Annotated in this window: 100 protein-coding genes and 16 tRNA genes (1 of these 116 only partly in view); 66 read left to right on the top strand and 50 right to left on the bottom strand. The window is 36.2% G+C overall.

Translation table 11 applies throughout. The annotated features are described in order from the left end of the window. The 3 genes from NCE97_RS02390 to NCE97_RS02380 all read left to right on the top strand — a co-directional run. Positions 1 to 1,031, top strand: partial view of an efflux RND transporter permease subunit gene (locus tag NCE97_RS02390; protein WP_353777258.1) — the end only. 1,345 nt of this gene lie to the left of the window's left edge; the window shows 1,031 of its 2,376 coding nt (coding positions 1,346-2,376); its start codon lies beyond the left edge, outside the window; it ends in the stop codon at positions 1,029 to 1,031. Between the two features lie 20 nt (positions 1,032 to 1,051). Continuing rightward, a complete protein-coding gene (locus NCE97_RS02385; RefSeq protein WP_353777257.1) occupies positions 1,052 to 1,822 on the top strand; it encodes an outer membrane lipoprotein-sorting protein in 771 nt (256 codons plus the stop codon). Positions 1,823 to 1,952: 130 nt separating this feature from the next. Then, entirely contained in the window at positions 1,953 to 3,161 is a 1,209-nt protein-coding gene (locus tag NCE97_RS02380; RefSeq protein WP_353777256.1) for a hypothetical protein, read from the top strand. A 51-nt stretch (positions 3,162 to 3,212) separates the two neighbouring features. On the opposite strand, the gene NCE97_RS02375 is transcribed toward NCE97_RS02380, so the two are convergent. Then, complete coding sequence (locus NCE97_RS02375; protein WP_353777255.1) at positions 3,213 to 4,310, bottom strand: slipin family protein; 1,098 nt, start codon at positions 4,308 to 4,310, stop codon at positions 3,213 to 3,215. A 516-nt stretch (positions 4,311 to 4,826) separates the two neighbouring features. On the opposite strand from NCE97_RS02375, the gene NCE97_RS02370 reads away from it, so the two are divergent. Beyond that, positions 4,827 to 5,084 (top strand): hypothetical protein, encoded by a 258-nt coding sequence (locus tag NCE97_RS02370; protein ID WP_353777254.1) that lies wholly within the window; start codon positions 4,827 to 4,829, stop codon positions 5,082 to 5,084. A gap of 992 nt (positions 5,085 to 6,076) precedes the next feature. Here NCE97_RS02370 and NCE97_RS02365 read toward each other — a convergent pair. The 16 genes from NCE97_RS02365 to NCE97_RS02290 all read right to left on the bottom strand — a co-directional run bounded on the left by NCE97_RS02365 (position 6,077) and on the right by NCE97_RS02290 (position 11,619). Beyond that, positions 6,077 to 6,149, bottom strand: a tRNA-Phe gene (locus NCE97_RS02365). 81 nt (positions 6,150 to 6,230) lie between these two features. Further along, positions 6,231 to 6,302, bottom strand: a tRNA-Gln gene (locus NCE97_RS02360). Positions 6,303 to 6,434: 132 nt separating this feature from the next. Beyond that, positions 6,435 to 6,508 (bottom strand) — tRNA-Leu (locus tag NCE97_RS02355). A gap of 4 nt (positions 6,509 to 6,512) precedes the next feature. Beyond that, positions 6,513 to 6,587 (bottom strand) — tRNA-Leu (locus tag NCE97_RS02350). Between the two features lie 6 nt (positions 6,588 to 6,593). After that, positions 6,594 to 6,666: transfer RNA gene (locus NCE97_RS02345), tRNA-Met, on the bottom strand. Positions 6,667 to 6,676: 10 nt separating this feature from the next. After that, positions 6,677 to 6,749: transfer RNA gene (locus NCE97_RS02340), tRNA-Ile, on the bottom strand. 5 nt (positions 6,750 to 6,754) lie between these two features. Further along, positions 6,755 to 6,826: transfer RNA gene (locus NCE97_RS02335), tRNA-Val, on the bottom strand. 7 nt (positions 6,827 to 6,833) lie between these two features. Then, positions 6,834 to 6,960 (bottom strand) — tRNA-OTHER (locus tag NCE97_RS02330). Continuing rightward, entirely contained in the window at positions 6,951 to 7,091 is a 141-nt protein-coding gene (locus NCE97_RS02325) for a hypothetical protein (protein WP_353777253.1), read from the bottom strand. Before NCE97_RS02325 ends, NCE97_RS02330 begins: the two co-directional genes overlap by 10 nt. Before the next feature lie 122 nt (positions 7,092 to 7,213). Continuing rightward, a tRNA-Ser gene (locus NCE97_RS02320) sits at positions 7,214 to 7,295 on the bottom strand. Between the two features lie 363 nt (positions 7,296 to 7,658). Next, positions 7,659 to 7,730: transfer RNA gene (locus tag NCE97_RS02315), tRNA-Trp, on the bottom strand. A gap of 10 nt (positions 7,731 to 7,740) precedes the next feature. Beyond that, positions 7,741 to 7,812, bottom strand: a tRNA-Gly gene (locus NCE97_RS02310). Between the two features lie 207 nt (positions 7,813 to 8,019). After that, positions 8,020 to 8,093: transfer RNA gene (locus NCE97_RS02305), tRNA-Cys, on the bottom strand. 3 nt (positions 8,094 to 8,096) lie between these two features. Next, positions 8,097 to 8,168: transfer RNA gene (locus NCE97_RS02300), tRNA-Asn, on the bottom strand. 84 nt (positions 8,169 to 8,252) lie between these two features. Continuing rightward, positions 8,253 to 8,325 (bottom strand) — tRNA-Lys (locus tag NCE97_RS02295). A 708-nt stretch (positions 8,326 to 9,033) separates the two neighbouring features. Continuing rightward, a complete protein-coding gene (locus NCE97_RS02290; protein ID WP_353777252.1) occupies positions 9,034 to 11,619 on the bottom strand; it encodes a phosphoenolpyruvate carboxylase in 2,586 nt (861 codons plus the stop codon). Between the two features lie 114 nt (positions 11,620 to 11,733). Between NCE97_RS02290 and NCE97_RS02285 the strand changes: the two genes are divergently transcribed. Further along, complete coding sequence (locus NCE97_RS02285; protein ID WP_353777251.1) at positions 11,734 to 12,258, top strand: ferritin; 525 nt, start codon at positions 11,734 to 11,736, stop codon at positions 12,256 to 12,258. A gap of 233 nt (positions 12,259 to 12,491) precedes the next feature. Here NCE97_RS02285 and NCE97_RS02280 read toward each other — a convergent pair whose 3' ends face one another. After that, on the bottom strand, positions 12,492 to 13,160 hold the full coding sequence (locus NCE97_RS02280) for a C40 family peptidase (RefSeq protein ID WP_353777250.1): 669 nt from the start codon (positions 13,158 to 13,160) through the stop codon (positions 12,492 to 12,494). Between the two features lie 124 nt (positions 13,161 to 13,284). Beyond that, on the bottom strand, positions 13,285 to 13,611 hold the full coding sequence (locus tag NCE97_RS02275; protein WP_353777249.1) for a single-stranded DNA-binding protein: 327 nt from the start codon (positions 13,609 to 13,611) through the stop codon (positions 13,285 to 13,287). Positions 13,612 to 13,773: 162 nt separating this feature from the next. On the opposite strand from NCE97_RS02275, the gene NCE97_RS02270 reads away from it, so the two are divergent. From NCE97_RS02270 to NCE97_RS02250, 5 genes are all read left to right on the top strand, one after another. Beyond that, complete coding sequence (locus tag NCE97_RS02270) at positions 13,774 to 14,301, top strand: DinB family protein (protein ID WP_353777248.1); 528 nt, start codon at positions 13,774 to 13,776, stop codon at positions 14,299 to 14,301. Next, entirely contained in the window at positions 14,302 to 14,853 is a 552-nt protein-coding gene (locus NCE97_RS02265) for a GNAT family N-acetyltransferase (protein ID WP_353777247.1), read from the top strand. After that, positions 14,834 to 15,184 (top strand): hypothetical protein, encoded by a 351-nt coding sequence (locus NCE97_RS02260; RefSeq protein WP_353777246.1) that lies wholly within the window; start codon positions 14,834 to 14,836, stop codon positions 15,182 to 15,184. Before NCE97_RS02265 ends, NCE97_RS02260 begins: the two co-directional genes overlap by 20 nt. A 58-nt stretch (positions 15,185 to 15,242) precedes the next feature. Then, a complete protein-coding gene (locus tag NCE97_RS02255) occupies positions 15,243 to 17,879 on the top strand; it encodes a hypothetical protein (RefSeq protein ID WP_353777245.1) in 2,637 nt (878 codons plus the stop codon). Between the two features lie 81 nt (positions 17,880 to 17,960). Further along, entirely contained in the window at positions 17,961 to 18,683 is a 723-nt protein-coding gene (locus NCE97_RS02250; protein ID WP_353777243.1) for a hypothetical protein, read from the top strand. A gap of 4 nt (positions 18,684 to 18,687) precedes the next feature. Here the strand turns inward: NCE97_RS02250 and NCE97_RS02245 are convergent, their stop codons facing one another. Next, positions 18,688 to 19,155, bottom strand: a complete 468-nt coding sequence (locus NCE97_RS02245) for a CBS domain-containing protein (RefSeq protein ID WP_353777242.1) — start codon at positions 19,153 to 19,155, stop codon at positions 18,688 to 18,690. A 132-nt stretch (positions 19,156 to 19,287) separates the two neighbouring features. Here NCE97_RS02245 and NCE97_RS02240 point away from each other — a divergent pair, with 132 nt between their 5' ends. Both NCE97_RS02240 and NCE97_RS02235 read left to right on the top strand, forming a co-directional pair. Then, on the top strand, positions 19,288 to 21,585 hold the full coding sequence (locus tag NCE97_RS02240) for a M28 family peptidase (RefSeq protein WP_353777241.1): 2,298 nt from the start codon (positions 19,288 to 19,290) through the stop codon (positions 21,583 to 21,585). 71 nt (positions 21,586 to 21,656) lie between these two features. Further along, complete coding sequence (locus tag NCE97_RS02235) at positions 21,657 to 22,361, top strand: hypothetical protein (protein WP_353777240.1); 705 nt, start codon at positions 21,657 to 21,659, stop codon at positions 22,359 to 22,361. A gap of 79 nt (positions 22,362 to 22,440) precedes the next feature. Here the strand turns inward: NCE97_RS02235 and NCE97_RS02230 are convergent, their stop codons facing one another. The 3 genes from NCE97_RS02230 to NCE97_RS02220 form a co-directional block, all read right to left on the bottom strand. Next, on the bottom strand, positions 22,441 to 22,905 hold the full coding sequence (locus tag NCE97_RS02230; RefSeq protein ID WP_353777238.1) for a hypothetical protein: 465 nt from the start codon (positions 22,903 to 22,905) through the stop codon (positions 22,441 to 22,443). Positions 22,906 to 23,453: 548 nt separating this feature from the next. Next, a complete protein-coding gene (locus NCE97_RS02225; RefSeq protein WP_353777237.1) occupies positions 23,454 to 25,352 on the bottom strand; it encodes an amidophosphoribosyltransferase in 1,899 nt (632 codons plus the stop codon). 59 nt (positions 25,353 to 25,411) lie between these two features. Further along, positions 25,412 to 26,338 carry a PfkB family carbohydrate kinase gene (locus NCE97_RS02220; protein WP_353777236.1) on the bottom strand — a complete coding sequence of 309 codons (927 nt, stop codon included), beginning with the start codon at positions 26,336 to 26,338 and terminating at the stop codon, positions 25,412 to 25,414. Between the two features lie 137 nt (positions 26,339 to 26,475). Here NCE97_RS02220 and NCE97_RS02215 point away from each other — a divergent pair, with 137 nt between their 5' ends. After that, positions 26,476 to 27,084: a hypothetical protein gene (locus NCE97_RS02215; protein ID WP_353777235.1), complete on the top strand. Its 609-nt coding sequence runs from the start codon at positions 26,476 to 26,478 to the stop codon at positions 27,082 to 27,084. Between the two features lie 2 nt (positions 27,085 to 27,086). Here NCE97_RS02215 and NCE97_RS02210 read toward each other — a convergent pair whose 3' ends face one another. Together NCE97_RS02210 and purN are read right to left on the bottom strand one after the other, a co-directional pair. Continuing rightward, the gene (locus NCE97_RS02210; RefSeq protein WP_353777234.1) at positions 27,087 to 27,728 is read right to left on the bottom strand and encodes a ribonuclease H1 domain-containing protein; all 642 of its coding nucleotides are present in this window, start codon (positions 27,726 to 27,728) and stop codon (positions 27,087 to 27,089) included. Positions 27,729 to 27,833: 105 nt separating this feature from the next. After that, entirely contained in the window at positions 27,834 to 28,403 is a 570-nt protein-coding gene (purN, locus tag NCE97_RS02205; protein WP_353777233.1) for a phosphoribosylglycinamide formyltransferase, read from the bottom strand. A 190-nt stretch (positions 28,404 to 28,593) separates the two neighbouring features. Here purN and NCE97_RS02200 point away from each other — a divergent pair, with 190 nt between their 5' ends. From NCE97_RS02200 to pyk, 5 genes are all read left to right on the top strand, one after another. Further along, positions 28,594 to 28,827 carry an acyl carrier protein gene (locus NCE97_RS02200; protein WP_027394586.1) on the top strand — a complete coding sequence of 78 codons (234 nt, stop codon included), beginning with the start codon at positions 28,594 to 28,596 and terminating at the stop codon, positions 28,825 to 28,827. A 12-nt stretch (positions 28,828 to 28,839) separates the two neighbouring features. After that, on the top strand, positions 28,840 to 30,090 hold the full coding sequence (gene fabF, locus NCE97_RS02195; protein ID WP_353777232.1) for a beta-ketoacyl-ACP synthase II: 1,251 nt from the start codon (positions 28,840 to 28,842) through the stop codon (positions 30,088 to 30,090). Positions 30,091 to 30,097: 7 nt separating this feature from the next. After that, on the top strand, positions 30,098 to 30,841 hold the full coding sequence (gene rnc / locus NCE97_RS02190; RefSeq protein ID WP_353777231.1) for a ribonuclease III: 744 nt from the start codon (positions 30,098 to 30,100) through the stop codon (positions 30,839 to 30,841). 133 nt (positions 30,842 to 30,974) lie between these two features. Beyond that, positions 30,975 to 31,451 (top strand): IPExxxVDY family protein, encoded by a 477-nt coding sequence (locus NCE97_RS02185; RefSeq protein WP_353777230.1) that lies wholly within the window; start codon positions 30,975 to 30,977, stop codon positions 31,449 to 31,451. Positions 31,452 to 31,454: 3 nt separating this feature from the next. Further along, positions 31,455 to 32,897 (top strand): pyruvate kinase, encoded by a 1,443-nt coding sequence (gene pyk / locus NCE97_RS02180; RefSeq protein ID WP_353777229.1) that lies wholly within the window; start codon positions 31,455 to 31,457, stop codon positions 32,895 to 32,897. On the opposite strand, the gene dinB is transcribed toward pyk, so the two are convergent. Further along, positions 32,894 to 33,994: a DNA polymerase IV gene (gene dinB / locus NCE97_RS02175; RefSeq protein ID WP_353777480.1), complete on the bottom strand. Its 1,101-nt coding sequence runs from the start codon at positions 33,992 to 33,994 to the stop codon at positions 32,894 to 32,896. The two genes, pyk and dinB, sit on opposite strands and share 4 nt — an antisense overlap. A gap of 32 nt (positions 33,995 to 34,026) precedes the next feature. On the opposite strand from dinB, the gene NCE97_RS02170 reads away from it, so the two are divergent. Together NCE97_RS02170 and NCE97_RS02165 are read left to right on the top strand one after the other, a co-directional pair. Then, positions 34,027 to 34,497 (top strand): CYTH domain-containing protein, encoded by a 471-nt coding sequence (locus tag NCE97_RS02170; protein WP_353777228.1) that lies wholly within the window; start codon positions 34,027 to 34,029, stop codon positions 34,495 to 34,497. A gap of 20 nt (positions 34,498 to 34,517) precedes the next feature. Further along, positions 34,518 to 35,072: a YciI family protein gene (locus tag NCE97_RS02165; RefSeq protein WP_353777227.1), complete on the top strand. Its 555-nt coding sequence runs from the start codon at positions 34,518 to 34,520 to the stop codon at positions 35,070 to 35,072. Between the two features lie 77 nt (positions 35,073 to 35,149). Here NCE97_RS02165 and NCE97_RS02160 read toward each other — a convergent pair whose 3' ends face one another. Then, a complete protein-coding gene (locus NCE97_RS02160; protein ID WP_353777226.1) occupies positions 35,150 to 36,013 on the bottom strand; it encodes an SH3 domain-containing protein in 864 nt (287 codons plus the stop codon). Between the two features lie 727 nt (positions 36,014 to 36,740). On the opposite strand from NCE97_RS02160, the gene NCE97_RS02155 reads away from it, so the two are divergent. Beyond that, positions 36,741 to 38,045, top strand: a complete 1,305-nt coding sequence (locus tag NCE97_RS02155; RefSeq protein WP_353777225.1) for a PcfJ domain-containing protein — start codon at positions 36,741 to 36,743, stop codon at positions 38,043 to 38,045. A 10-nt stretch (positions 38,046 to 38,055) separates the two neighbouring features. Then, positions 38,056 to 39,453, top strand: a complete 1,398-nt coding sequence (locus NCE97_RS02150; protein WP_353777224.1) for an RtcB family protein — start codon at positions 38,056 to 38,058, stop codon at positions 39,451 to 39,453. Between the two features lie 38 nt (positions 39,454 to 39,491). On the opposite strand, the gene NCE97_RS02145 is transcribed toward NCE97_RS02150, so the two are convergent. The 3 genes from NCE97_RS02145 to NCE97_RS02135 all read right to left on the bottom strand — a co-directional run bounded on the left by NCE97_RS02145 (position 39,492) and on the right by NCE97_RS02135 (position 42,348). Continuing rightward, entirely contained in the window at positions 39,492 to 40,529 is a 1,038-nt protein-coding gene (locus NCE97_RS02145; protein WP_353777223.1) for an aldo/keto reductase, read from the bottom strand. 68 nt (positions 40,530 to 40,597) lie between these two features. Beyond that, complete coding sequence (locus NCE97_RS02140) at positions 40,598 to 41,557, bottom strand: OmpA family protein (protein ID WP_353777222.1); 960 nt, start codon at positions 41,555 to 41,557, stop codon at positions 40,598 to 40,600. A gap of 29 nt (positions 41,558 to 41,586) precedes the next feature. After that, positions 41,587 to 42,348 (bottom strand): exodeoxyribonuclease III, encoded by a 762-nt coding sequence (locus tag NCE97_RS02135; RefSeq protein WP_353777221.1) that lies wholly within the window; start codon positions 42,346 to 42,348, stop codon positions 41,587 to 41,589. A 111-nt stretch (positions 42,349 to 42,459) separates the two neighbouring features. On the opposite strand from NCE97_RS02135, the gene NCE97_RS02130 reads away from it, so the two are divergent. Continuing rightward, positions 42,460 to 45,861 (top strand): DUF8818 domain-containing protein, encoded by a 3,402-nt coding sequence (locus NCE97_RS02130; RefSeq protein WP_353777220.1) that lies wholly within the window; start codon positions 42,460 to 42,462, stop codon positions 45,859 to 45,861. Between the two features lie 101 nt (positions 45,862 to 45,962). Then, a complete protein-coding gene (locus NCE97_RS02125; RefSeq protein ID WP_353777219.1) occupies positions 45,963 to 46,490 on the top strand; it encodes a DUF3575 domain-containing protein in 528 nt (175 codons plus the stop codon). A 71-nt stretch (positions 46,491 to 46,561) separates the two neighbouring features. On the opposite strand, the gene NCE97_RS02120 is transcribed toward NCE97_RS02125, so the two are convergent. Then, the gene (locus NCE97_RS02120; RefSeq protein ID WP_353777218.1) at positions 46,562 to 47,170 is read right to left on the bottom strand and encodes a superoxide dismutase; all 609 of its coding nucleotides are present in this window, start codon (positions 47,168 to 47,170) and stop codon (positions 46,562 to 46,564) included. Between the two features lie 114 nt (positions 47,171 to 47,284). On the opposite strand from NCE97_RS02120, the gene NCE97_RS02115 reads away from it, so the two are divergent. The 5 genes from NCE97_RS02115 to NCE97_RS02095 all read left to right on the top strand — a co-directional run bounded on the left by NCE97_RS02115 (position 47,285) and on the right by NCE97_RS02095 (position 56,803). Next, a complete protein-coding gene (locus NCE97_RS02115; RefSeq protein ID WP_353777217.1) occupies positions 47,285 to 50,428 on the top strand; it encodes a UvrD-helicase domain-containing protein in 3,144 nt (1,047 codons plus the stop codon). A gap of 20 nt (positions 50,429 to 50,448) precedes the next feature. Beyond that, positions 50,449 to 51,642, top strand: a complete 1,194-nt coding sequence (kbl, locus tag NCE97_RS02110; protein ID WP_353777216.1) for a glycine C-acetyltransferase — start codon at positions 50,449 to 50,451, stop codon at positions 51,640 to 51,642. Positions 51,643 to 51,763: 121 nt separating this feature from the next. Continuing rightward, positions 51,764 to 53,158 carry an OmpA family protein gene (locus tag NCE97_RS02105; protein ID WP_353777215.1) on the top strand — a complete coding sequence of 465 codons (1,395 nt, stop codon included), beginning with the start codon at positions 51,764 to 51,766 and terminating at the stop codon, positions 53,156 to 53,158. 67 nt (positions 53,159 to 53,225) lie between these two features. Further along, the gene (locus tag NCE97_RS02100) at positions 53,226 to 55,967 is read left to right on the top strand and encodes a PD-(D/E)XK nuclease family protein (protein ID WP_353777214.1); all 2,742 of its coding nucleotides are present in this window, start codon (positions 53,226 to 53,228) and stop codon (positions 55,965 to 55,967) included. Continuing rightward, on the top strand, positions 55,964 to 56,803 hold the full coding sequence (locus tag NCE97_RS02095) for an alpha/beta hydrolase family protein (protein WP_353777213.1): 840 nt from the start codon (positions 55,964 to 55,966) through the stop codon (positions 56,801 to 56,803). The genes NCE97_RS02100 and NCE97_RS02095 overlap by 4 nt, the downstream gene beginning before the upstream one ends. A gap of 96 nt (positions 56,804 to 56,899) precedes the next feature. On the opposite strand, the gene NCE97_RS02090 is transcribed toward NCE97_RS02095, so the two are convergent. Then, positions 56,900 to 56,973 (bottom strand) — tRNA-Ala (locus tag NCE97_RS02090). A 92-nt stretch (positions 56,974 to 57,065) separates the two neighbouring features. Here NCE97_RS02090 and NCE97_RS02085 point away from each other — a divergent pair. The 5 genes from NCE97_RS02085 to NCE97_RS02065 all read left to right on the top strand — a co-directional run bounded on the left by NCE97_RS02085 (position 57,066) and on the right by NCE97_RS02065 (position 59,974). Beyond that, on the top strand, positions 57,066 to 57,923 hold the full coding sequence (locus NCE97_RS02085) for a phosphatase PAP2 family protein (protein WP_353777212.1): 858 nt from the start codon (positions 57,066 to 57,068) through the stop codon (positions 57,921 to 57,923). A gap of 107 nt (positions 57,924 to 58,030) precedes the next feature. Further along, entirely contained in the window at positions 58,031 to 58,264 is a 234-nt protein-coding gene (locus NCE97_RS02080; RefSeq protein WP_353777211.1) for a thioredoxin family protein, read from the top strand. Between the two features lie 70 nt (positions 58,265 to 58,334). Continuing rightward, positions 58,335 to 59,069: a hypothetical protein gene (locus NCE97_RS02075; RefSeq protein ID WP_353777210.1), complete on the top strand. Its 735-nt coding sequence runs from the start codon at positions 58,335 to 58,337 to the stop codon at positions 59,067 to 59,069. 6 nt (positions 59,070 to 59,075) lie between these two features. Continuing rightward, positions 59,076 to 59,339, top strand: coding sequence for a DUF2024 family protein (locus NCE97_RS02070; RefSeq protein ID WP_353777209.1), 264 nt, complete (start codon positions 59,076 to 59,078; stop codon positions 59,337 to 59,339). 68 nt (positions 59,340 to 59,407) lie between these two features. Next, positions 59,408 to 59,974 (top strand): MarR family winged helix-turn-helix transcriptional regulator, encoded by a 567-nt coding sequence (locus tag NCE97_RS02065; RefSeq protein WP_353777208.1) that lies wholly within the window; start codon positions 59,408 to 59,410, stop codon positions 59,972 to 59,974. A 28-nt stretch (positions 59,975 to 60,002) separates the two neighbouring features. Here NCE97_RS02065 and NCE97_RS02060 read toward each other — a convergent pair whose 3' ends face one another. Then, positions 60,003 to 60,797 carry a universal stress protein gene (locus NCE97_RS02060; protein ID WP_353777207.1) on the bottom strand — a complete coding sequence of 265 codons (795 nt, stop codon included), beginning with the start codon at positions 60,795 to 60,797 and terminating at the stop codon, positions 60,003 to 60,005. 57 nt (positions 60,798 to 60,854) lie between these two features. On the opposite strand from NCE97_RS02060, the gene NCE97_RS02055 reads away from it, so the two are divergent. The 5 genes from NCE97_RS02055 (at position 60,855) to NCE97_RS02035 (ending at position 64,891) form a co-directional block, all read left to right on the top strand. After that, positions 60,855 to 61,355, top strand: a complete 501-nt coding sequence (locus NCE97_RS02055) for a GNAT family N-acetyltransferase (RefSeq protein ID WP_353777206.1) — start codon at positions 60,855 to 60,857, stop codon at positions 61,353 to 61,355. After that, positions 61,352 to 62,686, top strand: a complete 1,335-nt coding sequence (locus NCE97_RS02050; RefSeq protein ID WP_353777205.1) for an MATE family efflux transporter — start codon at positions 61,352 to 61,354, stop codon at positions 62,684 to 62,686. The genes NCE97_RS02055 and NCE97_RS02050 overlap by 4 nt, the downstream gene beginning before the upstream one ends. A 130-nt stretch (positions 62,687 to 62,816) precedes the next feature. After that, a complete protein-coding gene (locus tag NCE97_RS02045; RefSeq protein WP_353777204.1) occupies positions 62,817 to 63,269 on the top strand; it encodes a 6-pyruvoyl trahydropterin synthase family protein in 453 nt (150 codons plus the stop codon). A gap of 10 nt (positions 63,270 to 63,279) precedes the next feature. Next, the gene (locus tag NCE97_RS02040) at positions 63,280 to 64,038 is read left to right on the top strand and encodes a UDP-2,3-diacylglucosamine diphosphatase (protein ID WP_353777479.1); all 759 of its coding nucleotides are present in this window, start codon (positions 63,280 to 63,282) and stop codon (positions 64,036 to 64,038) included. Positions 64,039 to 64,045: 7 nt separating this feature from the next. Further along, positions 64,046 to 64,891, top strand: a complete 846-nt coding sequence (locus NCE97_RS02035; RefSeq protein ID WP_353777203.1) for an alpha/beta fold hydrolase — start codon at positions 64,046 to 64,048, stop codon at positions 64,889 to 64,891. Here the strand turns inward: NCE97_RS02035 and NCE97_RS02030 are convergent. From NCE97_RS02030 to NCE97_RS02020, 3 genes are read right to left on the bottom strand one after another with little or no spacing between them, the layout of a single operon-like run. Continuing rightward, the gene (locus NCE97_RS02030) at positions 64,888 to 66,159 is read right to left on the bottom strand and encodes an MFS transporter (RefSeq protein ID WP_353777202.1); all 1,272 of its coding nucleotides are present in this window, start codon (positions 66,157 to 66,159) and stop codon (positions 64,888 to 64,890) included. The two genes, NCE97_RS02035 and NCE97_RS02030, sit on opposite strands and share 4 nt — an antisense overlap. 1 nt (position 66,160) lies before the next feature. Next, entirely contained in the window at positions 66,161 to 67,858 is a 1,698-nt protein-coding gene (gene recJ, locus NCE97_RS02025) for a single-stranded-DNA-specific exonuclease RecJ (RefSeq protein WP_353777201.1), read from the bottom strand. Between the two features lie 14 nt (positions 67,859 to 67,872). Beyond that, the gene (locus tag NCE97_RS02020) at positions 67,873 to 68,295 is read right to left on the bottom strand and encodes an OsmC family protein (protein WP_353777200.1); all 423 of its coding nucleotides are present in this window, start codon (positions 68,293 to 68,295) and stop codon (positions 67,873 to 67,875) included. 67 nt (positions 68,296 to 68,362) lie between these two features. Between NCE97_RS02020 and NCE97_RS02015 the strand changes: the two genes are divergently transcribed. Genes NCE97_RS02015 through pth form a run of 3 tightly spaced genes read left to right on the top strand, consistent with a single transcriptional unit; the run spans position 68,363 to position 70,352 of the window. Next, positions 68,363 to 68,953 carry a carboxymuconolactone decarboxylase family protein gene (locus tag NCE97_RS02015; protein WP_353777199.1) on the top strand — a complete coding sequence of 197 codons (591 nt, stop codon included), beginning with the start codon at positions 68,363 to 68,365 and terminating at the stop codon, positions 68,951 to 68,953. Then, positions 68,925 to 69,713: a toxin-antitoxin system YwqK family antitoxin gene (locus NCE97_RS02010; protein WP_353777198.1), complete on the top strand. Its 789-nt coding sequence runs from the start codon at positions 68,925 to 68,927 to the stop codon at positions 69,711 to 69,713. Before NCE97_RS02015 ends, NCE97_RS02010 begins: the two co-directional genes overlap by 29 nt. A gap of 9 nt (positions 69,714 to 69,722) precedes the next feature. After that, positions 69,723 to 70,352 (top strand): aminoacyl-tRNA hydrolase, encoded by a 630-nt coding sequence (gene pth, locus NCE97_RS02005; protein ID WP_353777197.1) that lies wholly within the window; start codon positions 69,723 to 69,725, stop codon positions 70,350 to 70,352. 53 nt (positions 70,353 to 70,405) lie between these two features. Here pth and NCE97_RS02000 read toward each other — a convergent pair whose 3' ends face one another. Next, on the bottom strand, positions 70,406 to 73,147 hold the full coding sequence (locus tag NCE97_RS02000; protein ID WP_353777196.1) for a zinc-dependent metalloprotease: 2,742 nt from the start codon (positions 73,145 to 73,147) through the stop codon (positions 70,406 to 70,408). A gap of 469 nt (positions 73,148 to 73,616) precedes the next feature. Between NCE97_RS02000 and NCE97_RS01995 the strand changes: the two genes are divergently transcribed. The 8 genes from NCE97_RS01995 to NCE97_RS01960 all read left to right on the top strand — a co-directional run bounded on the left by NCE97_RS01995 (position 73,617) and on the right by NCE97_RS01960 (position 82,292). Further along, complete coding sequence (locus tag NCE97_RS01995; protein WP_353777195.1) at positions 73,617 to 75,551, top strand: M43 family zinc metalloprotease; 1,935 nt, start codon at positions 73,617 to 73,619, stop codon at positions 75,549 to 75,551. 71 nt (positions 75,552 to 75,622) lie between these two features. Beyond that, on the top strand, positions 75,623 to 76,555 hold the full coding sequence (locus NCE97_RS01990) for a bifunctional riboflavin kinase/FAD synthetase (protein WP_353777194.1): 933 nt from the start codon (positions 75,623 to 75,625) through the stop codon (positions 76,553 to 76,555). Beyond that, positions 76,546 to 77,859 (top strand): HTTM domain-containing protein, encoded by a 1,314-nt coding sequence (locus tag NCE97_RS01985; RefSeq protein WP_353777478.1) that lies wholly within the window; start codon positions 76,546 to 76,548, stop codon positions 77,857 to 77,859. The genes NCE97_RS01990 and NCE97_RS01985 overlap by 10 nt, the downstream gene beginning before the upstream one ends. Positions 77,860 to 77,924: 65 nt before the next feature. Further along, the gene (gene serS, locus NCE97_RS01980) at positions 77,925 to 79,196 is read left to right on the top strand and encodes a serine--tRNA ligase (RefSeq protein WP_353777193.1); all 1,272 of its coding nucleotides are present in this window, start codon (positions 77,925 to 77,927) and stop codon (positions 79,194 to 79,196) included. A 394-nt stretch (positions 79,197 to 79,590) separates the two neighbouring features. Beyond that, positions 79,591 to 81,369, top strand: a complete 1,779-nt coding sequence (locus tag NCE97_RS01975) for a tetratricopeptide repeat protein (RefSeq protein WP_353777192.1) — start codon at positions 79,591 to 79,593, stop codon at positions 81,367 to 81,369. Positions 81,370 to 81,438: 69 nt separating this feature from the next. Further along, positions 81,439 to 81,762: a DUF4286 family protein gene (locus NCE97_RS01970; RefSeq protein ID WP_353777191.1), complete on the top strand. Its 324-nt coding sequence runs from the start codon at positions 81,439 to 81,441 to the stop codon at positions 81,760 to 81,762. 12 nt (positions 81,763 to 81,774) lie between these two features. After that, positions 81,775 to 82,011, top strand: a complete 237-nt coding sequence (locus NCE97_RS01965) for a hypothetical protein (RefSeq protein ID WP_353777190.1) — start codon at positions 81,775 to 81,777, stop codon at positions 82,009 to 82,011. Between the two features lie 89 nt (positions 82,012 to 82,100). Beyond that, the gene (locus tag NCE97_RS01960; RefSeq protein WP_353777189.1) at positions 82,101 to 82,292 is read left to right on the top strand and encodes a cold-shock protein; all 192 of its coding nucleotides are present in this window, start codon (positions 82,101 to 82,103) and stop codon (positions 82,290 to 82,292) included. Positions 82,293 to 82,342: 50 nt separating this feature from the next. Here NCE97_RS01960 and NCE97_RS01955 read toward each other — a convergent pair whose 3' ends face one another. Both NCE97_RS01955 and NCE97_RS01950 read right to left on the bottom strand, forming a co-directional pair. Beyond that, positions 82,343 to 83,488 (bottom strand): aminotransferase class I/II-fold pyridoxal phosphate-dependent enzyme, encoded by a 1,146-nt coding sequence (locus tag NCE97_RS01955; protein ID WP_353777188.1) that lies wholly within the window; start codon positions 83,486 to 83,488, stop codon positions 82,343 to 82,345. Beyond that, positions 83,489 to 84,022, bottom strand: coding sequence for a hypothetical protein (locus NCE97_RS01950; protein WP_353777187.1), 534 nt, complete (start codon positions 84,020 to 84,022; stop codon positions 83,489 to 83,491). It abuts the gene before it with no gap. 489 nt (positions 84,023 to 84,511) lie between these two features. Between NCE97_RS01950 and NCE97_RS01945 the strand changes: the two genes are divergently transcribed. From NCE97_RS01945 to NCE97_RS01935, 3 genes are read left to right on the top strand one after another with little or no spacing between them, the layout of a single operon-like run. Then, complete coding sequence (locus NCE97_RS01945) at positions 84,512 to 85,069, top strand: GNAT family N-acetyltransferase (RefSeq protein WP_353777186.1); 558 nt, start codon at positions 84,512 to 84,514, stop codon at positions 85,067 to 85,069. A gap of 27 nt (positions 85,070 to 85,096) precedes the next feature. After that, positions 85,097 to 86,353, top strand: coding sequence for a Y-family DNA polymerase (locus NCE97_RS01940; RefSeq protein ID WP_353777185.1), 1,257 nt, complete (start codon positions 85,097 to 85,099; stop codon positions 86,351 to 86,353). Next, positions 86,353 to 86,793 (top strand): LexA family protein, encoded by a 441-nt coding sequence (locus NCE97_RS01935; protein ID WP_503065119.1) that lies wholly within the window; start codon positions 86,353 to 86,355, stop codon positions 86,791 to 86,793. The genes NCE97_RS01940 and NCE97_RS01935 overlap by 1 nt, the downstream gene beginning before the upstream one ends. A gap of 107 nt (positions 86,794 to 86,900) precedes the next feature. Here the strand turns inward: NCE97_RS01935 and NCE97_RS01930 are convergent, their stop codons facing one another. Genes NCE97_RS01930 through NCE97_RS01920 form a run of 3 tightly spaced genes read right to left on the bottom strand, consistent with a single transcriptional unit; the run spans position 86,901 to position 91,243 of the window. Further along, on the bottom strand, positions 86,901 to 88,751 hold the full coding sequence (locus NCE97_RS01930; protein ID WP_353777184.1) for a M1 family metallopeptidase: 1,851 nt from the start codon (positions 88,749 to 88,751) through the stop codon (positions 86,901 to 86,903). Between the two features lie 5 nt (positions 88,752 to 88,756). Continuing rightward, positions 88,757 to 90,370, bottom strand: coding sequence for a S8 family peptidase (locus NCE97_RS01925; protein ID WP_353777183.1), 1,614 nt, complete (start codon positions 90,368 to 90,370; stop codon positions 88,757 to 88,759). A gap of 12 nt (positions 90,371 to 90,382) precedes the next feature. Continuing rightward, entirely contained in the window at positions 90,383 to 91,243 is an 861-nt protein-coding gene (locus NCE97_RS01920; protein WP_353777182.1) for an MBL fold metallo-hydrolase, read from the bottom strand. Positions 91,244 to 91,360: 117 nt separating this feature from the next. On the opposite strand from NCE97_RS01920, the gene NCE97_RS01915 reads away from it, so the two are divergent. After that, positions 91,361 to 93,187 carry a cation:proton antiporter gene (locus NCE97_RS01915; protein WP_353777181.1) on the top strand — a complete coding sequence of 609 codons (1,827 nt, stop codon included), beginning with the start codon at positions 91,361 to 91,363 and terminating at the stop codon, positions 93,185 to 93,187. Between the two features lie 61 nt (positions 93,188 to 93,248). On the opposite strand, the gene NCE97_RS01910 is transcribed toward NCE97_RS01915, so the two are convergent. From NCE97_RS01910 to lepA, 4 genes are all read right to left on the bottom strand, one after another. After that, complete coding sequence (locus NCE97_RS01910) at positions 93,249 to 93,977, bottom strand: hypothetical protein (RefSeq protein ID WP_353777180.1); 729 nt, start codon at positions 93,975 to 93,977, stop codon at positions 93,249 to 93,251. Between the two features lie 195 nt (positions 93,978 to 94,172). Further along, positions 94,173 to 96,605: a T9SS type A sorting domain-containing protein gene (locus NCE97_RS01905; RefSeq protein WP_353777179.1), complete on the bottom strand. Its 2,433-nt coding sequence runs from the start codon at positions 96,603 to 96,605 to the stop codon at positions 94,173 to 94,175. A 267-nt stretch (positions 96,606 to 96,872) separates the two neighbouring features. Next, the gene (locus NCE97_RS01900) at positions 96,873 to 99,518 is read right to left on the bottom strand and encodes a ligand-binding sensor domain-containing protein (protein WP_353777178.1); all 2,646 of its coding nucleotides are present in this window, start codon (positions 99,516 to 99,518) and stop codon (positions 96,873 to 96,875) included. A 79-nt stretch (positions 99,519 to 99,597) separates the two neighbouring features. Further along, on the bottom strand, positions 99,598 to 101,394 hold the full coding sequence (gene lepA / locus NCE97_RS01895) for a translation elongation factor 4 (protein WP_353777177.1): 1,797 nt from the start codon (positions 101,392 to 101,394) through the stop codon (positions 99,598 to 99,600). Between the two features lie 156 nt (positions 101,395 to 101,550). Between lepA and NCE97_RS01890 the strand changes: the two genes are divergently transcribed. Then, the gene (locus NCE97_RS01890; RefSeq protein ID WP_353777176.1) at positions 101,551 to 103,980 is read left to right on the top strand and encodes a TonB-dependent receptor domain-containing protein; all 2,430 of its coding nucleotides are present in this window, start codon (positions 101,551 to 101,553) and stop codon (positions 103,978 to 103,980) included. Here the strand turns inward: NCE97_RS01890 and NCE97_RS01885 are convergent. Further along, positions 103,977 to 105,089 (bottom strand): TolB family protein, encoded by a 1,113-nt coding sequence (locus tag NCE97_RS01885; RefSeq protein WP_353777175.1) that lies wholly within the window; start codon positions 105,087 to 105,089, stop codon positions 103,977 to 103,979. The genes NCE97_RS01890 and NCE97_RS01885 overlap by 4 nt on opposite strands. 36 nt (positions 105,090 to 105,125) lie before the next feature. Here NCE97_RS01885 and NCE97_RS01880 point away from each other — a divergent pair, with 36 nt between their 5' ends. Both NCE97_RS01880 and dusB read left to right on the top strand, forming a co-directional pair. Then, complete coding sequence (locus tag NCE97_RS01880) at positions 105,126 to 106,370, top strand: M28 family peptidase (RefSeq protein WP_353777174.1); 1,245 nt, start codon at positions 105,126 to 105,128, stop codon at positions 106,368 to 106,370. Beyond that, positions 106,371 to 107,363: a tRNA dihydrouridine synthase DusB gene (gene dusB, locus NCE97_RS01875; protein ID WP_353777173.1), complete on the top strand. Its 993-nt coding sequence runs from the start codon at positions 106,371 to 106,373 to the stop codon at positions 107,361 to 107,363. On the opposite strand, the gene NCE97_RS01870 is transcribed toward dusB, so the two are convergent. After that, positions 107,360 to 108,562, bottom strand: a complete 1,203-nt coding sequence (locus NCE97_RS01870) for an ABC transporter permease (protein WP_353777172.1) — start codon at positions 108,560 to 108,562, stop codon at positions 107,360 to 107,362. The two genes, dusB and NCE97_RS01870, sit on opposite strands and share 4 nt — an antisense overlap. Beyond that, a complete protein-coding gene (rbfA, locus tag NCE97_RS01865; RefSeq protein WP_353777171.1) occupies positions 108,563 to 108,955 on the bottom strand; it encodes a 30S ribosome-binding factor RbfA in 393 nt (130 codons plus the stop codon). An 89-nt stretch (positions 108,956 to 109,044) separates the two neighbouring features. Between rbfA and mce the strand changes: the two genes are divergently transcribed. The 4 genes from mce to NCE97_RS15940 all read left to right on the top strand — a co-directional run bounded on the left by mce (position 109,045) and on the right by NCE97_RS15940 (position 111,064). After that, on the top strand, positions 109,045 to 109,443 hold the full coding sequence (gene mce / locus NCE97_RS01860) for a methylmalonyl-CoA epimerase (protein WP_353777170.1): 399 nt from the start codon (positions 109,045 to 109,047) through the stop codon (positions 109,441 to 109,443). A gap of 91 nt (positions 109,444 to 109,534) precedes the next feature. Next, positions 109,535 to 109,608 (top strand) — tRNA-Ile (locus NCE97_RS01855). 549 nt (positions 109,609 to 110,157) lie between these two features. Further along, positions 110,158 to 110,553 carry a hypothetical protein gene (locus tag NCE97_RS01850; RefSeq protein ID WP_353777169.1) on the top strand — a complete coding sequence of 132 codons (396 nt, stop codon included), beginning with the start codon at positions 110,158 to 110,160 and terminating at the stop codon, positions 110,551 to 110,553. A gap of 250 nt (positions 110,554 to 110,803) precedes the next feature. Continuing rightward, entirely contained in the window at positions 110,804 to 111,064 is a 261-nt protein-coding gene (locus NCE97_RS15940) for an Fjoh_0651 family PID-CTERM protein (RefSeq protein WP_503065118.1), read from the top strand. Positions 111,065 to 111,066: 2 nt separating this feature from the next. Here the strand turns inward: NCE97_RS15940 and NCE97_RS01845 are convergent, their stop codons facing one another. Continuing rightward, positions 111,067 to 111,657, bottom strand: a complete 591-nt coding sequence (locus NCE97_RS01845) for a riboflavin synthase (protein WP_353777168.1) — start codon at positions 111,655 to 111,657, stop codon at positions 111,067 to 111,069. A gap of 58 nt (positions 111,658 to 111,715) precedes the next feature. Between NCE97_RS01845 and pdxA the strand changes: the two genes are divergently transcribed. The 5 genes from pdxA to accB all read left to right on the top strand — a co-directional run bounded on the left by pdxA (position 111,716) and on the right by accB (position 115,278). Then, positions 111,716 to 112,756, top strand: a complete 1,041-nt coding sequence (gene pdxA / locus NCE97_RS01840) for a 4-hydroxythreonine-4-phosphate dehydrogenase PdxA (RefSeq protein WP_353777167.1) — start codon at positions 111,716 to 111,718, stop codon at positions 112,754 to 112,756. An 81-nt stretch (positions 112,757 to 112,837) separates the two neighbouring features. Further along, positions 112,838 to 113,377 (top strand): YceD family protein, encoded by a 540-nt coding sequence (locus tag NCE97_RS01835; protein ID WP_353777166.1) that lies wholly within the window; start codon positions 112,838 to 112,840, stop codon positions 113,375 to 113,377. Positions 113,378 to 113,385: 8 nt separating this feature from the next. Beyond that, positions 113,386 to 113,589 carry a 50S ribosomal protein L32 gene (rpmF, locus tag NCE97_RS01830; protein ID WP_353777165.1) on the top strand — a complete coding sequence of 68 codons (204 nt, stop codon included), beginning with the start codon at positions 113,386 to 113,388 and terminating at the stop codon, positions 113,587 to 113,589. 177 nt (positions 113,590 to 113,766) lie between these two features. Next, positions 113,767 to 114,765 carry a beta-ketoacyl-ACP synthase III gene (locus NCE97_RS01825; RefSeq protein ID WP_353777164.1) on the top strand — a complete coding sequence of 333 codons (999 nt, stop codon included), beginning with the start codon at positions 113,767 to 113,769 and terminating at the stop codon, positions 114,763 to 114,765. 24 nt (positions 114,766 to 114,789) lie between these two features. Next, positions 114,790 to 115,278, top strand: a complete 489-nt coding sequence (accB, locus tag NCE97_RS01820; RefSeq protein ID WP_353777163.1) for an acetyl-CoA carboxylase biotin carboxyl carrier protein — start codon at positions 114,790 to 114,792, stop codon at positions 115,276 to 115,278. The last annotated feature ends 65 nt before the right edge of the window (positions 115,279 to 115,343 follow it).

Here is a 115,343-nt window from a genome sequence, read left to right as displayed (position 1 = left end):
TAGAGTTTAGAAGTGATACAGATTACATCAGTGAAAATCTTACTGGAATTTATAATATCGAATACTCTATTGGTAGTGGAGAAAGTGGCGGTATCAATAACCCTGAATATCTTAAAAACCTAAATGATTTTGAAGATTGGTTGAATGAACAACCAGAAGTTATTCATGTTAATGCTTTTAGTGAAGTTGCCAGACGAGTAAATCGCTCAATGCATGGCGATGATGAAGCGTATTACCGTGTGCCTGATAATCGAGAAGAAGCCGCTCAGTACTTATTGCTATATGAACTGTCTTTACCGTTTGGGTTAGATTTAAACAACCAGATCAATGTTGATAAATCTGAAACCAGAGTAACTGCGACCATAGAAAATGTATCGAGTGCAGAAATGATTGCATTCTCGAAACGTGGAGAAGAATGGTTGAAAAACAATACACCAGAAGCTATGCATGCTATTGGTGTGAGCCCAACATTGATGTTCTCTAAGCTAGGATTTAGACAAGCGGATAGCATGTTCAAAGGAAATATTATTGCCTTGATCCTAATCTCATTGGTGTTAATGGTAGCGCTTAGAAACTTTAAACTTGGATTGCTGAGTATCATTCCAAACGTTACGCCAGTTCTTGTTGGATTCGGTATTTGGGCATTGTACAAAGGACAGATAAACACTGGTATGGTTATCGTTTTTGGAATGACCTTAGGGATTATTGTAGATGATACAGTACACTTTATGAGTAAGTTCCTAAGAGCCAAACGAGAACTTGGCTACGACTCAAAACAAGCAGTGGTTTATGCTTTTGAAACTGTTGGAAAAGCATTGGTAACCACAACGATTGTACTCTTAGCAGGATTCGCAGTATTGTCTACCTCATCATTTGCACTAAACAGCTACATGGCAAGGATTACTGTAACGATTATTCTTTCAGCTTTAATCATAGATTTCATCCTTTTACCATCATTATTAATCTTAACGAGTAAAAAGGAAGACGCCAAAGAGAAACAGAGAACTGCACAACTAGCATTAGATAAATAAATCAATTAAAACAAATAAAAATGAAGAAAATAGCTTTTATAATAGCATTATCGACAGCTTTGGGAATCAACGCTCAATCTGCTGAAGAAAGAGGTCTAGAAGTTGCTAAAGCAGCGGAACAAGCCGATTTAGGATTTGGAAGTTCTACCGTGAACTTAAAGATGATCTTGAAGAACAAAAATGGTCAAACCAGCGAACGTTTACTCACTACAAAAACACTTGAGTTAACCGAAGATGGGGATAAATCGTTGATCGTCTTTAATAGTCCAAAGGATGTAAAAGGTACCTCAACACTAACGTTTACTCACAAAGTTGGATCGGATGACCAATGGTTATTCCTACCGTCAATAAAGCGTGTGAAGCGTATCTCATCGAACAATAAATCTGGTCCTTTTGTAGGGAGTGAGTTTGCTTACGAAGATTTATCATCACAAGAAGTTGAGAAATATACCTATAAGTTTTTAGAAGAAAAAGGTGATTTACTTATTGTGGAACAAGATCCGGTAGACCCTAAATCTGGTTACACCAGAAGAATTGTGACCTACAATAAAAACAAAGGTTACAGAATTGAGAAAGCTGAGTTTTATGACCGCAAAAATGCGCTCTTAAAAACACTTACATACAGTGATTATAAGCTTTACAAGAACAAGTTCTGGAGAGCAAGCACATTTACAATGGTAAACCATCAAAGTAATAAGGAGACTATTTTACAATTTTCGGATTACGATTTTGATGTGGCCTTAACAGATGAAGATTTTACACAGGTAGCCTTAAAACGCGCCGGAAACTAATAACCCCTTAATAGCAATAAGCAATACCATTAGTTGCAGCTTCTATTTTTTTAGATGATACAAACGATGGTTGGTTGATTTAGTTTACATGTGTCAGTGACTAATCGGTATTGCTTTTATTCTTAAACAAATGAACTATTATTCAAGAGTCCTTTTCACTTTTGCAATTCTTTTATCAATATCTATAACTGCTCAGGAAGAATCAAAGAGTGATCTTGTTGATGATTTTGAGTTAGAAATTGAAGCAGAGTATCGTTACTTCTATAACGACGCGGCTTTTCAAAATCAAAAAGACCATTTTCCTTCTATTGCATTTCGACCAGAGTATAGTGTTGAATGGAACAAAGGTTATGAAAGCATAAACTTTACAGGGTTCTTCAGGCTCGATCAAGATGACCCACGAACGCATTGGGATATTAGAGAACTCTATTACCAAAAAGCTAAAAACAATTGGGAGCTTAGTGTAGGATTGAAAAAGATTTATTGGGGTGTTACAGAAAGCAACCATTTAGTAGATATTATCAATCAAACCGATGCTGTAGAATCTTTTGATGGTGAAGAAAAGCTTGGGCAACCAATGGTACAATTTACCATTACAACCAATAGCTTCGGAAACTTTGACTTTTTCTATTTACCATATCATAGAAAAAGAACATTTGCCGGAGAAGAAGGTCGACTACGTTTCCCTATAGTTATAGATAAAGATGATTTGACTTACGAAAGTGGTGCTGAAGAATGGCGACAAGATTTTGCCGTAAGGTGGTCTCATTATTTTGGAGCTTTCGACATTGGGCTTTCGCATTTTTACGGCAATGGTAGAGAACCATTGTTCACATTTGATAATCAAGGAAATATTAATGCTTTTTATCCTGTCATCAATCAAACAGGATTGGACTTACAGGTAACACATGATGCATTTTTGTGGAAGGTTGAATCGATTTACCGTTCTGCTGAAGCACAAGACTTTTTTGCACTTGTGGCAGGATTGGAATACACCTTCAGTAATATTGATGGTAATGGTTTAGATATTGGTTTATTGGGTGAATATCTTTATGATGATCGTGACGAATTAGCTCTAAATGCATTACAAAATGATGTGTTCTTCGGAAGTCGAATCGCCTTCAATGACACTCAGGATACTTCTATTTTAATTGGTGGTATTGCCGATCTAGAATCTAGTAGTAAGATTTTCAGTTTAGAAGCATCAAGGCGTTTTGGAAGCACTTGGACCGCAGAAATTGAAGCTCGAATTTTCAGTAGTATTGATCGAAATGAATTTATCCTTTCAAACTTTAGCGAAGACAGTTTCTTAAGGTTTTCAATTTCTAAATTCTTTTAAAATAAAAAATGCGCGAGTCCATAGACTCGCGCAACTAATTAATACACCACCTTATTTTCCAGAGAAAATCTCTTTCAATTGTGCAACTACACCTCCGTGACCAGAAACTGTAATTTCACCAATCTTATCAGCAATTTTTTCAACATACTCCATCTCTTTCAACTTGTATAACATTTCATTTTCTTCCATCAACTTTGCTGTGTTTAACAAGCTACGAGTCGAAGCTGTTTCTTCTCGTCTAGTAATGATATTAGCTTGGGCTTTCTTTTGAGCCACAAGTACCTGGTTCATGATGTCTTTCATTTCACCTGTTAAGATTACATCTCTAATACCTGTGTTCAATACTGTGATACCTAACTTTGAAGCTAACTCTTTTACGTCTTCTAATACAGCCTCGGCAATATTATCCTTACGTTCTAAAAGTTCGTCCAAAGTATATGTACCTACATAAGCACGCAATACTAATTGCATTCCAATGTACAATTGCTTTTCGTAGTCCTTGTTCTCTAAAAGTGCCTTTTCAATATCTGTTACTTTGTACTGAGTGTAAAAGTTGATACGAATAGCAGCCTTGTCTTTAGTCAACAATTCCTGACCTGCAATTTCTAATTGTAATTGACGTAAATCTGCTTTTGCAATTTTAATTGAAGTATCGTTTCTCCAGAAACGATAGATACCTGGCCCAAGTGTTTTTTCGTACACATCATCAATGATAAGTACTGCTTTTTCATGAGTAGCGACTTCAAAAGATCTGATGTACTTATTCAATTCATACTTGCTGAATAACGCTTTATCAATATCTTCTGTAATATCGATCTTGCTTAAGTCTACTCTTGTAAACTCGCGCTCTACCAAACCTTTCCAGTACACATATCTTCCGGCAGATAATACAGTATTTAAAATGTTGTTTTCAAACACCAATACCAGTTCATTATCTTTTACCTCAACAACCTCCAACATAGCCTCTAAGGTTTTATCCTTTACTAAGAGCTCTAATGCTATGGGAGCGTGGAATGTCTTGGCTAAGTCATAGATATAAACATCTTGTCCAAAGCCTAACCAGTATTTACCTTGCGTCAATACTTTTTGGTAATCCCCTTTTTTGAAGACCAAACCAACTTTTCCTGCATTAATTCTTACTTGTTTCATTGTTCTTAGTTTTTATGATTAAACATTAATTTGCGGCAATTCCTGTAACGGAGGCTATGCCTGCTCTAATGCTAAAGCACAAGTAACTTTAGCATCTGAGTTTATCTTTAAAAATTTATTTCTCTTTAAAAAAGTGCGATTACCAATCATCACTTCATTACGGACCTATTCATAGTATTGCTTGCTACAATAAGTTTTTCGCAGCTCTCTAAGAGTTGTTTTAGAACAAGTAGGTGTTCTAAAATGTCATCTAATCGTTCTGCTAAAAGTCATTGCTTAGAGCAATACAAATCAACAGGTCAAGGTAATGTTGAGATTGCCTTTTATTGAACACTAATAGTATTATACAATAGGCCAATTGGCAACCAACACTTTTTGTCAATTTTTTCAGCGTGACAGGCTGTGAGACCAGTTTTAAAAGATGGTCGGCTTTAGTGGTCTATAATGACCTGCTACGTTAACAGCGTAGTACTCTACCATTGAGTTACAAAAGCCAGCGAGATTACTCTCGAGCTTATGACCGGAGTCGAACCGGCAACATTAAAAGAGACATTTTTTGAGAATGTCATCTGTCCGCTAGACCTCAAATCTAGTGCGTCTACCATTCCGCCATATCCCGTTAGAGATAGTGGGATTCGAACCCACACTGAACTTTGGTGGAGTTTTTTGGATAAACCCAAACCTTCAAGTCTAGTTGCATATAGAAGCATAATACATCCCTGCAATCTTCTATACAATGGTGCTATACAGAAACACGCAACAAGACCAGCTTGATATTTTTAAAAAAAGCGTGCTGAGAATACCTCCGCTTGTAGACAAACTTTCCCAAGATTATAGCCGTAGCCCTTCCTTGGTTTTCCACGCTCTTCCCATCGCTTAGGGAATCACGTACTTGTCCGATGCCTAATTACATTACAGCTGTTCGGCGACTTAGACTTGGCTTGCATAGAGGCTCTACGGCCACGCTTTGCAATTACGAGGGTTGGCTCCCCCACCATTCATAGGCGTCCTCTCTTGAGGCGGCCTACTAGAATGTTCACCACATGGTATAGGTTTGCGACCTCTACCATCCTATATGTTTCAATAGGTTTAGGCAACTACTAGCTGCTGTAATGTCCGAAGTCTTTTGCATTTAAGATATAAAGTCAACCTTTGTGTTAAAAATACAATGCTCTAAACTTGAGCTATATCCCCATTTTGTTGGAGATAGACTATCGTCTGGCCTAAGAGAAGGGCTTCGGAAATGGCTCCGTAGATTTTGGCCTACAAAATACCAACCTTCTCTTTGTGTGCCTCCCAGCACACGGTATGTTGAGCTACCGAACAATTTCTTGTCGGGTACCTCTAATACTGCAACACGCTCCATAAGGTTGGATGACCTATACGTAACCTATTACTACAACTTTTCCTGTTGGTGTCTCCACCTCAAGCCTCCAAAAATATTGGCTATAAATCCTAATTTGCTTCAGCGGTTGCCCCTAGCTTTTTATGATTTATGTTAGTTGCTTGCTTACCTGTACTGATCTCTAGAGAAAACAGTCTCCACTCGCAGTGCCTGCAAGCAGATTTATCCTTGTTGCCAAGTTTATCTAAGGACGATAAGCCGCCCCGTCATTATTTCTAATGACGATTTCTTTCTATAATGAAGTACTTTGACTTCATTTAATTTCAATGAACGTAATTCTACCTTTATCGGTAAATGTTGATACAAAGGTGAATTTCTATTACGCAATGATTTTGCGTAATTAAAAATTCATGAAAATTTGTGGAACAGACAGGAATCGAACCTATATCGTCAGAACTTCAATCTGCTGCATTGACCAACTTTGCTACTGCTCCATTTTGGGTGTCTATTAGGAGTCGAACCTAATCTTAGAGTACCACAATCTCTCGTGCGAGCCGTTACACTATAGACACCAGATAACCTGAAAGGATTTGAACCTTTACCTCAAGAGTCAAAGTCTTGAATGCTAACCATTACACTACAGGTTATTGTAAGCTCAATAGGACTAGCTCGCCTCATAATCATTTTGATAAATTTGAGCTCGTGAATGCTTTGCATTTCGAACCCATACCTCAAAGTCCGTAGCCTTGAATGCTATCCATTACACCATGAGCTTGTTGAACTCCACCCAAGATTCGAACTTGGACTACTCAGTGTTTAAGACTGATGCCTCTGCCATTTGGGCTAGTGGAGCATAGTACAGGAAGAGAGATTCGAACTCTCAGATACCTCGAGTCTAAGTCGAGTGCGTTTGCCATTTTCGCCATTCCTGTAAATTGTTGAGATGCTAGGACTCGAACCTAGACGTTTCGCCTTATGAGAGCGATGCTCTACCAATTAAGCTACATCTCATTATTATTAGTTGAGATATTAGGAGTTGAACCTAAACCTACCACCTTATCAGAGCGGCGCTCTACCAGTTAAGCTATATCTCATTATGTTGAGGCAATAGGGATCGAACCTATGACAATCACGATGTAAGCGTGACGCTCTACCACTGAGCTATGCCTCAAAATTTGTACTCCATAAGGGAATCGAACCCTTGTCTTTCGGTAGAAATGAGTTTGCGAATTCAACGAAACCAATTTCCTAAATATGCGTCAGTGAGTTAAAGCCGAATGCACTAAACCACTATGCTAATGGAGCATTTCGTCTGAGAAGTAGGACTCGAATACCGAATCTAGTTCGGCACAGGCTCTACAACCTCTCGCATCCAAAGCGAGTAAACAGCCAATTGTTCTATTCCCAGATTTGCGGAGGATAAAGGAGTTACTCATTAAATACTTATTCAATAAATAGGTATTCGTGAATGCTTCGCATTTGAACCTTCACCGGATTTCTCACGGACTTGTTTAGCAAACGAGCGCAACGAACCAGTATTTGCCTACCCTCCATGTAGCGGAAGAGGTGGGAGTTGAACCCACACGAGTCGTTAGCTCCGAACAGTTTTCAAGACTGTGGCCACCACCAATTGCCCTTCCATTGAATAATCTCTTAAAAAATGTGCTCTGTAAAGAAAATGGCCCCTTATACTTCCCTTTTTAGAACCCAGCACCATATCTTATGGTAACAGAGCACAGTTGCGGTTCATACGAGAATCGAACTCGTATCTCCCGAGAGACAGTCGGGAAGGATATCCATTACCCCAATGAACCAGATGTATATCTACCAAGGTTAGTTCGTCATATTATTATTTTGATAAATAAGAACTCATGAATGCAAAGCATTTCGAACTCGGACTTAGAGATTAGAAATGCGAAGCATTCAGGAACTCCACATTTTATAATAATTAGTCTGTGAGCTAAATCTCTTGTGCTATCCAATTACACCATAGATATAATTTGCGCGCCCATAAGGACTTGAACCTCAACCCTAAGTTTTGGAGACTCAGATGCTAGCCATTACACCATAAGCGCGTGTATTATGAGCACCTACCGAGACTCGAACTCGAAACTGTAGATTGGAAATCTACTATGTTGCCAATTACACTATAGATGCTTGTTGTGGGAATCATAGGATTAGTTCGCTTGATTTTAGTTTTTGAATCGCTGTGCTCATGAATGCTCTGCATTTCGAACCTATTCAACCGAAGCACCAGTTTTTAACTCAATCATTTCTATTGTTTTAAATCGGTTTCGCTCAGTCGCAAGCTCTAGTCAGACTGGCTCCACTCTCCAACTTGGACGCATTCCCTAATTTTTTTTGAGACAAGGATGAGATTTGAACTCATAAAAAAACAGTTTTGCAGACTGCCGCTTTAACCATTCAGCCACCTTGTCTAGCGATATTGGAAAGACTCGAACTTTCAACCTGGCGGTTAACAGCCGCCTGCTCTACCATTGAGCTACAATATCTTTTGTGGAGACACGGAGACTTACACTCCGTACTGCGAGTTGCAAACCCACTGTTTTGGCTTGGTAAACTATATCCCCAATTTGTTGACGCAGCGAGATTCGAACTCACGACCTTGGTGTTAAAAGCACCCTGCTCTACCGACTAAGCTATACGTCAATTATGTTTGGTTTTCAAAATGTCAAAGAACACGCATAAAAAAAGCATCTCTTTTTGGGAGATGCTTTTGTTTTTATATATCATATATGCCTATACTGATATACATTTATTTTTCTCCCTTTCGGTTATTTTTAAATCGGCTTCACTATTCACTGCGCCAAAAATTTTCGGCGAGCAAAACTCATATTGAGTATGGGGCATATGTTGTAAATATTTTATCACGTCTTGTTTTGTTATCAATTTTTGATGGTGCAAATATGAAATGAAAATTTTAATTACACAAGAAAAATTTTAATTTAATTTATTGATTATCAACTAATTATGTTTAATTTCAAGCATAGGAATCCCTGTCCGCTTAGTCGCAGATTCTCAAGTAATTTGGCAATAGTCTGTCTCCCAATTGCTTACTTTTCAAGTGCCTTTATTTAGATGTTAAAACTTATCTTCAAAATATTATCAATTTTTTTCATAAAAAAAGCGCCCAATTTCTTGGACGCTTGTAACTATATTCAGTTTTTGGTTTAATTCATTCTCAAAAAACGATTAAAAATAGTCACATAGCGTCCTCTCCCAAGCGAATAATTCACTCATTCCTTGGTAATCTCGCTTGCAATTCAGCGAAATCGGTGCTCTATGTACTATTGTTTTTATCATTTGTGGTACAAATATGCTATTATTTTTTTTAGAAATCCAAATTTAATTTTTCCCTTATGCCGAATTTCTACTTGCATTAATGTTGCCAAACAGTGATCTAGTCACTATTTTTTCATAAACTTCTAACTCTTCTGCATCAATATTTTCTTGTTTTTGAAGTTCTTGGATTTTCTTTAATGCAAATTGTTGAATGGTCAGTAGTGGTAATACAATAGATTCTCTTATAGCAATAGATGCTTTACCTGCTGGTTCTTCTTGCATGAGTTCATTATAGCCTGTTAGTTTAAGGATAAGTTGTTTGCTTAATTTGTATTCTTCATAGATAAGCATCCAAAATCCACCAAACTCTCCATCTTCTGCCATGTATTTGGTGAGATCGAAAAAGGATTTGCTCAATGACATCATACTGTTTTCGATTAGTGTTTTAAAAAAGCTTGAGTTTTTATAAAGCTGTTTTACTTTTTTAAACTCGCCTTTCTTTTCATAGTATTCCAAAGCCGTTCCTACGCCAAAAAACCCTGGAACATTTTGTTTTAACTGACTCCAGCTTCCCACAAAAGGAATCGCTCTAAGGTCTGAAAACACCAACTCATTTGATGTGCCTCGTTTTGATGGTCTACTACCAATATTGGTTTTAGCATAGTACTTAAGGGTACTCATACGTTCTAAATAACCCAAGAAATTTGGGTGTTGCTTAAACTTGGTATAGGTTTCATAACTTATTTTCGCTAAACTATTCATTACGGACTTATCTGACCTGGACAGTTTTTGATTGGTGTCCGACAATCGATTCAAAATACCTGAACTTATCAATTGTTCCATATTGTATTGAGAAGACGCTAAGGTTCCAAAGTTTGAACTAATCGTTTGCCCTTGAATAGTGAGTTGTACTTCTTTGTCTTCAATCGTTGGCCCAAGTGATGCATAGAAGTTATGTGTTTTGCCTCCGCCTCGTGCTGGTGGACCACCACGGCCATCAAAAAATACAACAGCTATTTTATGTTTTCTCGACACTTTGGTGAGTTCTTCCTTAGCTTTAAATATTGCCCAATTGGCCATAAGGTATCCGCCATCTTTGGTTCCATCACTAAACCCTAACATTATGGTTTGCTTATTTCCCCTTTGCTCCAGATGCTTACGGTATTCTACATTAGAGTAAAGCTCCTCCATTACAGATGCTGCATTTTCTAAGTCTGGTACCGTTTCAAAGAGTGGAACAATATCAACAGTCATTTCATCCTCAAAAGATACAAGCTTTAACATGGCATAAAGCTGCATTACATTTACCGCTGTTTGATTATTGCTTATAATGTAACGATTGGCTGCTTGTTCTCCATTAGATTCTTGAATTTCTCTAATGGCTTGCATTGTTTTTAAGGTTCGGATAGTGAACTCGTCTTTAAACCAATTAATATCTAGCTTACCTTTTACTTTTGAAAGTGTTTTTACTTGTTGCTTTGGTGTTTGATTTGTGAAATTCTCAGGAAATATTCTGGTTTTTTTCTTTTGAAGTGTTTTTACCACATCCTGAAATACCTCATCATGCTTTCTACTATCTTGTCTTATATCTAAGGTAGCAAACCTAAACCCAAAGAGTTTAGTTTTATTAATTACACTATCAATGTCTTTAAGATACAGGGATTGATGTTGCTCTACAACAACGGATCTTATGTTTTCTAGAACAGAAGTAAATTCTTCTAAGGTAATTGCACTTTTAGCATTTGGACTAATGCTGGCATTATAGAGTTTTTGCTCCAAAGCAATTACATGTTCTTCAACACCTCTGAAAGTAAGCCTTCGTTTTAGTCTTCTAATGTCTTTATAGTAATTTCTTAAAACAGCTTGCTTCAGTTTCAAGGCAACTTTAATGGTTGTGTCTGGTGTTACGAAAGGATTTCCATCTCTATCTCCTCCTGGCCAAAATCCTATATTGATAATTTCATTTGGCATCTCGATGTCATCATAAATATTATGTTGAATGTAATCGAAAATCTTTCCGAAGGAATTATAAAACACATGTTCCAAGTACCAAATTAAACTTATGGCTTCATCGTAAGGCGTTGGTTTTTTCTTTTTGAAAAACGGTGTTTTTCCAAGCTGAGCCAGAAGATCATTGATAAGTAAAAGATCATTTTTCCTAATGGCTTCTGTGAGGTCTGTTATAATACCCAACACTGAGCCTGGATAAAACTGGGTTGGATGTGCTGTAAGCACAATTCTTACTTTAAACTCATTGAGGTATTTTATTAAGGTATTTAATTTACCCTCTGAGGTGGCATTCTCTTTCAGGTTTCTCAGTGTACCAATACCATCCATATTATTTACAACAGGAAATGCAGCGTCTTCGATGGCATCAAACAATACGACTTGTCGTTCGATGTATTGTATAAACCTGAACAGTAGTTTTATTTGACTCTCTTTATCTCGCCTTCCCTGATATTTTTCAAAAAAAGTCTGAACAATAGTTGTTGGATCATCACCTCTTGCAAATCCTTTTTCACATGTTTCATGAAACAATGGAAGCAACACGCCTGTCTTTGTAATAGCATAAAATGGTAATGTCATAAAGATGCTATTGTAGATCTGATACTTCGCTAGAACATTTTCATTGAACCTTACTAATTTTGGCTGTACCGACATTGTTATTGTGCTTTTATATAAAAATAATAAACACATATTAGAAGTCATTCTAAATAGCGGAAGACCAGATAATTTTTATCATTTATTCAGTATTTTTGATTAAAAATCGAGAATATGTTATCCAAAACCATAGAATCTGCACTTAATAAGCAAATACGAATCGAAGCTGAGTCTTCTCAAATATATCTAGCCATGGCAGTTTGGGCCGAAGTAAAAGGTCTTGAAGGTGTTGCCAATTTTATGTATGATCAATCTGATGAGGAACGTGATCATATGCTGAAATTAGTAAAGTTCGTTAACGAAAGAGGCGGTCATGCTCATATATCTGACCTTTCTGCTCCAAATGTAACTTTCAATTCGTTTCAAGAGATGTTTGAAAAGTTATTAGAGCATGAAACATTTGTGTCTGCAAGTATCAATGAGCTGGTTCATATTACGCTTCAGGAAAAAGACTATGCAACACATAACTTCTTACAATGGTATGTTTCTGAACAAATCGAAGAAGAAGCAATGGCTAGGACTATCCTAGATAAAATAAACATGATTGGTGATGATAAGGGAGGATTATATCTTTTTGATCGTGATATACAGCAGCTCACTGTAGTAAGTTCTGCCGCAATCAATCCTGCAGCAGAATAATTGTTAAACTTTATTTAGATTCAATTAAAATAACTATTTTTGCCCAGATTTTGAATTTCCTCAATGGGCAAAAAGAAAGACAAGCAACTTAAAACTGAACGTATTCTTACCTTAAAAGCCAATGGCTGTGAGGTCTTGGGTAAGTGTAAGTCTAAGTGCTGTAAAAAATATAAGAAGTCTGAAAGCAAGCGTTGTAAAAAATGTCCTTGTTTTGATCTTATAAAGAAAGTTGCCTAACTCGTAAAAATAGACTCTATCACATTTCTGGATTCACTTCCGTAAATACCATCTACAGTGATTTGATTATCTCCTTGAAATGCTTTTAGTGCATTTTCTGTTTGCAAACCAAAAATGCCATCAGTGCTTCCGCTGAGATAATTTAGCTGAATTAAAATCTTTTGAAGCAGTTTTACATTTTCGCTACTATCGCCTTTTCTTAGATATCCTGTTGGTATGGTTAGTGAATCATCTAGATTATCGGTTAAACTTCTAAACTCTAATATCCTATCTAGATTAAAGGTTTGAATATTTACCTCATCACTTTGATTACCACCCAAACAATAGATAGACTTACCACTTTTGGTATAACCAATAAAAAAACCAACATGACCAAAAGGGCCATTTTTTTTCTTACGCCAAAACACAACAATATCACCGGGTTGAGGCCAAGTCGTTTTGTGACCAACATTGAGCCAACTACGTGCCATAGCACTATTGGACATCGGCAAATCGGCTTGCAATGCTACCCAATTTGCAAAAATGCTGCACCAGGCAACTTCATCTGTGCCAAAATTGAGGCCAGTCATTTCTTGGTATTCTAAAATTCGTTCGTTGTGATCTGAACCGGGAATTTCTTTTTGTCCAAGTTCTCCAAAGGCAATTTTTAATGTATCCGACAGCATAACATGTAATCTTTATGATTAATAAACGTGTGTGAATTAATTATGCTTAGGAGTCTTATAAAGTTATGAAAAAATAAGAAGCCTGAAAAATCAGGCTTCTTTAGTTATATAATATCGAAGTGATTTACAGCATCAACAATTCGTTGCAAACTACTTCTGTGATGTATCGTTTCTCACCTTCTTTGGTTTCATAGGTGCGATTTGTCAATTTTCCTTCTACGGCTACTTCTTTTCCTTTGGCTAAATATTTCTCTACAATTTCTGCCGTCTTTCCCCAAGCTACTATATTGTGCCAATAGGTGTTTTCTACTTTTTCACCATTTGCGTTCTTGTAGCTTTCATTGGTAGCAATGGAGAATTTAGCTAGTGTTCTACCATTATCTAAGTTAATGATTTCTGGGTCTTGTCCTAGATGTCCAATCAACTGTACTTTGTTTCTTAGCGTGTTCATAATTTTAAAATTTTAAGGTTAAACAGTTAATACTATCGAAACGTCCTAACGGTAATCAGGCTCTTATGTTTCGACAAGGCAAAGATGCAACGCAACTGAAAAAATAGTCGGTAGTTACCTATTTAAATTCGTTTGTAAACGAATAATCTTTATCTTCACATTATGATGAAATTAACTATATCGAAGGCCATTGAAGTTTTGCAACAGACACCAAAAACCTTACATGCTTTTCTATACAATCTATCTGATGACTGGATTTTTTGTGATGAAGGTAGTGAAACCTGGAATGCTTACGATATTGTTGGGCATCTTATTCATGGGGAAAAAACAGACTGGATGCAACGCCTAGACATTATACTTAAACAGGGGGATAATAATACTTTTGAACCGTTCGATAGGTTTGCACAATTTGAAAACTCTAAAGGCAAGTCATTACACAATTTGCTGGGTGAGTTTTCAGAACTCCGGTCACAAAACCTTGAACAACTAAAAGCATTAAATATTACTGAATCTCAATTTAGTTTAAAGGCTATCCACCCAGAACTTGGTGAAGTTACACTTGGCCAGCTATTAGCAACTTGGGTGACACACGATCTTGGGCACATTGCTCAAATTGCAAGAGTCATGGCAAAGCAATACAAACAAGATGTTGGTCCATGGGAGGCCTACATTTCTATACTACATAAATAGATGAGTACTATTATAGAAACTGAACGGTTAATTTTAAGAGAGCTATTAGAAAGTGATATCAATGAAATGTTTGAGTTAGATTCAAACCCATTAGTGCACAAATTCCTAGGCAATAAACCTATAAGTACTAAGGAGCAAGCTCTTGAAGGCATACGCTTTGTAAGACAACAGTATACAGAACGTGGTATTGGTCGTTTTGCTGCTGTAGAAAAATCTTCTGGTGAATTCATAGGTTGGTCTGGACTAAAACTAAATCAAGGCGAAAAGGAAATACTCAACGGATTCGATAATTTTATTGATGTAGGGTATCGTTTCATTCCTAGATATTGGGGCAAAGGTTATGCAACAGAGTCAGCAATAGCAACTATGGATTATGGTTTTAAGGTAATGCAATATGATACTATTTATGGCGCCGCTGAAATAGAAAACATTGCATCGAATATAGTTTTACAGAAGATTGGATTACAGTTTGTAAACAAGTTTCTCTATGAGGATATAGAAGTAAACTGGTACGAATTAAATAAGGATAATTATGGAAAAAAAATGTCCTGAGTGTGGTACTAAGATTGTTGGCAGAATAGATAAAAAGTTTTGCAGCGATGGTTGTCGAAACACTCACAATAATCGCATCAATAAAGACAGTAAAAATCTCATTAGAAATACTAATAATCGCTTACGAAAAAACTACCGCATACTGGAGGTTCTCAATCCAAATCAGAAAAAGAAAGTTTCCAGAAGCAAGCTCATAGAACATGGCTTTGATTTCAATTATTTTACAAGCATTTACACTACAAAAGCAGGAGCTATTTATTACTTCGTATACGATCAAGGATATTTACCGCTAGATGGCGATTATTATGCCCTTGTAAAACGTGAAACATAAATTTTTGTATCTTTAAGAGACTCAACAACTTATGCTATGGTGCTAAAATCATTTTGTTATGAAAGCACTACTCACTCACTGCGCTTCGTTTATTCTTTTTTTGTCTATTACTACTTCCTTTTGTCAAAACTCAATAAGCACTGAAAACATAAATGACCTATCGGTTACAACTATCAATACCAATGAAGGAAATGTTCAGGTATTGTTGCCAAAAATAAGCCATGGACAAACTATATCTGGAACTGTAATGCTAGAACCTAATGGTAAAAACGATAAAAAAACTAATAAAAACCTCGAAAAACTAAAACAACTTACACTTTCTATCGGTAAGGTTTCAATACCATTAAATGATACATCGTTTACGTTTAGTGCAAGTTCTCCTGAATTAAGTATTGCTCTAAAAAATGAGGGCAAAACAGTTGCATCAGGCAACATATCTATTGCTAGCGATCCTGCTAATTGTTCGTCAATATGTTTTCCAAATTATGTCACAGCTTCTAGCTATTCTTCAGTCAATGGAACTGTTTTCGACGGAAACGCTTGTTCCGATTGTGTAACCCTGAGCGGTAATCCTGTTGCGGTTATAGCAGAATCAGAAAACATGTTAATCGTTAGAATTCCTGAAGGGTTGCAAGGACGACAAATGCTTTCAATTACTGAAGATCAAAACACCTACGAACAAGATCTCAATGTTTTACAATTATCACTTAGTGTAGGTCAATTAAATCTACTGAGAGGTCAGCAAACCGATTTGTCGATTACAGTATTTGGTTTTGAAGGGCTGGACGAAAGCATTCCCTTAGAGCTTACAAATAATAGTCAAAACAATATTTCTCTTCAAGATGGTAATGCTCAAGAAATCCTTATTGTACCTAGCGAGAATCCTTCAGGAGTTTTTCAATCTGTACAAACCATTCGAGCAATAGATAACGGAAGCTTTTCAATTTCAGCAAATATTCAGCCTTCAGATCCAAACCAAGACCCAAATAATGAGCAACTTTGCACTTGCAAAATAGGTGATGATTTATTCTTGATTCAACCCGAAGCTTGTGAAGAATTAGGCGGACAATGTCATACAGGTGAAAACAATTCACCTCCAATTGAACGCACGCAAGTTAACGTGACTCCTTCTTTAACATTTCATGGTATTTTGATCAGTATTGATGATGACATAGCCGATGCTGAAGAGGATATCTTGGAAGAATGGGAAAAGTGGGATAAGGCCAAGGGAGAAAAGGACGAAGCAGATGAAAATCACAATGATCTGGTAGCCATAGATGAAATTTTAGACAAGGTTCCAGGCACTTATCAAGATAAGCTCAAGAGAATAGTTGATTCATTAGCAAATGCTAAACGAGATTTTCCTGATGGTATAAACCATGATGTACTGCAAAATGCTGTCGCAAATGCTGAAGCCAGAGTAAAGGCTTGTGAGGAACATCTTGAAACGCTTAAAAAACAAGCCCAAGACCTTGAAGAACAACTCGAAGAAGATGAAGAAGCCGTAAAGAAGATTGTTGATGAAATGAGTGAAATTTTAGATGATTATGGTTGCAAAAATGGACCATGTAAAGCAACTGTTACTTTTGAAGATGGTAAAGCAAAAATTGACTATAATTTCCCAAAAAACAGTATGGATGCAGGAGATCAACAATTGTTTGATGAACTGATTGCTGAATACTATAAAAGAGCCAAGGCTTACAAAGACAGTCACAAGAAACACAAGCAAACATTAGATGCTATTGAGGATGCCGAAGATGATTGCAAAGACCTATCTGATGCACTCGATAAAGCCAAAGAAGCCAAAGATAAAGCAGATGCCGCGGCTGCAATTGAACAAGAAGCTGAAGCCATTTGTGATGAAATAAAACGCCTCCTAAAACAGCTTGAGCGTTGGTGTAAGAACAACCCTGATCACTGTGATTTCTTAAAAGATATTGAAGACTTACTAAAGCAATGTCCAAAAACTGATGCTGAGTTAGATGATTTTTGGGATGCCTTTGATGACCTCTTAAAGAAGAAAAAAGCGCTAGAAGACGATTTTGCCAAACAAGCAGAAGATGCTCAAGGAGATATGGATGAAGCGGAAGACACGATCAATGATTTAAAGGGTGAAATCGATAACCTTGAGCAAGAAAAGCGAGAAGACCAAGCACGAAAAGACCAAATAAAAAGAGATAAGGCTGCTGCCGCAAAAGCAGAAGCAGATGAAGCCAGAGCTCGGGCTGCCGCTGCAAAAAAGAAAAAGCGAGAACGCGATAAAAAAGATAAAGAGGTGAAAGATATTATCAAGAAAGCTAAATCTCATGAAGGTGCTGACGAAGTATTAGGAGGTTATATAAAGGATTTGATAATGTCACTTAGTTTGGATGAATTAGACAAGGCCTCTGGAGATGCTAAGATTGGAAAGCTACTTGGTGCAATACTCACAGCAAAAGAAATCCCTGAGTGTGCCTGTAAACTATACAAAGCCTTGAAAGAAGCATTAGCAGCTCACAATAGAGGTGAAGATCCTTTTGTTTATGCCAATGAATTCATACGTCATTTTAAAGATTGTGCAGATTTACCACACATATCTACAATCATGGAAGGTGCACAACAACTATCCGAAGCTATTCAAAGTCTAACACCTGCTCAAACAAAGCAAGCTTTAGAAGGTATTACTAGAGTGATACGAATACAGGAGTGTAAGTAAACTCGGGGGTTAATGAGTGTTCATCGAGATTGGTGTAACAAAACATAGTGCAGTGTTACTTATAATATATAACACTAAACTATGCCCTCAAACATTCTTATCTTAGCAAACAACATCAGCACTACACTTGGCTTTGTAATAGTCATTTCAGTTGTGGCCATTGTTATTTTTATTGCCTATTACTTTTCAAGAAAACAACGTGTTTTAAGAGCACTTTCAAAATTTAAGTACAGAAAGATTACCCAATTTCAAACTAATGAGCTAACTAAGGTCATTGGTAAAACATTACATGTGCACGAGCCTTTTGTTGCACCTTTCAGCAAGAGAAAATGTGTGGCCTTTCATTTTGTTATACAACAAAAAAGAAGCAACGGAAAAAGCTCTTATTGGAAAACACTTGTGGAACAATCTGACATTCAGGATTTTTTTGTTGAAGATCAAGGTGAAGTTGTTATGATAAAACCAACTAAGGTTCCAAAAAATTATATCAATTATATGGTTACAGACAGAAGTGTTTCTTCTGGTGTGTTTAATGCACCTTCACCCAAGTTTTTAGAGCTCTTGAAACACTATGGTGTGAATAGCAAAAATCTTTTAGGGTTCAATAAAAACTTACGCTATACCGAAAGCATCATCGAAGTCGGTGAAACTGTAACTGTAGGCGGTATTGCTAAGTGGAAAAAATTATCCGAACCTTTGTCTGGGTATTCATACTCGCAAATTGCAACTCTGGAAAGTAGTGATGAGCAGAAAATTGTAATCACAGACCACCCCTCTGCTCAATTCTCTCAAAGGAAACTATAAAGTTCTATTTCCAGTTTTGCCCTTTTAGCTTCATGGCAGCTATAAGGATATCTTTTTGACTAATTTGTCCTATTAGTTTACCATTTTCAACAATTGGAAAACGTCTCCTTCTCGATTGTAAAAACTTATTAGCAGCATCAAACACATTCATATTGCCATCTATGGTTTCAACATTCCTTATCATGCGTTTTTCGACATTGTCCTTTTCCATAGGCATATTGTAATATCTGCTTTCGCTTAGCTGTTTCAAACAATCTCCTTCAGAAATAATCCCAACTAGTTCATTCTTTTCATTCACTACAGGACCTCCCGAAATTCTATTCTTAATTAAAGATTCCACAACTTCTTCCACAGACTGATCTGGGCGAAAGGTAATCAGGTCTGTTGTCATGTAATCACTAACCTTTAACGGTGTCTCCTCTACAGCATTTTGTTGTTGCCGTCTCGAACCTTGAAAACTTTTAATTCCCATAATCTTATGTTTTAATTGCTAATATATTTTGAAAGTGCTCCTTATAAATATACACATAATATAGGCTCATCCCAAAAGAAATATATGTAGTCGAATTTTTAGTAACTTTAAAAGCAACTAACTTCTTTTCTCATGATTAAAAAAGCCATAGCCGTCCTCATTATCATTTTATCTGTGTATTGGAGTTTTTCGGCACTAATGCCTGGCAAAATTTCTGACATCGATACTTCTGAAAATAGCTTTTCTACACAACGTGCGCTTATTCACTTGAAAGAGATTTCCAAAGCACCGCATTACGTTGGAATTAAAGAGCATGGTCGTGTACGAAATTATATTATCAACGCATTGGAAGAACTTGGTCTAGACGTTGATATTCAAAATGAATACAGCATTAGCAAATGGGGAAACATGACGAAGCCAAAGAACATTTTGGCAAGAGTTGAAGGTTCGGACAATTCTAAAGCGCTGATGTTATTGACACATTATGACAGTAGCCCTCATTCTTCACCTGGAGGGAGCGATGCGGGATCTGGTGTAGTAACTATAATAGAAAGTCTTAGAGCCTATTTGCATGAAGGGAATAAGCCAAAAAACGATATTGTAATACTCATTTCAGATGCTGAAGAACTAGGATTGAATGGTGCCGATATATTTGTAAATAAGCATCCTTGGGCAAAAGATATTGGGTTGGTTTTAAATTTTGAAGCCCGTGGAAGTGGTGGTCCGAGCTATATGCTTATTGAAACCAATGGCGGCAATTCTAAAATGATAGATGGCTTTAAGGAAGCAAGTCCAGATTTTCCTGTGGCCAACTCTTTGGCTTATAGCATTTACAAAATGTTACCAAATGACACTGACCTTACAAGGTTTAGGGAAGATGGTGATATAGAAGGGTTCAATTTTGCTTTTATTGATGATCATTTCGATTATCATACAGCATTAGATACATATGAAAGATTAGACAGAAATACTCTGGAGCATCAAGGGAGTTATGCGATGCCATTACTCAAATATTTTGCTGATGACAACCTCAACAACCTTAAAAGCGATTCGGACAAACTGTATTTTAATATGCCAATGTTCAAGCTCGTTACATATCCATTCTCTTGGATAATGCCAATGCTAATCATCGCCTTTTTAGTATTTGCAATATTGGTGTATTCTGGTCTTCAAAGAAATCAGCTAAGCCTAAAAGAAATTGGAAAAGGCTTTCTACCTCTCCTATTATCAGTTCTAATCAATGGCGTCATTGGGTATTTTGCTTGGCCCGTTTTAAAAACGTTATATCCTTCCTATGGAGAAATGTTGCACGGTTTCACCTATAATGGACATCTGTACATTGGTATGTTTGCGTTCCTGTCTCTGGCTGTTTGCTTTTATGTCTATCACAAGTTTTCTAAACCAAAGAATGCAGCAAATCTCTTAGTCGCACCAATCTTTTTGTGGCTAATTCTATGTACGTTCTTTGCAGTAGGATTAAAAGGTGCTAGCTTCTTTATTATTCCTGTATTGTTTGGGCTTATATCGCTTTATGTCTGTATTAAAAGAGCTAACGATAGTATTATCACTGTAGCGTTGTTGGGCATGCCACTTTTACTGATTCTATCGCCTTTTGTAAAGATGTTTCCAGTTGGTCTTGGTCTAGACACTTTGGTTGCAGCCACTTTATTGGTTTCATTGATATTTACACTTTTAATAGGTGTGTTTTCGAGTTTCAACCATAAAAACAGATGGGCTCATGCGATGACATTTATTGCATTGATACTATTTATTTCAGCCCACTTCAAGTCTGAATTTAATGAGTTGAGACCTAAACCAAATAGCCTAGTCTATGCTCAAAACCTAGATGATAGTACAGCTGTTTGGGCGACTTACGATAATGCACCTGACGAGTGGACTAAAGCCTTTCTTTCTGAAAACCCAAATGATGCACAATCGTTAAGTAAAAACACCATAGGAAGTAAATACAACACCAGTTTTACTTTTAGTAAAAACACTGATGTTAGACCTGTATTGCCTCCCCAGATTAATGTCCAAGAGGATACTATAATTGGTAATAGTAGACATATAAAAGTGTTTATTACTCCACAACGTACCGTACATCGTTATGAAGTTTTTGCAGATTCGAGCAATCATTTTAATGCATTCTCCATTAATGGTCTTTCAGTAGAAAAAGATGACAATAATATGGTCTTCGAAAACCGTTGGAGAAATCGTTTGTTTTCATATTATGTTACAGATGATCAGTATTTAGAATTGGATTTTGAAGTCCCTGCAGGTCAAAGTACGTCTTTAGAGCTCTATGAAGCTTCTTTCGATTTGTTGTCCAATACTTTATTTAATGTTTCGGAGCGTCCAAAAACCATGATTCCAAAACCCTTCATTCTTAATGATGCGGTCATATTAAAGAAGACAATTACCATTGACTAAACAAATTAGCATCCTTTTAAGAGCCTTGTACGCTTAATTTTTTTAGTTTTGCGCTGCAAAATTATCTAACAATGAAAAAACTTATTTTATTAGTCGTTGTAGCAACATCTTTTGGTATTACGGCCCAAACGAAAACGGAATTGGTAAAACACTTTGAAGCGTATTACCAACAAATGAAAAGACAAGGTGATGTACAGGGTGTTATTAATGCCATGACACATTTAGAGGTTTTAGCACCTTCGCTAGCTAGAAAAGATACTTTGGCTTACATCTATGCCTCTGAAGGAAGAAACTTAGAAGCACTAAACACTATAGGTATAGAATTAGGTCCTAATGATTCTGATATTAATGTTGAAGTTAAAGCCATAGCGCTTAAAGCTCTGAACCAATCTGAAAAAGCTTTGGTACATTATGAAGAGTTGTTCAAAAGAAAGCCAAATCCTTATTTAGCTTACGAAATGGCTGACTTAAAAACACAACTGAAAGACTATGCTGGCGCTAAGCAAAATGTTGAATATGGTTTAACTAATGTTAAAGCTGACATGAAGCGTGCATTCTACGAAACCCAAACGCCATATCAAACATCATTAAAAGCTGCTTTGTTGTGCCTTAAAGGATTGATTGTTTTTAATGAAAACCAAACTGCTAATATCGACCAAGCTATTAAATTGATGAACGATGCACTTGCAATCGATCCTAACTTTAATTTGGCAAAAATAAGTCGTGAGGCTTTAGAGGGCAGAAGAAACCAAGCGAATCAAGGTGCGAAGAATTAAAAGCTAATTCTTTAATTACATACAAGACATTTTCAATGTCATATTGAATGAAAAAAGGTGAACTTTCTGTTCACCTTTTTTAGTTATTGGCTTCTATCCATATAACTTCATACATTTTATAAAGAGGGTTCCCAAAATAATCTATTGGAGGATCACCCCAATAATCCAAAAGATAAATTTTATCATATACTTTTTCTTTATTAAGCACTTCTCTTTTTTCCCATTCCTTTTTTAAATCTTTAATCGTGTTGAATTTTAATGAATCTAAGTCTTCCTGGAAAAGTTCAACAATATCATTCCCTTCTATATACTTAAAGTGTTCATCAAAAATGAAAAAATCTTTATCCAATGATCCTATTTTTCTTATGTAGTTAATTTCGTATTTTGCCCTAGTAATTCTTCTACCTTCTTTCTTGAAAGTAAACGTTTCTTCACTAAAACGATCAAAAAATAAGTAAGCAATCTTTTTATTTTGGCTTGAGATTTCACCAAATACAAGTAACATAAAAATTACAATAAAGGCTTTAACTTGTTTAATCTGCATTTATCCGTTTACTTTACTTTGATACAACTAATATAGTTATTTAAATCTCTATCTATTAGTGGAAAATCAATTGCTAAATCGTAAACAGAAGGGATAAGAAAGAAAAGCAAAACGAACCTATTAAACATGAAAAAAGGTGAACAGAAAGTTCACCTTTTTTGCCCCAAATCTACCATAAACTTAACCTACTTATGTTATGGTGACTCAAATATAAAGAGGTAACTTTCTTACAACAATATTTTTTGGACAAACTACTTATATATTAGCTTAAACGAGAAAAGGGCGAACTTCGTGGACAAAATACAGGTCAGAATTGTAACTCAAAGAGAATAAACCCATTACGGAAAAAAGTATGGCAAATAAAAAAAGGTGAACAAAGAGTTCACCTTTTTTTGCCCCAAATCTACCATGAACTTAACCTACTTATGTTATGGTTCTACTAATGTATATTTAATTTGTCTAACAGAGTATAAATATTGGATGAAATGCATTTTTTTTGGTTAAAACACTGGTTTTTTCGGACAAAGTGCTAATTTCAAGATTTTTACCTAGTAAGCCCTTTCCTTATTTCCTTCGTAAAAATTAATGAAAGCTCTGTTAACCACACGGTTACCTCCAACCGTTGGATAGTTCCCTGTAAAATACCAATCTCCTAAATTCTTCGGACAGGCTTTATGAAGATTTTCCACGGGTTGGAAAATAATCTGCACTTCGGCTTCAACCGTTTCATCACTAAGTAACTCTGCAATTTTATTTGATATCTGTTCTGGTGTAAACTGGTCGTAAATCTCCTTTACAAAGTTCTTTACATCCTTATCTTCTAAATCTACTTGTGCTTTACACTTATGATATACCTCTTCTACTAAATGATATTTATCATGGTCTTTAAGCAATGCTAAAGTAGCTCTAAAAGCAACCAAGCTCTCGAGATTGGCCATGTCTATCCCATAACAATCCGGATATCTTATTTGTGGTGCAGAAGAGACTACTACTATCTTTTTTGGATGCAGTCTGTCCATCATCTTTATGATACTCTTCTTCAAGGTTGTTCCTCTTACAATACTATCATCTATGATTACAAGATTATCTGTTGGTTTTATCACACCATAGGTAACATCATAAACATGTTCTACTAAATCATCTCTGCTACTATCTTCAGTGATAAACGTTCTAAGTTTTACATCCTTGATGGCTATCTTTTCTATTCGTGGTCGCTCCGATAGGATTTCAATCACACGTTCTTTAGATAAACCACCTTTACCTGCTAATATGGCTTGCGTTTTTTTGTAGTTAAGAAATTCTTCAACGGTTTCTATCATTCCAAAAAATGAAGTCTCAGCTGTATTAGGGATATATGAAAATACTGTATTCTCTGTATCTTCATCAATAGCTTTAAGCACTTCTGGCATTAATAATTTACCAAGCTCTTTTCGCTCTTGATAGATCTCAGCATCGCTCCCTCTAGAAAAGTAAATGCGTTCAAAAGAACAGGCCTTTCGTTCTAGAGGCTCTATGATTTTTTTGATTGCTGTTTTACCAGATTTTTTAGTGATAATAGCATGTCCAGGATCTAATTCTACAATCTCTTCAAACGGAACGTTAAATACAGTTTGAATCACTGGTCGTTCTGAAGCGACAACCACAACTTCATCATCTTTATAGTAATATGCTGGGCGTATTCCGGCTGGGTCTCTAAGTACAAACGAATCACCATGTCCTAACATACCTGCCATAGCATAGCCTCCATCCCAATTCTTTGAAGCCTTTTTCAATATTTTGGCTACTCTAAGTCGTTCAGCTATTAAAGGGGAAGCATCTTGCTTGTTATATCCTTCCTTTTTTAAATCCTTATAAATCTTAGATACAGAATCATCTAAAAAATGACCAATCTTTTCCATTATGGTAATGGTATCTGCCTTTTCTTTTGGGTGCTGTCCCAGTTCTATCAACCTATTGAACAATTGGGTTACATTGGTCATGTTAAAATTACCCGCAACGATAAGATTTCTGTGTTGCCAATTGTTTTGTCTTAGGAATGGGTGAACACTCTCCACGCTATTCTTCCCAAAGGTTCCATAGCGCACGTGCCCTAACAAAAGCTCTCCGATGTAAGGAATGTTTTTCTTTTGAAGTTCAACATCATTCTTGTACTCTGGATGTTCTGTAAACTCTTTATTGATACGTCCGTTGATTTGGGAAAAAATATCTTGTATCGGCTGTTGCGCAATAGATCGTACTCTACTGATATAACGTTCACCAGGCTGAGTATCTAATTTAATACTCGCAAAACCTGCACCATCTTGTCCACGATTGTGTTGCTTTTCCATCATTAGGTACATTTTATTTACACCATAAAAGGCTGTACCATATTTCTCCTTATAATATTCTAAAGGTTTCAGGAGTCTAATAAGTGCTATACCACATTCGTGTTTTAAAGTATCGCTCATTTTGGATTATAATGGGTTGTTGTAATAAAAAAACGCGCTCCATTTTAGAGCGCGTTTCGTTACGTTAATTTTATTTCAAATTGTGTTAGATTCTTAAATTGCTGGAGACGTTTGCGTACCTCATCGGCCTTGAGTGTCTCCATTCGTTGTGTTCCAAATTTTTCAACACAGAACGATGCCAAGGTTGAACCGTAGATTACTGCGTTCTTCATATTTTCAAAAGAAGTATCTCCTGTTCTTGCTAAATATCCTGCAAAACCTCCTGCAAAAGTATCTCCTGCTCCTGTTGGATCAAAAACTTCTTCTAGAGGTAATGCTGGTGCATAGAATGCATTATCCTTGTGAAATAGTAAAGCACCATGTTCACCTTTCTTAATAACCACATATTGTGGCCCCATTTCATGAATCTTTCTGGCCGCTACAACAAGTGAATACTCTCCTGTTAGCTGTCTTGCTTCTTCATCATTGATTGTAATCACATCGATATGCTTCATAACCTTGTGCAAGTCTTCCAAAGCATTATCCATCCAAAAGTTCATGGTGTCCAAAATGATTGCTTTTGGTTTAGTGGTCATTTGCTCAATAACGCTAAGCTGCGTTAGTGGATGTAAATTTCCTAACATTACAATTTCTGCATCTCTGTAGGCTTCTGGAACCACTGGTTCAAAATCTGCTAATACATTTAACTCTGTAACCAAAGTATCGCGCGAATTCATATCATTATGATACAACCCACTCCAGAAAAACGTTTTTCCATCTTTAACGATTTCTACTCCAGTAATGTCAATGTTTCTGTCGGAAAGCAAGTCTAAGTATTCCTGTGGGAAGTCACCACCTACAATAGATACTATTGATGAATCTACCTTAAACTGTGATGCTGCTAAACCTATAAATGTTGCTGCCCCTCCAAGAATCTTATCTGTTTTACCAAAAGGTGTTTCGATAGCGTCGAAAGCTACAGTTCCGACAATCACTAATTTGCTCATAAAAGCGTTTTGAAATGAAGTGCAAATTTACTCAAAATTTATTCTGTACAAAAGCTTGTTTTTAGTTGAAGCTTATTTTTAGTACTTTTGCTGTAATAGCCATTCTAATCATAGTATAACCCTAAATCTGTTATATCATGAAAGACCTTCTGGCTATTTATTTTTTTCTGTTATTTTTTACATGTTATTCCGTATCTGCCCAAGTTGGTGTAGGTACCACTGATCCTACTGCCGAATTAGAAATTGAAACTACTGATACTGGCATTCCTGCTCTTGAATTAAATCCTCAATCTTCTCCTACTGGAAATACTACAGGGCAAATTGCTGTTATTGGCGACAAGCTTTTTATGTATGATGCTACTCGTAGCAAATGGCTTAGTGTAGAGGTTACACCTTTACAGCTTGGGAGGTCAGGAGGAGCTGATGACACCAATTTAAGAACTGTTGGTAATCAAAACAATAACCGTTCTGGTTATTTAATGCCTTTTGATGGTACTATAACTTATGTTTCCGTAAAGTCGAATTCTAACAATGGTGCTCAATCTAAAGAGTTTTCTATCCAGGTAAGAAATGGAAATACTACAAATTCAGCAACTACGGTAACAACTTCAGCTTCTGAGTATACGAATAGTTCTTTGAATATAGATTTTTCGGCCGGAGATTTTATTAACGGTAGAATTATCGATGATGGTAATGGTGACGTGAATAATGTTTCGATGATTGTTTGGGTAAAGTGGCGTAATTAACTTTACTTCCTTCCAAAGTCAGCTGGGATTTCTCCCCAAGCTTTGGTTTCCCATTTTACGATAACAGTCCTATACGTATTGTTGTTTAGCCAATTAATAGCACGATCTACAAGGTCGAAAACTGGTTTATTCTTATTGTTACGTTCAAGTTTGGTATTGCAGGTTTTCTTTTTCACCCAACTCATAGCGGTTCTGGAGTCAGTATAGATAATTCGGTCACTATCCTTTTGCTTTAACAATGCTAAAGCATGTACTATGGCTAAAAATTCACCTATATTATTTGTAGCCTCTTCAAATGGGCCTTGAATAAATATTTGTTTTTTGGTTTTGGTATCTACACCTCTGTATTCCATCTTACCAGGATTTCCAGAAGATGCTGCGTCAACACTAATTGAGTTAAAGTTTGGCTTTCCAATTTTCTTAAGTTGTTCTTCAGTGAGTTCACTTTTGAAGACTTTACTTTTTCCAATATAATCTTTATAATTTCCTTTCAGCGCTTTCTTAGCAGCTTCAAACGTAGTAAAGGATTTATATTGAGCACCTTCAAAATTTGTGATTTGTGCCTTACAATCTTCCCAAGTTTCAAAGACTCCTGTATGGTGTCCTTTCCAAACGGTATAGAATTTCTTCTTCTTTTTACTCATTTTATAATCTTGAACCTAATTCAAGCACATATCATTATTGATTTTAAACTACTTCTCGATACATTCTTAAACAAGTCAATAATGCTCGAAGTGAAGTATCGAGAACTATTGCTCACCTAACAACTTCGCCATTACTTTCGGAAAGTGTTCCATTTCTAGCTCATGAATTTTAGCAGCTACATCTTCAGCTGTATCAGAAGTATTTACTGAGCATTTTGCCTGAAAAATAATCGCCCCTTCGTCATAATGTTCATTAACGTAGTGTATTGTTATTCCTGTTTCGGCTTCTTTATTAGCAACAACAGCTTCATGAACATACTTCCCATACATCCCTTTTCCGCCGTACTTAGGTAACAGGGCTGGGTGAATATTAATAACCTTATTTGGAAATTCGTTTAGCATAGTTTCAGGGAATTTCCATAGAAATCCAGCTAATACTATCAAATCGGGTTGAATACTTTTCAGGATATTTAGCACATCATGAGTGCCTGTAAACGCTGTTCTATTGAATGACAACCCGCTGACTTTTAGTTTTTTACATCGATCTAAAACTTTGGCATGAGGATTGTTAGTCAACACAGCGGACACTGTAGCGTCATCTCTTTCTTGAAAAAACCGAATCAGATTTTCAGCATTAGTTCCGGAACCGGAAGCAAAAATTACAATACGTTTCATGTTTAGATATCAGTGCTACGAAAGTTCGAAAACAAAAAAAAGAATAATAATTTACAATTAGACGGTAAAATAAAAAATTGTTGAATCTATATTTTTAGTAAATTATAGGCACAATTTGTACGCAAAGGTGTTTATTACAATAAAGTTTTTTATTTTTGCCACCTAATTAAAACTTAAAAATTAAAAGATTATGTCAGACATTGCATCAAGAGTAAAAGCGATTATCGTTGATAAATTAGGTGTTGATGAAAACGAAGTCGTAACCGAAGCAAGCTTCACTAATGATTTAGGAGCAGATTCTTTGGATACAGTGGAATTGATCATGGAGTTCGAAAAAGAGTTCGATATCCAGATTCCAGATGATCAAGCTGAAAACATTGCAACAGTAGGTCAAGCTATTTCTTATATAGAAGACGCAAAATAAGTCACATTTTTTATGGAATTAAGGCGAGTTGTAGTAACTGGTTTAGGTGCTTTGACGCCAATCGGGAATACCAAAGACGATTATTGGAATGGTCTTGTTAATGGTAAGAGCGGTGCTGCACCTATTACTTATTTTGACACTGAAAAGTTCAAAACCAAATTCGCTTGCGAAGTAAAAAACTTTAATGTCGCCGACTTTATTCATAGAAAAGAGTCTCGTCGAATGGATAAGTTTACGCAATATGCAATGGTTGCTTCAGATGAAGCTATTGCTGATGCTAATCTTAACCTAGATGAGGTAAATAAGCTTAGAGTCGGTGTTATTTGGGGTGCAGGAATTGGAGGTTTAGAGACCTTTCAAGAAGAGGTACTAAACTTTGCTGAAGGAGACGGAACTCCTAAGTTTAATCCTTTCTTTATCCCAAAAATGATTGCTGATATTGCTCCTGGTAATATTTCCATTAAAAATGGATTTATGGGACCAAACTATACTACAGTATCAGCTTGTGCTTCTTCTGCCAATGCTATGATCGATGCGCTAAACTATATTCGTTTAGGACATTGTGATGTAGTAGTTACAGGTGGAAGTGAAGCTGCTGTAACTATAGCTGGAATGGGTGGATTTAATGCCATGCATGCCTTATCTACAAGAAATGAGAGCCCTGAGTCGGCTTCAAGACCATTTGACGCAACCAGAGATGGTTTCGTACTTGGTGAAGGTGCTGGTGCTATTATTCTTGAAGAGTATGAGCATGCTAAAGCTAGAGGTGCAAAAATATATGCTGAAGTCGTTGGTGGAGGTTTATCTTCTGACGCACATCATATGACGGCTCCTCACCCTGAAGGTATTGGCGTTATGGCTGTAATGCGTAATTGTTTAGAAAATGCTAACATGAAACCTGAAGATGTTGATCATATCAATACTCATGGTACCTCAACACCACTAGGTGATGTAGCAGAATTGAAAGCAATTACAGAAGTCTTTGGCGATCATGCTAAGACTATTAATATTAATTCGACTAAGTCTATGACGGGTCACTTGTTGGGTGCTGCTGGAGCTATTGAAGCCATTGCATCAATCTTAAGTATTGAGCATGGTATCGTGCCTCCAACAATAAACCACTCTACAGTTGATGAAAATATAGATCCTGAGTTGAACTTAACATTAAACAAGGCACAAAAACGAGACGTTAAAGTTGCTATGAGTAATACATTTGGTTTTGGCGGACACAATGCTTGTGTGTTATTCAAGAAAATAGACTAGACCCCGAATGAGATTCATTCGTAACATATTGAAAAATTCCCGTTCTACTAAAGACGGGAATTTTTTTTTACATCTCGAAAAGATTCTTGGCTTCAAACCAAAGCATAAAGACCTCTATGTAAAAGCGTTTACTCACCGTTCGATGAATATAAAGGACAAAATGGGTAACGCGCTCAACTACGAGCGTTTAGAGTTTGTAGGAGATGCTATGCTTAGCGCAGTAATAGCGTCTTATCTTTTTGAGGAAGTTCCTCATGGCGACGAAGGGTATCTCACCAAAATGCGTTCTAAAGTGGTCAGTAGAGAGCACCTCAATGAATTGGGAAAAGAGCTCAATTTGATTGATCATGTAGAATCCAATATCCCTATTCAGAATTTTGGAAATAATATTCACGGTAACCTTTTTGAAGCTTTGGTTGGTGCTATTTTTTTAGATAAGGGTTATAAAAGTTGTGAAAAGTTCATCTTTGATAGAGTTATCAATCCTCACGTAGATATAGAAAAGCTCGAAGGTAAAGTGATAAGCTATAAAAGCTTACTCATTGAATGGTGTCAAAAAGAAAAAAACACATTCAATTATAACGTCTACGAAGACACTGGTAATGATGACCTAAAACACTTTTCGGTAAAACTTTCTATTAACGATAGAGTTGTTGCCAAAGCCAGAGCAACTTCAAAAAAGAAGGCAGAAGAAAAGGCTTCTAAACGTGCATTCTTTGCGTTTCAGCATCAAATTTCCAAAGTTATATAGCCTTTCTTTATTAGCTTATCATAAAAGTTATACTACTATAACGATTTCGTAACATTATCTCCCAAACATTAATAAAATCTTGAGAGTAAACTACTACTAATGTGCTATATTTACACCTCAATGACAAAAGGTTATGGCGTTGCACAAGCTACTTGTTGACGATTTTTATGACGCATCGTATACTCTCATTGCAGTTCATTGTAGAATAGAGGATTATCGATTGGCTTATTTATTAAACCAATATCTAGACCTAAAGCTAGAACGAAAAGAGAAGGATCTAGACTACAATTATTTTGCTGCTTCATATCCAATTTACGAATGGGAGAACACTAGTCAATTTGTTACTTGGAATCTCATAGCCAATCAATGTAAAACCGAAGAGGAGAGTTTGCAAAGTTCAGGTTCTTTATTCGAAACCGACAGAGTTTATAAGACGTATCAGTTAATCCCTGAGCTTAAGAATGTAGATTACCTCATTAAGATTTCCCATGAATCGAATAGTATTAACAGTCGTTTGATTATCGGAAAGCTTCAAAATATCCCACAGATAATTACAACTTATTCTGTAGAGGTAGATTCTTTAAAGTCTAAAGACAATTTAATTTTTTAGTCTATGCCAAATCGTAAGAAAACCAAAATAGTAGCTACACTAGGTCCAGCAACAAGCAAAAAGGAAACTTTGAAAGCAATGTTGGATGAAGGTGTTAATGTATTTAGAATTAATTTTTCGCATGCCAACTATGACGATGTTATAGAACGCATGACCATGATACGAGAGCTCAATGATGAATTTGGTTACAATGCTGCAATACTAGGAGATCTTCAAGGGCCAAAGTTGCGTGTTGGTGTGATGAAGGGTGATATTGTTGTTAATGTAGGTGATGAAATCATCTTTGCAACTGGAGCTCCTTTTGAAGGTACCAAGCAACGAGTCTATATGACTTATGACAACTTCCCTCAAGATGCAAAACCAGGTGAACGCATTTTGCTAGACGATGGTAAACTAATTTTTGAAGTTGTTTCTACAGATAAAAAATCTGAAGTTAAAGCTAAAGTAATACAAGGAGGTCCTTTAAAGTCTAAGAAAGGTGTTAACCTCCCAAATACAGCTATTTCTCAACCAGCCTTAACTGAAAAGGATGTTAAAGATGCCATTTTTGCTATTAGTCAAAATGTGGATTGGATTGCATTATCCTTTGTTAGGCATGCCGATGACCTTATTCAGTTACAAGACTTAATTAAAGAACATAGTGAGCATAAAATTCCAATCATTGCTAAGATTGAAAAGCCTGAAGCAGTAGAAAACATCGACAAGATTGTTGCGTATTGTGATGGTTTAATGGTTGCAAGAGGTGATTTGGGTGTTGAAGTTCCTGCTCAAGAAGTACCATTAATTCAAAAACAATTAGTACTTAGAGCCAAGCGTGCCCGAATCCCTGTGATTATTGCTACACAGATGATGGAAAGCATGATTAGTAGCCTTACGCCTACCAGAGCGGAGGTAAACGATGTTGCCAATTCTGTCATGGATGGAGCTGATGCTGTAATGCTATCTGGAGAGACCTCTGTTGGACAATATCCTGTTCAGGTGATTACTCAAATGTCTAATATTATTAAAAGTGTTGAAGATTCACACCTAATCCAAGTACCACAAGCACCTCCACATATTAAAACCAAACGTTACATTACCAAGTCAGTATGTTATCATGCAGCTCATATGGCTAACGAAATTAACGCTAAAGCGATTTCGACTTTGACTAATAGTGGATATACTGCATTTCAAATTTCAGCTTGGAGACCATCTGCCCATATCCTAGTGTTTACATCTAACAAACGTATCCTTACTCAACTCAATTTGCTTTGGGGCGTAAAAGCATTCTTCTATGACAAGTTTGTAAGCACCGATGAAACCATAGAGGATGTAAACGCTATTGCATGCAAAAAAGGGTATTTAGAAGAGGGTGACATGCTTATCAGCCTTGCTGCTATGCCAATACAAGATAAAGGTATGGTAAATACACTAAGGGTTACCGAAATTACAAGTTGTAGTTTTTAAAAATCAAACTTTAGCTGAACACTAACAGGCTCTTCTTTTTTTTCTTTTGAAGGTTTATCGGTGTTGAGGTTTGACATCGAAATTCCCAGTAACCTTACTGAGTTTTTTAATTTCTCCTGATAGAGCAATTCTTTTGCGGTTTCTAGTATAATGCCCTCGTCACTGATAAAATAGGGTAATGTTTTGCTTCTAGTCTGAAGCGAAAAATCGCTATACTTAATCTTTAGCGTCACGGTTTTACCAGCTACTTCACTTTTATTCAAACGTTTCGATACTTCTTGGGCAATATGTTGAAGTTTTTCAAGCATGAAAATTTCAGAAGACAGGTTTTCACTGAAGGTGCGTTCGGCAGCCAGAGATTTTCGGATACGATTTGGTTTAACTTCACTGTTATGAATCCCTCTCACCACATAGTAATAATAACGGCCAGATTTCCCAAAACGCTCAGATAAGTAATCCTTTGTTTTAGATTTTAAATCCTTTCCTGTAAAAATCCCTAGTTGGTACATTTTCTCTGCGGTGACCTTACCAATACCATAGAATTTTCGAATATCCAAGCCTTCAAGAAATTCTAAAACGTCTTCTGGGTTCACGGTTTTCTGTCCATTGGGTTTGTTATAATCACTCGCGACTTTGGCTATAAATTTATTTATTGAAATCCCTGCTGAGGCTGTAAGCTGTACCTCATCAAAAATGCGTTGTCGTATCTCTTGTGCAATTAGTGTTGCACTTGGATTTCCCTTTTTGTTTTCTGTCACATCTAGATAGGCTTCATCCATAGATAGGGGTTCTACCAAATCGGTATAATCGTAGAATATCTTTCGGATTCGTTTAGAGATTTCGGCATAACGCTCAAAACGCGGTCGCACAAAAATTAAATCCGGACAATTTCGTCTGGCCTGGGCGCCTGGCATCGCGCTTCTAACACCAAACTTTCGTGCTTCATAACTTGCAGCACTTACCACGCCTCGCTTTCCACCACCACCAACAGCAATAGGTTTACCTTTTAATTCAGGATTATCTAGCTGTTCTACGGATGCATAAAAAGCATCCATATCGACATGAATAATTTTTCGTATTGGTATATCGAGTGACATCATGTAAATTTAGGCAATAGATATTTTAGTTTATGATAGAGATCGAACGAAAATTTTTGGTGAACTCCAATGCCTACAGAGATGAAGCGTATAAAAGTATTCGTATTGTACAAGGCTTTCTAAACACAGATCCTGAACGTACTGTTCGTATTCGTATAAAAGGCGATGAAGGGATTATTACTGTAAAAGGAAAGTCCTCTGAAGATGGCCTAAAACGTTTTGAGTGGGAAAAACAAATTTCGGTAGAAGATGCTGAAGCTTTACTCGAATTGTGTGAGCCTATTAAAATTGACAAAACAAGATATCTAGTTAAAAAAGAACAACATACCTTTGAGATAGATGAGTTTTATGGTGCTAACGAAGGTTTGATTATCGCAGAAATAGAGCTCAATTCTGAAGACGAGTCTTTTGTTAAACCCGCTTGGCTAGGTGATGAAGTAACAGGAGACATCAGGTATTATAATTCTCATTTGAGCAAAATACCTTATACAACTTGGATATAAACTAACTTAAACCTCACATAATGAAAACCATTCTATTTACTTTATTGCTTTCTATATGCATTGTTGGATGCAAGCATAAAGAGCACACTCATGAGCATGATGGAGACAAACACCATAAACATGAGCACAAGTCTGAACATGAACATCATGGTGAAAAACATCATCATGACAACGATGCTGATCATAAATCTATGGCTCAAGTTAAAAAAGAATTGACCGAAAAAGGGTTTCAGGTTATGGACTTTGTTGATGAAGAAACCCAGGATACCATTCTTATGCAACAATATTTCATTGCCTTTTTAAAGTCTGGACCTAGTCGCTCACAGAGTGAAGAAGAAAAAGCAACGCTTCAAGCTGCTCATATGACACATCTTGCAAGAATGTACGAAGAAGGTTATGCAGATATTTCTGGTCCTTTTGGTGACGATGGTGAGATAAGAGGGATTACGATTTACAATGTGCCCACTCAAAAAATGGCAGATAGTTTAGCAAATCTAGACCCTATGGTAAAAGCTGGCCGCTTGGTTATTGAAACACATCCTTGGTGGGCTGCAAAAGGGTTTCCTTTAAGGTAATCTGTAAAAGAGTAAGCAGTAATATTTTTGCGCAATGCATCCATATTACTGCTTAACACTATCAAAAACGAATCATATTAATTCTCTGCAGGCAATTCAAAAGAGATAATCTTTTCTGTTTTATAGCCATCGATATCGGTCATAAGAACTCTCAACTGAATCTGACTTGCATTAACCTTTATAACTTTATCTTCTATTGATTTTGATGTTTCTATAAGCTTGCTCCAGTCCTCACCACAATGTTCCTTAACATAGGTCTTTAATTCCTTCATGTCGACTTCAGAAAATCGCTTATAATCTTCTTTATCAAAGACCAGAGTCTTAAAAATGTTATTCGACCTTGGTAGCATCTTCAAAGGCTTCCAACTAGAATTGTATTGATCATATTCCTTAAGATCGCACTCGGTCTTACCGTTCACTAAAGTCAATCGATTTTGATGTCTTTGAAACACCTGAATGGTTCTATACCCTTGGTGGTGCTTTACCTTAATATACCTACCTTCTGGGCTTTTGCCTAGCTTTACTTCGAATGCTTTAGAGTCTGGATTTTCTGAGTTCTTTATGGCTTTAGTATCTCGTTTCATTTCGTCAACAAATACTGTGAAGGCTTCAAATTTTACTTTGAGAGGACGTTCAATCTTTTTCTCAGTTAAAAACCCGTTAAACACATAGCCTTCTTCAAAATGCTCATAAGCATCTATCCCTCTTATCTTCACCCATTCGCCTGTAACTTTTTCATTTTTATCTTTTATATCCAACATCAGGTTTGTGTGTTCTATAATCTCTACTGGTGTTCCATAATCTAATAAGCCTACTTTAATTGCGCCTTGATTTGGTTTTTCTCTTACTACAAGTCCGTTTTCTGCAAAAACATACTGTATATCTTGGGCTTGTGCAACGCTTAGTGCGAAGCATGCCACTACTAAAATTCTTAAAAACATAAGTCGTGGATTTTAAATTAACAATTCAACTAATTCGGTAAGCTTATCCTTGTTAATTTATGTACGTGGATTCTTGTTAATGTAGATTTTTTTGTTCTGTTAAATCAATCTTAAAAAATTTATTTTTGAATCTACAACTGATTTTAGAAAGATGAAAATAAATTTATATTGTTGATTTTCAGGTTGTTACAATTAATTTGAAAAAAGATTTGTAATTAAGAAAAAAACCATTCTATATTTGCAGCTCACAAAAATTAATATTTAAAAAATAGAATAATGCAATTTATTAAAGCCACATATAGTCTATCTCACGTTGGAAATTCTCCAATGTTAGAGTCGGGTTTTGTTAATTGTATACACAGATTATAAATAAATTTTAGATTAACAATATATATCAAAACCCGAGTCGTAAAGCTCGGGTTTTTTTATACCAAAATTTTAAAAATATGACATTGAAATATATACTAGCACTACCTGGAAGTAATGATAAAATTCATGAATTTGAACCGAAATTCCCTTTGTAACAAAGGAGGATTATTATGCTCAATAAAGCTCGGTTCTTTAATTAGAATCGAGCTTTTTTAATTTAAAAAAACAAAACGATGAAACAGAGTAAAATGTAAAAACAAACTGTAAACTCGGGAGTGTGTTTTCAGTTTATCAAACGTTTAAACAAGCCTAAAAAGGCACAAAATAATTTGGCGAATAGCCAAAAACGAAAATAATAATGGAAACACAATATATAAACCGAAAACATATTTCGAAAGCAGAGAGAGCCAGAAGAGCAGCTCAAAAACAAGAAAGAGAAATAACTATACAGAATGCTCTAAAGAAGCATAATTCTGAAAAGAAAATGTTATTTCCAAAATTGGTTGAGTCTATTTACGAAGGTAATTCAGCAAACGGTAATGCAAACACAATTGCTTACAAATTGAACAATTACTTCAGTCTTTTGAGTCCAAAAAAACACCCTAGAAGACGAAGAGTGTTCAAAGACATATTACTGCATCTTTACGAGCAAAGATGTGCCAAACTTTTGAGAGATAACACATATATAAATGTTCTATTCAAAGTTGCTTGGTTTAGTAATTCGTTTGAAAATGAAATCTCTTCTTGGAAACGAAGAAGTCATAATACTGACAAGCAAATGTTATCTATAATTAAACATTGCTTTGTAAAGTATGAGGTTCCTTATTTCATGTACAAAGCTTGGTTAGTTAACCACAGAGCACACATCAGTTGGTTTATTGATTTAACCCAAGGTAGAAGTGTAAGAAATTTAACTAACATGCCTATAAAAATGACCAAAAAGGGAGCTCACCATTTTTTGAATGCACCAAAGCACTACTCCGTTGAAATGGCATTACGAAGAGCACAAAGCTTATCTTATAATGCGGATGATGTCATTGCAGATAGAATAGCTAGCTCACATTTGTCTCGTAATAATTTTCAACATGAAGGGTTTTGGGATTCAGTGATTTGTTTTTTCTCAAAACAAGCAATGCTGGATTTCTCTAAGATGAATGAGATCATAGATTATTTGAGTTATCGTATTTCTGAAAATCTAGACTATAGCATAAAAGGAAGAACAATAATTTCTTTGACTAGACAGTCAGATGAATGGCATAGAGAGCAAGCCAATATTAGAACTACTTTCATTAGTGTTTTAACATGGGATCCTTATTTGCCTTACTCATATTTTCGTATTGAAGAATCTAAAGGAATTAAAAAAACATTTACATTGTTTGAACTTTGTTCTTCAGGAGAATTAATTAATGAGGGAAGAAAAATGAATCATTGTGTGGCTTCTTATGCTAGATCTTGTCATTCCGGAAGATCGAGAATTTTTACCTTAAGAAGTAAAGAGGTCCCAGGTTCAGAAGAAATAATGGCAACTATAGAAGTTCATCTTGCTTCGAAAACAATTGTACAAGCAAAAGCAAAGTATAACAAGCCAATAAGTAAGAAAGCTATTTTTATAATAAAAAAATGGGCTTTACAACATGATTTAAACATATCAAAATGGCTTTAAAATTTTAATAATGGCAAAACTAAAATTGAGAGGGAAAGACTTAATAGATTTAGGTTATCCTCAAGGAAAAGTGATAAGCGTTGCAATAAATGCCATGCTTTCTAATTATAAGAGAGAGCGAAAAGATAAAGTTCTTCAGCGATTAAAAACTGTATTGAAGAACCCAGAAAAATACATCAATGATGGTATTATGGGAAAGATTGCTGAAGAACTCATCGCTCCTGTAAAAGTAGAAGCACAAAAGCTTAACAACACACGTGCTCCTTTTACAATTTTTGGAGAAAATGAAATAGATGAAGCAGCAAAGCATCAGTTATACACCGCATTAAAGCTTCCAGTAACCAAAGCTGGAGCTTTGATGCCAGATGGTCATCATGGTTACGGTCTGCCTATAGGTGGAGTTTTAGCAACTGAAAATGCTGTAATTCCATATGGTGTAGGTGTGGATATTGGATGTAGAATGTGCTTGTCTGTCTATGATTTGGCACCATCTTATATAGAAGGAAGCAAGGATAAATATGTGCAAATGCTACGAGACCATACTAAGTTTGGTGGTTACGAAGTTCATAAGCAACAAGTAGATAACGTCATCTTTGAACGCGATGAGTTTAAGACAATTCCGATGGTTAAAAAACTAAAGGATAAAGCCTTTAAACAACTTGGAAGTTCTGGTGGTGGTAATCACTTTGTAGAATTTGGTATCGTTGATATTAAAGATGAAAACAATGAGTTCAACTTACCATTGGGTCAATATGTTGGGATCTTATCTCACAGTGGCTCAAGAGGTTTAGGAGCTAATATCGCGAAACATTATACCAAACTCGCTATGAAGCAAACACCTTTACCAGGAGAGGCTAAGCATTTAGCCTGGCTAGATCTAAACACTCACGATGGTCAGGAATATTGGTTAGCGATGAATTTGGCTGGAGATTATGCTTCAGCTTGTCATCACGATATCCATAGAAGGCTTAGCAAGGCTCTTGGTAAACGACCACTAGCTGTAGTAGAGAATCATCACAATTTTGCATGGAAGGAAGTTATCGATGGTCAAGAAATGATTGTACACCGTAAGGGTGCTACTCCAGCACAGGAAGGTGTTTTGGGAATTATTCCTGGTTCTATGACTGCTCCTGGATTTATCGTTAGAGGTAAAGGGAGTAAGCAATCATTAAACTCGGCATCTCATGGTGCAGGACGATTACTTTCGCGAAGAAAAGCGAAAGCACAAATCACAAAAAGTGACATTAAAAAAGTCTTACAAGATCATGGTGTCACTTTATTGGGAGGTGGTATTGATGAAGCACCAATGGCCTATAAAGACATTAATAAAGTCATGGCTAATCAAACCGAGTTGGTTGACATTGTTGGAACTTTCGTTCCTAAAATTGTAAGAATGGATAGTAATTAAAAAAGAGCCTAAAGTTAATTTTAGGCTCTTTTAATTTTTTATGGAGCCGGATTAGGTATCTCTGCATGTACTGCATTAATAGCAGCTAATACTTCTCTACTAAGGTTGACTTCAATACTATCAATGTTTTCCTCTAGTTGCTCTAAAGATGTGGCACCAATAATATTACTTGTTAAAAACGGTTGCTGTGTTACAAACGCTAATGCCATTTGAGCTAAAGACATGTTGTTGTCCTCTGCAATTTGAAGATAACGCTTGGTCGCTTCCGTTGCTTGTTGTCCGCTATAGCGTGCAAAGCGAGGAAACAATTTTAGCCTTGCATTATCAGTAGCTGTACCTTTAATATATTTTCCTGAAAGCACTCCAAATGCCATTGGTGAATATGCTAATAATCCAATATTCTCTCTCATAGCTACCTCAGCTAAATCCCCTTCAAAAGTACGACACAGCATGGAATACGCATTCTGAATAGTTACAGGTCTTGGTAGATTATTCTTTTTAGACTCTTCTAAATAACGCATCGTTCCCCAAGCTTTCTCATTAGAAATTCCAATTTGTCTTACTTTACCAGACTTTACTATTTCATCTAAGGTTTCTAGGATTTCCTTAAAATTATCAACCCAAGGATCTTTTGCACTATAGGTATAGTCTCTGACTCCAAACGTATTGGTATGGCGCTCTGGCCAATGCAATTGATACAAATCAATGTAATCGGTCTGTAAGCGCTTCAGGCTATTATCAACTGCTTCATGCAAAGCAGCCTTACTAAAACCTGTGGTTCTAATATGCGCTGTATAATCTCCAGGTCCTGCGATCTTGGTTGCCAAAACCACTTTGTTCCTGTTACCGGTTTTTGTAAACCAGTTGCCTATAATGCGCTCGGTCTCCGCATAGGTTTCAGCTGTAGCTGGAACAGGGTATAATTCAGCACAATCAAAGAAATTAATCCCTCGATCTAGAGCTAAATCCATTTGCGCAAAACCTTCATCTTGTGTGTTCTGGTTTCCCCATGTCATTGTCCCTAAGCATAGCTTACTGACTTTTATATCTGTATTGGGTAATGTGGTGTATTTCATAATATTTTCCTGCGAAAGCGGGAATCTTGTTTTAATTTCGCTTCGACTCCGCTCAGCGAATAGTTCTACTATATCTCATTCAACAGCTTCGAAATCTCATCTAATTTAGGAGTCAAAATAACTTCTATACGTCTGTTTTTTGCTCTTCCTTCTGGTGTGTCATTTGATGCTACCGGTGCATATTCACCTCGACCAGCTGCGGTCAAGTTTTCTGGGTTGATGTCTTTATTATCTCTAAGAATATTTACGATTGCTGTTGCTCTTTTAGTAGATAAGTCCCAGTTACCGCTTAGTTGTGCGTTACCTTTATAAGGTACATTATCGGTATGGCCTTCAATCAAAATAGCGATATCTGGATTCTCAGCCAATACGCTTCCAAGCTGATTTACGGCTTGCCTTCCCTCCGAACCAACTGACCAACTACCAGACTGGAACAATAACTTGTTCTCCATAGATACATAGACTTTTCCATCACGCTGTTCTACTGTAAGTCCTTTGCCTTCAAAGTTTGTTAAGGCCTTGGAGATTGCATCTTTTAACTTAGTCATCGCTGCATCTTTAGAGGCAATAACGCTTTCTAATTCTGCAACACGCTTCGATCTGCTTTCCAATTCTTTTTTCAGGTTTTCAAGCCTTGCATTCTCAGCCGCCAAGGCTTGCTCCTTAGCTTCGAGTTGCGCTAAAAGTTCTCTGTTCTTTTTTGAATTCTCAGCAATTGCTGCAGAACTATTCTTTTCGAGAGCTTCGTAAGATGCTTTTAGATTGTCCAAGTTTGCTTTAGAAGCAGCAAGGTCGTTCTGCAATTGATCTCTTTCTTTAACTGCTTCATCATAAGCTGCCTGTAATTTATCTAAATCGTTTTGTAATGTGTTCTTAGATTTTAACAGTTCATCATTCTCATCAGACAACGCTCTATGCTCGCGTTTTAGGTTTGCATATTTATCTTCTAACTCTGTGTAAATCTTTTTTGAAACACAGGATGTAGTTAAACTTAATGTTAGTGCTATTAATGAAATTTTTTTAATCATGCCTTACAAGGTTAATTTGTTGATTGATTCTAACGTTCTATTTCTAATAATATTGGACAGTGGTCGCTATGCACGGCTTCAGACAAAATAATACTGCGCTTTAGTTTGTCCTGTAATGGCTTGGACGCCATGGTATAGTCTAAGCGCCAACCTTTGTTATTGGCTCTGGCATTTGCTCTATAACTCCACCATGTATATTCTTGCCTTTCAGGGTGCAAATACCTGAAACTATCAATGAATCCGCTGTCAATAAATTTCCCCAACCACTCTCGTTCTTCGGGCAAGAATCCAGAAACGCCTTTCATCTTAGGATTATGGATATCGATTTCTTCATGACAGATGTTGTAATCCCCACAGACAATAAGGTTAGGTCTTTCATTCCTCAAATTTGTATAATACTCAAGGATATCATCCATATATTTGAATTTAAAACCAAGACGAGCATCATTACTTCCAGAAGGCAAGTACATGCTCATTATGGACAAATCGCCATAATCTACACGGAGGTTTCTACCTTCAAAATCCATCGCTTCTATTCCTGTGCCATATTCTACATGATCTGGCTCTGTTTTACATAGTATTGCTACACCACTGTAACCTTTTTTCTGTGCGCTAAACCAGTAATGATAATTGTAGCCTGCTGCTTCAAAAAGTGAAACGTCTACTTGTTCTTTTAATGCTTTGATTTCTTGCAGACAAATTACGTCTGGGTTTGCTGATGTCAACCAATCGATAAAGCCTTTGTTTAGTGCAGCTCTGATGCCGTTGACATTATAGGAGATAATCTTCATCTATAATCTTTGGATATTTCAGCTAAAATAAATAATACTGTACTTTTACACTACTTTTTATGGCGCTTTTAACGCCATACTATTTTTGGTTTTAGTGAGTTTTATTATTTGATGCAAAACATTATCCGTTTTCTATGTCTTTTGTTACCTTTTTGTGTATTTGCACAAGAGACATCTTCTAATTATAAAACCAAAAAAGTAGCTGTCAAAGATTCTATTCGTGTGGATTCTGTAAGCATCAATTCTGCAAAATTTATTCTGAAAACAAAAAACAATGTCATAATAGACAGTACTTTCTATACTATTGATTTTGCTAAGGCATTGCTTACCTTCAAAAAGCCTGTAGAAACCGATTCGATTATTATTGAATACTTGAAGTATCCTGACTTTGTAACTAAAACCTATAAGCAACTCGATGAGAATATTATTGTAGATAATACTGATAATCTTCAACGACTGTATAAACTCAATCAGTCCACCAAGGAACGAAACTTCACACCTTTTGACGGGTTGAATACTTCTGGAAGTATTTCCCGAGGAATTACTATTGGAAACAATCAAAACTCTGTACTCAATAGTGAGCTCGACCTTCAAATTTCTGGAAAACTAAGTGATAAAGTTTCTTTAAGAGCATCCATTCAAGATGCCAATATTCCGTTACAGGAAAGTGGTTATTCGCAGCGTTTGGATGAGTTTGACCAAGTTTTTATCGAACTGTTTAGTGATAAATGGCGTATTAGAGCTGGAGATATTGACCTCATCAATACTAATGCCTATTTCAATAATTTCACAAAACGTGTGCAAGGGCTTTTGGTAGATGTAAACCTCAGTGAAAAAACCAATGTGTTTGCTTCTGGTGCGTTAGTTAGAGGACAGTTTACAACAAGTAGATTTACAGCTAAAGAAGGAAATCAAGGTCCATATAAGCTTAGAGGTCCCAACAATGAATTGTTTGTACTGATTGTTTCTGGTAGTGAAACGGTTTACGTAAATGGCGTTCCTGTAGAACGTGGAGAAAACAAGGATTATATTATCGATTATAACGCTGGTGAGATTATTTTCAACTCTACTTTTCCGATTACTTCTGAAATGCGTATCACTGTAGATTATCAGTTTAGTGAACGTAATTACTCTCGTTTTACAGTTTTTGGTGGTGCAGCCTATCAAAGTGACAAGCTAAAAATGAATGTTTCTGTATATTCTGAAAATGATGCAAAAAACCAGCCGCTTCAACAGAATTTGTCTACTGAGCAAACCCAAATTTTGGCCGATGCTGGAGATGACAGAAGCTTAATGGTAGCACCTTCTGAAACTCCTGAGGTCTTTTCTGAAAACAGAATTCTATATCGAAAGGAAATCATTGACGGTATAGAGGCCTTTGTGTTTTCTAATAATCCTGAGGATGAATTGTTTAGTGTACGTTTTACACTAGTCGGAGATAATCAAGGAAATTATATCCTAAGCAATACTAATGCTGTTAGTAATATCTTTGAGTTTGTACCTCCAGTCAATGGAGTCCCGCAAGGAAATTATGAGCCAATTGTTCAGCTAATTGCTCCAGTGAAATTGCAAGTTGCTGTGCTAAACGGTACTTATAAACCTTCGGAAAAAACAGATATTTACTTCGAAGTTGCCGGAAGTAAAAATGACCTCAACCTATTTTCAAGCATTGATGATGATGACAATGATGGTTTTGCTTCTAAACTGAAAATCAATCAACAACTCATAAAATCTGATAGCCTCTGGAATCTTTCTGTATTTGCAGATGCAGATTATATTCAAAAGAATTTCAGAACTGTGCAACGTTTGTACAGAGCAGAGTTTAATAGAGACTGGAACTTGGATGACCCTCTTGGCAACCAGATTCTATTAGCTTCTGGAGTTAATGTGCTTCACTCTAAAAAAGGGCTTGCCAACTATACTTTTGAACATCTCAACTTTTCAGAAAATTTCAACGGCAATCGTCACAATCTCTTTGCAAGCCTTAGGTTTAACAATCTTGAGTTGTTCACAAACTCAAGCATCCTGAACAATAAAAGCACATTGACCGAATCTACTTTTTTAAGATCGTTCAATAGAGCTGTTTACGGATTTGGGAAACAATGGGTTGGCGCCAAAGTTGCTCTGGAAGACAATGAACAGACCACTTTAGAAACGGAAGAACTAACAAACCTGAGCCAGAAATTCACTTCTTATGAGGTATTTACTGGTGTAGGTGATAGCACTGCTGTATTTGCAGAAGTTGGTTATAAATTTAGAGTCAATGATAGCTTGCGCAACAATGCCTTGGAACGCGTAAATACATCGAACACTTACTATCTAAAATCGAGGTTAATTCAAAATGAAAAAACAAGACTAGAGTTGTTTGTGAATTTTAGGAATTTGAAAAATGAAGACGAATCTATTGAAGATGAACAATCGCTTAACTCAAGACTATCTTACAATCAGAAATTATTTAACAATATTGTGCTTTGGAACACCGTATTTGAAACCAACTCTGGAACTCTACCTCAGCAAGACTTTACCTATGTAGAAGTAGAACCTGGGCAAGGCGCTTATACCTGGATCGATTACAATAATAATGGTATACAGGAACTCGATGAATTTGAATTGGCACAGTTCGCAGATGAAGGTAACTACATTAGAGTTTTGCTACCTAACCAGGTCTTTGTAAAGACACACCAGAATCGACTTAGCCAATCGCTTACTTTAAACCCACAGCAATGGTCTTCATCTGAAAGCAAATCAAAAAAGTTCTGGTCGCATTTTTATAATCAAACCTCATTTTTGATTGATAAAAAATTGAGGCGCGATGGCAATGATTTTGACCTTAACCCTTTTTCGGAAGATGAAGAGAACGAACTTGGTTTAAACAGAAGTATCCGTAATGTACTATTCTATAACAGAGGCAAACAACGCTACACAACATCTTACACTTATCTTGGTAATACTAACCGAAGTTTACTTTCTATTGGCAGTATTGAGAACAAGCTAACTAGCCATCAAATAAACTTTAACCATAAGTTTGCCAAATCGTGGCTCATTAATTTTGAAGGTAGTACGTCCAAAAATGAAAGCTTGAATGAGAACTTTGCGTCTAGGAATTTTGAACTAGATGAACTGCGTTTCGAGCCAAAGCTATCCTATCTATTTAATGAAAACGCTCGTTTTGATGTTTTCTATAAATTCACTTCAAAAGAAAATGCAATTGGAGACCTTGAGTCTTTGGAGCAAAACAATTATGGCGTTTCATTTACTTACAATAATGCTCAAAAAATAGCCTTAAATGGTGAGTTCAATTTCTTTAGCAATACATACTCCGGAAACCCAAATACTCCAGTAGCTTACCAAATTCTTGAAGGGCTTCAGCCAGGAAAAAACTTTACGTGGAGCCTATTAGCTCAGAAGAAGCTTACTAAGTTTTTGGATCTTAACTTGAATTACTTCGGAAGAAAAACCGAAAGCTCTAAAGTCATCCATACTGGTACAGTGCAGTTGAAGGCTTATTTTTAAATCATAAGGTTTCTTACGCAACCTTTCTCTCATAGTTGTATCTCTATGGTATAGTTCTTGTGCTTTTGCACTCTAAATTTTCAATCAACAATCGAACAGTTATGAAACACATTATTTTATCTGCCTTTTTATGTCTTTTTGTGATCTTTGGTAATGCACAAGACAATAACGAAGATTCTGCTCCAAAAAATTATAATGAAGTAAAGTTTAATGCACTATCCTTTATCATTGGAGCCGTAGATTTTGGCTATGAGAGAACTTTAAATGAAGAATCTTCAATAGGTGTATCTGCCTTTATTCCTTTTGATGAAGATATCAAGGATGATATTCAATATTACATTTCGCCTTATTACCGTTTTTATTTTGGAAAAAAATATGCCGCTGGCTTTTTCTTAGAAGGTTTTGGAATGCTCAATTCATCCGACAGAGATGAAATCCTTTTCCTTAATCTAGAAGATGATGACTTTGTAACAGATTTTGCCCTAGGTATAGGTCTAGGAGGAAAATGGGTGACTAACAAGGGGTTTACTGGTGAACTCAATTTTGGAGTTGGAAGAAACTTATTCAATGCAAACGAAGGCTCTGAATTTGTTGCCAAAATTGGTATTACAGTAGGTTATCGATTCTAAATAAAAAAAGCTACTGCACTTCGACTCCGCTCAGTGATCAGTAGCTTCTCTTAATTTATTGATTCCAATAATTATTTCGCAGCTTCGTAACGACGCTCTACTTCGTTCCAATTAACAACATTGAAGAACGCAGCGATATAATCTGGACGTCTGTTTTGGTAGTTCAAATAATAAGCATGCTCCCAAACATCTAAGCCTAAAATTGGTGTGCCTCCACAAGATACGCCTGGCATTAATGGATTATCTTGGTTTGGTGTAGAACATACTTCTACTTTTCCTCCTGGATGTACACAAAGCCAAGCCCAACCAGATCCAAATTGCGTAGCTGCAGCTTTGGAGAAGGCCTCAACAAAAGCATCCTTAGACCCAAAAGCATCTTCGATAGCATCTTTTAACGGTCCAGATAAATAACCTCTGTCTTCTGGGTTCATTACTTCCCAAAATAAGCTGTGGTTATAAAATCCACCTCCATTGTTTCTCACACCTGAGTTGCTCATGTCTAAATTCGTAAGGATATCTTCAATAGACTTACCCTCCAAGTCCGTACCTGCAATTGCAGCATTGAGTTTATTGGTATATCCAGCATGATGTTTAGAATGATGTATCTCCATAGTTCTTGCATCAATATGTGGTTCTAAAGCATCGTATGCGTATTTTAATTTTGGTAATTCAAAAGCCATAATATTTTATGTTTAGTTGTTAAAAATTAATTCCTTCAAATTTACAATAAAGCTGCTACATTTATTTAAACAAGTTATTAAGTTTCTTTATTTTGGTATAAAATTTTTCTTGGGTTGAATTCATCTCCGTTTATAATCTATGATGCCTCTGCCGGAAGTGGCAAAACATATACTTTAGTAAAGCACTATCTTAAGGTTTTACTAAGCTCTAAAAACCCAAGAATATTCAGGCATGTTCTGGCACTAACATTCACAAATAAGGCTGTTAATGAAATGAAATCTAGAATCATTGATACCTTGAAAACATTTTCAAGTGATGCAGTTATAAATGATTCTAATTCAATGTTTGAAAGCTTGGTATTGGAACTGGGCTTATCGCCTTCAACATTAATTGAGCGTTCTAATACACTCTTGCAGAACATACTTCATAATTATGCCTCTTTTGATATCTCCACCATAGATAAGTTCAACCATAAAATCATAAGAACATTTGCTTATGACCTAAAACTCCCTATGAACTTTGAGGTAGAACTCGACCAAGAAGCTCTTCTCAATGAAGCCGTCGATAGCCTTATTCAAAAAACAGGCGATGATAAATTGCTTAGCGAAACATTGATAGAATTTGCACTCGAGAAAGCTGATGATGATCGTAGTTGGGATATCACTTATGATTTGAATAAGATTTCCAAAAGACTTCTTAGTGAAAACGATTTATCATACCTGAAACAACTAGGCGATAAAACCCTATACGATTTCAAAAGCCTGAAAGAAACACTTTCAAAAAACACTAAAGATTTAGAGTCTGCAATACAAAGTATTGCTTCGGATATGCTAACGCTTATTGATGAATGTGGATTACAATTCGATGATTTTAGTGGTAGTTATCTCCCAAAGCATTTCAATAATCTAACGAACAAAAAATTTGACCTCAACTTTAATGCAAAATGGCAGGAAGATATAGATACCCGAGTGCTATATCCCAAGCGCGTTACTGAGGACATTGCTGCAATAATTAATGATATTCAACCACAAATCGCTTCTGCTTTTTTAGAGACTAAAACACAAGTTTTTGAGCTATTATTGCTGAAAAATATTTATAAAAATATTACACCGCTTTCAGTCTTAAATGCCATTAAACAAGAGCTAGAAAACCTAAAGGTCGATCAAAATAAATTATTGATTTCGGAATTCAATTCAATAATTGCCGAAGAAATAAAAGACCAGCCTACACCTTACATTTATGAACGTTTGGGAGAAAAGTTCAAGCATTATTTTATAGACGAATTTCAAGACACCTCCCAAATGCAGTGGTCAAACCTTCAACCTTTAATTTCTAATGCTCTGGAGCAAGAACAATTTGGCAAAACGGGGTCTTTAATGTTGGTTGGCGATGCCAAACAAGCTATCTACAGGTGGAGAGGTGGCTATGCTGAGCAGTTTATAAACCTATTCAATAAAGCCAAAAATCCATTTTTTGTGGAGCAGAAGGTTGAGTCTCTGGATTATAATTATAGAAGCTTTCAGGAAATCATAAACTTTAATAATGGGTTCTTTGAGCATTTGTCTAAAACTGCTTTTGTCGATCCCAGCTATAAAACGCTTTACGAAACTGCTAATCAAAAAGCAGTTATCGAAAATCAAGGGTATGTAGGATTGACGTTTTTGGACATTCAAAGAGATGATGATAGAGACCTTTTATATGCTGAGCAAACATATAATACCATCAAAAAATGCTTAGATAACGGTTTTGAGCTTGGTGATATTTGCGTGTTGGTAAGAAAGAAAAGGGAAGGGCTTGCGGTGTCAAATTATTTAACTGAGCAAGGTATTGCTATTACGTCTTCTGAAACATTGCTTTTAAAGAATTCTAAATCTGTTCTCTTTATCAATGCGGTCTTGAGATTGCTCATTCAACCAAATAATGATGAAGCAAAAGCCGAAGTGCTATATCATATTGCATCAAGTAGGAATATAGAGCATAAGCACTCTTTCTTTAAAAAATACCTGTCGTTTCAAGACAGCGAATTTTTTACTGCTTTAGAAGAACTAGGTATAATTGTCGACACTAATGAACTATTTCTTAAACCACTCTATTCGGTTGTGGAAACTATCATTGAAGCTTTTAAACTAAAGGAAACGTCTAACGCTTATCTTCTGTTTTATTTAGATACAGTAATGGCTTTTTCTGAAAAGCCTCTTGCAGATATTTCTGGGTTTTTAGATTATTTCGAAAAGAAAGAAAATGAACTGGCTATAAGTGCTCCTGAAGGTCAAAATGCTGTGCAAGTAATGACCATACACAAATCGAAAGGATTAGAATTTCCTGTAGTTATTTTTCCCTTTGCAGATTTAGACATTTATAGAGAAAAAGAACCAATGTCTTGGTTGACTTTAGATCCTGAAACATATGACGGGTTTACACACACACTATTGAACTTTAATAAGAATGTTCAATATTACGGAGAGCAAGGACAACATATCTATAACAAACATATCGCGGAACTTGAATTGGATAACATCAATCTACTTTATGTCGCCCTGACGAGAGCCATTGAGCAGCTTCATGTTATTTCAAAACAAGATGTGGATAGAAAAGGAGTACCTAAGGCGACAACATATTCAGGCAAACTCATTGATTATTTATTGAATATAGGAGTCTGGGACGGCATACAACAAGATTATTCGTTTGGTAATCCAGAAAGAAAATCTGACTCAGATTCAAAAGCGATAACTAATACCATAGCAATTGAACTTACAGAGGGTTCTACAAAAGATTTGCAAGTGGATTTAGTGACATCCTCTGGTCTGTTATGGGATACGAAACAAGAGCAAGCTATTGAGAAAGGAAACCTCATCCACGATCTCATGGCTTTGGTAAAAACAAAGTCTGATATTCCATCGGCGATTCAGAATTTCATTAGAGAAGGGGTTCTTCAGAATGAACAAGCTCCTTTAATAGAAAAGACAATTCAAGAAATCGTTAACCATCCTGATATATCTGATTTTTATTCTGAAAAGCATACTATATACAATGAAAGAAATATACTCTTGAAAGATGGTGGATTACTTAGACCCGATCGACTTGTATTCACAGACAATAAAAAGGTCGTTATTATGGATTACAAAACAGGATTGCATTCTCCCCACCATAAAGATCAGTTACAAAAATACACCTATTGCCTTGAGGATATGGGCTTTGAAGTCGTAAAGAAAATTCTCATCTATATTAATGATGACATTACCATAAAAGAACTATAAATTTGTAAAAAAACCTAACTATGTACGGAAGTATAAAAGAGCATCTTCAAACCGAATTAGAAAACATTAAAGATGCTGGTCTCTACAAAGAAGAGCGTATTATTACCTCTGCCCAAGGTGCAGAGATAACATTGAGCACTGGACAGAAAGTACTTAATTTTTGTGCGAACAACTATTTGGGCTTATCATCTCACCCAGATGTTATTCAAGCTGCAAAGGATACTATGGACACTCACGGTTTTGGAATGTCTTCTGTACGATTCATTTGCGGAACTCAAGATATTCATAAAACCCTCGAACAAAAGATTGCAGAATTTTATGGTACTGAAGATACCATACTCTATGCTGCTGCCTTTGATGCCAATGGTGGTGTGTTTGAGCCATTACTTGGCAAGGAAGATGCTATTATATCCGATTCATTAAACCACGCCTCAATTATAGATGGTGTTCGTTTGTGCAAAGCTGCCAGATATCGTTACAAGAATAATGATATGGTAGATTTAGAACAACAACTTATAGAAGCTAATAACAATGGTGCACGTTTTAAGATTATTGTTACTGACGGTGTGTTTTCTATGGACGGTCTCGTCGCTCCTCTAGATAAGATTTGTGATCTAGCTGATAAATATGATGCTATGGTAATGATTGACGAATGTCATGCCACTGGTTTTATTGGTGAAACAGGTAGAGGAACATTGGAAGAAAAAGGTGTTTTGGACCGCATAGACATTATCACCGGAACACTCGGAAAAGCTCTTGGAGGTGCAATGGGTGGTTATACTACTGGTAAAAAGGAAATTATAGATATGTTGAGGCAACGTTCCAGACCTTATTTGTTTTCAAACTCTTTGGCTCCGTCAATTGTAGGTGCTTCTATTAAGGTTTTTGACATGTTGGTTAATGATACAACCCTAAGAGATAAGTTGGAGTGGAATGCCAATTATTTTAAAACCAATATGATAAAAGCAGGATTTGATGTAATTGATGGTGATTCTGCAATAGTCCCTGTAATGCTATATGATGCTAAATTATCACAGATAATGGCTAACAAACTTTTGGAGGAAGGTATTTATGTCATAGGGTTTTTCTTTCCTGTGGTCCCAAGGGAAAAAGCAAGAATAAGAGTACAACTTTCAGCAGCTCATGAGAAAGAACATCTCGATAAAGCTATAGAAGCTTTTGTTAAAGTTGGGAAAGAATTAGAAGTTATATAACCTATACAATACCTCATATATAGTAGGTTGTTTCAATATTTTTATATATTTGTCTTTGTTAATAACATTTAACAACTTACATTTGCTCACAATTAACACTTAAAAATTAAATTATTAGAATATGAAAAATCTTAGCAGATTATTTTTAGCTATGCTACTTCTACTAAGCTTTAGTAACGCTTATGCACAAGATGAAGACAACCCTTGGGCTGTTAGAATTGGTGTAAATGCAGTAGACTTATATCCTGTAGGTGAAGATTTACCTCAAGGTGATTGGTTTGACGAATTTTTTAATGTAAACGATCATTGGAATATTTTACCTTCTGTTTCTTCTGTTTCTGTTTCTAGATACATAAACGAAGGGTTCACATTTAAAGCAGCTGGAACAATAAACCGAATTGATAAATTTGGTGATGTTGTAAATCCTGTTACTGGAGAAGAGTCAATTAACGTGGTTGATGATTTATCATATTATGCTTTAGATGGTACTATCAGCTATAGTTTTCAAAACTTAATCAAGTCAAACTCTATCGATCCTTACTTAGGCGTTGGTGGTGGTTACACTTGGGTTGACGACATTGGTGCTGGTACACTAAACGGAACTATTGGTTTAAACTACTGGTTCTCTGATAATTTTGGTGTTACTGCTCAAAGTGCATATAAGCATGCTTTCGAAGATTACTTACCAAAGCACTGGCAGCACACTGTAGCTCTTGCTATTAAATTCGGTGGAAAAGACACTGATGGTGATGGTATCTATGACAAAAACGATGCTTGTCCAGATGTTGCTGGTCTTGAAGCATTCCAAGGTTGTCCTGATACTGATAGTGATGGTATCGAAGATTCTAAAGATGACTGTCCAAACGAAGCTGGTTTAGCTGAGTTCAACGGATGTCCTGATACTGACGGTGACGGTGTTAAAGATGGTGACGATAACTGTCCTACTGTACCTGGCTTAGCTTCTTTAGCTGGTTGTCCAGATGCTGACGGTGACGGTGTTGCTGATGGTGACGATAACTGTCCTAACGAAGCAGGTCCTGCTGCTAACAACGGTTGCCCTTGGCCAGATACTGACGGTGACGGTGTATTAGACAAAGACGATCAGTGTCCTAACGAAAAAGGTACTGTTGCTAACAACGGTTGTCCAGAAATCAACCCAACTGCTGAAGTAATGGCTACATTGAATAGCTACGCTAGAACGATCTTATTCGATACTGGTAGAGCTTCATTCAAGAAAGAAACTGATAAAGTTTTACAAGCGATGGTTGCTATCTTCAAGGAGTATCCAAAAGCTAGCTTCGATATCGAAGGTCATACTGATAGTGTAGGTTCTGCAAAATCTAACCAGTTATTGTCTGAAAGAAGAGCTAACGCTGTTAGAGATTACTTAATCGCTAACGGAATTAACGCTGACAGACTTACTGCTACTGGTTACGGTGAAGACAAGCCAATCGATGACAACAAAACTAGATCTGGTAGAGCTAACAACAGACGTGTAGAAGTAAAACTTAAATAAGAAGATACTTCACTTAATATAAAAAAAACGCTCCGAGTTTCGGAGCGTTTTTTATTTTTATAGTCTTATGACCAGTTTCCTTTCTGATGTTATTAAAGACTTAAAAGAAAAGCATCAAGATCTTTCTAAGTTAACCATTATTCTTCCTAGTAAAAGAGCTGGTGATTTTTTTAGAAAAGAGTTGATGTCAATGATTGACGAAACACTTTTTTCGCCATTCATATACTCTATTGAAGAGTTTGTAACTCAGTTATCAAAGCTGCAACCGATAACCAATCTGGAACTTCTATTTGAATTCTATGAGGTTTACAAGGCTATTACTCCCCAAGATGAAATAGAACCACTAGATCAAGTATCTGGCTGGGCACAGTTGCTATTAAATGACTTTAATGAAGTTGATCGCTTTCTGGTAGAGCCAGATAGTATATTTAATTACCTAAGCGCCATTAAAGAACTCAATCACTGGTCCATGGAAGATAACCAGACCGATTCTGTAAAGCGTTACATGGCTTTCTGGAAACGTTTGGCTCTATATTATACACAACTACAAAGCAATCTTAAAAACCAACAAAAAGGGTATCAGGGATTAATCTACAGGGAAGCCGTTAATCATTTAGATGATTTTATTGCAAAGCATAATAATGAGCATATCGTATTTATTGGTTTTAATGCACTAAATAAAGCTGAGGAAACCATATTTGAAACCCTGCTAAATGAAAATATTGCCTCAGTATATTGGGATATCGATGAAACATTTCTAAATAATCCTTTACACGATGCTGGATTGTTCACTAGACAATATAAAGACGCCTGGAACTATTATGAAAGGTTTCCTTTTCATTGGGCGTCTTCAAACTATTCAAAACCTAAAAACATAAATGTTGTCGGAGCACCCAAGCAAATTGGTCAAGTAAAATACCTTAGCAATCTGCTTTCGCAACTTTCGCAGAACAACACCTTAAAAAATACTGCTGTTGTCCTTGGCGATGAAACTTTATTGTTACCAATACTCAACGCCATCCCAGAAGACATCAGACAACTCAATATTACAATGGGGCTGCCAATCAGTAAAATTCCATTGTCCGATCTGTTTGAGCTATTATTCAAAATACATAAAGCTTCAAAAGAGCAGTATTACTACAAAGATGTCATTAACCTGTTTTCTAACCCTTTCATAAGGTTATTAATAAATACAGATAAAGCATTAAATAACATTCAGGATAACAACATAGCCTATCTCTCCTATTCAAAATTAGAACAGCTATTCCCAGAAGACGACTCATCAGTTTTGAACTTACTTCTAAGTAGTTGGAATAATAACCCAAGACAAGCAATTGATAATTGTATTGAACTTATTTGGTTATTGAAGCAGTCTTTAGATTCTGAAAAAGAGAAAAACAATATTGAGTTGGAGTATCTCTTTAGGTTTTACAAGCTTTTCAACGAATTGAAACGCCTATCCGAAGCTAACGAATATCTGGAAAGTATTAAGTCGTTGCAATCACTGTATCGCGAATTGATTCAATCTGAAAGTTTAGACTTTAAAGGCAACCCTTTTGATGGATTACAAATCATGGGAATGTTAGAAACCCGTGTTTTAGACTTCGAAACAGTTATTATTACTTCGGTAAATGAAGGTATTCTACCGTCTGGGAAATCCGGAAATTCATTTATCCCGTTCGATGTAAAACTGCAAAACTTTCTACCCACTTATAAGGAAAAAGATGCCATTTACACCTATCATTTTTATAGATTGTTACAGCGTGCAAAAAATGTCTTTATCATCTACAATACAGAAGCCGATGTCCTCAATGGTGGTGAAAAAAGTAGGTTTATAAGACAGTTAGATATCGAATCTATTCATCAAATTAACCAGAGTATTGCAGCGCCTATACTAAAATCAAGTGCAGATACTTTAAAAGTTATTGAAAAATCGCCTGAGATTGTTGAAGATTTAAAAGCTCTGGCGCAGAAAGGATTTTCGCCTTCAGCCTTGACCAACTATGTAAGAAATCCTATCGATTTTTATCATGAAAAGTTATTAGGAATTAAACGCTACGAAGAAGTTGAAGAAACCTTAGCCAGCAATACGCTTGGTAACATTATTCACAAAACGCTTGAAGACCTATACCTACCAATAAAAGGCAAGACACTCGAGGTTGAAGCCTTAAAGGCAATGTATCCCAAAATAGATAGTTTGGTAGTAAAGCATTTTAAGGTTGAATACAAGCAAGGCGATTTCACCAAAGGAAAGAATTTGATCATTTTTGAAATCGCTAAGCGCTATGTGGAAAATTTCATTTCCAAAGAAATTGAATTCATTAAAGCAGGAAATACTATAGAGATACTAGGCTTAGAAGAATCTGTTGAAACATTGATCAACATTCCAAATTTGAATTTTCCTGTAAAACTCAAAGGAATTGTAGACAGGATTGATCGTTGCAACGGTGTCATAAGAGTTATTGATTATAAAACTGGTAAAGTTGAGCAAAGCAAAGTTGAAGTTATCGATTGGGATGCCCTTACTACTGACTACACCAAATACAGTAAGTCTTTTCAGGTGTTGACTTATGCGCTCATGCTCTCCAACGAAGATAAAATCTCATTACCAGTGGAAGGAGGAATCATCTCTTTCAAAAACCTGAAGAGTGGTTTACTAAAATTTGCCAAAAAAGACAAGCCAGGGGCCTATGCCAATAAGGACACCGCTATTTCTCAGGACACCTTAGATAACTTTCAGAAAGAGCTACAAGCCCTTATTTTAGAAATCTTCGATCCAAAAATTCCGTTTAAAGAAAAAGAGCTATGATCGTATCCAAGAACAATATTTTAGAAAGAACCAATGACAAACCTATCCTCTGGGATGTGTTTTATGAGCAGCACGATACACCATTGCCACTAGTTATTTTCTGTCACGGCTACAAAGGCTTTAAAGATTGGGGCGCTTGGGATTTAGTCGCCAAAGCGTTTGCTAAAGCAGGATTTTGTTTTGTGAAATTCAACTTTTCGCATAATGGTGGCACCATGGAGCAACCCATAGATTTTCCAGATCTGGAGGCGTTTGGTCAAAACAACTATTCTAAAGAACTAGAAGATTTGGATGACATGATTAATATGTTACTCTCAAACGAAACTATACTAGAGGTTATTGATGCAAAAACGATTGCTTTAATTGGTCATTCTCGTGGTGGCGGAATTGTAACTATAAAAGCTTCTGAAGATACCAGAATAACACACCTCATCTCTTGGGCTGGCGTTAGCAATTTTGAAAGACGCACTGCAACCATTGGTGATTTAGATGAGTGGAAACAAGATGGTGTAAAGTACATCCTTAATGGTAGAACAAAACAGCAAATGCCGCATTACTATCAATTCTACGAAGATTTTGTGAAGAACAAAGACCGATTGCATATTGAATATGCTTGTAAAAGAATTGAAATTCCCCACCTCATCGCTCATGGTATAGAAGATCCTTCAGTAAAGTATTTTGAAGCAGAAGAACTACATTCCTGGAATCTCAAGAGTACATTATTACCAATCAAAAACTGTGACCATGTGTTTAATACGAAGCATCCTTGGGATGGTACTGAGCTTTCAGAAGAGTTAAGGTTTTTGGTGTCAAAGACAGTTGGGTTTTTTCAATAAAAAAAGCCTTAATTAATATTAAGACCTTCTGTGGAGAAGGTTCCGATCGCTCAGGAGAAAAAAATCCACACGTAGGTGTGGATTCTCTGCTTGATGTGGAGAAGAGCGGACTCGAACCGCCGACCTCTTGACTGCCAGTCAAGCGCTCTAGCCAGCTGAGCTACATCCCCAAATTAATATCTTCAGTTGACAAAGCTAAGCAAATCATTCATTAAATAATAATAGTATATTTATTGTTTGTTTTGTTAGACTCACTCTTTTCATGAAACAGAATCTATATCTAATCTTTTTACTATTCATAGGTTTTGGCTTTGCCAACGCACAGACCAATACCTTAAACCTAAATGATTCAAACAAAAGGAGTCTTTGGCAAGACTTTACTTATGATATGGGTAACGTTTTTCAAGGTGTTGGCTATGCATATTCAAGACCATTATATTGGGAAGGTGATGATGGTCTAAGGTTTGGTGCTACAATAGCATTGACCTCTACACTTTACATTTTTGATGACAATATAAGACGCGAATTTCAGCACCATAAAGACAAAGTACCTAACATTTTTTTAGAGTACGGAAGACGTTCGGGTAGTCCGCAAGTTAATTATGGTTTTACTGGCGCTGTCTATTTAACAGGCTTGTTTACAAGAAACGAGAAACTCAGACGCACTGGTACTCTACTGATTTCATCAGCGACCGCAACAGGGTTTCTTCAACAACTTGCTAAATCTGCAACTGGACGAGCCAGACCAGGAGAAAATTTTGGTAAAAATCACTTTAGGCCCTTTGGTGGTAGTTCTGCTTATAGATCGTTTCCGTCTGGTCATTCGGTCTTAACCTTTACAAATGCACACGCCATCGCAAAACAGTTCGATAGCTGGTGGGTAAAGGCACCTATATATACTGTTGGTCTTATTCCTGGCTTGAGTAGAATCTATGAAGATGCCCATTGGGCAAGTGATGTTTTCTTAAGTTGGGTAATGAGCTACTTCATAGTAGAAGCCATAGACGTTTACCTAGACAAAAAGTATGACGAGAAATATAACCCTAAAGACTCCCAAAAGAAAGGCACTCTAAACCTCACGTTTACTGGAAATACGGTCGGATTTTTATATAGTTTTTAAATCTATATATAATCTCTTTATTATGAAAAAAACAAAAATATTTTATTTAGTTAGGATTCCTTACTATATTTGTAACGCAATAATGCAAATAATTAAATCAAATTAAAATGAGTAAATCAATTTTTTATCACGCTGGATGTCCAGTTTGTGTAAGTGCAGAACACGATATTATCGATCTTGTTGGAACCAATAATATAGAAGTTGTTCACATAGGTGAAGATAAAAGTCGTATCGATGAAGCTGAAAGCGCAGGTGTTAATTCTGTCCCAGCACTAGTAACTCCCAATGGCAATGTGTTGCACATCAACTTTGGTGCTTCTATAGCTGATGTGAGAGGGTAATTTTTTTAAACAAAATAGTTAGGATTCCTTTCTAGTTTAAGAAAGGAATCTTCAAACAAAACAAATTAAAATGAAAATAGTATTTATAAACTTAGTATTCTTTTCAATGTCCTCGTTACTGTGGGCACAAGGACATAATGAAAACTCAGCATTTGCAACATCAGCAAACTTACAAATAGAAAGTACCTCTGTAGTATATTCCGAAGAATTAGAACAGTTGGTATTCACTATAACCGTAAAAGGTGATGCTGGCAAAAGTGTTCCAAATCTTTTTGGTCAGATGAACGGCGCTCCTGTTCTTGGTTATGTATTTCCAACAACATTATCACCCACAGATGTTGGTTTTGGTGAAACAGATGGAATCGTTGCCATGGCATTAACTTCGCATCCCGATTTTGATGACACTCCGCTTTGGGATGAAAACATGGACCGAAACTACCTAAATGATGGAGTCATTTGGCATCCGCACTGGGTAGTCCTTACACAAAATAGCGCCGTTCCTGGTGGACTTGCCGTAAAGCAATTCGACTCAAATGATGATTCAGTGGTGCTACCTCCTACAAATCCAGGAATGCCAATGTATATGGATTCTCCAGGGTATTCTGTAATAACAAAAGGAAATAAGATAAGAGTGATTATTCCTGCATATAGAATGAATAATAAAACGGATTTCAATTTTGATGCGGTAACAGCTTACATGGAGGTAAATACAAGCAACAAAAGATATCCTTTATTAGGAGTTTACAACGTGTATAGTGTTGCTTCAGGAAATCTATCATTACCATACTCAGTTGATAAAAAATAAACCATTATGAAAGTAGCAGTTTGGGACACCTATGTCCAAAGAATAGATGGCAAAACAATGCATTTTGATATCCTGGTTCCAGATAATATAACCGATGAAAAAACAATCTTTGGTTTTGGAGAATCTTATCTCAATGAAAAGCCGATCGAAACAAAAGGTATTACTATAAACCAATGTACATTTTGCCATATTGAAAAGGCTTCAGAAGAGATTGAAAACTCAATAAAGAGACATGGGTTTCATATCATAGAAATGGAGCATTGCAACTAAACGTTAGTTTATAATCCATATTAATTAGGATTACTAACTTTGTTAAGTTGAAACACGATAACTAGAATATGGATTTGAATTCAAAAATAATAGTAGGGCTTGGAAGAATCTCAGAAGTTTTCAAAGTACTCTTATGGGAACAAGCAAAACGATTTAAACTAAGCCCTATACAAATTCAAATCCTAAATTTTGTAGCACATCACACAGACAACCTCAACAATGTTAGCCATTTGGCTAAAGAGTTCAATGTCACCAAACCTACCATAAGTGATGCCATACGCGTATTGGTGAACAAAGACTTATTGATTAAAGATTTTTCTTCTGAAGATAACAGGCGTTATTCTCTTCTCCTGTCTGCTAAAGGCAAAGAGGTTGTAGGACAAACAGAAAACTTTGCAGAGCCAATACTTCAACAATTAAGCAAGATCGACAAAAGTGATTTAGAATCTTTGTACACTACTCTATCTGAATTGATTTATAAGCTAAACAGTTCAGGGATTTTAACGGTTCAAAGAACTTGCTTTGGGTGTAGATTCTATGACAATCACAAAGACAGTCACTACTGCAACTTACTAGAAAGCACATTATTGAACTCAGACATAAGACTAGATTGCCCAGAGTTTGAAGAGAAGTAATCTCCCTTCACCAACATGTCTAAAAGAATTATTCCGCACCTTTAAGCACTAAAAGCGGTAAACGGCTTTCGAACTCTACTTTCTTAATGGTGTTTTGCTCCCAAAGTTTCTTAAAGAATCCTCTCTTACGTCTAAATACACAAATAAGGTCTGGGTTTCTCTCGTTGAGATGTTCTAACACACCTTGGAACAACGTTGCATTTTCAGAGCTGTTGTAAGATGATGTTATGGCTGCTAAATCACTAAAAAACTCAAGGTCTTCTTGTAAAAACCCTGTAGTCTTTACTTGTAGTAAATGCATTTTTGCTTTGAATTTATCAATAATTTCCTCTAGAGGCTTGATAGATTCTTTATTTTTTATAACACCAGACTTGATTGCCGTTAAGATTCTTTCGATTGATTTAAAGGCATATCCTTCTGGCACAACCAAAACAGGAATTTCTGTTTGCTTAATAATACTTCCAGAAGTTCTACCCAAGAATAATTCTTCTCTATGATCATTTGGTCGAGGTCCTACTACAACCAAATCGATACCGAGTTCATCATTAACACTTTGTATCGCATCAACAACAATACCTTTTGCTGCGATAACTTTTACATCTACATCTTTAGTGTCTACTTGTTCAATAACTTCTTTTAGGCTTTGTGTATTGGTGCGTTCTATAACTTCTTCTACATTTCCTATATGACCTGCTTTGTTAACAACATTAAACGCTTTGAGCACAAAAACATTGGCTTCAATTGTACTTGCAAAATCGATTGCATATTGCAATGTACTTTTTCCATTTTCTGAGGCTCCGATTGGGACTAATATATTTCTCATCTATAAAAGATTTATCTACTAACTTTATTAAATATTTCGCAAAGGTAATTATTAAATATGATTAGAAAAGCTACAACCAAAGATATTGACGCTATTACACTCATTACCAAGGCTTGTGCCAAGCATATGCAAGACCAAGGCATCTTCCAATGGAACGAAGTATATCCCAACAGAGAAGCTTTTGAAACTGATGTAGAACGCGATGAGCTTTATGTCATACTTCAAAACGAACAAATTGCAGGCTGCATCGTGATATCTACTTTTATGGATGAAATATACAAACCTGTACAGTGGCTTACTGACAATGAAAACAACATCTATATACATCGTTTAGCCATTCTTCCAGAGACTCAAGGGAAAGGATATGCAAGACAGCTTATGGATTTTGCTGAACAATATGCTATAGATAATAACTATACCTCCATAAGATTAGACACGTTTTCACAGAACCCTAGAAACCAAAAATTTTACGAACTTCGTGGCTACAAAAGGCTTGAAGACATTTACTTTCCGAAGCAAAGTCAACATCCTTTTTACTGTTATGAACTAGTTCTGTGACCAACTCAATTTCATTTAAACATATCAACAAACTTGCAATTCCAGCGTTGATTTCTGGAGTTTCAGAACCTATTCTGTCTATTACAGATACCGCTATTGTTGGTAACATAGACACTAATGCCGTAGAGTCTTTGGCTGCAGTTGGTATTGTTGGCACGTTCTTGTCCATGCTTATATGGATTCTTGGGCAAACCAGAAGTGCCATCTCTTCTATTGTATCTCAATATCTTGGCGCAGATAATCTCGATGCTGTCAAAAACCTACCAGCCCAGGCGATTTTTATCATTACATCGCTAAGTATTTTAATCATTGTTGCCACATATCCGTTCGCATCTCAGATATTCAAACTATATAATGCCGATGGATTAATCTTAGACTACAGTGCTTCATACTATAAAATCAGAGTTTTTGGATTCCCATTCACACTATTTGTAATTGCAGTTTTTGGCACCTTTAGAGGACTCCAAAACACCTACTATCCCATGCTCATCGCTATTATTGGTGCTGTACTGAATATTATTCTAGACATTGTTTTGGTTTATGGTATAGAAGGGCTTGTCCCAGCGATGAATATTGAAGGTGCTGCCTACGCGAGCCTAATTGCTCAAGTAACGATGGCACTTTTTGCTGCCTATTATTTATTATCGAAAACCGATATTTCTCTAAAACTACAATTGCCTTTCAATCCAGAAATAAAGCGATTTATTGGTATGATCCTTAATCTGTTTGTAAGAACACTTGCGCTCAATGTTACCTTATACTTTGCAACTAGCCTGGCCACTAGTTATGGGAAAACGTATATTGCTGCGTATACTATCGCTATTAATCTCTGGTTCTTTGCAGCGTTTTTCATTGATGGATACTCAAGTGCCGGAAATATTTTATCTGGGAAATTATTTGGCGCAAAAGCATACGACCTTCTTTTAAAATTGAATAACCGCTTGATAAGAATCGGTGTTATTACTGGTTTTGGCTTGGCAATAGTTGGTGCTTTATTTTATAACCCTTTAGGGCTTTTATTTACAAAAGACCCTGAAGTTTTAAAGCAATTCAATAATGTATTTTGGCTGGTACTTTTAATGCAACCAATATGTTCAGTGGCCTTCATTTTTGATGGTGTCTTCAAAGGCTTAGGGAAAATGGAAACATTACGGAACGTATTACTTGGTTCCACATTTTTGGTGTTTGTCCCGATTGTCTTTTTACTAGATTACTTTGATTATAAGCTCTACGGAATTTTTATTGCAATGACATTTTGGATGATCGCCAGAGCAGTGCCTTTGTTTGTAAAATTTCGCAAACAATTTTTACCGCTTTCACAAAAGCCCTAAATTTGGGCGATAATTGCCAATACACTTAATTCATGGATATAATGTCTTTTTTTAGCGGAAATGGTTTATTTCTCTTAATGGCCATAGTCTTAATTGTAGTTTATATTGTTAATAGAAAGAAGCGTCGTTAATGAGTAAAATTCGAATTACCAAACAATTTTCGTTTGAAACTGCTCACGCCCTTTACGGCTATGATGGTAAGTGCAAGAATATTCACGGCCATAGCTATAGCTTAGACGTTACAGTCATAGGTACTCCAATTAACGATACCAATAATGTGAAGTATGGAATGGTCATAGATTTTGGTGACCTTAAAGAGATCGTTAAAGAAGAAATTGTGGATATTTTTGACCATGCTACAGTGTTCAACAAAAATACACCTCATGTAGAGCTAGCCAAAGAATTAGAAAGAAGAGGGCATAATGTCCTCCTTGTTAATTACCAACCATCTTGTGAAATGATGGTTATTGATTTTGCTGAAAAAATAAAGAAAAGACTGCCCGAGAATATTAAATTACATTCACTAAAACTCCGAGAAACAGCCACCTCTTATGCTCAGTGGTATGCTTCAGATAATGAATAAGGATTCAAACATAATTATTCCTGAAGGGAAAAAAATCTACTTCGCTTCCGATAATCATTTGGGCGCGCCAACTCGTGAAGCATCACTACCACGAGAAAAAAAGTTTGTAGCTTGGCTAGATGAGATTAAGCACGATGCTGCTGTAATCTTTCTTCTAGGGGATTTGTTTGATTTTTGGTTTGAATACAAGCGCGTGGTTCCAAAAGGGTTTACAAGAACCTTAGGCAAGCTTGCTGAAATTAGTGATTCTGGGATTCCTATTTATTACTTTGTTGGTAACCATGATCTCTGGATGAATGGTTATTTTGAAGAAGAACTTGGCATTCCTGTATACCATAAGCCAAAAGAATTCACTTTCAACAACACCTCTTTTTTTATTGGTCATGGCGATGGTTTAGGCCCAGGTGACAAGGGTTACAAACGCATGAAAAAAGTGTTTACCAACCCTATATGCCAATGGTTGTTTAGACGTGTTCTTCATCCCGACTTTGGAATGCGTGTTGGACATTATATGTCTGTAAAGAATAAACTAATTTCTGGTGATGAAGATGCTAAGTTTCTTGGGGAAGACAATGAATGGTTGGTACAATATTGTAAACGAAAATTAGCTGAGCAACATCGCGACTACTTTGTCTTTGGCCATAGACATTTACCCTTGAATATCGACCTTGGGAACAATGCCAAGTACATCAATCTTGGCGATTGGATTCATTACTTCACTTATGGTGTTTTTGATGGTGATACTCTAGAATTAAAAGTGTATAAATAGTTGCCAAATGACCTATTCAGAATTTAGAACAAAACAGCAATCCTTTAAGTCTTCCGAAGGAACAATAAAATACATTGATGAGGGTGAAGGTTCTGTCGTTGTGCTTTTGCATGGTATTCCTACTTCTGGTTGGTTATACCGAAAGATGATTGGTGCTATATCAAAACATCACCGTGTAATAGCTCCTGACATGCTCGGTTTTGGGTCTAGTGATTCTCCTAAAGGTTATGACATCTATAAGCCTGAAGCTCATGCCGAACGGTTATTGGCATTAATGGATTCGTTACAAATTGATACTTGGAGTCATGTGTTTCATGATGCTGGTGGGTTATGGACTTGGGAGCTTCTAAAGATGCAACCTCAACGTATTGATCGGCTCATTATTCTCAATACTATTGTTTACGAAGCTGGGTTTAAGCCGCCTATTCGTTTTGAGAGAGGTTGGTTAGCGCGCTTCATTATGTCGCTGTATAGTAATGGTGTTACCACGAATATGATGCTGAAAGGATTGTTCAAATCTGGTTTAATGGAAAACAACCTCACTAAAGAAGATCTCGAAGGCTATAAAACGCCTCTCAAAGAAGGAAAAACCAAAGCCATGTATCAGTTTTTTTCTGAAACTTGCAATGATCTTCCAGACTATTCGGATGTGATTACATCTTTATCAATGCCCAAACTTTTGATATGGGGAAAACATGATGAATTTTTGGTACTAGATAAGATGAAAGATAGTGTAATTACTGACTTGAAACTTTCAGAGGATAATGTACATCTTTTGGAAGCAAAGCATTTCATTCAAGAAGAAGAACCAGAACAGATTAGCAGCTTAATATTAAGCTTTACTAATTCCTAAGAACCTTCTTTTTCGTGTTGCTCGATATCTTCAGTTAAGTCGAGATTTCTCAGGATTGGGTTTTTAATGCCCATGGTAATCACTGTTAAGAGCGTCATGCTACCTCCAAAAACCACAGCAGCAACTGGTCCAATTAACTTTGCTGCGAGCCCACTTTCAACGGCACCCAATTCGTTTGAAGACCCTAAAAACATAGAATTTACTGAAGATACACGACCTCGCATATCGTCGGGTGTTTTTAATTGTAAAATGGTTTGTCTTATGATCATGGAAACTCCATCTGCAGCACCACTTATAAATAAAGCAACTACACTTACCCAAAATATAGACGATAGTCCAAATGCGATAATACTTAATCCAAATATAAAGACTGCTACAAGCAGTTTTATACCCGTGTTTTTATTGATCGGAATATAGGTCGTTGCAAACATTGTTAGGATACTTCCCAATGAAATTGATGCATTCATAATGCCTAAGCCTTCACTACCTACTTTGAGAATATCTTGAGCAAAAATCGTTAAAATAGCTACTGTACCTCCAAATAACACAGCTATCATGTCCAGAGTTAAAGCACCCAAAATGACTTTATCATTGAATACAAAGTGAAAGCCTTTTTTCAGACTTTCCTTAATAGGCTCTCCTATATTTTTATTTAAAATTGGCTTCTTCTTTATGGCAAAGGTTAATAGCAGTGATAAGATAACTAATACGAATACGGCACAAAGCGTTTTGTCAACACCAATCCAGCTAATTAAAAATCCTCCTGCAAGTGCTCCCAAGACCATTGCGGTTTTCCAGGTGCTCGTGCTCCACGTTGCAGCATTAGCATATACTCGTTTAGGCACTATCAATGCGATTAAAGAAAAAATGGTTGGCCCGAAAAAGGCTCTTAAAAAACCTCCAAAAAACACTAATGCATATATACCATAGAGTATTTTATTTACAGACCAGCCTTCTACAATTTTGTCATTAGTCAACAGAAATAGTCCAAGACTTATTAATGAAAATGCAGCAATACACTTTGCAAACAGGTTCCGTTTTTCTTTTTGGTCTACAATATGGCCAGAGATAGGTGCCATAAAAAACGCTGGAATAAATTCAAAAGCACCTATTAGTGCCAAGCTCAAAGGATCTTTGGTAAGGCTATACACTTGCCATTCGATAACAATAAACTGCATTGACCATCCAAAAACCAAAAGAAAACGAAGCAATAAGAAAATGTTGAATTCCTTTATCCTCAATGCTGCATATGGATCGTTCTTTTGCATGTTATAGTTGCGCTTTTATGTCTCGTATTTTTAATTGCAATGATGTGTTTCCATTCCAGTGATTTTCATCAATACTGTACACTGCTTTGAAAGGATTTCTATTTTGAATAATACCGTATTTATTCCCTAAGTTAAATCCTATTCCTACTATTTTATCAATCCCTTGTTGTGTAGCAGTTAGTCTTAAATGCTTATCATCTTCCCCTACACATTTACCATAACCAGTATCTTTTAAGTTGTCGGACATAAATATTGGTGTCATGTTTCCTGGTCCAAAGGGTGCAAACTGCTTAAGAATTCGATAAAATCGAGGCGTGATTTCATCTAAATCAATTTTCGAATCTACCGATATTTCGCGTGTGAGGAGCTTTTCATCTATAGTGTTTGCAACAACTTCTTCAAACTTTGCTTTAAATGCTTCGTATTGCTCTTCTTTCAGTGTTAAGCCTGCAGCATATTTATGGCCTCCAAATTGCTCAATATGTTCTGAGCAAGCTTCCAAGGCATTGTACACATCAAACCCTTTTACCGATCTGGCTGAAGCTGCTAGCTTGTCTCCACTTTTAGTAAATACTAAGGTTGGTCTGTAATACGTCTCGGTCAGTCGAGAAGCCACAATACCAATAACACCTTTATGCCAGTCTTCGCGATAAACAACAGTAGTAAAGCGTTCCTGTTCTTTCTGTGTTTCAATTTGCTGAAGAGCTTCTTCAGTAATTCGTTTGTCTTCATTACGTCTGTCTGTGTTAAATTGATTAATCTCTATGGCATATTCGGCTGCTTTATTAAAATCTGTTTCTGTAAGTAGTGTCACAGCATGGTTTCCATGTTTCATTCTTCCTGCTGCATTGATTCTTGGCGCTACAATAAAAACTACGTCTGTTATGGTAAGTTCTTCTTTATTAACTTCAGAAATTAACGCCTTTATTCCAATACGAGGATTAGTATTAATGACCTTCAATCCATAAAAAGCAAGGATTCTGTTTTCGCCAGTAATCGGAACAATATCTGCGCCTATGGCTGTAGCAACTAAATCGAGATACCCTGTGAGGTCTTCAATCTCTAAACCTTCATTTTTTGCTAATGCCTGAACTAGCTTAAACCCAACACCACAACCACAAAGTTCTTTGAATGGATAGTTGCAATCTTCTCTTTTGGGATTCAGAATAGCTAAGGCATTTGGCAACTCTGGCCCTGGTTTATGGTGATCGCAGATAATGAAATCTATCCCTTTTTCTTTGGCATATTTTACCTTATCAATAGCTTTAATGCCACAGTCTAAAGCTACAATAAGTGAGAAATCATTATCGCTTGCAAAGTCAATGCCTTTAAACGAAATGCCATACCCTTCTTCATAGCGATCTGGAATATATGTAGCGACTTGGGGTGTCCGTGTTTTAAGATAGCTAGACATCAACGCAACTGATGTAGTCCCATCCACATCATAATCGCCATACACCAAAATATTCTCATTATTGGCTATTGCCAGCTCTATCCGTTCAACTGCCAAGTCCATATCTTTCATTGTATATGGATCATGCAGATCAGTTAAGCTGGGTCTAAAAAAGTGTTTGGCTTCATCATAGGTATATATGCCTCGTTGGGCTAACAGTTTAGCTACAACAGGTTCAACATTCAAATCCTTGCTCAAGGATTCTATGCTGTGAGCTTCGGGCTTTGGTTTTAAGGTCCAACGCATGTATTCTGTAAGACTTAACTATTATGAAAATGTGTGTTCGTTTCAACTTTAGCAAATTGCCTGAACATTTCCATAACACCACAATACTTTTCTATGGATAAATCTACTGCCTTATTTATCTTTTTTTCGTCTAAATCTTTTCCGAAAAAATGATAATCTACGGTTACTGAATGGTAATATTTTGGATGCTCTTCTGTAAGTTCTCCTGTTGTTTCCATCCTAAAATCCGAAATTTTCACTTTCATTTTATCCAAAATAGACACAACATCCAATCCAGAACATCCCGCCAAGGATGCCAGCATCATAGCTTTTGGTCCTAATCCCGAATTGTGCCCTCCGTGTTCTGGAGTTGTATCCATAAGAACCGTTTTTCCGTTGGGATTATCTGCTTCAAACTGTAAATTTCCTTTCCAATGTGTAGTGACTTTATGTGACATTATTTTTAGTTTTAACTTAAGACGTTATCTTTATTCCTTCAAAAATAACTTTTAAAAAAATAATATAATGCCATTAGTTACACCTTTGTCTCCAGAGCACGATTTAGAAACCAAACAACTTGCAGAATTTTTTAATGAAACTCTAGGGTTTTGTCCAAATTCTGTACTTACCATGCAACGAAGACCAGCTATAAGTAAAGCGTTTATAAACTTAAATAAAGCTGTAATGGCTAATGAGGGACGTGTTACATCAGCATTAAAACGAATGATTGCCTGGGTAAGTAGTAACAGTACTGGTTGCCGTTATTGCCAAGCGCATGCTATTAGAGCTGCTGAACGTTATGGCGCAGAGCAAGAGCAACTCGATAATATTTGGGAATATAGAACCCATCCTGCTTTTTCTGAGGCTGAAAGAGCTGCATTAGATTTTTCTTTAGCAGCTTCGTTAGTTCCTAATGCTGTAGATGAAGACATTAAAAAACGTTTGTACAAACATTGGGATGAGGGTGAGATTGTAGAGATGCTAGGTGTTATTTCTTTATTTGGCTACTTAAACCGATGGAATGATTCTATGGGAACCTCTATTGAAGATGGCGCTGTAGAAAGTGGTGATCAATATTTAGGAAAACATGGTTGGAATAAAGGAAAGCACATATAAAACCTTATTAATCGGTCTGTTTTTAATCTCTTTAATAGGTTGTAAAAACTCACCTACCCAAGATGATGAGAGTTTTATTTTTGTTGGAAGAAACGCATATTTTGAAGACAATATTAATGGCGTAACCTTTCTGAGAGACAATGAAACTCGCAAACCCTTAAACGGTTATTATGTTGTGGGTAATGAGACTTCAAAGTGGGAAGAGTTTAACGTAAAAGAAGGTGTCCTAGAAGGCGATTATATTATTTTCCACGACAACGGCGAGATTTTTTCTCATTCTCAATACAAAAGAGGAAAGCTACACGGAGAGGAGAAGATTAATTACAAATCTGGAAAATTAAAAACCTTAAAAACCTTTACCAACGGAACTCCCTATGGTATTACCAAAACTTTTTTTGAATCTGGTCAGCTACAAATAGAATCTAAGTTAAAAGATGGTGAAATTGTAGAATCTACTGCTTACAACATTGTTGGCGAGATTATTGCTCAATCTTTTGAAAAAGATGGGAGAACCATAAGGCAATCCATTAAAAGTGGAAAGGTCTATAAAGAAGAAATTAGTTCTAATTATGATAATTTTGAAGCTGTAAAATTCTTTGATGATGAGGGTAAGATGACTATGTTTATAAGAATGTATGAAGAAGGAGAAGATCGGTTCTTTATAGAGTTGGATGAAAATGAGAACGAAATTAACCGTGTAAACCTCAAGAAGGATCCTCATCAAATTATTAAATACCGTAAATATTTTGAACAACACTAAATAAAGTTTATGTGGAAATTCCTAAAAGGTTTATTTGGTTTTAAAGATGAAAACAAAGCGAAAGAAGATGCAATGAAAAAATTCTTGATTGTTGGTTTAGGAAATATAGGATTGGAATACAAAAATACCCGTCACAATATTGGATTTCAGGTTTTAGATCATTTGGCTGAGCAAGAAGATTTAAAGTTTGAAACTCAAAAACTTGGTGACCTTACCACATACAAATTCAAAGGAAGAACATTTATCCTTTTGAAACCTAGCACCTACATGAACCTAAGCGGGAAAGCTGTAAAATACTGGTTGACTAAAGAGAAAATCCCTTTGGAAAATCTGCTTGTTATTACTGATGATCTCAATTTGCCCTATGGTACATTACGCCTAAAGACCAAAGGGAGTGATGGTGGTCATAACGGATTGAAAGATATTCAGGATAAACTCAATACTACAAAATACAATCGTTTTAGATTCGGTATTAGTGATTCGTTTAGTAAAGGAAGGCAGGTTGATTATGTCCTTGGCGAATGGTCTTCAGAAGAAAAAGAAAAACTCCCTGAAAGATTAGATAAGTCTATTGCGTTGATTAAATCTTTTGGCACAGCAGGAGTAAATAACACAATGAATACCTTTAATGGAAAATAAAAAGAGCGACTAAATAGTCACTCTTTTTTAATTACCTGTCTTAAACTATAAATCTATTCAATTATAATTCTCTTTGTTACGGAACTGTTTCCTGTATCTATTCTCACTAGGTACATTCCTGATTGAGCATTTCCAAGGTCTATAACCTCATCAAACTCTCCTGAACTTTCATATATATTATTGAATACTAATCTACCTCTTACATCAAAAACATCAATTGAAGTAGAAGCATTAGCATTGCTAAATTTAATGTTGAAAGTACCATTATTAGGATTTGGATAGATCGTGAAATCATTAGTGTTAAACTCATCAACACTCAGCGGTGTTACGGTCATAGAACATAATTCTATATACCAATCGTTAAGCGTTCCTAAATCTCCATTCCAAAAATCCACCAAGGCCAAATTCCAATCTCCAAGGCTACTTAGTCCATCAAAACCACTCATAGAATTTGCTGGTGCATAAGTTCCAACAGTTGGCGAAGCACAAGCAATAGCAGCAGCCCCATCTTCAAAAATGATGTCTAAATTATCTTCAGAATCGCAATTTCGTTGCCATAGATTGGTAAATGTATTTCCATCTGGATGTTGTAGTTGAATAATCAAATCATTAATATAAGTATGTGATACATCAACATTAACTCTTAAGCTAGAATAGACTACATCATCCGGAATATTTATCGTGCTAAATACAGCGTTTCCTGGTTGATTAGCTCCTATGCCATCTGGTATTGCAATACCCAAGTTATCTCCAGACGCATATTGATCGCATGTTACTGCTACTTCATAATCTATAGAGAAGCTCACTGGATTTACAGCATAGAATATATTACCCACGGCTTCTACCATAATTCTACAAAAAGGTGCTGGAATATCTGGAATCACTATATCTTGTGTTCCATCATTTGGTGTATTAGACACTAATACTGTATCGAAGTTCTGTCCTCCGTCTGTTGACAGTAGAATATTTACGTTGGCAGTGTTGATACCATTTGCAGTTGTCCCAGCAACATCCCAAGTTATGGTCTCTGTAGCTCCGCTGTTTAATGTTTCGTTTTCTGTGGTCTGGGATGTTACCGCAAATGGTCCCGCTGCTCCACTAACCGTAACAGTCATCGTATCAAAATCACTTTGTGGCATTTGTCCTGTGCCTCCTGCTTCTGAACGATCTCTGACAGTTAGACCAAAATCTAAGCCTCTTCCTATTGTAGACACTGTTTCCCAAGTAGAATTGTCTGCTGAAATCCCAGGGTTACTTTGAGTAAGTTGCCCATTAAGCACTCTTTGTAGAGTAGGCATATATCTATCTGTAGAAGTACTTGGTGGTCTAGATCTCCATAACGACCCAGAAGTTTTGGTTGGGCCAAAATTTCCAGAAGTGGTCGTTCCTGTATCCAATTGCTCCCAACAATAAGTCAGTTGATCACCTCCATCTGGATCCGTCGCTGAGCCTTTTAAAATAAATGCTGTACCGTTTGGTATTGTATAGTCACTTCCTGCATTAGCCACTGGTGGATCATTAGTAATAGTAGTGCCATTCCAACAATTATTAGGAGCACTGGCTACATTATTCAATATTTGAGCTATACTAAAGAAGTTAAAGTAAGGATCACTATGATTCTGCACATCGTTAGGGCCAGTAATCCCAGCATATCCCATAATAGTTGTTCCACTTCCTGGTTCTACATTAGTTCCTGTTCCTTCATTTATATGAGAGTATGTATGAGTAGCTCCCATTTGATGACCAATTTCGTGAGGTACATAATCAATATCAAAGAAATCAGACATGTATGGTCCTCCATCATTATCCGTAAACTGATGCGCCGAGAAGGCACTCCCTTTTGTTCCATTTTGACAAACGCACCCAATACAGCCAGCATTACCATTATTTGGAGCTAGCATAAAAAGGTGTCCTATATCATAATTTGCTTCTCCTACATTGATTGTTAAAGTGTTTTGCAGCTGTCCATTAGGATTATTGGTATAAGGATCCGTTCCAGCGTTAGGGTAGATAATGCTTGTTCCACTTACCAAAGAAAAATTGATTGCCATATCTACCTCAAACACCTCATTGGTTCTGTTTAGTGTAGAGACTACTTGAGCCAATGCATCTTCTTGTGCGTTTCCATTTCCTGCATCTCCATCATCCCAGAAGTTAGTATACTCTCCTGTTGTGGAAATAGCTATTCTAAATGTTCTCAGGGTTTGGTCATTGGCATCTCTATTTGTTAATCCATTTGTCTCAATTGGGACATATTCATCCTCTGTTAAACATTCAAAGTCTTTAATAGAATTTATTCTGGCATTTCGAGTATAAGTAATATACTGGTTAGAGTTCTTAGTGATCGGAGCTGTAAACACTGTTGGTTTATCCAAGTAAGACGTCATTGTTTGTACTCCCTGTGGTGTTACACTAAATCTTACTCTTTTCCCGCTTCCATCCAGACTAACTCCAAGATATGTCTTAATGTTTGGAAATTGTTCCGATAATTCTTCGGATAACACAGGGGCTTCTACAACTCTAAAATCCTCTAAAACACCTTCTGTGTTAGGGAACGATACTATTGTAGAAGATTTTCCTCTTAAGTTTTCTCTCAATGGTGCTCCATTTAGCTGTTGCTTGAAAGCACTAACATTCAATTCAAAAGTTTGATAATGTGACGTGTCTAAGTTAGCTAGCTTAGAAGATCTGTTGCTGTTTTGTTTGGTTTGCGTCCAATAACTCTTTTGCCCATATCCAAAACTTATGGACAATAAAAAAGCTAATGGCATAACAAAAAGTAGCTTTCTTTTCATTTTTTTAGTTTAAAATGGTTAATAAATTAGGGGTAATAAATAGAGTAATGTGAAGGGGGCAAAAAACTCAATCAAAAATACGTATTTTTTTGATTAGACTTATCGCTTTCCTTTTTCAATGCAATTATTCCCGTTGTTAGTTTTTTTGATACATAGTCGTAAATGGTCTAAAAAAATTTCAAGTTTTAACAAAACTAGTCTTTAATCAACCCCATACTTTGCCATGTTTATGAATAAAAAGAGCAATGAAATCAAATAATAGCTAAGAAATCAGACCTTAAGTGTAAGAATAATTATGTTATATGTAGTTTTTTTCCTACTATTGCGCAAGATTTACTATTATCATCAATACTTTCGTCTAATTACAGTTAAAAATTGTTAAAAATCCTTAAAAAATTGTCATATTTGTAAATCTAATTAATCACTATTCTTTAAGTAGATTTTAAAGAACTATTAAAATACATATTCTATGAAAAAAATTACCCTCACGGTTATTTTGCTTGGTTTATTATGTATGCCCTTTAATTCGCATGCTCAAAAACCGACCCTGCAAAATCAATCTTTGCAATCACCAAGTGGTGATATTAGGTGTGCTTCAGATGCATACAATGCAATGATGCTATCTGAAAACCCTCGAATGATGGGAAGTGATGATTTTGAAACTGAAATCAATATAAAGATTCAGGAAATCCTTAACAGCCCTAACAGAGGTGGTGGCCCTATTCGTTTACCTGTTGTTGTACACGTAGTACACAATGGTGAAGGTGTTGGTGTAGGAAGTAACATCTCTGACTTACAAGTACTATCTCAAATCGATGTGCTTAACGAAGATTACAGAAAAATTCCTGGTTCTAGGGGATTTGGTGCTGGTGTAGATACCAACATCGAATTTTTCTTAGCTAAGGAAGATCCTTACTGTAACCCAACTACTGGTATTGTTAGATACTTAAGAAGTTCATTACCTAATGGAGGTGCAGATATCGATGGGGATATAAAGCCTAAAACGATTTGGGATCCTTCAAGATACCTTAATATGTGGGTTGTCCAATTAGGTGGTGGTCTATTAGGATATGCTACGTTCCCTGGTGGCGACCCTAATGTAGATGGTGTTGTTATGGGTTACCAATATTTTGGATCCAATGACGCTCCTGGTGTTAACCTTGGAGGTGCTTACAACTTGGGAAGAACTACTACTCACGAAGTTGGTCACTATTTAGGATTATTCCACACATTCCAAGGGTGTGGTGCTCCTGGAGATAGTGTAAATGATACTCCTCCTCAAGCACAACCAAACTATGGGTGTCCTGCAGTTCCGCCAGATACTTGCCCTGGAGGTGACGATGATCTTATAGAGAACTACATGGATTACTCTGACGATGTATGTATGGATATGTTTACTGCTGGACAAAATGTAAGAATGCAGGCCGTTTTAGCTGGACCTAGATCTTCATTAGCGAACTCTACAGTTCCAGATACAGATTTACCTCAAATGGCTGATGATGGAAGTGTGCATATTTGGTGTATAGAAGGCGGTGGATGCGATGGTGTCACTGCTACAGTTCGTGTTGGTAACTTTGGAACTTCTAATTTAACTAGTGCTACTATCAACTATAACGTTAATGGTGGGGCCAATGAAGTGCTTAATTGGACTGGTAATTTAGCGCCAGGTCAATCAGAATTAGTTGATATCGCTGGTATTTCTGGAACAGGTGGTAATGATACGCTTAACGTTAGTATTGTGATTGCTAATTCAGATATGAGAGCTTGTAATAATTCTGACTCTGATACATTTGTTGGTGGAAGTGCTAATAGCTTTGGTACTACTCAAGTACATCTTGAATTAATCACAGACGATTTCTCTAACGAAACAACATGGGAGTTTAGAGATGAAAATAATACACTTATAGCTTCTGGTGGACCTTATAATGGAACAACAGATGATAACACTACTTTCAATGAATCTTTTGATGTAGTTGCAAATATGTGTTACGCATTTACAATCTTTGATGCATATGGAGATGGTATCTGCTGCGGTTTTGGTAATGGTTCTTACCAACTAACTACAGATGACGATACTGTTATTGCTAGTGGAGGTAACTTTGGTTCTTCTGAGACGACAGTAATCGCGGTTGATGCGCTTAGTGTAGATGAATTTTTCCTTAACGACAATGTGTCAATTTTCCCTAACCCTGTAAATTCTGAGCTTAATATCAAACTAGGTAATGCTAATAACTTACCTGATAGCTTTGAGGTTTACAATGTTTTAGGTCAATCAGTGCTTCAAAAGTCTATCGCTGGAGATGCAGATCTTTCTGTAAATACTTCTGGCTTTAGTAATGGCGTTTACTTTATCAAAATTGCTAAAGGAGATGCGTCTTTAACACTGAGATTTATTAAGAGATAACATACAAGTCTTAATTTATATAGAAGAGGGCTGAAATTTCAGCCCTCTTTTTTATTTTTACCAAAAAAAGTTTGGATCATAGCAATACAAACAATCCTAACCAAACTAAAGGTTCTGTAGTCACTATAGGAACGTTTGATGGCGTACACATAGGCCATCAAAAAATTTTAGAACAACTTTTACATGTCGCTAATCAAAGACATTTAGAGCCTAAGGTTTTGACATTCTTTCCACATCCAAGAATGGTAATTCAGCCCGATTTCAAAATAGAATTGCTTACTACTATAGAAGAGAAAAGAGATATCTTAAGTGACCTTGGAATCAATGCGTTTGTTATTAAACCTTTTACAAAGGAATTTGCCAATCTTTCTGCTGAAGCCTATGTAAAAACCGTGTTGGTCGATGAGCTTAATGCAAAGCACATTATTATAGGATACGACCATCGTTTTGGAAAAAACAGAAGCGCAGATATTAATGACTTAAGAAATTTTGGTCAACAGTATGGCTTTTCTGTAGATGAAATCCCAGCACAGGATATCAAAGATATTGCAGTAAGTTCAACTAAAATAAGACAGGCTTTATCACAAGGTGAACTGAGTTTAGCAAATTCTTACCTTGGATATCATTATTTCATAAACGGAATCATCATAAAAGGCAAGGGTTTGGGGAAAACTATAGATTTCCCAACAGCAAATATATATGTCGATAAAACATACAAACTAATTCCTAAGCAAGGTGTATATGCTGTACAATCAATAATTGATAGTAAACGGGTTTTTGGTATGATGAATATTGGTACCAACCCTACAGTAGATGGATCTAAAGAATCTATTGAAGTTCACTTTTTTAATTTCGATCAGGATATTTACGGAAAAACTTTAAAGGTTGAATTTTTGCATCGACTAAGAGATGAAAAAAAGTTTGAATCCGTTGAAGCTTTAAAAGAACAACTCGGAAGAGATAAAGCAAATGCTTTGAGTCTAATTGAAAAATCATTTTCGTGAACAACTTTCTATTCAGACATATAGACAATGCGCCATTAATCGTTTTTAGGATTATTTTCGGTCTTCTTTGTTTTTTAGAATCCTTTGGCGCCATTGCAACTGGGTGGGTAAAACGCACCATGATAGAACCAGAATTCACATTCAACTTTATTGGTTTCGATTGGCTTCAACCTCTTCCTGGTAATTGGATGTATTTGTACTACGCCATTATGGGTGTGTTTGGTTTCTTTATAATGATTGGCTATAAGTATCGCGCTAGCACTTTAGGCTTTACCATTATGTGGGTATTAACCTACTTAATGCAAAAGTCCTCATACAATAATCACTATTACTTATTGATTTTCCTAAGTGCAATCATGGTGATACAACCAGCACATCGTTACTATTCTGTAGATGCAAAACAAAACCCAAGTATCAAGAGTATTTCGATGCCCTATTGGTGCAGTTTCCTGTTTATTCTACAGATGTTCATTGTATATACCTACGGTGCAATTGCGAAGATATATCCAGACTGGTTAGACACTAGTGTCATGGAACTCTTAATGAAAGGCAAGCAACATTATTTTATCGTTGGTGATTTTTTACAGAACAAAGTGGTTCACTATTTTCTTGCCTATGGAGGTATTTTGTTTGATGGTCTTGTTATCCCATTATTGCTGTGGAAACCTACAAGAAAATTAGCCTTTTATGCTTCTATTTTCTTTCACTTGTTTAACTCTTTTATTTTTCAAGTTGGCATATTCCCATATATGTCGCTGGCATTTACACTATTCTTTTTTGAGCCAAAAACGATTCGCAATATTTTTCTAAAGCGAAAGCCATTATATGAACCCAGTGAAAAGGTGTTTTCAAAACCTAAACCTATTTGGGTTGGCTTTTTTGTGGTGTACTTCATCATTCAATTGGTATTGCCAATACGCCATCATTTTATCCAAGACAATGTGCTTTGGACAGAAGAAGGTCATCGCATGTCGTGGCGCATGATGCTGCGCACAAAACACGCTTCTGCTATATATAAAGTTGTAGACAAAGCAACAGGTGAAGAAACCATTGTAAAACTCAACGATTATCTTACCAAAAAACAACAACGTGGTGCTTCTAGCAAACCAGACTTTATTTGGCAATTTGCTCAAAGACTGAAGAGAGAATATGCAGAAGAAGGAAAAGATATTCAGGTTTTTGTTACTGCTTATTTGAGCGTTAATGGCAAGCCCAGAAAACAACTAATTGACCCTAAAGTAGATCTCGCTTCTGCAGAATGGAGTGCTTTTAAGCATTCCGATTGGATATTACCATCTAAATAGCTCCTCTTTTGTTTTCTACCTTTTGAAAACTTATTACTTTTGTTGCCTTAAGTTGAGAATAGGTTATGTTACAAGTTTCATACATAAGAGAAAATAAAGAACATGTTATCGCTAGTTTAACTAAGCGAAATATTGATGCTTCAGAAATGGTTAATGATGTGTTGAATTTTGATGAAGAGCGCAGAGCCCTTCAAACAAAATTAGACACTTTAAAAGCTGAATCTAATACCCTTTCAAAAGAGATTGGTATGCTTTTCAAGTCTGGAGAAGCTCAAAAAGCAAATATTCTTAAGGAGAAAACTTCTCAACTTAAAGAGTCGACAAGAGACTTGGAATCTGAATTAAACGAAAAAGCAGATGCATTAAACGAACTGCTTTATAAGATTCCGAATGTACCTAATGACCTTGTTCCTCTCGGAAATTCTGATGAAGATAACGAAGAAGTATTTAGAGAAGGTGATGTGCCAACATTACCTGAAGGTGCGTTGCCGCATTGGGAACTTGCAAAAAAACACGACATTATTGATTTCGAATTAGGAAACAAAATTACTGGCGCAGGTTTTCCTGTTTATAAAGGAAAAGGCGCCAGACTTCAACGTGCTTTAATTGCTTATTTCCTCGATAAGAATACAGAAGCAGGATACACTGAGTATCAATTACCTCATCTTGTTAATGAGGCTTCAGGATTTGGTACTGGTCAATTGCCAGACAAAGAAGGGCAAATGTACCATGTCACTGGCGATAATTTGTATTTAATTCCTACTGCTGAAGTTCCAGGAACCAACTTATTTAGAGGCGACCTGGTTAATAAAAATGATTTACCTCTGGCTATAACTGGCTACACACCTTGTTTTAGGAGAGAAGCTGGTAGTTATGGTGCGCATGTAAGAGGACTTAATCGTTTACACCAATTTGATAAGGTCGAAATTATCCGAGTTGAACATCCTGAGCGTTCTTATGTTGCTCTAGATGAAATGGTGGATCATGTTAAAGATATTTTGAGGGAATTAAAATTACCGTACAGAATCTTACGTCTTTGTGGAGGTGATCTTACTTTTGCATCTGCATTGACTTATGATTTTGAAGTATATTCTACTGCACAAGAGCGTTGGTTAGAGATTTCTTCTATTTCTAATTTTGAAACTTTTCAAGCTAATCGCTTGAAACTCCGTTTCAAAAACGACGATGGCAAAAATCAATTAGCACATACACTAAATGGTAGTTCACTAGCCTTACCTAGAGTTTTAGCTGGTATCTTAGAAAACTACCAAACTCCAGATGGGATTAAAATTCCTGAAGCCTTAGTGCCATATACAGGGTTTGATTTTATAAAGTAGTCCGATTCTTACTAAGAATCGTTTAAGTGTTAAAAAAATACGTTTTTAAACGATTTTCTTTAAGATTTCTATGTTATTCTGCCTTTTTTTAAGAAGTTAGAGCTCCCAAACTATAACAACCAAAATTTAACCTACTTATGAAAAATGTAAAACGTCTTCTATTGCTAGCGTCTCTAGCAATTATGGTAAGCAAGATTTTATTTTAGGGTTTCATATAGTAGTATATACTTTTAATACAATAGTAGAAGCTGCCATGTTAGAATAATTGAATCATTGAAAGAAATATGATTAATAGCACATTTATTTTGAATGGTACTAATGCCCGAGTTAACGCTTGGGCATTTTTTATAAAAACATTCACACTAAGTCAACTTTAATTCTATAAATTAGCTTTATGCGAAAGTTAATTCTCATAGCGGTTTTATGTATAAGTCAACTGGTAAGTTCTCAGAACGATATTATTGCAGATGACTACTTTAAGCGTGGAGAATTTGAGAAAGCTCTGATATCTTATCAAAGATTATATGATGAAAAGCCAGGAGGCACTAAATACCTCTACAAGATTATCAGTACCCTTCAACAGCTAGAGCGATTTGATGAAGCAGAACAACTAATGCTTCAAAAATTAACCAAGAGCAATAGCCCAATGCTTATTGTAGAGCTTGGCTATAATTATCAACTAAAAGATAGTTTGGATTTGGCTAAGACTAAGTATGATGAGGCCATGACTTACTTAGACGAGCGTCCTTATTATGTGTATAGCCTAGCACGGAAATTTGAAGAGCATTCATTGCTCGATTATGCTATAAAGGTTTACGAAAAAGGCATGGTGCTCCAACCAGAGAAGAATTACAACATTCAGCTTGCCAGGATTTATGCGGATCAAGGGGATGTGCCAAAAATGTTTACTAACTATATCGATTATCTCGAAGATAAGCCTACGTTTATCAGTAATGCTAAGCGCGCTATCTCTGGGTTTATTTCAGAAAATAGTAGTAATGAAAATAATGCCACGCTTCGGAAACTTCTTTTGAAAAAGCTTCAGGCTAGTCCTGAGGCTCATTGGTACGAGCTCCTTAGTTGGCTATACGTTCAGGAAAAAGCATATAACAAATCCTTTACTCAAGAAAAGGCACTATATCGGAGAAACCCTGAAAGCTTAGATCGCATTATCGATTTAGGAATTGCCGCCTTAGATGATAAGCAATACGATGTAACCAAAGATGTTTTCAACTATATTTTGGAAACTTCTCAAGATGTTCCTACACTATTGCTTGCGCATCAATACCTTTTGGATATTGATACTGAACTAGGCACTCAAGAAGAGTATCCGCAGATCAATGATAAGTATCTGGAGCTCTTCAATATCTACGGTAAGTTTGAACCAACATTACCGCTACAAATTTCCTACGGTAATTTTCTTGCGTTTTATGTGAACAAACCGAAGGAAGGTAGCAACTTTTTAAAGCAAAGTCTAAAACTTACGCTTTCACCATTTCAAGAAGCATCAGTAAAACTAAAAATTGCGGATATTTTAGTGTTTCAAGAGAAATTCAATGAGGCATTGATTTACTATTCACAAATTCAAGCTAATCTAAAAAATAGTACCATTGCTCAAGAAGCTAGATTCAAAGTCGCTAAAACCAGTTACTATAAAGGTGATTTCGAATGGGCAGAATCGCAACTTAAAATACTTAAGTCGTCCACCTCGCAGCTCATTGCAAATGATGCTTTGGATTTAAAGCTTTTAATTTCTGATAATAAGTACGAAGACTCAACGCAAACTGCCTTAAAAATTTATGCTAAGGCAGATCTTATGGCGTACCAGAACAATACTAGTAAAGCCATTGAGTTGCTTGAAAAAATTCTTGTAGAGCATAAAGGCGAAAGTATTATAGATCAGGCTTTGTTTAAACAAGCTCAACTCTACGAAAAGAAAAAGCAGTATCGTAAGGCTGAAGTTAACTATCAAAAAATTATAGCAGATTACAGAGAAGATATTCTTGCTGATGATGCTTATTTTCATTTAGCCGAATTGTACAACTATCATCTTGCTGAGCCCGAAAAAGCTAAACCGCTATACGAAAAAGTCTTATTCGAACACGAAGATAGTATCTACTTTATTGAAGCCCGAAAGAAGTTTAGAATGCTTAGAGGCGACGCCATTAACTAGTGCTTTTTATAGGCTTTTCTGATACTGATTTCCTTATCTTTGCCCTTTAATTAAGATAGTATTTAATCTATGATCATATATAATGTTACCATAAATGTCGATGATAGTGTGCACGATGAGTGGTTAAACTGGATAAAACTTCATATTCCACAAGTTCTAGCTACCGGAAAGTTTTTGGAAGCCAAGCTAACTAAGGTTTTGGTTGAAGAAGAACTTGGAGGTACTACGTATTCAGTTCAATACAGAGCAAAGTCAAGAACTGCATTAGATGAGTATTATAGAGATCATGCTGCTCGTTTGCGACAAGATGGGATGAAACGCTTTGCTGATAAAATAGTTGCTTTTAGAACAGAATTGGAAGTCGTCGATGAGTATGCGGTGACCTTCAATTAAAATTCTAATGAGATGAAATACATCATTTGGATTCTCTTTATTGCCACAATAGGCTCAATCATAACTGGTTTTGTTATCGATGCTGAATATTCTCAAAAACTAATTGGATTTGGTACTATTGGCTTATTTTTCATCGTCTTTCCTCTATTTTCTTACTATCGCTGGAAAGACAAGAAACTAAAAGACTACATGCTTACCCAAGAAAATCTCGATAAAATGCGCGAAAATCAAAAGCGAAACAAGTACTAACTCATTATCTTTCAAATAAAAACAATTAATTAACAATCGGTACTTGTATAAGTTGTACCTTTGCTACTTTAATTTATTATCTATTTATAATGACTGGAACAGTTAAATTTTTTAATGACTCCAAGGGATTCGGATTCATTACCAACCAAGACACTGGCAAGGACATTTTTGTTCATGTCTCTAACCTTAACGGTTTAGAAATTAAAGATGGCGACCAAGTAGAGTATGAAGAAGCTGAAGGAAGAAAAGGTATGGTTGCAGTAAATGTGAGTATTATCTAAGAGACAATATATCGTATTTTTGCTTTTGAGCGCCCAATAATTTGGGCGCTTTATTTTTTTATTAATTCTGAAAGTCGTTCGGTAACACTAATAACATCCTGCTTAGAATTATAACTATGCAGACAAAAACGCAAACGCTCTTTCCCTTTAGGAACCGTAGGTGATAGAATTGGTCGTACATCAAACCCGCTTTCTTGCAAATCTCTGGCAACCGACTTTACATTATCATTACCCGAAACAACACAGCAGTGTATTGCAGACTCACTCTCTATAAATCTGTCACTGAGTTCTAATCGTTCAAGTTCAGCCTTAAAAAGCGTTATGTTATCCTTCAACACTTCTCTTTCTTTTGAATCTTCAAGCGATTTATAAGCATACTTTATTGTTGCTAAAGCATGTGGAGACAGCCCAGTTGTGTAAATAAATGGTCTCGAAAAATTTACCAGAAATTGTTTCAACTCATTACTTCCTAAAACTGCTGCGCCATGACATCCTAACGCCTTCCCAAAGGTGACGATTCGAGCAAAAACAGATGTTTCTATCCCCAAGTCTTGTAATAATCCTTCTCCATTATCGTTTAAAAGTCCAACAGCATGCGCCTCATCAACAACTAATCTCGCATTATAGTCTTTGCATAATGCCACTAAACGCAAAAGGTCTGGAGAGTCACCATCCATCGAAAACACAGACTCTGTGATAACATAAATATCCTTATCCTCTTGCTGAACTTTTTTTAGCAACTCTTCAAGAGTATTCAAGTCATTATGTTTGAACTTGTACGATTCTGCATTATTCATTCTTATACCATCTCTAATAGAAGCGTGGATATATTCATCATATAAGATGAAATCGCCTCGCTGTGGTACAGTACTAAAAAAGCCAATGTTTGCATCATAACCAGAGTTAAATATTAAAGCTGCTTCACTCTTATGAAACTTACAAAGCATGGTTTCGACCTCATCGTACAACTTATGATTTCCAGAAATCAATCTAGACCCTGTTGCGCCATTCTGAACCATGTCAATAGTCTTGAGATATTGATGTGCTTGATTGAATATAACTTCAGACTTTGAAAGCCCTAGATAATCATTGGAAGAGAAGTCTATCAAGCCATCTGAATGGCTTAATTGCCTTAAAGCATTATCTTCCTTGCGCTTATTTAGTTTGTCTTGAAGTTTCTTTGGTAACATCGTCATTTATTCTGTGTAAACTACTTCTCCTGTTGTTCTATACGCCTCTTTATCAACCCATCTGTGATTGCCTCGTTCTCTTGCGTCAAGAAGGTCAATATTAAGCTTTTCAGAAAAATAAAATCCTTGTTTTAAAGCCTCATCATAATCTTCTAGAGCAAACAGGTTTAATGTCTTGGTTCTTGTATGCCATAACCGAATCTCATAGCCATTCCCGGTTTGAAACACTGAAATATATTCTAATGCTTTTAATGCCTTCCATTTGCCTTTAAAAGAAATTGGCCCCAGAGAAGTTTGTCTCTGAATTTTAGATTCAGAGAAATTAAAATGGATTGATTTTAAAACAAAACTAGGTAAAACCATATACCTCATCACAATAAACCCTAAAGCAATAAGGTATACTGCTGATTCGGAAGAGCCTTCTTTTGTTGTTAAAAAGTAGTAACATACTGTAGAATATACGGCCAGTATAAACGCTGCAAAAGCTTTAAAAACTAACGATGTTTTAGGCTCTCTTACTGTAAATTCTATTTCAGTCATCAAACAAATATAGCTAATCAAGAGGAGGCATTAAGATTTATTTCTTCTTTTAGAATCCCACTTGCTCCATGTAAACAAAACAACAAATACGATAATCAAAAATCCAACCACCAATGAAGATCCAGAGAAGTCTATCGGGCCATTATGAGGAACCCTATGATTCTTCGTTAATATAAGTATCGTGCTTATCATAATAATGCCATTATTTGCTTATAAACCTCTTGAATGAATAAAGAACCAAAGGAATTGACACAAACATTATTAATACAGAAGCCCAACCTCTTCCTATTAATTCTTTAAGAATTGAGAATACAAAAACAATGATCATAGTCAAAGCCATCATTAAGAAAAACCTCTTTAATCCTTTTAAATTCTCCATACTTATTTGTCCATAAATTCAATTAAGTGTTACACCGTTCAGGCCGATGATGTTTTAATAGGATTTATTAGCATCAATATTATTAACTTAGAGCTATTGTTGAGTTTCATATGTCAGTTCCTGAAATAACATATAGCAGAGCATCTTCAAATGAAGAATTAGAGCAGATTCTAAAGATTCAGAAAAGGAATTTACCTCAGCATATTAGCCTTTCAGAAAAAGAACAAGAAGGCTATGTGACTGTTCACCATACGTTAGAGGCTTTGAAAAAAATGAATGATGCATGTCCCCATATTATTGCAAAACACAATGATGATGTCGTTGGCTATGCCTTATGTACGCTTACAGAATTTATAGAAGACGTTCCCATACTTAAGCCTCTATTTCGTCATCTGAAAATAGTTCTAAAATCAAAAAACCTAACCCACCTAAAATACCTCATTATGGGTCAAGTTTGTATCGATAAGGACTATAGAAGACTAGGTATTTTTAGAAGCTTGTACCAACACATGGCTTCGGAGTTAAAAGGTGAATTTGACGCTATAATCACTGAAGTCAACTCAAAAAATGTAAGATCTTCTGGTGCACATAAAGCTGTTGGGTTTCAACTCCTTGATATTCGCCATGCTAAAGGCGAGGACTGGGAGCAGATTATTTTGAAGCTTTAAGTCAATTTTGCACTATCTTTATGTACTATGTTTGGCTTAATCGATTGTAATAACTTTTATGCGTCTTGCGAACGGGTTTTTAATCCAAGTTTGCGTAATGTTCCTGTTGCAATTCTAAGTAATAATGATGGCTGTGTTATTTCGCGAAGCGATGAGGCTAAAGCTATAGGATTACCCATGGGCGCACCTATTTTTAAATGGGAAGGCTTCTGCAAGCTCAATAATATTAAAGTACTCTCTTCTAACTATCCTTTGTATGGCGACATGAGCAATCGTGTAATGACTATCTTAGAGCAGTTCACTCCAGATGTAGAAGTGTATAGCATAGATGAAGCGTTTGTACAATTCAAAGGGTTTGATGATTACGACTTTAATGATTATGGTAATCAAATAAGAAAGCGTATCCTAAAATGGACAGGCATACCTACCAGTGTTGGCATCGCTCCTACAAAAGCACTTAGTAAGGTTGCCAATAAAATTGCTCGAAAGTTTCCAGATTATACCAAAGGGGTTTATGTTATTAATTCTGAAGAAAGCCGAATAAAAGCATTAAAATGGATTCCTTTAGAGTCAGTTTGGGGAATAGGCAGAGGGCTTCAAAAAAGACTGAAAGCTAAAGGCTGCAAAACTGCTTACGACTTTACCTTATTGCCAGACGAATGGGTGCGTAAAACATTTTCTATTACGGAGTGGAAGTTAAAAAAAGACTTGGAAGGCATTCAAAAACTAGATTTGGATCAACGTGAAGTAAAGCGTGCTATAGCTACGACAAGAAGCTTTGATTACACCTATAATGACATAAACTATATTAAAGAACGTGTCTCAACATTTGCGTCTAGTTGTGCAGAAAAGCTCAGAAAACAGAAATCTAGTTGCCATATGATTATTGTTATGCTCAGTAGCGACAGCCACAAAAGGCAGCTTGAACAGCATAGAGCAAGCACGAGAGTTATTCTTCCGTATCCTACAGACTCTTCTTTAGTAATTAGTAAGCTCGCTGTAGATGCGGTCACTTCTATTCATAAAAAAGGTATACAATATAAGCGTGCAGGCGTTATCGTTACTGGTTTGGTTCCAACGGACAACCATCAGTTGGATATGTTTCATTTTGAAAACCCTAAGCACAAACCACTTATGTCTGCCATAGACAACATCAATAAAAAATATAAAGACTATAAAATTAAAATCGGTAGTCAAGATCTGGAGCGTACCTGGAAAATGCGTCAGGAACGTCTTTCGCCAAGATATACTACCAATATCAATGAAATTATTAAAGTAAAATAATGACCACTCAAAAACCCCTTAACTTAATGTTCTTCTCTCCAAAAGACTCCGAGAACCCTGGAGCACTTTTTGTAGATTCAGGAATTTCTGCTGGTTTCCCTTCTCCAGCCGATGATTTTAAAGAACAGCGTTTATCTCTCGATGATGAACTGATAAAAAATAAGGAAGCTACTTTTTTTGCTAGAGTTTCTGGCCAATCGATGATTGATGCTGGACTAGACGACAATGACCTTTTAGTCATAGATCGTAGTTTAGAGCCTGAACATAACAAAATCGCTGTTTGCTTTATTGATGGTGAGTTTACTGTAAAGCGATTGCGTGTAGAGAGTGATGGTGTATGGCTTCAGCCAGAAAACCCAAACTATAAACCCATTAAAGTTACTGAAGATAATGAGTTTATAATCTGGGGTATCGTGACCAATGTGATTAAAAAAGTTTAATCTATTTTTTTGTTGTCATTCTGAAAAGCATCGCGACTGAAGAATCTCTTACTTAATTAAAGATTCTTCGCTTCACATTAGTTCGCTCTGAATGACAATGTAGAATCCTATTCTACTTGTTTAGTATTATTAGTCCTATCTACATCTGCCATTAGCTGAGATGGGTCTATTTCAACAGACTTAACTGCTTTTTCTGTTTCTAAAGTATAGGTTGGATATGCCCATGCCCAATCTGACTTAAGCGTCGCAGTTGTAGGCTTCTCACCACGCATCATTCGTAATGGCATGTAAAAGTCTTCTGTACTTCCATCGGTATATGTTACTCGAACATCTATTGGCATTGGCATTAAGCCTTTTCGCTCTAACGTAACGTTATTCCCTTCAATTGAAGCTATAGCATAGTCTATTTTGTTAGTGGTTTGAGCAAAATCCATTAAATACCAATCTAATTCTAATCCTGAAACCTTTTCAGCAGTACGAATAACATCTAAAGGTGTGGGATGCTTAAATGCAAAATCGTTAAAATACTTTTTGATTGTTTTTTTAAGGTTCTCCTCACCAATAACATAACCCAATTGCGCCATAAAAACATTACCCTTGCTATATGCTGCTATACCATAGGCTTGATTAAATTGATAGCGATCTGCATGTGTTGTTAACGGCTGCTCATAAGGTGAATTAGCTAATGCTATATAGTTTCTATAAGCTCCTGCAAATGGATTTTCTTTGCCTTGATCCATAATCTTGTTCATACAAAGGTTGCTTACATATTCTGTAAAGCCCTCATCCATCCATTCGTGCTTAGCTTCATTTGTAGCTAATAAAAATTGAAACCAAGTGTGCGCAAACTCATGAACGGTAACACCAACCAAACTACCAAATTTGCGCTCTCCTGTGATTAAGGTGCACATGGCATATTCCATACCTCCATCACCTCCTTGAATTACGGAATATTGCTTATAAGGATATTGTCCAATGTTCTCATTAAAAAACGTTAGCATGGCTGCTGTTTTTGGCTGAAGGTTTTTCCAATTCTCTAAATATTCCTTGTCTAATGTCTCTTTATATAAGAAATGTAAGGTTACATCATTATCACCTTTATAGGTATCATGTATAAATTCTGGATCTGCAGCCCAGGTAAAATCATGAACATTAGGCGCTACGAAATGCCAAGTAAGCTTATCGCCTTTTGGTCTTTTTACCTCACCTGTTTCGTATCCATGACCTATTTCGTTCGGATTTTGTAAATATCCAGATCCTCCGACAACATAATCTTTATCTATAGTAAGCTTCACATCAAAATTACCCCAAACACCATGAAATTCTCTACCGATATATGGGTCTGCGTGCCAGCCTTCAAAGTCGTATTCAGCGAGTTTAGGATACCACTGAGTCATCGATAGTGCAACTCCTTCCTTGTTGTTTCTACCAGAACGTCTTATCTGCACTGGGACTTGCGCATCAAAATCCATATTGAATGTTACGCTCTCTCCTGGCTGTATTGGTTTAGCCAAGCTTACCTCAAGGACAGTTCCGACAGTTTCGTGAGTCACCGCTGCACCATTTTGAGTCAAAGAATTCACTTTAATATAACCTGTTTCATTGGGTTTAAGCTTGCTTATTCTGTCACCAACTCTAGAATCTGGGTCAGCAATGGTTCTTGACCTAACATCCATTTCGCTTCCAGGCTGAAATGCATTAAAGTAAAGATGATAATACACCCTATTAAGGACATCTGGAGAGTTGTTGGTATAAACTATCTCTTGTTTTCCTTTATATTGAAATGTATTGACATCCATATCAATTTCCATCTTGTAATCGACATGCTGTTGCCAATACCCAGAGTTTTCTGGTGCTTCTTCTGAAGGCTTATCATTTATCGTGTTAGCTGTAGCGGTTAATGACCCAAAAGACCACAAAACCGTTGCTAATCCGAAAGAAATTAAGGTCCTTTTCATAATTATTATTGATTACTTGCTAACTGCGATGCTCTAATTAAAGCATTATAGGCGTTAGCTATTTTTCCAGATGTAGACAATTGAGAAAATGGTCTTACATCATTGGCATCTCCACCAACAACTACTTTAGTGGTTAATGGTAAACCAGATTCTAAGATAGCTTGCTTTACTTGGGCAGCTGATAAACTTGGATACTGCGAACGAATTAATGCTGCAATTCCAGCAACTCCAGGAGCAGCCATTGAAGTTCCTCCTTTTGAGTCGTATTCGTTTTCTGGTGTAGTAGAATATACTGCAGAACCTGGCGCGAAGATGTCTACATTTTTATTTCCATAGTTTGAAAAACCAGACACTACATCACTTCCATACTTTGATGTTAATGATCCTACACGTATGTATGAATCTGATACCTCAACATAGTTTACATTGTCATCCGGGAAATTTGGCTCAGTGTCCACATCTTTACTATCATTTCCTGCAGCATGTACAAATACCACATCATTATCTGATGCATATTTAATCGCATCTCTCACCCATTGACTGTGTGGTGAGTAAGACTTCCCAAAACTACCATTGATTACTTTTGCACCATTATCTACCGCATATCGAATTGCTAAGGCTACATCTTTATCGTACTCATCGCCATTTGGCACAGCTCTAATAGACATAATCTGTACATTATTGGCAACACCGTTAGCACCTTTTCCATTGTTGCGTTCTGCGGCAATAATTCCAGCGACGTGAGTTCCGTGAGATTCACTTTTCTTAACAGGTTTTACATTACCATTTCCGTAACCAGTCTCAGATATGTTGTTGATATCATCACCTGTTTTTCTTCCATTGAAGTCTTTGTTTAAGTGGTAGTTCAACCTGTCTCCTATCTGCTCTAAAGCATCATCCAACTCTTTAACAAAATCTGATGCTGAATCGAACTTAAGACTATACACATACTTTATGATCGCAACAGATTGTTGTAAGCCTTGATCTTCTGTAGCAATAGCATTTACCTCTTCTTTTGTATAATCGGCTTTCTTTAAATGCCCAGACACTTTTTCATCAGCACCTTTAACTTGTTGTTTTAATTGCTCATACTGAGTTTTATAACCCATATATTTTTGATGTTCAGTGTCGTACTCTTTTTGCGCTTCGGCATAGCGGGGATCGTCTGCATTGCCACTAGCTAATAATCGAACAAATTCTAATTGTTCATCATAGCCATCTCCTAAAAAGTTCCAACCATGAATATCGTCTACATATCCATTCTTATCATCATCTATTCCATTATTTGGCTTTTCTTTTTTGTTGGTCCAAAGCACATCATCCAAATCTTCATGATCAATGTCAATTCCAGAATCAATAACAGCTACGATGACTGTCTTTCCTTTTTTTCCTTTAATAATTTCAGCATAAGCTTTATCGACACTCATTCCAGGAATTGTATCCGTTACTAAGTCTAAATGTCCCCAATTTTCCTTTTCTGCCTTAGTAAGTTCAGAAACCTTAAGCGGTGTAGTATCAATATTTTCTATTGGTGTAGAAATTAAAGGTGTACTACCACCACATGAGGCTAATAAAATACCAAATCCGGTTACTGCTAAAATTCGCTTTAAATCATTCATTTGTTTCAATCTTTAATTAAATATTTCATCACAGGCATATGTATCTTTTAATCTTACGCCCTTTTCTGTGTGTTTTACTGTTATAATCTCATTATGAGCATCATGCTCTAAAAATAAGTAGAAGTTCTCATCTGCTGCTTTATTTAAGAACTTTTCTTTTTCATCCAATGTCAATAACGGCCTTGTATCATAACCCATAACGTAAGGTATGGGTAAATGACCAGCCGTCGGCAATAGATCTGCCATAAAGCAGATGGTCTTTTCGTTATGCTTTATCATTGGTATCATTTGCTTGTCTGTATGACCATTTGCAAAAAAAATACCAAACCCTAATTCCGATTCATTCAATATATCATTTTCTGGAAGTGAGGTAAACTTTAAATGTCCACTTTCTTCCATGGGTAAAATGTTCTCTTTCAAGAAAGAAGCACGTTCTCTTCGGTTTGGTTCTGTAGCCCATTTCCAATGGTCTTCATTACTCCAAAAGTTTGCGTTTTTAAAGGCTGGTTGAAGTATTGTTCTGTCTGCATTCCATTCTACACTACCTCCACAATGGTCAAAATGAAGGTGAGTCATAAACACATCTGTAATATCATCTCTATGGAATCCATACTGCTTCAAGGATTTATCAATACTATGGTCTCCCCAGAGGTGGTAATAGCTATAAAACTTGTCACTTTGCTTATTACCCATTCCAGTATCGATCAATATCAATCTATTTCCATCTTCTAACAATAAACATCTTGCTGCGATATCGATCATGTTGTGAGAATCGGCAGGGTTTGTTCGTTGCCATAACGCTTTGGGTACAACACCAAACATGGCACCTCCATCTAGTTTAAAATTTCCTGCTTGAATGGGATATAATTGCATATGAGTTGCAAAATAAGAAATATGAACTATATGTTTATCACCCTTTACGTTTTATTAAGAAACTTGTTTTAGTTTATTAGTCTTTAAATTTTCTTATTTTCACTTCAAATTACATCTATGGTAGAATTAGCTGGTATTATTATTCTCGGAATCTTAGCACAATGGGTCGCTTGGCGGTTCAAAATTCCAGCTATATTACCCCTGATTCTCATTGGGTTATTTGTAGGGCCTATTGCTGCAGAGTTCATTAATGAAGATGGTTCTAAATGGATAGAACCTATATGGAATGGCAAAAAGGGATTATTCCCTGGCGAAGGTTTGTATTATTTTGTGTCTCTTGCTATAAGTATTATTTTATTTGAAGGTGGGCTTACCCTTAAACGGAGTGAAATACGAAATGTAGGGCCCGTAATTACAAAGCTTATTACTGTTGGTGCGGCGGTAACGTTCTTTGCCGCAGCAGTAGCTGCACATTTTTTATTCAATTTGAGCTGGGATCTTGCTTTCTTGTTCTCTGGTCTTATTATTGTTACTGGCCCAACGGTTATAACGCCTATCCTGAGAAATATACCTCTAAAAAGAGATGTCTCCACAGTGCTGAAATGGGAAGGTATCCTTATTGACCCAATAGGAGCTTTAGTCGCTGTACTTGTTTTCGAATTCATTAGTGTTGGTGGTGAAGCTGGCTTTACAAAGACTGCGCTCATTGAGTTTGGTAAAATTGTTCTATTCGGAACTACGTTCGGGTTTACATTTGCACATGCCTTGGTTTTTGTTATCAATAAAAAATTCATCCCGCACTACCTGCTAAATGTTGCTTCGCTTTCTGTAGTGCTTTTGGTGTTTGTGGAATCTGAAATATTTGCTCACGAATCCGGTCTTCTCGCGGTTGTAGTTATGGGAATGGTTATAGGAAATAGTAAGCTAGAAAACATTAAGGAGCTTCTTTATTTTAAAGAATCGCTTAGTGTGCTTCTCATCTCTATTCTTTTCATTCTGTTATCAGCAAATATCAACTATCAAGATATGTTATTGCTTTTCCGTTGGGAAACATTGTGGTTATTCTTGGTTGTAGTATTATTAATTAGGCCACTTGCTGTTTTTGTTAGCGCTCAAGGTTCTAAGATTAAAACCAATGAGAAACTGTTTATTAGCTGGGTGGGGCCGAGAGGTATTGTTGCCGCTGGTATTGCTTCACTATTTGGTGGAAAGCTTTTAAAGCAAGGAGTTGAAGGTGCTGAATATATTACACCTTTGGTTTTTATGATTGTACTGGGAACTGTTTTACTCAATGCAACAACAGCGAGATTATTTGCTAAAATAGCTGGCGTGTTTCTAACCAAGTCTGAAGGTATATTGATTGTTGGCGCTTCTAAAGTATCGCGAATCATTGCACAATACTTAATGGAGAACGACAGGCATGTGGTGTTGGTCGATAGCAATCAAAACAATATCAATAAAGCCAGTGATCTAGGTATTGAGGCTTATACTGAAAATATTTATTCTGAAACTTTGACTGATAATGTCGAGTTTAACGATATAGGATATTTACTGGCGCTTACAGGAAACACTGATATCAATAATTATGCAGTTGAAAAATTTGGCGCACAATTTGGCGAAAATGGATCCTTTAGATTAGTCTCTAAAGCTGAGCTTGCGGATGAAAGTAAAAGGCCTAAAGAAGGCTTATTTAGCCCAACAAATGATTATAACAGCCTGCTTGATGTTGTTGAAAAACATCCCGAAATAAAAGAAGTTTCTGTTCAGGATGAAGAGGAGTACCTCAAATACCTTTCTCAAATGAATGGTGAAAATGACAGAGTTCCTTTATTTATAAAAGACAACAAAGGGGAACTTCACATTATTCCTTCCATTAATGGCAATGTAGAATCCATTATTGATTCTAAGAGTAAGCTAGTATACCTGGGTGAATTATTACAATAAAAACTCTCGAGTCATTACCTGAAACGAGAGCTTTAATAATTTTGTGATTTCTTGCGGAGCTCTATTTAGCCCTTGATCCTAAATTCCATCTAACATAAGCCATTGCCGGATTGTTTTTATTAATCGCTATTGAAGTGTTATCTATCTCAATTTCGTTACCTCCGCTTTCAAAAGTTCGGTTTAAGTATGAAATCACAGGAACCTCAACTCCAACAGATGCAGTATTACAAAGTCTAAAGTTGATTCCTGTATATACTGTTAACCCGAAACCAGAAATATCATCTTCAACACTAGAAAATTCTCTTGATCCTGTTTCGTAAAATGCTTTAAGACCATAAATAAGTTGTGTTTCGTTAAATGCAGAAATACGATCAAAATAGGAGAATTTAGCACCAACTCTAAACAGGTTTTCATCAAAGCTATCTGAGTTTCCTGCATGATAATTAGCAAATGCACCTACATATCCCGCTCCATTTGGGTTCCGATCTTCTCCTATAATTTTAGCCAAGCCTTCTACACCAAGACAGTAACTCGTTGCGCTATTACCATCAATATCCGACCATCCAAAGCCTGCGCTTCCTCCAACGGTAAAATCAGACCATCCTACACCTGCATCCAATGCATCATAAGCATCATCATAGCCGAAATCAACACCAGCGGACCATGTTAAGGGAAAACTTTCATCTTCATCATCTAACGTTGCCAAATCGAAAAGTCCTTGTGCGTTTAATGTTGTAAACCCTCCTAAGCAAAGAAGGATAATAACGAATCTAAAAAACTGTGTTTTCATAATATGAGTATTTTGGTTTGTTACAATACTTAAGCCACAAGAAGCATTACACACGGAATTGATTTCGGGATAAAGTGTTTGAGAATAGCCAAAAAAGAAGAAGGGCTGGTTGAACAAAAAATAGAATAGCGGCTATTTTTCATATCTAAAATACAAAAAATGCTTTAAATACTAATCCTCAAAGACTTAGTCCCACTAGTGTTTAATTATTTTCCTAACAGCGTAACGCTTGTTATCATCTTCAACTCTTAAGAAATAAATGCCATTTTCAAGACTTCTAACAGAAAAATGCGATTGGTCAGTCTCTAATACTTTGCGACCATTCATGTCAAATACCTCAACGTTTAACATTGTTTCACTGGCAATGGTAATAAAGTCTCTCGCTGGGTTTGGATAGACCTCAACAGAAAACAGGGCTTCATCAGGAATTGATAAGGTTTCACTTGAAACCGTGAGAACCAATTCATCATTGTTGCGGCATTCCACATTAAACTCATAATCGAATCCATCAAATGATGCCGATACAGTTGAAGGAAGATTACAGGAGTTTATGGTGCCCGTAGTTGTCGCTATTATAAATTCATCTGTAACGTTGGCATCAAAGTTTATAGCTACTTGAATGCTGCCATTGAAGTCCGCATCTCCGTTTATGGTCAGTAAATCATATTCCGTGCCCTGAGTTAGGCCATCTAACTCAATATCAAAGATAGAATTTGCAGTAGATTCAAAATCTCCCTGCACACTGAGTATGCCTGGTGAAGCGCCAGGAGAAAATATGCCATCGTTGGTGTAACTAGTTGTAAGGGGAAGCTCTACAGTACCAATCCCTTTTATAGTGCCGTTAATAAGGTTTAGAAACGGTAAAGAATTGTTGCCTATGTCTAAGGTTCCAGTCTGTACATCTACTGTTCCGGAGTTATTAAACTCAACAAATATACGAGCCGTTCCAGTGGAATTCGATCGTTGTATCAAGCCAGAATTATTTAGAATATTGGAAGTGCCACCAGCGTTTGTGATATTTCCTTCATTAAATTGCATATCAATAACCCCTGATGCCTGATTGTTTAAAATGCCTTGATTGATAAATAAATCCCCACCGCTCGTAATGTTAATCGTTCCGACATTGTTGAGTGTTGTATCCCCTTGAATAACTTTGGTTCCAATAGTGGTCAAATTAATTGTGCTCTGATTAGTCAAAACACCGCCGCCATCTAATCGCCCTCCTGTCCAATTAAAGATGCCTGAACCTAAGAAATTTAGGGTAGCTGAAACGGGAACACTTACGGTTTCCGACGTATTGCCCCAATTTAGAGTGCCATCAATAGTTCCAGATAAAATGCCAGATAACGACATGGAACTATTCCAATTCAAAACTCCTACAGAAGACACATTATAAACACCATCTGCTAAACTTGTGCTAGGTTCCTCCAGTGATAAGGTCCCAGTATCGACCTGTATGGTGCCGTCATTATTGTTCAATTCAACATCTATTTCAGCTACGCCTGTAGTGGTAGAACGCATGATTAAGCCTTCATTATTTAAAATATTTGAACCGCCTCCAGATTCCATAACATTGCCCCCATCTGCTTGCAAGTCAATAATCCCTGCACTCAAATTGTTAACTATACTACTGCTTTGAATAGATAAATCGCCACTATCGACTATGTCCAAAGTTCCAGCATTATCCATAGTTGTTCCTCCTTGAATGGGTTTGCCTACAACTCCAATTAAGTTAATTGTACTTTGATTGGTTAAAACACCGCCACCGTTTAAAGCACCTCCTGTCCAATTAAAATTTCCACTGCCAGTAAAATTAAATGTGGCTGAGACAGGAACTTCAACAGTACTATTCCAATTTAAATCGCCCTGTATTGTTCCCATCAAAAAGCCCGAAACGGTTATCTCGCTATCCCAGTCCATTACTGTACCAGCAGACACCACATAAGATCCCCCTGTAAAACTTGTAATTGCAGAAATACTTAATGTGCCACTATCGACCTGTAAAATCCCGCCATTATTATTGAACTGAATCGATTGTATTTGTGCTTCTCCCGAAGATGTACTTCGTCTTATTATGCCTTCGTTATTTAAAACAGAAAGTCCGGCAATATTATCAATGTCTCCGTCATCCGCACCCATATCAATCGTTCCGTCAAACTCATTATTAAGGACTGTATTGTCTTGAAGAAACAAATTCCCTGAGCCTATTATATTAATTGTTCCATTATTATTTACTATTGAAGAACTCACGAAGGATTTATCTCCGGCCGATGTTAAATTCATTGTTCCTTGATTGACTAAAAGTGAACAATCTATTGAACCACTTGCCCAATTGACCGTCGTGCCTGTCTCAAAAAATGAAGGCTGAGCGCTAAAAAGACTGCCGCCATCTATATTAAGAATGGCAGAGCCTTTAAGCTCAAGAGATTGGCAATTGGCAACACCCATTATTGTCACGGTAAATCCAGCAGGAATTTCTACATTGTCCATACTGGTTGGCACTGTAGTTGAACTCCAGTTATCAGCTGTGTTCCAGTTTATATCCCCTCCTCCTCCTGTCCAAATTACTTGAGAAGAACAGATAAGCGTACTTAATAAAAAGACCATTAAGGGTAATTTTGTTTTCATAACTATAAAATTGAATGTTGAATAATCTTATGATAAGTCCTTGCCTAGCTTACCAAGCAAGGACTATCCACATATTATGGCTAAGAGTAGCTAACCATAAATTAATGCTCACAGATGTCTAGAGAGACTTACCTTTAAAAGGGTAATACATAGTTTTTGATTTCATAATATGTGGATTTTCATTTACCATAAAACTATCGCAGAAACCAATAGAAATTTTTAAAATGTGATGAATGGTAAAAAAAATAAAGTGGATGGTAATCCTTACTATTTAAGGCTACCCTTAAAACTTCTAGATAACGGTGTTTCTATGTCTGGTTTTATAAAAACCGAAGCACTATTTGCTGAAATAATGTAGTTTTTGTTGACAATATAAGAGCGGTGTGTTCTGATAAAATTTGGTGGTAATAGCTCTTCCAAAAGCTTAAGTTTATTTCGATCTAAGATGACCTTTTCTGCGGAATGAAACTCTAGATAATTTCCAGCTGCTCTTATGTATTTTAGATCTTTCAAGTAAACTTTAGTTTTATTGTTGAGCACTATAAATTCTTTTTCGACTTTTTTGGCAATGACTTCTTTTTCCTGTTCCACCTCAATGATGCGGTTGCGATAGGATTTCAATCGTCTGAACAACCAAATAAGACCCAGAAACGATAGAACATACAATAAGTACGCCGTTTTTGTTCGCCATATCGGTGGTTTTATACGTATTTCTATGCTGCCTCCTTCGGTATTCCAGATATTGTCACTATTAGCCGCGCTCACTTTAAAATTATATGTCCCCACGGGAAGCTTCACATATCTAGCTGTATTGGGCTTATCCACTTCTACCCAATTAGGGTCATGGCCCTCCATGATATACCTATATTTATTTTGGAGAGGATTTGTATAATTAAGACCAACATATTCTAGTTCTATCGTGTTGTGTTTCCATGGTAGGACTATGCTGCTTTTAACGTTTGGAATAGAGAACGTGGAATCTGAAGTTGCTACTCGAAAAGCTGTAATGTGTAGTTCCGGTATATTGGGGTTGTCTTTTTTAATCAATTCAGGGTCGAAAGCTGTAATACCATTAACACCTCCAAACCACAAATTGTTTGAATCATCTTTAATGACTGATTTTCTGTTGAATTCGGTATTCTTCAATCCATCTATGGTCGTATAGAATTTCGTTTTTTGGTTATCTGGATTGAAGCTTTTAATGCCTTTATCTGTGCCCATCCATAATGTCCCTGACTCATCCTCAGCAATACTAAAAACTACTTTATTATCCTCCAAAACAGGTTCTATGAGCATGTCTTTTGTGCTAAGCTTATATAACCCATCATTTGCTCCAATCCAAAGCGTATTTGTGGAAACATAAAGATCCCAAATAGCCGAAGCAAACTCCTGCTTATTGCTCTTTAAATATAATTTAGAAATGTTCTGTGAGGGTATATGAAATTTAAATAGCCCTTCGCTTTCTGTTGCAATAAAAATGTAATTGTCCAAAGCAATTATTTTCTGAATACCAGGATAATTAATGTCTTCTCCTAATGAAAAAGAACCTAATAATGTCCTAGTTTTTTTGTTCACTTTATGAATAGCTCTATGAGTTGCAGCCCATAGGAAGTCCTCATTGGTATCAAGCAAAGAAAAAGATACGTTTTCGTCATTTTCTACAAGTGGAATAAGAATCTCCTCAAAGGATGAAGATTTAGGGTCTAAACAGATTAATCCATTATTGGTCGCCATCCAAAGAGGAAAACTACTTTCTGGGACAGTTGCCATATCCCAAATAAACAAGCCTTGTCTTGGAAGTGATTCAGGTAAAATGATTTCTTTAAATTCACTTGAACCGTTCGGTTTAAAAAAAACACCCCTGCCCAATGCGTTTGCATAAACACCACCTTTATTGACATGAAGCCCCATAATAATATCATCCGATTCCTCAATAATGTCTTTGTGTTTAAACACTTTTCTGTAAGGATCGTAATGAAATACACCTCCAAGGGTCCCCACCCAAACTCCGCCAGCCTTATCTTTGTATATACTTCTAATCTGGTTGGTCAATGTAGATTTTCCCAAATGTATTTTGGACAGGGATTTTTTTTCTGAGTCGTATTCGAACAGACCGTTATTAGTCCCTATCCATGACCTTTGAGTGTCTAATTCTAGTAAATGCCTCGGTTTAATCTTATTAGGTAATTCTGGTAAACGTCTAAAAGTATTGGTTTCTAGGTCGGGCTGAAAATCGGCAGGTATCCATAAAGAACCTGTATGATTACCAAAATGAACAGCACTATTCCCAGACGCATTTTCCCTCCTGATTAACTTTTTTGTACTAATATCATAGGAAATTATACCTCCTTTATCATTGCTTGCCCATACAACTTGATTCGCCAAAGTTACTCCCAGCATGTTTTTAGAATTGTAAACGGGATCGGCTTCATAAGTTTTAGGGTCAAAAACAACTATGTTGTTAGAGGCGTTCATCCATAGCTTTCCCGAGGCACCTAGGTGCATGGACATGACTTCCTTATTTGAAATAGAAAAATCATCTTGATTTATTAGTTTTTCAAAACATTGTTTTGTTCTATCAAAACGGTCGAGCCCATTTTTTGTGCCAATCCATAACTGTTCTTGTTGATCTTCAATAATTGACCTAACGACATTGGAAGAAATGGAAGTACTGTCTTTTGGAGAATGAAAATAAGACACCACTTCGTATCCATCGTAGCGATTTAGACCATTGTTGGTGGCAATCCAAATGTAGCCACCCTTATCTTGATGAATATCAAAGACCACGTTGTTTGACAGGCCCTCTTCAGTTGTTATCCTTTTAAATGTATAATGTTTTTCTGCTATTTGAGCATTAGCCTTGAAGCAAAAGCTTAAACATAAAACAATGGTAGCAATTCGACTAAATCTCATTAAAGGGTTATTATGAGATGAATGCTAAAGATAATAAAAACGATGCTTCAAGAAATCTTGAGCGGATAAAATCTAATCATTAATCGTTTAGCTTAAGAACTGCCATAAACGCCTGCTGAGGTATTTCAACATTTCCTACTTGGCGCATACGTTTCTTACCTTTCTTTTGCTTTTCTAGAAGTTTACGCTTACGTGAAATATCACCTCCATAACATTTTGCGGTTACGTCTTTTCTAAGTGCTTTAATGGTTTCTCTAGCAATAATTTTTGCACCAATAGCAGCTTGAATAGGAATGTCGAATTGCTGTCTTGGAATTAGTTCTTTTAGCTTTTCGCACATCTTTTTACCAATATTATAGGCATTGTCTGCATGAATCAATGCTGAAAGTGCATCGACTTGTTGTGCATTCAAGAGAATATCTACGCGAACTAATTTAGAGGCTCTCATTCCTATTGGACTGTAATCGAAAGAAGCATATCCTTTGGAAACTGTTTTCAATCTATCATAAAAATCGAATACAATCTCAGCCAGAGGCATATCAAAACTTAGTTCAACACGTTCTGTAGTTAGGTAAGTTTGATTCGTAATTTGTCCTCGTTTTTCGATACAAAGACTCATTACTGGACCAACAAAATCTGATTTAGTAATTATAGTGGCTTTGATATATGGCTCCTCAACTCGATTTAGTGTCGAAGGTTCTGGTAAATCGGTTGGGTTATTTACTATGATAACATCGTCTGGATGCTTATTGGTAAAGGCATGGTAGCTCACGTTTGGTACTGTAGTAATCACAGTCATATTGAACTCACGCTCCAAGCGTTCTTGAATAATTTCCAAGTGAAGCATTCCTAAGAATCCACAACGAAAACCAAAGCCTAATGCAGCCGAACTTTCGGGTTGAAATACTAAAGATGCGTCGTTGAGTTGTAACTTTTCCATAGAAGCTCTCAACTCTTCATAATCTTCAGTATCTACCGGATAAATTCCTGCAAATACCATTGGTTTTACATCTTCGAATCCTTCTACAGCATTGGTTGTTGGGTTTTTTGCATCAGTAATCGTATCTCCAACTTTTACCTCTCTTGCGTCTTTAATCCCAGTGATTAAGTATCCTACGTCTCCAGCCTTTATTTCTTGTTTTGGGACTTGATTCAGTTTTAAAGTCCCAACCTCATCAGCAAAATACGATTTCCCTGTTGCGATAAACTTAATGTTCTGTCCTTTTCGTATTGAACCATTAATAACTCTAAAATATGTTTCAACTCCTCTAAAAGGATTGTATACTGAATCAAAAATCAGGGCTTGTAACGATTCTTCTGGATTACCTTCAGGAGCAGGAACACGCTCAATAATAGCTTCGAGAATATCCTCGATACCAATTCCTGTCTTGGCACTAGCAGGAATCACCTCTTCTGGGTCACAACCTAAAAGATCTACAATATCATCTGTAACTTCTTCAGGATTGGCACTAGGAAGATCTACTTTGTTCAGCACAGGAATAATCTCTAGATCATTCTCTAAGGCTAGATAAAGATTTGATATAGTTTGGGCTTGTATGCTTTGTGCAGCATCTACAACTAACAATGCACCTTCGCACGCTGCTATAGATCGAGAAACTTCATAAGAAAAGTCCACGTGACCTGGTGTGTCAATAAGGTTAAGGACATATTCTTCACCTTTATAAGTGTACTCCATTTGGATCGCATGAGATTTAATGGTAATCCCTCGCTCTCGTTCCAAATCCATATTATCCAATAACTGGTCTTGTTTTTCTCTATCAGTAACTGAGCCAGTGAAATCGAGCAAACGATCGGCTAATGTACTTTTTCCGTGATCTATATGTGCTATAATGCAAAAATTCCTAATGTGCTTCATAAGTACGTTTACAGTAGTATAAAAGTGCTGCAAATATAATTCTTTTATAGAGCTTAGAAATCATTAATGTATAAAATGATAACTCGACTAATTACGGTTTTTACCCACTTAAAAGTCTAAAACAATGTTTATATTGCGTTTCGTTAACCCAACTTAATGTTAATACAAAAACCTCTTTATTTAGCATTTCTACTATGCTTCAGCTTTTCTATTCTCTCTGCCCAAGAGTTTTCAATATCAGGAAAAGTATTAGATAATAACAGACAACCAATGTCTTTTGTTAATGTGCTTGTTTTTGCCGAAAATGGCACAACACTTATCAAAGGTTCTAGTACAGATGATGATGGTGCTTATCTTATAGATGGCCTTGCACAAGGGAATTACATTGTTCAGTTTTCTTTTATTGGATTTAAAGAGATTACTAAAAATATAGTTCTAGACAAAAATCTAGTCATTGAGGATATTCAATTAGAAGAAAGTGCTGAATCGCTTAATGAAGTGGAAATCGTAGCAAAAAAACCTACTGTAAAGCGTTCTGCAGATCGGCTCACTTTTAATATTGCTAATACGGCTTTATCGCAAGGTGATATGTTGCAGGCCTTGAGAAGCACTCCTGGCGTGCTAGTGATGGATGGCAATCTTATGGTTAAAGGAAGTTCGCCAACGGTGTATATTAATAATAGAAGGGTTCAGTTATCAGCCAATGAATTGTCTCAATTGCTTGAAAGCTCTCCTGCTAATTCAGTACGATCAATAGAAGTAATCACCAATCCTTCTGCTCGTTTTGATGCTGAGAGTGGTACGGTAATAAATATTGTAATGAGTAAAAACTTGGTTACAGGTTATCGAGGTTCGGTGTTTTCAAATTTTACTCAAGGGGTGTTTCCAAGATATCAGGCGGGTACCAGTCATTCAGTAAAAAATAAGGATATAAGCTTGACAACGAACTATTCGTATTCAAAATCCAAAATCAATAGAAGTTCCAATGATCAGATTAACTATTTTAATGCAGAAGGTAACGGAGTTGATCAAGTCTGGAATTCGAACATAAACCGTAATACTTGGTCCGAAACTCACAACTTAAGTCTTAATCTCGATTGGTTTATAAGTGATAAAAGTACATTGAGTATTTCTAATTCCACACTTTATCTTCCTTACTTTAAGTATCGTATTAAGAACAGGACAGGAATAACAGATATTGGTTCATCACCTTTATCCAGCTTCAATTCTGATAATCTCACAAGAGATGAAAAACATAATATAGGTTTCGACTTAAACTTTAATCATGATTTTGAAGGTGGAAGCTCATTAACACTCAACGGACATTTCACTACCTACGATTATGATAGAAGACAAGAAGTGCTAAGCGATTTTTTTGATGCTAATGGACAATTTTTGAACGATTCTGCATTTAGAACATTTTCCGATCAGGAAACAAAAATCATATCTTCTAATGCAGATTATAGAACGCCATTAAATGATAATTCTGTTTTTGAAGCAGGTATAAAATACTCCAACGTAAACACGCAGAGTGATATTAGTCAATTCGATATCGACCTCATCTCAGGTAGTGCATCGCTTGATTTCCAAAATACGGATGCATTTAATTATGATGAGTATGTATATGCTGCGTATTCTAACTATAGTTTGGATGCTGATAAATGGTCGATTAATGTAGGTTTGAGAATGGAGCAAACGAATATTAGCGCCAAGTCTATCTCAACAAATTCTCTAAACTCTCAGGATTATTTGGAGTGGTTCCCTAATGCTAGTATACAACATAATGTTTCGGATAGCTTCAGTATTTACGCCAATTATAAAAGAAGTTTAACACGACCAAACTATACCTCATTAAATCCGTTTAATTTCTTTTTGAACGAAAACACTTTAGTTACTGGTAATCCTAATCTGGTTCCGACCTTTTTAGACCATTATGTCATCGGAACATCCTTCTTGGACCTTTTTACAATTGAAGCATATTACCAAAATTATGATGGGAATATTTTAGAAATACCGCGTCAAAATAATGAAACCAACACTCTAGAGTATACTTCAGTAAACATTGATAAAACTGTTGATTTTGGATTCGACTTTGCCGTTGATTACTACCCTACGGATAATTGGAATATCTATTTTGTAACCTCTTTCTATAACTTTTCTGAAGAAACAAAAATCAATGATGCTTTTGTAGAAATTGATCGTTGGTCCAATTATAGCGTGCTTACAAATGCCTTATCATTATTAAAAGACAACAGCTTAAATATTAATGTTGACCTTACTTGGGTTGGCAAAAACGTACAGGGACTTCAAACTATAGAAGATCGTCTATTTAGTAGTATTGCTATCTCTAAATCTATGCTCAACAAGAAAGCCGTTCTTTCACTTGCCATAGAAGATGCTTTCAATTTTCAAGATGAAGAGTATGGCACGCGATACCTCAACCAGTTTAGTTCTAATAATGTTGATATTGACAATCGCTATGTTAGACTTGGTTTTAGATATAACTTCGGAAACACCAAGCTAGATACTAATCAAAGAAATATTAGCAAAGAAGAACGAGATCGTCTAGCCGGAGGGCAAAACTAATCTTGCCACTCAGCAATAAACAAATTAGTATCTCGACCACCACCATTGTTTCGGTTCGATGAAAATGCTAAATATTTTCCATCATTAGAGAATACAGGAAAGGCGTCAAAAGTTTCACCATGAGTAATACGCTTTAAGTTCTTTCCATCAATGTCTATCATATATAAATTGAACGGAAAGCCACGCTCAGCTTCAAAATTCGAAGAAAACAAAATTTTTTCTCCCGATGGATGAAAGAATGGACTCCAATTAGCATTGCCAAGATCTGTAAGTTGTCTCAAATCACTACCATCTGCGTTACAGATGTACAACTCCATATCCGTTGGTTCTACCAGTCCTTGAGCCAGAAGATCTTTGTAATTTTTAATTTCTTCATCCGTTTTTGGCCTAGACGAACGGAAAATTAATTTAGTTCCATCTGGCGAAAAGAAAGCACCGCCATCATATCCCAATTCGTTTGTAATTTGTTTTACATCAGACCCGTCAAGATTCATGGTATATAACTCCAAATCTCCACTTCGTGTAGATGTAAATACAATTTTGTCGCCTTTTGGAGATACTGTAGGTTCTGCATCGTATCCTACTTCATGAGTCAATTGATTCACAATATTTCCTTCCAGATCAGCTACAAAAATGTCATAGCTGTCGTAGATTGGCCATACATATTTACCGTTTTGACGCAATGGTGCATCTGGACATTCATCTTGCTCCAAATGTGTTGACGCATAAATAATGTGTTTATTATCTGGTAAAAAGTATGAGCAAGTCGTTCGTCCTTTTCCAGTACTTATCATTGGAGGAACCTTGTCTTTAAAGGTTTCATCAACATTCATCAAAAACATTTGATCGCATCCAACATTCCAGTTCTTATTATTGGACTGAAAAACTAATTGCTTGTCATCAAAACTCCAATATGCTTCAGCATTATCACCTCCAAAAGTGACTTGCCTTAAAGATTTGAAATGCGTTTCCTCAGGATAAATCAAAGAGTCTTTTTGAACTTCTACTGAAGAGGTTTCCACCTGTTTTTCTTCGTTTTGTTTTGCATCTTCTTTACAAGAAGTGCCTACCAATAGTACAATTATGATAAAGGTCAGTCTTAGTTTCATGCCTAATGCTTAGTTTTGCACAAAAATAAGTCAGGAATGAAAAAGATTCTAATGCTTTTGGCTTTAATTGTTGCCTTTGGCTGCAAAAAGCAAAATGCTACGCCTCAGAATAATATGGAAAAAGATGTTGTTTATCTCGCTGACGACAAACTTGAAGGAAGGCAAACAGGAACCGAAGGAGAAATATTAGCCGCTAAATATATAGGGCAGCGATTTAAAGAAATGGATGTTGCACCTAAAGGCACAGACGGCTACATACAATCGTTTAACTTCAAACCAAAAACAGATCCGCACAAAGATGTTGAGTTTTCTAAAGATGAAGATGGCTATATCTCTGGTAGAAATGTTATTGGTTATATAGATAACAATGCCAAAACTACTGTTGTCATTGGCGCACATTATGATCATTTAGGTCATGGTGGAGATGGCTCATTGTATAGAGGTGAAGAAAAACAAATACACAATGGTGCCGATGATAATGCTAGTGGTGTAGCCATTATGTTGGATTTGGCTAACAGACTTAAGGTAAAGAATACAACTGCAGACAAGAAAGACCTCAACAACTACTTGTTTATTGCATTTTCTGGTGAAGAAATGGGACTAATTGGGTCTAATTACTTTGTGAAAAACCCAACCTTAGATATTAAGTCCATAAACTATATGATCAATATGGATATGGTTGGTCGATTAAAACAAGATAGTACACTAGCTGTTTATGGCGTAGGAACGTCTCCAATGTTCAAGCAAGTGTTGCAATCCCATAACAACAGCTTTAAATTAGTGCAGAAAGAATCTGGTGTTGGTCCAAGTGATCAAACTTCTTTTTATTTGAACGATATTCCTGTGTTACATTTCTTTACTGGTCAGCATGAGGATTATCACAAGCCAAGCGATGATTCCGAAAAACTGAATTATGAAGGAATGGAAATGATCTCCAATTATCTATATGATATTATTTCAGATTTGGATGATAATAGCAAGCTCGCGTTCCGAACCACTAAAAACGAAAGTGAAGAAGTACCGCGATTTAAAGTTGGTCTTGGCGTTATTCCAGATTATCTTTTTGATGGAAAAGGGATGCGTATCGATGGGGTTTCTGAAGATAAGCCTGCAAAAAAAGCAGGGCTGCAAAAGGGCGATATTGTAATAAAGTTGGGCGATAGTGCTGTAACCGATATGATGAGTTATATGAAAGCATTATCTATCTTTGATGAAGGCGATACCACAAAAGTTGTGGTTGATAGAAGTGGAGAATCGTTAGAATTTGATTTACAGTTTTAAATGGTGAAAATTGGCGATATAGAATTACCAGATTTTCCATTGTTGTTAGCACCAATGGAAGATGTAAGCGACCCTCCTTTTAGAGCATTATGCAAGGAGCAAGGTGCTGATGTGGTGTATACCGAATTTATTTCTTCTGAAGGCTTGATTCGTAATGCTGCTAAGAGTACTATGAAGCTAGATATTTATGAGAAAGAACGCCCAGTAGGGATTCAAATATTTGGTGCCAATCTCGATAGTATGCTAGAGGCTGTAGATATTGTGGAAAAGTCCAATCCAGATATCATTGATATCAACTTTGGTTGCCCAGTAAAAAAGGTTGTCAGTAAAGGTGCTGGAGCAGGCATCCTGAAGGATATTTGTCTCATGGAAAAGCTTACTGCCGAAATGGTAAAGCGCACGAAATTACCAGTGACTGTAAAAACCAGGTTGGGTTGGGACCATGATTCTATAAAAATTGTTGAAGTTGCCGAACGACTACAGGATGTTGGCTGTAAAGCTATTTCAATTCACGGAAGAACACGTGCCCAGATGTACAAAGGTTTTGCAGACTGGAAACCTATTGCCGAAGTAAAGAACAATCCGAGAATGCACATTCCTGTCTTTGGGAATGGTGACGTTGACTCTCCTGAAAAAGCAGCAGAAATGCGAGATGCTTATGGTCTAGATGGCGCTATGATTGGAAGAGCTTCTATTGGAAATCCATGGTTTTTCAAGCAAGTAAAGCATTATTTTGAAACAGGTTCGCACTTACCTCCAATTACTCTTGAAGAACGTGTAGAAGCTGCTCGTCGTCACTTACAAATGTCTATAGATTGGAAAGGTGAAAAACTTGGTGTTTTTGAAACAAGACGCCACTATACCAATTACTTTAAAGGTATTCCGCATTTTAAAGAATACCGTATGAAAATGGTTACCAGCGATGATTCTAAAGATGTCTTTGCAGCTTTTGATGAAGTTTTAGAGAAATTCAGCGGCTATCAATTTGCTTAAGGCTGAACCATCTGCTTTGTAATTCTACTCGAAGCTATTTTTGAAGCAATTACACCGAAGGCTATTATTGTTACCAAAACCAATAGAATATTCAGAACTTTTAAATGTACTGGGTAAGGAAGGCTTGGTGTTAGCATTACGAGATCAAACTGTTGCTGGAGCCCAATCAAGATTAAACCAAAGATTAAACCTGTTACGCCACTAGCGATTGTCATTAAACTCCCTTGAAGGAAAAATATTCGTTTAATACTTCTTAACTCTACACCTAAATTATAAAGCGTTTGAAGTGATTGTTTCTTGTCTAATATCATCATGATGATTGCACCAATCACATTGAATAATGCAATAATTATAACTAAAGTAAATATGAGGTAAACAATAAGGTTTTCAGTATTGAGCATTTTATAGAGCGCATCATTTAATTGATCTCTGGTTTTAACCTCAACGTCACCATTAAAAATATTGCTAACGCTTTCAACCGCACTATTTAAATCTGCCCCTTCATTTAGTTTTATTTCAATACTACTAATTTGATTAGGATCGTACTCTAGCAACTGCTGCGCCATACCTATATCTGCAAACACATAAGTCCCATTGAGGTCTTCGTTGATATCGAAGAGTCCTACATTTATCGTGTTTACGGAATTAAAAATACTGCTAGCGGAGCTAATTTGTCCTTTACCTGGCTTTGGCACAGAAACCTTTAAGGCTCTGGCATAATCTAAAACGCCAAAGGATAATACATTAGAGATTTCCCAACCTGAAACTACTTCATTAGAATTGGGTGTTAACCAATTCCCTTGAGGAATCAAAGAGTCGATTTGAGTAACTGTTCTATAGTTCTGATCCACGCCTTTAATTGTGGCGATGTGACGTTTACCATCAAAGGTGAGTACCACACGTTCCTCAACTGTTTTGCTAAATAATTCTATATCAGGGATAGCTGTCAGCTGTTCTACTTCGTTTGAACTTAACGTGATTCTTTTACCTGTTTTAGGAAACACTTTTAGGTCTGGGTCAATAACTGAAGAAAATTCTAGACTAAAATCCTTAAGTCCTGCAAAACCAGAGAGTACAATAAGTAATGCTGCAGAAGCGATAATCACACCTAGTGACGCTATTATCGTAATAATGTTAATAGCACTTTTGCTGCTTTTACTTATTAAATATCGCTTGGCTATATATAAAGGAAAGTTCAATTAAGACTTTTTGCGTTTATCTAGTAAATCTGGATTATCTATAGGATTGTCCCCACCTTTTAGAGAACGTTCAATATTGTCTATATATTCTAGTGAGTCATCAATAAAAAACTCTAATTGAGGCATGCGTCTTAATTGATGTCTTGTTCTTTGTGCAAGTTCGTGTTTAATTAATCCAGAATTGGATTTAATCCCTTCAAGAAGTTTCTCTGCTTCTTTATTCGGAAAAATACTTAAGTAAACTTTTGCAATAGATAAATCTACCGTGACGGATACTTTTGACACAGAGATAATAACTCCTTTTAAGCCTCCTGCCGTTGCTGCATTTTGAAGCACCTCAACTAAGTCTTGTTGTAAAAGTGCTCCTATCTTTTTCTGTCTGTTGCTTTCCATGCCACAAAAATAGTATAATTTATACGGATTGTCCTATTTTTGAAACCACAAGAGTTGTTCCAAATCTGTTATTATTTCAACTAAAAACTATGAAAAAAATAGAACATATAGGCATCGCAGTAAGAGATATTGAAGCTTCAAACAATGTATTTAAAGCACTTTTTGGTGAGGCACATTATAAGATCGAAGACGTAGAAAGTGAAGGTGTAAAAACATCGTTTTTTAAGTGTGGCCCCAATAAAATTGAACTACTACAAGCTACACATGCAGAAAGCCCTATCGCGAAGTTTATAGAAAAGAGAGGTGAAGGCATTCACCATATCGCTTTTGCCGTTGATAATATTGACGCAGAAATAGAGCGATTGTTAGGAGAAGGATTTGACTTAATACATAAAACTCCAAAAGCTGGGGCAGATAATAAGCTAATCGCTTTTTTACATCCCAAATCTACAAATGGCGTTTTGGTGGAGCTTTGCCAGGATGCATAGGCTTAAATTGATTCAAAATCCTTGTAGGGTATTAAAATATATAGTAATATTGCACACTCTTCACAAATGAAGAGATTGGTGTCAACCTATAGGTCCTATAACTCAGTTGGTTAGAGTATCTGACTCATAATCAGAAAGTCCCTGGTTCGAGCCCAGGTGGGACCACAAATTTAAGGGAAGGCTTTAGTTAAAACTAGAGTCTTTTTTTATGGGAAAATTTAAAGACCAAGAAATTTATACTGAACGAAGTCAGAGCAGGTTTAGTTGGTATCACAGTAAAAAGCCTTTCTGCTTATAGAAAGGCTTTTTTTATTAAGATAGGATTAATAGCTAAAACAAAAGGCGTCAAAGTTTTAGTCTTACCAAATCTTGCATTCTTACGCAACTGAATCCCCACAATTCTTGTGTAAGAAATTACATAACAAAGTAATTGGTTTTTACTTAAATCGCCTGTGTCTAAATCGAATAAATAAGCAGTATATCGAAAAGTAGGAAAATTCAACATTTCTTAACATGCTATTATTATTGAATAGTACGGAAATTCCACACTTTCAAGCTATTCGTTGAAGTGCAAAAATTTACTCTTATTTAATATATTAGCCATAACCTCTCTAATTTTTATAGCATCCCCTAGTGCTTATAATTGCTTATACAATGTATATGGTTACTGTCTTAGTAATCATGCTTTTTAGTTAATTATAATTTGAAGAAAGTATGGCACATGTATTAGATCATCCGAATATATCTCATGCGCATGAGTGGTTAAGGATGTTAAAGGCACAAACAAATATTTCGTATAACAAATTAGGGAGTTATATAAGTTATTCTGGAGTGGGTTTCAAAAAGGCTTTAGATAATGAGCGGTTAACCTTGGATCAAATAAAAGTTATTGCAGCAGGTTTAGGGTATTACGCAGCTTTTATTTCAGACATTAAAAAAATAGATGAAATCTACATAAGACAATTGGCATTAGATGTCAATGAAAATTTAGAACGATTGTTAGAAGTTGAAGTATTTCAGGAAATAATAGATACACTCGCAACAGAAAAATTGTACGAAATTAGTAGAGACAAGGAAAGCCTTATTCGGTTCTTTAACAAGGGCTTCTGAGCTTCTTTAAATAAGGTTGACAATACTGTTTTTTTCTTGCATAATTTTAGTAACTTGTGGCATCTCCCTATGAGTCTATAACAGTTAACTAAATTTTTATAGCGTTTTACAATTAATTAATTCGTTTTGAGTTAAGTATTTGTAATAAAAAACTATCTTTGACACTTGAAAAAAAGTAGGTTGGCTAACCTTAAAAACCCATAAATGTTAAGAAAAACTGCATTTTGTCGAATTTTTTTACTTTTTATGGATGTTTTTTAAGCGATTTTATTTTGCTGGCTCGCTTTTTTTAATATTTTTACGCAATAATATGAATTTGCAAAACAAAAAGATACACGCCTCAATCTTATTTTGCACGATAAGTTTTGTAAGTATTGCCCAAGGTGGCAACCCACCCCCACCTATGCCACCTCCACCTCCTGGATTACCCATAGATAATGGAATACTAATCCTATTCTTGGTAGCTTTGGCTTATGGTATTATTAAAAAGTATAAGATCGCTAATAACTAGGTCTAGTTATTCATCTCAAAAAGTCGTTTTACATATTTCCCCACAACATCAAACTCTAAGTTTACAATATCACTAACTTTCATATCCTTAAAGCTTGTATGCTCATATGTATATGGAATTATGGCAACACTAAATTGGTTTGGTTTGGAGTTAACCACTGTAAGGCTTACACCATTTACTGTTATTGAACCCTTCTCAATAGTGATATTGCTTAATGACGTGTCATATTCAAAAGTAAATACCCAACTACCATTTTCAGATTCTACAGAAATACATGTAGCCGTTTGGTCTACATGTCCTTGAACAATATGACCATCCAAGCGATCTCCCAATTTCATGGCGCGTTCCAAGTTTACAATAGACTCAATCTGTAAATCTCCAATATTACTCTTCTGTAATGTTTCGTTGATTGCTGTAACTGTATATTCTTCAGCATTAATATCTACAACCGTTAAGCAGACACCGTTATGAGACACGCTCTGGTCTATTTTCAATTCTCCAGTAATATTGCTCTTTATGGTTATGTGTAGATTATCTTTCTCTGTTTCAAGATTAGTAACTACCCCTAAATCTTCTATAATTCCTGTAAACATAGTGTCTTAAATACGTACCTTTGTCGCGGTAAAATTATAGATAAAAGATAGGACTTTAATGGAAAAAGAGGAAAAAATAAGAGTTGGTATTTCTATTGGTGATCTAAATGGGATAGGATCTGAAATTATCATTAAGACATTTGAAGATCCGCGAATGCTAGACTTTTGTACGCCTATAATTTTCGCATCTCAACAGAGCATGTCTTTCTTTAAAAAGCACTTTAACAGTAAAATCAATTTTCATTTTGCGAATTCTATTAACCAGATTAAACATAGCAAGGTAAATGTTGTCAACAGCTGGAAGGGCAATGTGAATATAAAATTTGGAGTAGAAGATAAAAAGATTGGTGAATTTGCCATTAAGTCTTTAGAAACTGCAGTTAAAGCGCTTAAGAGTAATGCTATTGATGCCCTGGTTACTGCTCCTATAAATAAGCACAACATTCAATCCGAAACCTTCAAGTTTCCTGGACACACAGATTATCTAGCAGAACAGCTAGGCGGTCAAAGTTTGATGTTTATGATTACCGAAAACTTAAGAGTTGGCTTGTTAACTGATCATGTCCCTGTGAAAGACGTTTCAGGTCACATCGATGAAGCTTTAATTATAAGTAAGGTAAATACAGTGCACGAAACTCTTAAGAAAGATTTCAAAATTGCTAAGCCAAAAATCGCTTTATTAGGAATTAATCCTCATGCTGGCGACAATGGGGTTATTGGTAAAGAAGATGATGATATTATAAGACCTACACTATTAAAGTTGAAAGAAGAAGGCAAACTAGTGTTTGGTCCTTATTCCGCAGATAGTTTTTTTGGATCAAATTCTTATAAAAACTTCGATGCTATCTTAGCTGCTTATCACGACCAAGGGCTTATCCCTTTCAAAACTATTTCTTTTGGAGAGGGTGTCAATTTTACAGCAGGACTAAGCAAAGTGCGTACCTCGCCAGACCACGGAACCGCATATGAAATAGCTGGCAAGAACAAGGCGGATGAGACCTCTTTTAAAGAAGCTGTATTCAAAGCAATACAGATTTTTAGAAATAGAAATGAGTACGAAATCTATGCTTCTAATCCATTAAAAGTAGCATCAAACTAGATATCAACATTTTTTGTTCATAACCTTATTTGGTTAAACAAAAAATTTATATATTTGCAGGCTCAAAATGAATGCGTTGTTATGAGGGATTTAAAGGAATATACAATTCCTTTCGTAGGATTAAAATTAGGAAAACATCATTTTGAGTACGAAATTGATAATTCGTTCTTTGAACATTTTGAGTACGATGAGTTTAATGCAGTAAGCATTGCATCAGAATTATTGTTTGAAAAAAAGACAACACTTTTAGAGTTGAGCTTTAATGTCAATGGTTCTGTAAATGTTAATTGCGATCTTACTAACGAACCTTTTGATTTGCCTATAGATGGTGAATTTAAATTAGTGGTGAAGTTTGGAAGTGATTATAATGACGATAATGAAGAGATTTTAATCATTCCTCACGGAGAATATGAAATCAATGTTGCACAATACATCTATGAACTTATCGTATTATCGGTTCCACAAAAGAAAATTCATCCTGGTGTAGAGGATGGTACTTTAGAATCGGATATACTTAAAAAACTAGAAGAACTAAGTCCAAAATTGGACGAGAATAATGATAAATCAGAGGATATAGATCCTCGCTGGCAAACATTAAAGAAACTATTAACGGATAAATAACATTTATAATGGCACATCCTAAGAGAAAAATATCAAGAACAAGAAGAGACAAAAGAAGAACTCACTATAAGGCTTCTGTGCCTCAAATTGCAACTTGCCCAACTACAGGTGAGCCGCATCTTTACCACAGAGCTCACTGGCACGAAGGTAAATTATACTACAGAGGTCAGGTACTTATAGATAATTCTGAAAAAGAAGAAAACTTAGCATAAGTATTATGCGCGCATATAATAAAACGCTCCGTTGTGGGCGTTTTTTTTATGATTAATTTTTCAGTCTCTTAAAAACAACTTAATTTGCACAAAATTTGGCCATTTTTAATAAAAATCGAACTAAAACTGCCGGTTTTTAATGTTTTTTGGTCATTTTTTATTAAACCGAGATTCTAAATGAATACGATTTCAGCCGCAATTACAGCCGTTGGCGCTTACGTTCCAGAATACGTGTTGTCAAACAAAATCCTGGAAACTATGGTGGATACCAATGATGAATGGATTACCACCAGAACAGGAATCAAAGAACGCAGACTGCTCAAAGAGGAAGGTAAAGGCACCTCTTATATGGCTATCAAAGCTGCTCAAGATCTTCTCAAAAAAAGACAATTAGACCCTAAAGACATAGATATGGTTATCGTGGCAACAGCCACTCCAGATATGCCTGTAGCTTCTACAGCAGTATACACTGCTTCAGAGATTGGCGCAACTAATGCGTTTGCATATGACTTATCCGCTGCATGTTCTAGTTTCCTTTATGGAATGTCTACAGCTGCTAGTTATATTGAGTCTGGTAGATATAAAAAAGTCTTATTAATAGGAGCTGATAAAATGTCTTCTATTATTGATTATGAAGACCGCGCAACTTGTATCATCTTTGGAGATGGTGCGGGAGCTGTATTGTTTGAACCCAATGAAGAAGGCTTAGGCTTACAGGATGAATATTTAAGAAGTGATGGCGTAGGTCGTGAGTTTCTTAAGATTGATGCAGGTGGATCTATCCTACCTCCAAATGAAGATACTGTAAAAAATAAGCAGCATTATGTATTCCAGGATGGAAAAACTGTGTTTAAGTTTGCGGTATCCAATATGGCAGATGTAAGCGAAAAGATTATGAAGCGTAATGACCTAAACCACGAAGATGTGGCTTGGTTGGTACCGCATCAAGCTAACAAACGAATCATAGCTGCTACGGCAAACAGAATGGGATTAGATGAAGAAAAAGTAATGCTAAACATTCATAAATACGGAAATACAACTTCGGCAACGCTTCCGTTATGTCTTCATGATTACGAATCTCAGCTTAAAAAAGGAGATAACTTAATATTTGCTGCCTTTGGTGGCGGATTTACTTGGGGCTCAATTTATCTTAAATGGGCTTATAATTCTAACTAAAACTAACTAAACATCACAATAACTATGGATTTAAAAGAAATTCAAAATCTAATCAAGTTTGTAGCCAAATCTGGTGCAAGTGAGGTGAAATTAGAAATGGATGACGTTAAAATTACCATTAAAACTGGTAGTGACGACAAAGAAACAGCGACAATAGTACAGCAAGTTCCTGTAGCTGCTGCGCCTGTAGCTGCTACACCAGCACCTCAACCTGTTGCTGCTGCAGAACCTCAAGCACCTGCTGCCGCTGCACCAGCTGAAGATGACTCTAAATACATTACCATAAAATCGCCTATCATCGGAACTTTCTACAGAAAACCTTCTCCAGACAAGCCTGTGTTTGTTGAAGTAGGTAGCTCAATTAAGGAAGGTGACGTACTTTGTGTTATTGAAGCGATGAAGCTTTTCAATGAAATTGAATCTGAAGTTTCAGGTAAGATAGTGAAGATTTTAGTTGATGATTCTTCTCCAGTCGAATTTGATCAACCATTATTTTTGGTAGACCCATCATAACCTATTGAAAATTCCAACATACAAATCCCAAAACCCAATTATTTGGATTTGGTACTTGGAAATTG

Origin of the sequence: Winogradskyella sp. 3972H.M.0a.05 (assembly GCF_040493455.1) — a bacterium.
Lineage (GTDB): Bacteria > Bacteroidota > Bacteroidia > Flavobacteriales > Flavobacteriaceae > Microcosmobacter.
Note: the sequence above shows the minus strand (reverse complement) of the source record. Positions and strands in the feature narration are given on the sequence as shown.

Coding starts and splice junctions, on each gene's coding strand:
- NCE97_RS15940 (WP_503065118.1), top strand. CDS start 110,804: ATGTTTTTTAAGCGATTTTATTTTGCTGGCTCGCTTTTTTTAATATTT.
- NCE97_RS02130 (WP_353777220.1), top strand. CDS start 42,460: ATGCAAAACATTATCCGTTTTCTATGTCTTTTGTTACCTTTTTGTGTA.
- NCE97_RS02325 (WP_353777253.1), bottom strand. CDS start 7,091: ATGAGTAACTCCTTTATCCTCCGCAAATCTGGGAATAGAACAATTGGC.
- NCE97_RS01970 (WP_353777191.1), top strand. CDS start 81,439: ATGATCATATATAATGTTACCATAAATGTCGATGATAGTGTGCACGAT.
- NCE97_RS02230 (WP_353777238.1), bottom strand. CDS start 22,905: ATGCAGATTAAACAAGTTAAAGCCTTTATTGTAATTTTTATGTTACTT.
- NCE97_RS01920 (WP_353777182.1), bottom strand. CDS start 91,243: ATGCAATTATATCCCATTCAAGCAGGAAATTTTAAACTAGATGGAGGT.
- NCE97_RS02100 (WP_353777214.1), top strand. CDS start 53,226: ATGACCAGTTTCCTTTCTGATGTTATTAAAGACTTAAAAGAAAAGCAT.
- mce (WP_353777170.1), top strand. CDS start 109,045: ATGAAAAAAATAGAACATATAGGCATCGCAGTAAGAGATATTGAAGCT.
- NCE97_RS02250 (WP_353777243.1), top strand. CDS start 17,961: ATGCCCTCAAACATTCTTATCTTAGCAAACAACATCAGCACTACACTT.
- NCE97_RS02135 (WP_353777221.1), bottom strand. CDS start 42,348: ATGAAGATTATCTCCTATAATGTCAACGGCATCAGAGCTGCACTAAAC.
- NCE97_RS02375 (WP_353777255.1), bottom strand. CDS start 4,310: ATGAAACAAGTAAGAATTAATGCAGGAAAAGTTGGTTTGGTCTTCAAA.
- NCE97_RS01950 (WP_353777187.1), bottom strand. CDS start 84,022: ATGACTGAAATAGAATTTACAGTAAGAGAGCCTAAAACATCGTTAGTT.
- NCE97_RS02120 (WP_353777218.1), bottom strand. CDS start 47,170: ATGGCTTTTGAATTACCAAAATTAAAATACGCATACGATGCTTTAGAA.
- NCE97_RS01930 (WP_353777184.1), bottom strand. CDS start 88,751: ATGAAAAGGACCTTAATTTCTTTCGGATTAGCAACGGTTTTGTGGTCT.
- NCE97_RS02165 (WP_353777227.1), top strand. CDS start 34,518: ATGAAAACCATTCTATTTACTTTATTGCTTTCTATATGCATTGTTGGA.
- NCE97_RS02225 (WP_353777237.1), bottom strand. CDS start 25,352: ATGAGCGATACTTTAAAACACGAATGTGGTATAGCACTTATTAGACTC.
- NCE97_RS02170 (WP_353777228.1), top strand. CDS start 34,027: ATGATAGAGATCGAACGAAAATTTTTGGTGAACTCCAATGCCTACAGA.
- NCE97_RS01885 (WP_353777175.1), bottom strand. CDS start 105,089: ATGAAACTAAGACTGACCTTTATCATAATTGTACTATTGGTAGGCACT.
- NCE97_RS02270 (WP_353777248.1), top strand. CDS start 13,774: ATGATGAAATTAACTATATCGAAGGCCATTGAAGTTTTGCAACAGACA.
- NCE97_RS02240 (WP_353777241.1), top strand. CDS start 19,288: ATGATTAAAAAAGCCATAGCCGTCCTCATTATCATTTTATCTGTGTAT.
- NCE97_RS01835 (WP_353777166.1), top strand. CDS start 112,838: ATGAGGGATTTAAAGGAATATACAATTCCTTTCGTAGGATTAAAATTA.
- NCE97_RS01965 (WP_353777190.1), top strand. CDS start 81,775: ATGAAATACATCATTTGGATTCTCTTTATTGCCACAATAGGCTCAATC.
- NCE97_RS02215 (WP_353777235.1), top strand. CDS start 26,476: ATGAAAGACCTTCTGGCTATTTATTTTTTTCTGTTATTTTTTACATGT.
- NCE97_RS02105 (WP_353777215.1), top strand. CDS start 51,764: ATGAAAAATCTTAGCAGATTATTTTTAGCTATGCTACTTCTACTAAGC.
- fabF (WP_353777232.1), top strand. CDS start 28,840: ATGGAATTAAGGCGAGTTGTAGTAACTGGTTTAGGTGCTTTGACGCCA.
- purN (WP_353777233.1), bottom strand. CDS start 28,403: ATGAAACGTATTGTAATTTTTGCTTCCGGTTCCGGAACTAATGCTGAA.
- NCE97_RS02085 (WP_353777212.1), top strand. CDS start 57,066: ATGAAACAGAATCTATATCTAATCTTTTTACTATTCATAGGTTTTGGC.
- NCE97_RS02280 (WP_353777250.1), bottom strand. CDS start 13,160: ATGCTGTCGGATACATTAAAAATTGCCTTTGGAGAACTTGGACAAAAA.
- NCE97_RS02145 (WP_353777223.1), bottom strand. CDS start 40,529: ATGAAATACACCACATTACCCAATACAGATATAAAAGTCAGTAAGCTA.
- rpmF (WP_353777165.1), top strand. CDS start 113,386: ATGGCACATCCTAAGAGAAAAATATCAAGAACAAGAAGAGACAAAAGA.
- NCE97_RS01905 (WP_353777179.1), bottom strand. CDS start 96,605: ATGAAAACAAAATTACCCTTAATGGTCTTTTTATTAAGTACGCTTATC.
- NCE97_RS02380 (WP_353777256.1), top strand. CDS start 1,953: ATGAACTATTATTCAAGAGTCCTTTTCACTTTTGCAATTCTTTTATCA.
- pyk (WP_353777229.1), top strand. CDS start 31,455: ATGCCAAATCGTAAGAAAACCAAAATAGTAGCTACACTAGGTCCAGCA.
- NCE97_RS02150 (WP_353777224.1), top strand. CDS start 38,056: ATGGCAAAACTAAAATTGAGAGGGAAAGACTTAATAGATTTAGGTTAT.
- NCE97_RS02065 (WP_353777208.1), top strand. CDS start 59,408: ATGGATTTGAATTCAAAAATAATAGTAGGGCTTGGAAGAATCTCAGAA.
- NCE97_RS02045 (WP_353777204.1), top strand. CDS start 62,817: ATGAGTAAAATTCGAATTACCAAACAATTTTCGTTTGAAACTGCTCAC.
- NCE97_RS01910 (WP_353777180.1), bottom strand. CDS start 93,977: ATGAAAACACAGTTTTTTAGATTCGTTATTATCCTTCTTTGCTTAGGA.
- NCE97_RS02095 (WP_353777213.1), top strand. CDS start 55,964: ATGATCGTATCCAAGAACAATATTTTAGAAAGAACCAATGACAAACCT.
- NCE97_RS02200 (WP_027394586.1), top strand. CDS start 28,594: ATGTCAGACATTGCATCAAGAGTAAAAGCGATTATCGTTGATAAATTA.
- NCE97_RS01925 (WP_353777183.1), bottom strand. CDS start 90,370: ATGAATGATTTAAAGCGAATTTTAGCAGTAACCGGATTTGGTATTTTA.
- serS (WP_353777193.1), top strand. CDS start 77,925: ATGTTACAAGTTTCATACATAAGAGAAAATAAAGAACATGTTATCGCT.
- NCE97_RS02220 (WP_353777236.1), bottom strand. CDS start 26,338: ATGAGCAAATTAGTGATTGTCGGAACTGTAGCTTTCGACGCTATCGAA.
- NCE97_RS02020 (WP_353777200.1), bottom strand. CDS start 68,295: ATGTCACATAAAGTCACTACACATTGGAAAGGAAATTTACAGTTTGAA.
- NCE97_RS02075 (WP_353777210.1), top strand. CDS start 58,335: ATGAAAATAGTATTTATAAACTTAGTATTCTTTTCAATGTCCTCGTTA.
- NCE97_RS02155 (WP_353777225.1), top strand. CDS start 36,741: ATGGAAACACAATATATAAACCGAAAACATATTTCGAAAGCAGAGAGA.
- NCE97_RS02070 (WP_353777209.1), top strand. CDS start 59,076: ATGAAAGTAGCAGTTTGGGACACCTATGTCCAAAGAATAGATGGCAAA.
- kbl (WP_353777216.1), top strand. CDS start 50,449: ATGTACGGAAGTATAAAAGAGCATCTTCAAACCGAATTAGAAAACATT.
- NCE97_RS01850 (WP_353777169.1), top strand. CDS start 110,158: ATGGCACATGTATTAGATCATCCGAATATATCTCATGCGCATGAGTGG.
- NCE97_RS01900 (WP_353777178.1), bottom strand. CDS start 99,518: ATGAGATTTAGTCGAATTGCTACCATTGTTTTATGTTTAAGCTTTTGC.
- NCE97_RS01955 (WP_353777188.1), bottom strand. CDS start 83,488: ATGACGATGTTACCAAAGAAACTTCAAGACAAACTAAATAAGCGCAAG.
- NCE97_RS01825 (WP_353777164.1), top strand. CDS start 113,767: ATGAATACGATTTCAGCCGCAATTACAGCCGTTGGCGCTTACGTTCCA.
- NCE97_RS02055 (WP_353777206.1), top strand. CDS start 60,855: ATGATTAGAAAAGCTACAACCAAAGATATTGACGCTATTACACTCATT.
- NCE97_RS01960 (WP_353777189.1), top strand. CDS start 82,101: ATGACTGGAACAGTTAAATTTTTTAATGACTCCAAGGGATTCGGATTC.
- NCE97_RS02265 (WP_353777247.1), top strand. CDS start 14,302: ATGAGTACTATTATAGAAACTGAACGGTTAATTTTAAGAGAGCTATTA.
- NCE97_RS02290 (WP_353777252.1), bottom strand. CDS start 11,619: ATGTCGGTACAGCCAAAATTAGTAAGGTTCAATGAAAATGTTCTAGCG.
- dinB (WP_353777480.1), bottom strand. CDS start 33,994: ATGTCACTCGATATACCAATACGAAAAATTATTCATGTCGATATGGAT.
- NCE97_RS02030 (WP_353777202.1), bottom strand. CDS start 66,159: ATGCAAAAGAACGATCCATATGCAGCATTGAGGATAAAGGAATTCAAC.
- NCE97_RS01890 (WP_353777176.1), top strand. CDS start 101,551: ATGTTAATACAAAAACCTCTTTATTTAGCATTTCTACTATGCTTCAGC.
- NCE97_RS02125 (WP_353777219.1), top strand. CDS start 45,963: ATGAAACACATTATTTTATCTGCCTTTTTATGTCTTTTTGTGATCTTT.
- NCE97_RS01995 (WP_353777195.1), top strand. CDS start 73,617: ATGAAAAAAATTACCCTCACGGTTATTTTGCTTGGTTTATTATGTATG.
- lepA (WP_353777177.1), bottom strand. CDS start 101,394: ATGAAGCACATTAGGAATTTTTGCATTATAGCACATATAGATCACGGA.
- NCE97_RS02160 (WP_353777226.1), bottom strand. CDS start 36,013: ATGTTTTTAAGAATTTTAGTAGTGGCATGCTTCGCACTAAGCGTTGCA.
- NCE97_RS02260 (WP_353777246.1), top strand. CDS start 14,834: ATGGAAAAAAAATGTCCTGAGTGTGGTACTAAGATTGTTGGCAGAATA.
- NCE97_RS01940 (WP_353777185.1), top strand. CDS start 85,097: ATGTTTGGCTTAATCGATTGTAATAACTTTTATGCGTCTTGCGAACGG.
- NCE97_RS01845 (WP_353777168.1), bottom strand. CDS start 111,657: ATGTTTACAGGAATTATAGAAGATTTAGGGGTAGTTACTAATCTTGAA.
- recJ (WP_353777201.1), bottom strand. CDS start 67,858: ATGCGTTGGACCTTAAAACCAAAGCCCGAAGCTCACAGCATAGAATCC.
- NCE97_RS01935 (WP_503065119.1), top strand. CDS start 86,353: ATGACCACTCAAAAACCCCTTAACTTAATGTTCTTCTCTCCAAAAGAC.
- NCE97_RS02385 (WP_353777257.1), top strand. CDS start 1,052: ATGAAGAAAATAGCTTTTATAATAGCATTATCGACAGCTTTGGGAATC.
- accB (WP_353777163.1), top strand. CDS start 114,790: ATGGATTTAAAAGAAATTCAAAATCTAATCAAGTTTGTAGCCAAATCT.
- NCE97_RS02255 (WP_353777245.1), top strand. CDS start 15,243: ATGAAAGCACTACTCACTCACTGCGCTTCGTTTATTCTTTTTTTGTCT.
- NCE97_RS02285 (WP_353777251.1), top strand. CDS start 11,734: ATGTTATCCAAAACCATAGAATCTGCACTTAATAAGCAAATACGAATC.
- NCE97_RS02245 (WP_353777242.1), bottom strand. CDS start 19,155: ATGGGAATTAAAAGTTTTCAAGGTTCGAGACGGCAACAACAAAATGCT.
- NCE97_RS02000 (WP_353777196.1), bottom strand. CDS start 73,147: ATGAAAAGAAAGCTACTTTTTGTTATGCCATTAGCTTTTTTATTGTCC.
- NCE97_RS02210 (WP_353777234.1), bottom strand. CDS start 27,728: ATGAGTAAAAAGAAGAAGAAATTCTATACCGTTTGGAAAGGACACCAT.
- rnc (WP_353777231.1), top strand. CDS start 30,098: ATGAGATTCATTCGTAACATATTGAAAAATTCCCGTTCTACTAAAGAC.
- NCE97_RS02060 (WP_353777207.1), bottom strand. CDS start 60,797: ATGAGAAATATATTAGTCCCAATCGGAGCCTCAGAAAATGGAAAAAGT.
- NCE97_RS01880 (WP_353777174.1), top strand. CDS start 105,126: ATGAAAAAGATTCTAATGCTTTTGGCTTTAATTGTTGCCTTTGGCTGC.
- NCE97_RS02080 (WP_353777211.1), top strand. CDS start 58,031: ATGAGTAAATCAATTTTTTATCACGCTGGATGTCCAGTTTGTGTAAGT.
- NCE97_RS02275 (WP_353777249.1), bottom strand. CDS start 13,611: ATGAACACGCTAAGAAACAAAGTACAGTTGATTGGACATCTAGGACAA.
- NCE97_RS02035 (WP_353777203.1), top strand. CDS start 64,046: ATGACCTATTCAGAATTTAGAACAAAACAGCAATCCTTTAAGTCTTCC.
- NCE97_RS02140 (WP_353777222.1), bottom strand. CDS start 41,557: ATGATTAAAAAAATTTCATTAATAGCACTAACATTAAGTTTAACTACA.
- NCE97_RS02370 (WP_353777254.1), top strand. CDS start 4,827: ATGACCGGAGTCGAACCGGCAACATTAAAAGAGACATTTTTTGAGAAT.
- NCE97_RS01915 (WP_353777181.1), top strand. CDS start 91,361: ATGGTAGAATTAGCTGGTATTATTATTCTCGGAATCTTAGCACAATGG.
- NCE97_RS02185 (WP_353777230.1), top strand. CDS start 30,975: ATGGCGTTGCACAAGCTACTTGTTGACGATTTTTATGACGCATCGTAT.
- pth (WP_353777197.1), top strand. CDS start 69,723: ATGTGGAAATTCCTAAAAGGTTTATTTGGTTTTAAAGATGAAAACAAA.
- pdxA (WP_353777167.1), top strand. CDS start 111,716: ATGGAAAAAGAGGAAAAAATAAGAGTTGGTATTTCTATTGGTGATCTA.
- NCE97_RS01945 (WP_353777186.1), top strand. CDS start 84,512: ATGTCAGTTCCTGAAATAACATATAGCAGAGCATCTTCAAATGAAGAA.
- NCE97_RS02235 (WP_353777240.1), top strand. CDS start 21,657: ATGAAAAAACTTATTTTATTAGTCGTTGTAGCAACATCTTTTGGTATT.
- NCE97_RS01975 (WP_353777192.1), top strand. CDS start 79,591: ATGCGAAAGTTAATTCTCATAGCGGTTTTATGTATAAGTCAACTGGTA.
- NCE97_RS02015 (WP_353777199.1), top strand. CDS start 68,363: ATGCCATTAGTTACACCTTTGTCTCCAGAGCACGATTTAGAAACCAAA.
- NCE97_RS02010 (WP_353777198.1), top strand. CDS start 68,925: ATGGTTGGAATAAAGGAAAGCACATATAAAACCTTATTAATCGGTCTG.
- rbfA (WP_353777171.1), bottom strand. CDS start 108,955: ATGGAAAGCAACAGACAGAAAAAGATAGGAGCACTTTTACAACAAGAC.
- dusB (WP_353777173.1), top strand. CDS start 106,371: ATGGTGAAAATTGGCGATATAGAATTACCAGATTTTCCATTGTTGTTA.